The sequence below is a fragment of the Corynebacterium aurimucosum genome (assembly GCF_046895345.1).
Lineage (GTDB): Bacteria > Actinomycetota > Actinomycetes > Mycobacteriales > Mycobacteriaceae > Corynebacterium > Corynebacterium aurimucosum_G.
The window spans coordinates 1,596,656-1,711,998 of record NZ_CP160096.1 but is presented as its reverse complement, the minus strand read 5'-3'; the positions used below and the strand labels follow the sequence as shown (position 1 = coordinate 1,711,998).

The following is a 115,343-nucleotide window of genomic DNA, read 5'->3' as shown; positions in this document are numbered from 1 at the left end:
CACCAGTAACAGCAGGATGAGCTTGAAGTAGAGCAGGGATACGAACACGCCATCCATGATGGGCATGGTTCGCGCACCCCAACTAATGACGCCGGTGAGCAGCAGCAGAATGACAAGTGCGGCGAGTGAGAACTTGAGGCCGTCGTCACGCGCTTCGACGTGCTGCTGCATCTGATACTCGTCGAGTTCCGTCGTGGGCAGGTCTGCCGAGTTGATGGTTGTGCGCAGGCGCGCCGTCATCAGTGCGCACAGCAGCGTTCCGAGAGCGGCCACCATCAGTGAGGTGAACAGGTCCCAGAACTGCAGGGGGAGGGACAGGATGATGAGGAGGGTGGACAGGTCGGCCAGGGTGCTGTAGCGCTTGCGGGTCTTTACTGAATTGGGAATAGAGGCGGACATGTGTGTCTTATCCTTTTCGGTAGATTTCGGAGGACATAGGGGTGAATTCGGTCCGGGAGAACACGGCTTCCACGGGTAGGTCGAAGACCTCGCAGACGTTGAAAGCAAGATCCAGGCTGGGGGAGTGGTCGCCGCGCTCGAGGGCGCCGACGGTTTGGGGGTTGACCTCAATCATTTCGGCAAGCTGCGCGCGCGTCATGTCCCGTTCAACGCGGAGAACGCGCACCCGGTTAAATAGTGGGCGTTTCGGCTTCTTCTTTGGGGACATGCACCACAGTGTTGTATAAACCCAATGAGTTGTCAAGGGTTCGTGTTAAAGTTGCGGCATGAATTCCGTATCCCCGTCACTCACTAAAGCCCGCTACATTTCGCGTTTGAGTTGGGACGTCATTCTTGCTGCCCTGGCGGCCGGGGCGGCGTATTTCTGGTGGGATTGGCTCTATTGGGTCGCCGGCGCGCTCATCGTGTGGGCGCTCTACGAACTCTGGCTCATCCCCGCGCAAGTCAGGAACTTAGGCTGGCAGGAAACCGCCGACGAACTCTTGGTTACGCGCGGCAAAATCTGGCACACCTTCACTGTCGTGCCCTATGGCCGCATCCAATTCGTCGACGTCACCGCCGGCCCTATCGAGCGCGCGATGGGGCTGAAGAAGGTGCAGTTGCACACGGCGTCGCCCAGCAGCGACGCCACCATTCCCGGCCTACCCGCAGCTGAGGCCGATGCCCTTCGCGAGCGCCTCGCCGTCAAGGCCCGCGAGAGGATGAGTGGGCTGTGAAGGATCGCGCGCTTGTCGACGTCGACGGCTACACCCGCGTCCACCGCCTCACCCCGCTGCTGCGCTTCTGGTCGCTGATCCTGGCGATGTTGGCTATTTTTGCGGTGAACATCAACGCCTCCATGATTTCTGATGTTCTGTCTTACCTGCAGGGCGGGCACTTGGGCGAGGTTGGCCGCGGAAGTCTGCTGGGGATCGGTGGCTTCGTGCTGGTGTGTGCGGTGATTTGGCTGGTCTCCGGAATCTGGTGGCGCAAGTTGGGCTACAAGCTCACCGAGGATGAAATCGCTCTGCGCCATGGGGTCATCTCTACGTCTTTCCGTTCGGCGCGTTATGAGCGAATCCAAGCGGTGGACGTCGTGGAATCCATCATCGCGCGCCTGTTGGGGCTGGCCGCGGTGCGCGTGGAGACCGCGGGTGGCACCTCTTCCGTCATTAAAATTGAGTACCTGTCCAAGGCGAAAGCGGAAGAACTGCGTGCGGAATTGCTGCGGCGCACGAATAAAGAACCGGCCAGTGAACCGGCGCCAGAAGCGGAGGAAGCCGCCCTGATCCCGGAAATCCCCATCCTGCGCACGATTGCCGCCGAGGCGCTGCGCCTTCCCACGCTGATTACCGCGCTCGTTGTTGGTGGCTTGCTCTTCATTCCTGGCATGTGGACCGCGCTTTTGCCCATCATCGTGGGCTACCTGGGCCGCGTGTGGAGCTTGGTGGACTCCTCGTGGACGTTCACCGCGCTTCACGACGCCCCCACCAACGCCCTCAACGTCTCCTACGGCCTCGCCGATCGACGCCGCCAAACTATCCGCATCAGTCGCATTCACGGCGTGCGGGTGAGCCAGCCTTTCCTGTGGCGGCGCTTCGGCTGGTACGAGGTGCAGGTCTCTGTCGCTGGCTATGGTGCGAAGGGCAGCGGCAAGCAGTCTGGGTCCACGCGTATCCTGCCGGTGGGTACCCGCGAGCAGGCGCTGGAGCTGTTGGCGCTCGTCTCAGATCTGGACCGCACACAGATTGAAGAGTATGCACGCCCTGAAGGACACACCCAGCCCACCTACACATCCCCGCGCCGGGCTACCTGGGTAAGCCCGCTTGACCGCGCGCAGCAGTCGGTGACGCTGGTGGAATCACCTCAGCCTGTCACCATCGTGCACCGTGGTCGCATCAATCGCCGCGTCATGGTGATCGGTACCCCGCATATCCAGGAGCTCACGCTGAAGGTGGGGCCCTTTAGCCACCTTGCAGGCGTGCGCACTGTGCGCTTTGACCTCGTGGCGGGGCCAGTAAAGATGGCCGGCCAGGACCTCACGCCGGCCGACGCTGACGCGCTTCTTTCCCGCTTGCGCACCCGCCGCCTGCCGTCCCTAGAAAACCCAGAGCTTAAGGCCGACGGCGAAGCTTAAGTAGCACCGGCCCGCGGGTGCCACTGGGGCCCGCGCAGGCCGAGGCTGCGGAACAAGAGCCGCAGCCGCCCGCGGGGCAAGACCCCAGCGGCTCCATGTCCAGAACCCCGGAAGCCATGAGGTGGTCCAGGATGAGATCCACCGTGCCTGGCTCGAGACCGGTTTCGGCAGCGATAGCCGCGCGCGAGCGCACACCGGATTCGATGGCTCCCTGCACGGCCTGGATGGGGGATGCAGGCACTAGATAAACACCTTCAACACCTGGAAGGCCGCCACGGCCAGTACCCAGGCGGTAGCAAGCTGGACGCCGAAGCCGAAGAGCGTCCAGCGCCAGCCAATCTCGCGGCGCTGCGCGGCAATCGTGGCCACGCAGGGGGTATAGGCCAACAGGAAGAGCATGTAGGCCCACACTGCGGCGAGGGCATGACCGCCGGAAGCCTGCTCGAAATCTGCACGCACATGGTCACTAAGCGCGCTGTGGGATTGCTCCTCAGCGGAGGCATCGGTGACGTCCTCGACGGCGTAGGTCTGCGCCCACGTTGAAATCAGCGCCTCTTTGGCCACGAAACCAGTGACCAGCGGGCCAGCCAAGGACCAAGAATCGAAGCCGGCTGGGGCAAAGGCCGGGGCAATGGTGCGCGAGACCGCGCCATAGGCCGAATCCTTCGGGGCTGGTGGTTCACCCCACGACGAATCCTGCGCCGCAGCCCCAACCGGGATGGCCATGAGCAGCCACACCACGACCACGGTGCTCACGATGATGCCGCCAGCGGTCTGCAAAAAGCCCTTCAAGCGCGTCCACATGACGCTGAACGCAAGGCGCACCGTGGGCAGCTGGTACGTCGGAAGATCAATAACCAGTGCTTCTTCCGGAACCGCGCGCCACAAAGTCTTGCGCAGGGCCAGCCCCACCAGCACGAGCAGCGCGATGGAGATGACGTACATAATAAAGACCACGCTGCCGGCATGCTCCGGGAAGAATGTGGCCGAGAGCATGACGAAGACCACCAAGCGCGCCGAGCACGAGGTAAACGGGATGAGCAGCGCCGTCATGATGCGATGTCGCGGGCTACCCAGCACGCGGGTGGCGGAAATCGCCGGCACGTTGCAGCCAAAGCCCACGACGATGGGGATGAAAGCCTTGCCCGGCAGACCGATGGCCCGCATAAGGCGATCCGTGACCACCGCCGCACGCGCCATATAGCCGGAATCCTCCAACACCGCCAAGCACAAGAACATTAGCGCCATGAGCGGGGCGAAGGTGAGGACCATGCCGACGCCGCCAATGAGGCCGTCGACAAGCAGGCCCGTGATGAGGGGATGACCGAGACCGATGGCCTCCAGCCCCGCCCGCGCCCAGTCGCTCAACGGGCCGGAAACCAGCGCCTCCAAGCCATCCTGGAGGGGAGCGGCCACGGTGGTGGTGATCTGGAAGACCAGCCACATCACGGCCAGGAACAGCAGCGGCCCGGCTACCGGGTGGAGTGCTACTGCATCGAGGCGGTGTGAGAGAGGTGTGGCATGCTCCACCTCGCTGACCGAGGCCTTCGCTGCCGCATCCAGCTCGGCGAAGCGGCCCTCCAGGCCGGTGTCCTCGCGCAGCTGCACGGGCTCAGTTGCCAAAGACTCCATCACAACCTCGCGCAGCTTCTCGACGCCCTCCCTCCTGCGCCCATCAACCACCACCACCGGGATGGAGGTAGCTTCAGCGAGCGCGGCGGGATCGACCGACTGGCCCTGGTTGAGCGCCACGTCGGTCTTGGTCAGTGCGATGATGAGGCGGTAAGGCTGTTCCGCTAATTGGAGGGCGACGTTAAGGCCGCGCGCCACGGCGCTGGCATCGACGACCACGACGACGGCGTCGGGGCGCTCATCTGCGGGGCAATCGATGAGCATGGCGCGGGTGAGCGCCTCATCGGGGCTGAGCGGATCGAGCGAATAGGTGCCGGGGAAGTCGATGAGATCGGCGGTAGATTCACCCAGCTTCCAGGCGCCGCGGCTGACCTCAACGGTGGTACCCGGCCAGTTGCCGGTCTGCGCTTTCGCGCCGGTTAAGGCATTAAAGAGCGTGGACTTGCCAGAATTGGGGGAGCCGACGAGCGCGATGATGGGAGCGCCTAGAGGGGCTACTGCGCCGCCCGGATTGCCGTGGCAGCTAGGAGAGGAGGCCATGGTTTAGACCTCGATGGCTTGTAGTGTCGCTTTATCGATGGCGTAGCGGCAGCTGCCCACCGAGACAACGCGCGCGCCACCGGCCACGCGCGGGCCCATGGTCAGCGTGGCGCCGGGGCGGATTCCTAGTTCGCCGAGGCGTACCGCCAGTGCGGCATCGCAGGTGCAGGAGATGCACTCTTTCCCAAGGTGATGCTGCACCCCACGGGGATAGCGTCGGCGGTTTGTCGTGGGCACTGAGATAACTTCACGGTGAGCCCTCTTTCTTAAATAAGCACTACCGAATAAGCATTACCTTTATAGGCTACCCTTAGTAAACATAGGTCTGTCTAGGTTTTGTAGCTATCTCTTAGGTGATCCTCACCACGCGGCGCAGGTGCGCCACGTATTAGGCGTTTGGGGTGGTCCAGCTGCTGACCTGCCGCAGCCTCTGACGGTTCTTCAACCGCGATTGACCCAGCTTGCGGGACATGCGGTCCAGAATCTGGATGGCCTCCGTGATGTGCGGGCCCTTGTTGAGCATCACGCACTCCGCGCGCAGCGCATAGCCGGCGTCCGTGATTTCCGCGCGGGAGGGAAGCCCGGTCTTGGCCAGGGTTTCTAGAACCTGCGTGGCCATGATGACCGGGATGTGGGCCGACTCCGCGACCTTCATGATGCGCCCTGGAACCTGGACCATCTGCTCAAAACCCAATTCCACGGCCAAGTCACCACGCGCAATCATGATGCCGAACTTGGCATGCCGCATGCCCTCCAGCAGCACGCTTCCCAGCTGCTCATAGGCCGGTACCGTCTCAATCTTGAGCACGATGCCCAGGTCGCGCACGTGCAGCGCCATTTCTTCCGAGTCCTGCTCGGCGGCGATCTTTTCCAGCGTGTCATAGAGGAAAGCCACATCAGCCGGCGTGCGGATGAAGGAGACCGCCGCGATATCGCAGTGCGTGGCCACAAAACGAAGCGCTTCGATGTCTTCCTCGGTGAGGCTGGGCAGCGGGACGTCAGTATCCGGCAGGTTGATTCCCTTATATGCCGCCAGGTTGGTGCCGGTAGGCCCGGCATGCTCCACGGTGACCACCGCCTCGCGCGCCGCACCATTCACCCGCACTTCGCGGACACGACCGGAGATCGCGCCGTCATCGAAAATCACCCGGTGGCCCACCTGAAGCGCACCGATTACCTCCGGCAGCGTACACCCAATAGTGGTCACCTCACCCTCCGCGATGCGCGCCGGCTCCTGCGAAGTGCTGAGCACCAACTCCTCGCCGCGGTGCAGGCGAATCTTCTGCTCGAGAGCCGGCACCCCATGCACCCGGGTGATCTCCCCGCCGTGGTTCAAGACCGTTCCCTCGGCGAGGTAGCAGTTGCGCTCGCCACGCAGCACGGCCACGCCTGCCTCCGCGCTCTCCACAGTGAACACCCGGGAGCGCCCACGTGCTTCGGTAAAACACACTTCGCTGCCAGGCTCCAAGCCAGCCAACCACTCGCCGTCCACCTCGAGTGCTACAGCCGGGCGCGCCGCGCTTGGCGACGCCTCCCTCGCCACCCCCTGGGCGCGGGTGGTGGAGGGGGCGTCGTGAAGCACGAGTGTTGCAGGACTCAGCAGCTCGCCTGCTGCGGTGCGCTCGCCGCGGACACGGATGACCTGCGGGCCCGGCTCGATCGTGCCGGTGCGGACCTTGGGGCCAGCAATATCGCAGGAAATGAGAATCTCGCGCCCCACCTCTTTGGCGGCGCGGTGAACGTGCTCGACCATCTTCTGCCAAGCCGCCTGGTCATCGTGGGCACAGTTGATGCGGGCTAACTCCATGCCCGCGCGGGCGAAACCGAGAACCAGCTCATAGTCCTCCGCGGCCTCGGTGGGAAGCGTCACCATGATGCGCGCGTGCGTGTCCTCCTGGGTGGGGCCGAGGAGGGCTTCCGTGTTGGCGTCGAGGATATCGTCCGCGTCCGCATAGGCCGTGGCGATGGGCCGCACGGGATAGGTCGCCGCCTGGCCTTCGAAGGCATCGAGCACGTTGCGCGCGGCGTGGAGGCGCTCCAGCACCGCGGGCTCCGGGTGGCTCAGGCTGGTTGCGCCCAGTGCGGTAAGGCCTTCTTGGAGTTCGACGGCGTCCTGGGAACGCAATTCCATATAACGCACGAGGTTGACCGCACCGGGGCGGTGGATGGGATCCACGCGCGCTATCTGCGCGGCGTGTGCGGCAGACGAAGCTTCGACGCGGGTAATGAGGGAATCAAGCAGTGGGCGCAGGCTAGGCAAGGTGTCTCCTTCGATGTAAAAGTCCACCCATATTGTGCCGCGACTTGTTACACCGCGCCATGGAAGCCGAGCTGGCGCCAAGCCTCGTACACGGCAGTTGAGGCCGCGTTGGAAAGATTCATCGAACGTCGTGCCGGCATCATGGGGATGCGCACGCGCTCCGTTACCCGAGGATGGAAGGCGTGCTCTTCCGGCAGGCCGGTCGGCTCGGTGCCGAAGAGGAGGACATCCCCCTCCTGGTATTCCACGTCGGTGAACCACTTATCCGTGTGGGTGGTGAAGGCGAAGACCCGCGCATCGGGGAGGGCCTCCATGCAGGCATCGAAATCTTTGTGAATCTTGAGGTCTGCTAAGTCGTGGTAGTCCAAGCCTGCGCGCTTGAGGTGCTTGTCCTCGAAGTTGAAGCCGAGCGGTTCGATGAGGTGCAGGCTCGCGCCCGTGACGGCGGCGGTGCGGATAGCGTTGCCGGTGTTGGTAGGGATCACGGGGTTGTCGAAGACAATGTGCAAGCGGCTCATAGACATCAGTCTAGGATGGTGGGCATGAGCGCTACCAAACTAGATGGCAACCTGTACCGCGACGAGATTTTCGAGGACCTGGCCCAGCGCGTGGCCACCCTCAAGGAAAAGGGGATTACCCCGGGCCTGGCCACAGTCCTCGTGGGTGATGATCCGGGTTCGCATTCCTACGTGAAGATGAAGCACCGCGATTGCGAGAAGCTCGGAATCAACTCGATTCGCAAAGACCTGCCTGCCGACGTCTCCCAAGAGGAGCTGGAGCGCGTCATCGAGGAACTCAACAACGATGACGCCTGCACCGGCTATATCGTGCAGCTGCCCTTGCCGAAGCACCTGGATGAAAACCGCGTGCTGGAGCTCATCGATCCAGCCAAGGATGCCGATGGTTTGCACCCGATCAATCTGGGCAAGCTGGTGCTCAACGAGGAAGCCCCGCTGCCGTGCACGCCGAATGGCTGCATCCACCTGCTGCGCCGCTTTGGGGTAGAGCTCGATGGCGCGAAGGTCGTGGTCATTGGCCGCGGCGTGACCGTGGGCCGCCCGATTGGCCTGATGCTGACCCGCCGTAGTGAGAATTCCACGGTGACGCTGTGCCACACCGGTACCAAGGACCTCGCCGCGGAGACCCGTGAAGCCGATGTCATTATCGCCGCCGCAGGCAAGGCACACATGCTCACCGCCGATATGGTCAAGGAAGGCGCCGCGGTTCTCGACGTCGGTGTGTCCCGCGTCGACGGGAAACTCGCCGGCGATGTGGCCGAGGACGTCTGGGAGAAGGCCGGCTTCGTGTCCCCGAACCCGGGCGGCGTGGGCCCGCTGACGCGTGCTTTCCTGGTGAGCAACATCGTCGAGCGTGCCGAGAAGCTCGCCGCTGACTAACGTTTGCTGAATAACGTTTACTGCAAGCACACGTCGAACTCGAGCATGTGAGTAGCAAGAATGACGGACCAACCTGCACAATCACAGGCGAACCCGCAGCGCCGAGCGCGCCGAGTTCCTCGGCGCCCAGCCCAAGCGCAGGCTGAAGACCAAGCCCCCAGCCGCGTGCGCAACCGTGGGGTCAACCACGCCCACGGGAAAACTGCGCCGCCGGTGTCTTTGGCGAACCCCCACGATGCGAACCTCAAGCCCTCGGCGCTGCCGCCGGCGGTGCAGTGGGTGGCCATTGGGCTGTTCGTAGTTGCGGTTGTAGTGTCGGGGTTTTACGCCGTGTTCGAGCACTGGCGCCGCGCCACGATGCTGCTAGGCGGGGCGCTGGTGTGGCTGACGGTGGTTCGCTTGACCTGCGACTCCTCCCGAGTCGGCGTGTTAGCTGTGCGCTCGCAGCGCTTCGATGCGTGGTTTACAGGCATCTTGGGCGCGGCGATGGTTTTCTTGGCTCTATCCATCGACGCGCTTGGCTCTTAGACGTAAATACTCATCTAGATGTAGTATTCGTCGCCGACGTACGCGGGACCCACATCGAGGCCATTCGGCGCGGAGAGTAGCAGGAAGTTGCGCAGGATGCGATTCATCTGCCGAGTCTCCGTTAAGAAGGCGTCGTGACCCACGGGCGAGACAATCTTGGCCATCGCTAGCAAGTGGTTGACGTTGCGGGAGATGTGCTCCTGCTGGTGATAGGGGTAGAGGATATCGGTGTCCACGCCCACCACCATCGTCGGCACTTGTGATGCCGCCAGCGCCTTGATGAGCCCGCCGCGCCCGCGGCCGACGTCATGCCGGTTCAGCGCCTCCGTGAGTACCACGTAGGACCCCGCATCAAAACGTTCCGTAAGCTTGGCCCCCTGGTAGTCCAGGTAGGAATTCACCGCGAAACGCTGGTTGAGCTCTCGGTGCGGGCCCAAAGGGTTTTCGCCCTGCTGCGCGGTAGCGCCGAAGCGCTCGTCGATTTCCTGCTCGCCGCGATACGTCAAATGCGCAATGCGGCGCGCCGCCGCCAGACCATCCCGCGGAGTCTTGTCCGTGAGGTAGTAATTTCCGCCATGCCAAAACGGGTCGCGTTCAATGGCGGAAATCTGCGCCGATTGGATGCCAATCTGCCAGCCGGACGCCCGGGCGGAGACCGCAATCACGCACACCGCGGACACGCTTTCGGGGTGCAGAAGACTCCATTCCAGCGTGCGGGCACCACCCATCGAGCCGCCGAGTACCGCATGCACACGCGAAATACCCAGCTTCTTCAAGCAGTCATGCTCGGCCTCCACCAAGTCCCGAATCGACAGGGCCGGGAAGCGCCCGCCCCACGGCTTTCCATCCGGGTGTAGCGACTTCGGCCCCGTCGAGCCGTTGCAGCCGCCCAGCGCATTAGTCGCGATAACGCACCAGCGCGTGGTGTCCAGAGCCTTGCCAGGCCCCACCAGGTCGGACCACCAATCCACCACGTTGGAATCACCAGTCAGCGCGTGCTCAACCACCAAGACGTTGTTGACGCCGTCGGGGTCGCCGGCGAAAGCACCCCAGCGTTGGTAGGCCACGTGGGCGTCGGCAAGCACGGCGCCTGCTTCCGTGGTGAAGTCACCAATGGGGACGACGGCGAGCTCGCCTTCGGGCGCGAGCTCCGGGATGGCGCTAACCAATGGCCGCGAACCCACGCTCGAGGTCGGCGATGATGTCGTTGACATCCTCGATGCCCACCGACAGGCGCACCGTGGCCTGCGTGATACCTGCTGCCTTGAGCGCGGCCTCGTCGGACTGGGAGTGCGTGGTGGTCGCCGGGTGCACCACCAACGAACGGGTATCGCCGATGTTGGCCAGGTTGGAGTGCAGCGTCAGCGCATCGATGAACGCCCACGCCTCCTCGCGGCCGCCGTCGATGTCGAAGGAGAGCACGGAGCCGGTGTAGGCGTATCCCAGCTTCTCCTTGGTGGTCTTGTACGGGGAGGAGTCTAGGCCGGCGTAATTGACGGTGGTGACCTTGGCGTGGGACTCAAGATACTCGGCCACGGCCTGGGCGTTGGCATTGTGCTTCTCGACGCGCAACTGCAACGTTTCAATACCATTCAACGTCAGCCACGCGTTGAAGGGGGATATGGCGGCACCGGTATCGCGCAGCAGGCCTGCGCGTGCCTTGACGGCGAAGGCTGGTGCGCCCAGGTCGGCGTACTTGAGGCCGTGATAAGCCTCGTCCGGGGTAACGAAGTAGGGGAAGACGGGCTTGCCGTCGCGCTCGACGGTCCAATCGAAGGAGCCGCCGTCGATGATGGCACCGCCGATGGCGGAGCCGTTGCCGCTGTAGAACTTGGTGGTGGAGACCACGACGATATCCGCTCCCAGCTCCAGCGGGCGGGCGAGCGCGCCGGTGGCGATGGTGTTGTCCACGATGAGCGGGACTTGGTTCTTGTGCGCCACCTCGGCGATGGCGGGGATGTCGAGGACATCGGCGACCGGGTTGCCGAAGGTCTCGCCGTAGAAAGCCTTGGTGTTTGGCTGGACGGCGTCCTGCCAGGAGGCCGGGTCATCGGGGTTCTCCACGAGGGTGACGTCGATGCCCAGGCGCTTCAAGGTAACGGTAAACAGCGTGGAGGTGCCGCCGTAGAGGCGCGGGGAGGTAACAATGTGGTCGCCGGCGGAGGCTAGGTTCAAAATGGCCGCGGTTTCGGCGGCTTGGCCGGAGGCGAAAGCTACGGCGGCCACACCGCCCTCGAGGGAAGCGAGGCGCTCTTCCAGCGCATCCTGCGTGGGGTTGGTTAGGCGGGTATAAATCGGGCCGGCATCCGAAAGGTTAAAGCGGTTGGCGGCGTGCTCGGCATCGTTGAAGACATACGAAGTGGTCTGGTAAATCGGCACGTTGCGTGCGTTGGTGGAGCCGTCCAGGTTCTGGCCGGCGTGGAGGGCGCGGGTCGCGAACGACCACTCGTTGACTGCGGAATTATCGTATTTGGTGCTCATGTCACACAGGCTAGACCAAGCGGTTCAGAGCTGTAAGTGACTTACCGAAAATTGCAGGCGAGGGGAAGAATAAAAATAGACCGAGCGGTTGGTTGCGGTTACTTTCGCTTCTTGATCAAGTACCACACACCCAAGATGGCACCGAAGATGAGGAGCGTTGCGGCGATGAAGACCATAGCTACCGTAACTGTCTGGTGGGGGTCGTTGAGGAAAATCATGGAGACGATGGCGGCGAGGAAAATGGCGGCAAAGAAGGTGATGAGCCAGTTGCGCTTGGTGTGTTCTGCGAAGTTCATACACGGTATTCTACGGAAAAGTCCGTTTTAAACAAGGCTCGCAGGGGTGATTCACGGGGTGGTGGCGGAGGGGCGGAAGGTAGGCGCTTTATTCCCTAAGGTGCGAAAAGTGGCGAAAATTCCAACTTTTGTCCGCCCCGTGGCGGGGTTAAAGTTTGTCACCATCTATTAAAAACGGATAAAGCCGTTCATAATGTGGGGGAGGTCTTCGGGCCTAATTGGAATCTTTGGCGCTGAGATTCTCAGCCTCAGCGCACCGTTTACAAGACAGGAAAACATATGTCCACTTCTCTCAACTCGCAGGACCGCCGGAGGCCGGTTCTGTCAGTGAGCAACGCGTGGGTGCAGGGTGTTGCCCTAGTCATGATCTTTGGCTTCTTAGTCATGGGATTCTTGGCTTACCGCACCTACACCGCGTCGATGCCGCTTCCTGAAAAAATCGTTTCGCAATCCACCGGTGAAACCGTCCTCACAAAAGAAGAAATCCTCAACGGTCAGGCCCTCTACCAGACGCGAGGCCTGCAGCAGTACGGCTCCGTGATGGGCCACGGTGCCTACCTGGGGCCGGATTACACCGCTGAATACCTGCGTCTGTCCCTGGAAAAGGCGCGTGAGCTTAACGACGCCAACGGGGTCCCCGACTTCATCGATGACGCCGATACCCCAGAGGAGGCTGTCAAGAAGGAGTTCCGCGAGAACCGGTATGACGAAGAAACCGGCGTCCTGGAATGGACCGATAACCAGATCGCGGCCTTCGAGTCGATCAAGGATTACTATGCCGAGTACTTCGGTCCTCTTTCTCATGAGAAAGGTTTGCCGTCCGAGTTCATCACCGATGAGAAGCAGATCAACAACCTGGTGGGCTTCTTCGGCTGGACCGCGTGGGCTTCGGCTGCCGAGCGACCCGGCCACGATTACTCCTACACCAACAACTGGCCGGCTGAGCCGCGCGTAGATAATGGTCCGACCGCGGACCTCGTGGTGTGGTCCGTGCTCTCCCTCATCGCGCTGATCGGTGGTACTGGCCTCATCTTCGCCATTTACGGCCGTTGGTCTAAGTCCATTGGTTGGCACGCGGAGGAGGCTCCTAACCTTGACTTCTCCCAGCCCGGCGAGGTGGGACTGACCAAGTCACAGAAGGTTGTGGCGTGGTTCGTCCTGGTGATTGCGCTGCTCTTCCTTATCCAGGCTCTGCTGGGCGCCGCGTCGCAGCACTACCGCACGGAGCTCACCGGCTTCTTCGGAATTCCTCTCCAGGAGATTCTGCCGTACAACGTCTCGCGTACGTGGCACCTTCAGCTGTCCCTTCTGTGGACTGCGGGTGGCCTGCTCGGCGCGGGTATCTTCCTGTCCTCCTTCGTGGGCAAGAAGGAGCCGAAGAAGCAGCACTGGCTGGTGTGGTTCCTGTTGGGCGCCATTGCCGTCGTGGTCTTTGGTTCGATGGCCTTCGAGTGGCTCTCGACGATGGGCTACATCAAGGAAGGCACCCTCTTCTCCCAGCAGTGGGAGTTTTTGGATCTGCCGCGCTTCTTCCAGGTTCTGCTGACCATCGGCATGTTCGTATGGATTGGAATCATCTTCCGCCAGCTACGCGGCCGCCTGAAGGACGAACACAAGTCCAACATGCCGTGGCTCTTCTTCTACGCTGGCCTGGCGATCCCCGCGTTCTACGCCGTGGGCAACCTCGCCGGTTCCGAAACCCACATCTCCGTGGCTGAGTTCTGGCGCTTCTGGGTGGTCCACCTCTGGGTCGAGGACTTCCTCGAGCTCTTCACCACCGTCATGGTGGCCTACGTCTTCGTACTCCTCGGCGTCATCCGTGAGAAGATTGCGCTGGGAATCATCTTCCTCGATATCATCTTGTACTCCACCGGTGGCGTGCTCGGCACGATGCACCACCTGTACTTCTCGGGCACTCCGGTCGAGCACATGGCCCTCGGCGCCTTCTTCTCCGCGGCTGAGGTTGTGCCGCTGACTCTGTTGACCGTTGAGGCTTGGACCTTCATGCAGCTCGGTTCGCGTCAGCGTGCTTCCGGCGATCGTCCGTTCCCGCACCGTTGGGCTGTTATGTTCCTCGTTGCCGTGGGCTTCTGGAACTTCCTCGGCGCTGGCATCTTTGGCTTCCTGGTCAACCTGCCGATTGTCTCCTACTACGAGATTGGTACCGCGCTGACCGCTAACCACGCGCATGGCGCCATGATGGGTGTTTATGGCTTCCTCGCCGTCGGTCTATCCGTCTTCGCGTTGCGTTACCTAACACCGAAGGATCGCTGGTCCGAAAAGGGCATGGCGTGGGCTTTCTGGCTGCAGAACCTCGGTTTGCTGTGGATGGTTGTCATTTCGCTGCTTCCGTTGGGCACCATGCAGCTGTACGAGTCTGTGGCTTCCGGCTACGTCGAAGCTCGCTCTCTGGGTTACATCACCGAGCCGGGCAACTTCATCATGGAATGGCTGCGCATGCCTGGCGACGTCATGTTCCTCGTCGGCATCATCCCGTTCCTCTGGGCGGCGGTGAAAGGCGTGCTCTACAACAAGGAAATCCCCACGGTGGAAGAGCACCCGAAGGATCCGCTCTTCAGCATCATCGAGCCGGACGCCGACGATCACGCGGGCGAAATCCCGGTCAACGCCACTTCGGGCGTGGGCCTCGTCTCCGGCGGCAAGGGCCGCGTAGATGACCGCACCTCTGCGCAGGTGGGCCGCCGCTACGGTTACATCGATGAGCGCGGAGCCTTCGTTGAGACCGAGACCCCGGAAAGCGGCCGCGGAGACTCCGCTGCCTCCGGTCCGCAGGATCCGAAGTTTGAAACCCGCACCAAGTGGGGCGGTACCTACCGCTCTGACCGCAGAAACGAAGAAGAGTAAAAGATGGTTGCACCGAGTCTCTTCACCCTGTTGTCGGTGTGCTATGGGCTGTTCCTTCTGGCAGCGGCATGGTGTTTCGATGCCATGGCACAGCAAACTGCCAATCGAACCATGGCCAATCAAGCAGGTACCTTCCGCTACCTCGAGGAACACGATGCATGGCAGTGTCCGGAGGACCAGTGGTTGTGGCCATCCAGCTTCGATCCGGAAAACCGAGTCATGCGATACCGCGCCAACCCGACGGTGTGTAACACCTGCCCCGTCAAGCAAACGTGCACGGTGTCGCATCACGGGCGAGAAGTAACTCGGCAGCTAGACCCGTGGCCCCACTCGGATTCCGGGCGATTTCACCGAGGCATTGCGTTGGCAGTAGCCGCCATGGGTTATTTGCTCCCGCTGGCGTCGTTGATTACTCACCACTCTCTCTCTGAAGTACTCATCATCCTCGCTGCCATCGCAGTCATCACGGGCCTAGGCGTCATCCCGTTGGCTCGCCACCTATGGTCCACCCCATCGAACGCACCCAAGATTGTGGTGCCGGAGATGGATAACCGTGAGGCTGAACTGGCTGCGCAGGTGGATCGTTATGGCTCCAAGTACGGGAAGAACCGCTTTGCTTCGGAGCGCAGACTATCGAATGTAAAGGAAGACATGTAGATGTCCGCATTTGTATTTTGGCCCATCGTCATCGGAATTGTCATCGCGCTAGTTGTCGTATTCCTGATGTACTCCCTTAAGGTCATCAAGCAATACGAGCGCGGAGTGTCCTTCCGGTTTGGCCACTTAAGGCCGCTCATGGAGCCGGGGCTGCATTTCCTGTGGCCGGGCATTGATAAGCTTGAGCGCGTCGACCAGCGCGTTGTGACGCTTACGATTCCTCCGCAGGAAATCATCACGAAGGACAACGTTTCCGTTCGCGTGAACGCCGTCGTGATGTTCGAGGTCACGGATTCTCGCAAGGCCGTCTTGGAAGTGGAAAACTATGCGGTTGCCACATCCCAGATTGCGCAAACGACGCTTCGTAGCCTGCTCGGCCGCGCTGATCTCGACGACCTCCTAGCACACCGCGAGGAGCTCAACACCGACTTGGCCACCATTATCAACGGCCAAACGGAACGGTGGGGTGTGGTTACTCGCATCGTCGAGATTAAGGATGTCGAAATCCCAGAAATGATGCAGCGCGCCCTTGCCCGCGAGGCAGAGGCTGAGCGTGAACGCCGCGCCAAGGTCATTTCTGCGCATGGTGAGCTGCAGTCCTCCCGGGAGCTGCGCGAAGCCGCCGAGGAGTTGGGCAAGGCTCCCGCTGCGCTCCAGCTGCGCTACCTCCAAACCGTGCTGGAGCTCGGCGCCGATCAAAACTCCACCGTCGTCTTCCCATTGCCCATCGACATCATGGGTGGGTTTATGGACAACCTCGGAACGTTCTCGAAGGGTTTCAAGGACTTCAACGAGAACATGTCTCGTCTGACCCAGAAATCTGACACCACCGAGTAGAACCAGCCCGGTACACGACAAAGGGAGGCCGCTTAGGCGGTCTCCCATTTTTATGCTCAGACTTCGATGGATTCCCCCGGGGCTAGGCGCTGATAGCCGGTCACACCTACGCGTTGGAGCATGCCGTCGGTGATCTGTTTGCCGGCGTCGGAAAGCACGGCGTCATGGATGGGCACCGTCATGCGCGCGCCGATGCTCATGGCGTAGTCCGCGGCGTCTGCCCCACGCACCCACGGGCCGGCGATGGGGAGCAGGAGGACATTTACCGTGCGTCCCTTAGGGACGCACCACTGGTCACCGGGATGCAGCACTCCATTGAAGAAATAGCCCAGGTTCTCCGGACGTGGGATATTGGGGTGGATCTCCTCGTGGAGCCCTCCCACCGCGAGGATTCTCAGGCCCAGGACTTCGAACTCCTCGCTTGCGTGGACTGCGGTGCCGGAACCGATGGCGTCTACGGTCTCCTGCGTTCCCCAGACCGGCAGGCCGCTCGCACACACGGCGTCGACGTCGAGGTGGTCGCCATGTGCGTGCGTGAGCAGCACCGCGTCGGCGCCCTCGAGGCAGCTCAAATCGGAGAAGGGACCTGGGTCTATAACAATGCGGCCCTTAGGTGCTTCAACGGCGACTGTGGACTGCCCATGCAGAGAAAGCTTCATGACTCCCACGCTAGCGCTTTGTTCACCAACTCGAGTGCGGCGGCGAGCTCGACATCGCTTAAGTGGCCAAACCCCAACACCACGCCTTCCTCGGCGGCCACGCCGCCCCAGTAATCGCTGAGCGGGGTGAGTTTTAGCCCTAGAGAAGCCGCGCGGTCGACCACTGCGTTATCGCACAACAACACCGCATGGAGCCCACCGTGGATGGGCAGGAGCGTGGCGGGGGAATCAGCAAGCGCCGTTTGTACTAAATCACGCCGGCGTTTGTAGGCACGGCGCATCCGGCCGGTATGCCGTCGGAGCGCGCCGCTGGCCAGGTAGTTCGCCAACGCTGCTTGGGGGATAGCGCCGACGGGCTGGCCGAAGATCTCCCGGACCCGATCCACCGCCGAGCGTAAGCTCGGCGGAACGACCAGATAGCCGCAGGCAATCGACGGGGAAATCACCGAGGAAAACGTGCCCAACAAGACGGTGTGCTCGGGAGCGAGCGCGGCCAGCGCGGGCAAGGGCTGGCCGACGTAGCGCAGCTCGGAATCGAAGTCATCCTCGATGATGAGCACGTCGTTGCTGCGTGCCCATTCGACGAGCTCCGCGCGCCGGGCCGCCGGCAGGGAACCGCCATAAGGGTGCTGGTGGGAGGGGGTGACGATGAGAACGTCGAGGTCAACGGTGGGGACGGTGACGCCGTGGGCGTCGGTGGGGACGTCGACAAGCGTGTGGCCCAAAGCTTGGGGAACCCGGCGCAGGCTGGGGTAGCCGGGGGATTCCACGCCTACACGCAACTGGCCGCCCAGCGCGCGCAGCAGCACCGACAGCCCGTCGCGGGCGCCGGCGGTGATGACAACGTAAGCCGGGTCGACCGTCAGCCCGCGCATGTGGCGCAGGTGCGCGGCCACCTCGCGGGGGAGATCACCGGAAGGATTCACCGCGGCCTTGCGCCACGCCGCCCTCCATTCGGGGGTGATGATTCCTTCGGTATCGGGCAGACCGGGGGTCAGTTCCACGCGTGGCGGGGCAGGGGAGGGCCGCGGTGCGGGGTGAGGCTGTGGGGTGCGCCCGTGAGGCAGGTGCGGGTTGATGATGGTGCCCGAGCCAACCGACGCGGTGAGGTAGCCCTCGGCGGTGAGCTGCTCGTAGGCGGTGACCACGCTGCCTCGGGAAATGTTCAGATCGCGCGCCAGTGAACGGGTTGACGGCACCTGTTCACCGGGCAACAGAATGCCCGCCGCGACTTGGGTGCGGAGGGCTTCGGCAATCTGCACCGGCAGCGCGCGCGTATCAGATGGGTCGAGACGGAAAGACACGACCCCATCATAAGTGGTCTAATTCAACACTCTAAAAATGGCTCTTGTCTTGGACCAATTTTCTGGGCCACTATGTGAGCCATGACTGAACAGAAGAATGAACAGGGACGCGCCACCACGCGCGTCAAGCGAGGATTGGCCGACATGCTCAAGGGCGGCGTCATCATGGATGTCGTGACCCCGGAGCAGGCTCGAATTGCTGAAGACGCGGGTGCGTCCGCCGTCATGGCGCTGGAGCGCGTGCCGGCCGATATCCGCGCCCAGGGCGGCGTGGCTCGCATGTCTGACCCGGACCTCATCGAGGGAATCGTCAATGCCGTGGACATCCCGGTGATGGCGAAGGCGCGCATCGGCCACTTCGTGGAGGCACAGATTCTCGGTGAGCTGGGCGTCGATTTCATCGATGAGTCCGAGGTGCTCAGCCCGGCCGACTACGTTAACCACATCAACAAGTGGGACTTTGACGTGCCGTTCGTCTGTGGCGCTACCAACCTGGGCGAGGCCCTGCGCCGCATCACCGAGGGTGCGGCGATGATTCGCTCCAAGGGCGAGGCCGGCACTGGCGACGTCTCCGAGGCTGTCAAGCACCTGCGCACCATCAAGGGTGAAATCGCGCGCCTCCAGAACCTCGACCGCGACGAGCTCTACGTCGCAGCCAAGGAACTGCAGGCGCCGTATGACCTGGTTGCTGAGGTTGCGGAGACCGGCAAGCTGCCGGTCGTGCTGTTTGTCGCTGGCGGTGTGGCCACGCCTGCCGACGCCGCCCTCGTCCGCCAGATGGGCGCCGAAGGCGTCTTCGTCGGCTCCGGCATCTTCAAGTCTGGTGAGCCTGCGAAGCGCGCGGAAGCCATCGTTAAGGCTGCCACCCTCTATGATCAGCCAGCCGAGCTGGCCAAGATTAGCCGCGGCCTGGGCGAGGCCATGGTGGGCATCAACGTCAACGACATCCCCTCCCCGCACCGCCTGGCCGAGCGCGGTTGGTAAACGCAGTGCGCGCAATGAACCGCGCGATGAACACAGAGCGTGCAAAGGGAATGATGACGGCGGCGGAGACGGCACGCCCGCTCGTCGGAGTGCTTGCGCTGCAAGGCGGAGTGGAAGAGCACATCGCTGTGCTGGTGAGCCTCGGCGCTAAAACACGCCGGGTGCGCTTGCCGCAGGATCTCGACGGGCTGGACGGAATCATTCTGCCGGGCGGAGAGTCGAGCACCATCGATAAGCTGGCGCGCTCCTTCGGCGTCGCGGAGCCGTTGCGCCGAGCCGTTGAGGGCGGGCTGCCGGTTCTTGCCACCTGCGCGGGGCTCATCTACAGCGCTCGCGAACTGGAGAACCCTGCACCGGGCCAGCAGACGCTAGGGCTTATCGACGTCACCGTGCACCGCAACGCCTTCGGGAACCAACGCTTCTCCGAGGAACGTACCGTGCCCGTCACGATGGAAGGCCAGAGGTCCGGCGAGCCTCTAGCCATCGAAGCGAGCTTTATCCGCGCGCCCATCGTTACCCGCGCGGGCGAGGGTGTCGAGGTCATCGCCACCGTGCCCCTGCCCGCCCATGACATTGTTTCCAGTGGTGAGGGAAGTGATGCTCGCGCACGAACTCGTCCTGTCGCGGGGCGCGAGGCTATTGTGGGCGTGCGACAGGGCACCGTCACTGCACTGAGCTTCCACCCAGAGGAGAACGGAGACTCCCGTCTCCATGCCGCGTGGTTGGCGTCGCTCTAGGCGGAGGCAGCTAATTTAGCCGTTTAACTATCGCTCGATAGTGGTCTGGGCTACATTGAAGGCTAAACGCTGAAAAGATCACGTCCAGAAAGGCCCGCTGTGAGCACACCCGCCCCAGAACAAGTCCGCGAAGACATCCGTTTCCTCGGCCGGGTGCTCGGCCGGGTCATCGCGCAGCAGGAAGGCGAAGACGTCTTCGAGCTCGTCGAATCGACCCGCCGCATGGCCTTCGACGTGGCGCACGGCGATGCAAAGCCAGAGGACCTCGTCGCTATTTTCCGTGACCTCGACATCACCAAGGTCAACCTCGTGGCCCGAGCGTTCAGCTATTTCGCGCTCATCGCCAACCTCGTAGAGGATCTGGATGACGAGTCTGTCGAAGCGCCCGTTTCCTTGCGCAAGACATTCGCCAAGCTTAAGGAAGAAGGCGTCGCACCTGCCGACGCCGCCTCCGTCATCCGCGGTGCGTACGTTGCCCCCGTTCTCACCGCGCACCCCACCGAAACTCGCCGCCGCACGGTTTTCGACACCCAGACCCGCATCAAGAATCTCCTCAAGGAAGCTCACCGCGGCGGCGACATGGCGGCAATCGAGAAGGAAATGTACCTGCGCATGACACTGCTGTGGCAGACTGCGCTGATTCGCATCGCCCGGCCTACCCTTGAAGACGAAATTGACGTCGGCCTGCGCTATTACAAGCTTTCGTTGCTCGACCAGGTCCCCGCCCTCAACCGCGCTATCCGCCACGCCATGCGTGAGACCTTTGGCCAGCAGCTGCCCGATTCCCCCGTCGTCCGCCCTGGCTCTTGGATTGGCGGCGACCATGACGGCAACCCCTTTGTCGATGAGCACACCCTGACCTATGCCACCCGCAAGGCCGCGGCGACGGTGCTCCAGTACTACGCCGACGAGCTCGGCGAGCTGGAGCGCGAGCTCTCCCTGTCAGACCGCTATTCCTCCAGCTCCAAGGAGCTGGGCGCGCTTGCCGACGCCGCCCACAACGACGAAAAATCCCGCGTCGACGAGCCCTACCGCCGGGCCATCTTCGGCATCCGGAAGAAGGTGCTGGCGAGGTTGGAGGGGGAGGCGTCGCCAAGCGCGTATGCGTCGCCGGAGGAGCTCAAACGTGACCTGGACGTGATCGACCGCTCGCTGCGCCAGTTCAACGATGACATCATCGCCGATGACCGCCTTGCCCGATTGCGCTCGGCGGTGACGACGTTTGGCTTCCACCTTTCGACGCTGGATATGCGCCAGAATTCGGAGTCCTTTGAGAACGTTCTCACCGAGATTTTCGCCGCGGCCACCATCACCCCGGACTACCGCGCGCTGGGGGAGGAGGAGAAGGTCGCGCTGCTCGTGCGCGAGCTGCAGACCAATCGGCCGCTGCTTTTCCCCGGTGCTGAGAAGGAATTCACCGAGGATACCGCGAAGGAGCTGGGCATCTTCCGTGCGGCGGCGCGCGCTGTGCGGGACTTTGGGCCGGAGTCGGTGTCGCACTGCATTATTTCTATGACGGGAACCGTCTCCGACATTCTGGAGCCGATGGTGCTACTCAAGGAGGTGGGACTGAGCGAGGTCGATGTGGTGCCGCTATTTGAGACCATCGAGGATCTGAAGGCGGGCGCCGGCATCCTGGAGAAGCTGTGGCAGGTGCCCGTTTATCGCGCGCATCTGCGCTCGCGCGGGGATATCCAAGAAGTCATGTTGGGGTACTCGGATTCCAACAAGGATGGCGGCTACCTGCAGGCAAACTGGGCGCTGTACGACGCCGAACTGGCCCTGGTTGAGTTGTGTTCGCGTCATGGCGTAGAGCTGCGCTTGGCACATGGCCGCGGTGGCGCGGTGGGCCGCGGCGGTGGTCCGACCTATGACGCGATTTTGGCGCAGCCGAAGGGTGCGGTGTCGGGTTCGGTGCGCATTACCGAGCAGGGTGAGGTGATTTCTGCGAAGTATGGAGCTCCGGAGACCGCGCGCCGCCACTTGGAGGCGTTTGTTTCCGGAGCGCTGGAGGCATCGTTGTTGGATACCGAGCCCATTACGGATCCGGAGCGCGCCTACGAGATCATGCGCGAGCTGGCGGCGTTGAGTGGCGTGGCCTACCGCCAGCTTGTCGACGACCCCGGGTTCATCACCTACTTCACCCAGTCCACCCCGCTGCACGAGATTGGTGATCTCAACTTGGGCTCGCGCCCGACCTCGCGCAAGCAGACCACCGCGATTACGGATTTGCGTGCGATTCCTTGGGTGCTGTCGTGGTCACAATCCCGCACCAACATCCCGGGCTGGTTCGGCGTGGGCAGTGCGGTGACGGCGTGGGTGCAGCAAGCCTCCGGAGGGGAGGTTTCGGGGAGCGAGGAGAAGCGCTGGGAGGAGCTGCGCGAGCTGTACCGCACGTGGCCCTTCTTCCGTTCTGTGTTCGCGAACATGGCGCAGGTCATGGCTAAGGCGGAGATGCAGCTGGCGCGCCTGTATGCCAACTTGGTCGACGACAAAGAAATCGCGGACCGTATCTACGGCCTGATTTCCGAGGAGTTTGAGCGCACCCGCGAGGTCTACCTTAAGGTCACCGGCAACGCGGAGTTGGTTAGTGAGAACCAACGCCAGGCGCGGTCGCTCAAGCGTCGCTACCCGTACCTGCTTCCGCTTAACGCCATCCAGTTAGAGTTGCTGCGTCGCTACCGTAAGGGCGACGACCAATTCCTGGTGTCCAAGACCATCCAGGTCACGATGAACGGGTTGGCCACCGCGCTGCGCAACGCCGGCTAATCCGCCCGCCCGCCACACCGCACATCCGGCCCAACCGCTCGGCCCGTCAACCCCCACGTCCGTTCAACCCGCACGGCCCACATTCCTGCGGGACAGGCTTGAGCGCATGACCAGTTCCGTGAGTTAAGCCGGCACGCCGAATGCCCCGCGAGGAAGTGATTTCCTGCGGGGTACGACCAAACAGTGCTGGAAGAGTGCCCTGGCGGAGCGGGGCACACTGGTGCGCAAGATGACCTTGAGGTTTGTTGAAGCGTTAGTTGAAGGCGCTGGTGAAGACCGGCGCGGCGTCGTATGGCGGGATCCATGCCACCCGCCCGCCGATGCGATCCATGTGGCCGCGTGAGGGCGGGGCATCGGGGTCATCGTCGTTGACGCCATTATGGTAGGGGCACAGTGGCACCAGGTTGAGGATGTTGGTGGGCCCGCCGCGGGCCCAGGCCTTGATGTGGTGGATCTGGCACTTCTCAAAGGGAACCTTGCAGCCTTCCCAGGCGCAGCAAGGATTCTCTGCTGCCAAGGCGAGGCGCTGCTTGGCGGTGGCGAAGCGCTGGAAGCGGAACACATCGAGCGGGCCATGCTCGCGGCTGACCGCCACGATGATCCCCTTGTCCAGCAAAGCGCGCTCCACCAGCTGCGATCCGGTCATCGTCGCGCCACTGGTGGTGCGGACGATGAACTCTTCGCCGTCCTTGTCGGTATTGCCCTTGAGCAGCTCGGCGTAGTCATCAAGCTGCAGGACCGCCATGGTGGCAACCTCAGTCTTGACGCCACCGCCGTCCAGATTCTCCAAGAAACTCTCGCCGGGGCGTTCCTGGTCGATGCCTTCGAAGACGCCGGTAAGCTGCAACGAGTCCGCGGTGACCGTGAGCGTGGCCAGACCGTTGCCATGCTGGGTGAGTTTGGCGCGCTCGGCATACGTGCGGGGCTTGCGCATCTGGCGCAGCTTTTTGCGCGCTACCTTTTCCACCAGCTCCGCGCTGGTCTGGCATAGCTCCACACGCAAATCCCACGCTTTGTGGTGGTCCCGAACTTTGGCAACGAAGTGCTCGATGAGCTGCAAGGTCACCAGCCCGTGCCCGCGCCGGCGCGCGGCTTCCACTGCCGTGCGCTGCTTCTTCGTCGAGGATGTGTACCCGAAGTAGGTGTGGTGGAGGGAGAGGAACACGGTGGCGTCGGCAGGCGTGGCGCCGAGGGCCACCAAGTCAGATTCAGACAGGCCCGCGCACTCGGCCACCAGGTCAATGGCGCGGCCGAGGGCGGCGAAGAACGTCTGTAATCTCATACCCCGCAGCCTAAAAGCACTCCACCCCACCCCCAAGCCCCGAACTAGCCATCCGATGAAATCTGTGGATAGCTAGTCGGCACTCGGCTTTAGGCGCCGGCGAGGCCGCGGCGCTTAAGCAGCGGCGTGACGTCCTTGTCGCGGCCGCGGAACTCGCGGTAGGCCTCCGTGAAGTCGCGAGACGCGCCCTTCGACAGGATGACATCGCGGAACTTCTGACCGGCCTCGCGCAGGTCGGTCTGCTCCTTGAACCACTCGAAACCATCGGCATCGAGGGCCTCGGCCCACAGGTAGGAGTAGTAGCCCGCGGAATAGCCACCGGCGAAGATGTGGTTGAAGTAGGTCGAGCGATAGCGCGGCGCGATGAGCTCGTTGTCCAGCCCGGCCGCGCGCAGGGCGTCGGCCTCAAACTCGGCGACAGCCTCCGGGGTAGCCTCCAGCTTGGCGGCCTCGGCAGCACTCAAGGAATGCCACGCGAGATCGATAATCGACGCCCCCAGATACTCCGAGGTGGCGAATCCCTGGCCGAACTCGGAGGCGTCGGAGATTGCGGCGAGAAGCTCGTCCGGAATCGGTTCGCCGGTCTCCACGTGGCGGGCGTATTCCTTGACCAAGTTCTTATCGAGCGCCCAGTTCTCGTTGATCTGCGAGGGGAACTCCACCCAGTCGCGCGGCACGTTGGTGCCGGCGAAGGTGGGGTAGCGGACGTCGGAAAGCAGGCCATGCAGGGCGTGGCCGAATTCGTGGAAGACGGTGCGGACCTCGTCCATGCTCAGCAGCGGTTGGGAGCCGTCGGCGGGCTTGGTGATGCCCATGACGTTGACGATGACCGGCTTGCGCTCCAGCAGACGGGACTGGCCCACGAACTCGCTCATCCATGCGCCGCCGCGCTTGGTGGGACGCCCGAAGTAGTCGGTAAGAAGAAGACCGATCCCCTTACTCTCGTGATTGCCGTCCCGCACCTCCCAGACGCGAACCCCCTCCGCGTAGCCCTCGAGGTCATCGCGCGGGGTGACGGTGATGCCGTAGAGGCGCTCGGCGGCGGCAAAGACGCCCTTCTCCAGGACCTGGTCGAGTGGGAAGTACTTGCGCAGCTCCTCCTCATCGAGGGAGAAGTCGCGGGCGCGGACCTTGGATTCCCAATAAGGCCAGTCCGCGGAGCTGAAACCCTGGCCGTTGAGCGTTGCTTCCTCCGTGAGGAGCTTCTGCTCGCCTTCGGCGTTGGCCGCGGCGGCGGGGGCGAGGTCGAAGAGCATGGTGCGGGCGGCGTCGGCAGTCGCGGCGGTTTCCTCGGCGATGACGTAGTCGGCATGCGTGGCAAAGCCCAGCAGCTCGGCTCGCTCGGCGCGCAGCTGCACGGCCTCGATGAGCCCCGGGATGTTGTTCTCGGAGCCCCTGCTTGCCGACGCCGCATACAGCCTCCCCCTCGCATCCTCCCGCGCCAGACGGCTCAGCTCCGACTGCACGGTCGGCAGCTCCAGCGGGATGACGAAGCCCTCGCGGCCTAATGCTTCGGCATCGGCCTTGGCGGAGGCGATGCGCTCGGCGGGCAGGCCCTCGAGTTCTTCCTCGGTGAAGGAGACCGCGCGCTCGCGGGTAGACGCCATGAGGTTGCGGCCAAATTCTTCAGAGAGCGCGGAGAGGCGCTGGTTGATCTCGGACAGGCGGGCCTTGCCGGCCGCGTCGAGGTCGGCACCCTTGCGGGCAAAGGTGCGCAGGAGGTGGTCGTGGAGGCGCTGGCCTTCCGCGTCGTCGGCAGGCGGGGTGGCTTCCTTGATGCGCGCGTAGAGCACCTCGTTCTGGTAGATCGCGTCATAGTGCGCGGACAGGCGCGGGTAGATGTCGGCGGCGATCTCCTCCATTTCATCGGTGACATCCGTGCCGGAAAGGTTGCCGAAGACGGCCATGACGCGGTCGAGGTCCTGGCCGGAGCGCTCGAGCGCCTCCACGGTGTTTTCCCACGTAGGCGTGGTGGGGTTGTCGGTGATGGAGGCGATTTCGGCGTCGTGAAGCGCGAGTGCTTCGTCGAAGGCGGGGCGGTAGTGCTCGACCTTGATCTCCGCAAACGGTGGGAGCTGGTAGGGCAGTGTGGAGGGTGTCAGAAGTGGGTTAGTCATAAGAAACTACCGTACCTAATAAGCTCCGCTCTATGTGATGGCTTTCACTAAATTATCCGACCGGGATTGGCGTGCGTTCCCTGCGCGGGGCGGTGGCACGGTTCACAAGGATGACATCGAGAATCAGGAACGCTGCCAAAGTGATTCCTAAGAGCGGCAGGAAGACGCCCACGGTGGCGGCGAAAAGCGCGCCCAACCCTGTGGTGGCCCAGGAGAAGTGGGCAGTCGGGAGGAAGCGTGGGCGACGTTTCCACCACATGTAGTACCCCAGTACTACGAGAGCGGCGGTGGCGAGACCCAGTGCGAGCAGTGCAATCTGCAGTGGAAGGCCGAACATGATGCCCATGTGCAGGTATATGCCCCAGCTGCTGAGCTTGCTAAACAGCGGCAGGCTGGAGAAAGGCTGGCGGTCGATGACGTCGCCGGTAGTGCCATCTACCGAAATTGCATCGGAGGTGGTGCGCCATTCCACCCAGCGTTCGCTGACCTGCCAGGCGGAGTTGGCGTCCTCCGGTGGGTACAGGCGCAGCGGTCCGGTCAGCCCCTCGGCGCGGCCGGTGGCAAGGACACGTTCGGCCTCGGCAGCCACGTTCGCGCTTGACGACGCCCCTCCAACCCCATGACCTTCATGTCCTTCATGGCCGGTGTGCTCATGCGTTTCAGCGGTGGTGCCGGGGAGGGCAGTCTCGATGGGGGTGGCCTTCCAGTTCATGCGCTCGACGAGGGAATCGACGTTGTCGCCGGCCAGACCGGACCAGGTGATGCCGGTGGCAGAGAGGCCAAGCAGACCGATGAAGATCCAGGCGCCAACAGTGGAATGCAGGCGGGTGGCCTTCCAGCGGGCAGAGCGCTTGGGCTGCTGCTGCGCTGCGTTCGAGGTTGCCTTGTTCTTCGGACGGCGGCGAATCCACCACATATAAAGTCCGCCGCAGGCCATGACCCACAACCAGGAAGCGGCCAGCTCCGAGTAGAGCTCACCGACCTTGCCCAAGCGGAAGCTTTCGTGCAGGGAGGAAATCCAGCGGCGCAGCGGCATCTCACCCAGGCCCGAGTAGGTGGGGTAGTCCCCGATAACTTCAGCGTTGGCGGGGTTAATAAAGACGGTGCGCTGGAGGCTTTCGTCAATGCTTTCATCGGAGACCAGCACGCGCGTCGAGTCTGTGGGTGTAGTCGCAGGCCACACCTGGGTCACAGGCATATCTGGGTGCTCGTGCTGTGCGGCCTGGATTTGTTCTTCCAAGCTCACGGGGTGCTCGACCGCCGGAACGGTTATGACGTCGCGGTACACCACCTTCTCCAGGGTGGGTGCCATGGCATAGAGGCAGCCAGTCAATGCCGCAACGAGGATGAAGGGGCCGACGAACATACCGCCATAAAAGTGAATGCGCTGAATGAAAGATCGCAGAGCCGTCCGACTCATAGGTAGTGCTCTTTTCAGGGTCTATGGGTAAGTGCCCATTCTGAACGTTCGCGGGGCGCTCAGGAGGGGCGATGGACAGGCGCTGATATCAACTGCACTAGTAGTCGGAGGCGATGGTTTCTCGGTTCCCGAAAATTGAAAAACTTTTTAACTAACTGGGTTCCTCGGTGTTCAAAGGATGAAAACGCGCGAAGTAAGGCGCGAGAAACAAGAAACAGTCAAGAAAAAGTTCTCGCAGCTCAACGGATAAAAATAGCGTAGCGGAGTGCTGTTTTAGGCCTGTTTGTGGTTAATGAAGCAAGAAGCGCAGAATTACTTCTTCAGACCATCAATGATCTCATTGAAGGCAGCAACCGGGCGCATGGTCTGATTGAGCTTCTCCTCGCTCGGGGTGTCCTTGGTCTGGATGGCGCGCTAGAGGTCGCCGGCCTCGACGTCGTGCTCGATCAACACACCGCGGCGACAGCGATCCAACGGCGGGGGATGCCGCGGGGATCAGGGCGGAAGCGGCCATCGAAATCGTGGGAGCCGGCTGCGGCAGCCTGGGCAAGCTGTTCAAGGAGGTCGGCGCGGTGGCCACTGGCGTTGGCACGCAACCAGGCGGCATCTGCCATGATGCGTTTGCGGTTCGTGCCAGCTACAGCGCGCCGGCCTTGCCGTGCGACGGCATCGCGCCAACGCTGCAAGACCGTCTCTGGTTCGATCTGCGAGCGGGTGACCACCACTGGCTTCGCGTCCTGGGGAACGCCGAGCCAGTGAGTGTGGGGGCGGTCAAGACCTGGGAACACCCAGGTGTCTTCGTGGGCGAGGCCGATGAGGATCCACGGGGTTCGGCCTTGCTCCCAGGCGTGGCGCTTGCGCATTCGCAGCTGCACCGTCACGTCGGCTGCACTTGCCAGCACCCGTAGGGCAGGAATGCCGAGTCTTTCAGCGGTGGGGCTGGCTTGGCAGCGCAATGGCCCTTCGTTGGTGTCAAAGACGAAGACAGGGTGCATGCCGTCATCCTCGACCCCGCGGAAAACAGCTTCGCCGAACCACCAGTCGTGCGCGGGAACGACAGTGTTGTCTGGGGTGCGGGTGCTGGCGCGGACCTGGCTCCCGCGCCCCAGCCTGCCATCAGCGGAAGCTGTGGCGTTGGTGAGCAGCACACCGGTGCGGGCGGCGTCGCGGTGCGGGAGGCCCAACTGGCCCAGCCCGGTGTCGGCGCAGTAGGCTTGGACGATTTGCTGTTCACCGCCTGGGAGCACAGTGGAGAGCTCCCAGACTTGGCCGTTGCGCTCGTCCACCATATAGGTGATCACCCCGGCATAACCTGATGCGGTGAGCAGCGGCTCCGAGGCCCACCCACGAAGTCTCAGATTCCCCACCGGACTGTAGGTGCGGCGCGCAGTGCCAACGGCATCAAGGCTCAGCGTTCCGGTGTCATGGCCGTGGCGGAGCCGGTGGGTGGCCAATGCGGCTTCTACCAGTACGGAAACCGCGGCCTGCGTAACGTGGCTGTCTCCGTAGCCGAGCCGGCCGGTGCCGAGGTGCCCGTGCAGCACCGTGAACTGTGCGGCCAGCAGAGGCAGCTTGTGCACGCGAGCAGCTGCCACCACGCGCAACACGGCTGCCCGGTCACCGGCGGTGAGCCCGCCGAGCCCGCGGTTAAGAAGTCCAGTTAGGCACGATTCGGCGAGCTCGAGGGTGGACAACTGGTCGCGGGTGAGCGTCAGTGGAGCATCGGCGGGCTCGGAAGGAGCAGAAGACCCGGAAGGTTCGGAAGACTCAACGACCGTCGGCGGGCAGTTGACCAGCACCTGCGCGAGATGGAGACAGCGCGGGCTGAGCAGACAGTCGCATTCGGCGCTATCGGGCGAAGTGAGGCTGACGGTGGCACTTCCGACAGTGATGGTGGTGCTGTCGGTACCGGTCTCAACGGTCCAGGAGTCGGGGTCAGCATTGTCGAGGCGTTTCTGCAGGCGAGCTGGAAGCGCTTCAATCGTGGCAGCGACGAAGGCCGGGTCCATGGGAGGAAGGTTGGCACGGGTCATGGGTTCACCTGCTCTGCCACCCACCGCGCCAGCGCTGTCGGGGAGACAGCGGAGACAGACATACCGGCGTTCGCAGCGCGCTGGGCGATCATCGTGTTATAGCGTGCGGTACCTGAATCATCCAGCGCGGCGCACCCGAGGAGCCGAACACCGGAGGTGTGCATCGATTCGATGCGGGCCAGCATCTGGGACACTGATCCGCCTTCCTCGAAATCGCTGATCACTACGAGCATGGTCCGGGACGGCACAGTGACGCGTTCTTGGGCGACGGAAAGTGCGCCGGCAATATTAGTGCCACCACCGATGTGGATTTCGAGGAGCAGAGACAGAGGGTCGTCGACGTGTTCAGTGAGGTCGATGACTTGGTGAGAGAAGGCGAGGAAGGTCACCGACAAAGCGTCCACTCCGGCGAGAATGGAGGAGGTCATCGCGGCGAAGACGGTGGACGGTTCCATGGAACCGGAGACGTCGACAAGCACGATCACGTGCCATTCCGCGCGACGTGCTATGGGTTGGCGGAAAATCGGGGTGGCCACGACGAGCTCCGGGGTGCCGTCGGGACCGTGCACAGCGTGGCGCAGGTTCCTGTGGATGGTGCGGGCGGCGTCCAAGCGCGGCGAAGGGCGAGTGGAAGGCCTCCACCCTTGCAGGCCGCGCAGCGCCGGGCGCATTCGTGAAGCCAGAGCCTGCGAGAGCTCCGCGACCATGCGGCGCAGCATCGGACGCAGTTTAATCAGCGCTGATTCGGGCATGCCGCCGGCGAGGGTGAGGACGTCATTGAGGAGTTCGACGGAGGCGCGGGGTTGGACGTCGAGAAGCAAATCCATGCCGAGCGGATTGCGCGAGGTGACTGCGGCCGCGGCAATGTCTTCGCGTACCTCCTCGCCGAACAACTCATCGAGGTCTGAAGCCCATTCGCGTGCTGTGGGGTAGCCGGGCTCCATGCCACCACGCCCGCCCAATGATGCAGCGGTTCCCCCTTCGCCGGCACCGCTGCCGTAGAGCTGGTCCAGGCTGCGGGCCAAGCGGCGGTGCTGTGGATCGGTCAGTTCGTGGTGGCGTCGACCCAGCACGAGTGCCCATCGCTGCTCCGGTGCCAAGGCCGCAGAAGCAAGCCCGAGCCGCTGGAGACGTTCCCACGCGGCGAGGTCTTCGGCAGCCCAGCGGCCAAGTTCTTCGGCTGGGATGTGGCTCGGGCGCACATGGTTGGCGCCAAGTGCTTCCATCAGGCGCTCGCGCTCGGCGGCAGACATCGGGTCGAAGCCAGCACGCAGCGCTGGAAGTCGCGCGATGAACAGGGCTTCTTCGAGGTCCTCGACACCGGAGCGGAGGTCGTCGAGGAGAACGTGGTCGTCCGCAAGCAAATCCGGGCTGGCGGTAATAAGGCCGGTGAGCCAGCGCCCTAGATCGTGGCGGGCATCAGTACTAGAGGCACTGCGGATCCGGCCCGCGATGCTGGGCACATCATCCAAGTGCTGGTCGAGACGCTGCAGCAAACCGGTAGCCGCGCCCTGCATGAGCGGCGAAGCAGCGGAGGCGAAGTTCTTAAGCGAGTGCGCCAGGCGCATCCCCACATCGGTGTGGCGAAGGGCGACGAGGCGACCCAAAGCGCTGGCATCGGCCGGGTCATCACTGCCGCTAAGCCCGTTGACCTGGGCGACTGCAGCATCGCTGAGAATCTCCAGGGCACCGCTTATCGACGCCCCACGTTCCACCTCCGCCATGCCCGCCACCGTGCCCTCGCCGATAGCGGCGAGCACCTCGATGGCCTCGACCAAGGCGTCAATCCCGGCGCGGGCAGGGAGTTCCTCTTCCACAGCAGCAAGCCACCAGTCGAATTCACTGGCCAACCCGGTTGCGGCGGCATCAGACAAGCCTGTCACCAAGGCAGCCATATCCGGGTCCGCGCCGGGACGCCGAGTGCGCAGCACGCCTTCCGCGGCTTGGGTGACGGTGACGCCGAAGGTGTTGGCATGGGCGAGGCTGGCACTTGTCGTCGCGTCGTAGTGCACCGTCCATTTTGTGCTCACCGCCTGGGCGCCGCCGATGCCGGTCACCTCGGTGGGGATGCCGTAGGAGATGCGGGCGATCCGGCAACGTTGCAAGAACACCTCGCGGCGGGCATCCAGCGTCTTTGACGCTGAGGAACCGTTGGCGCGCAGTGGTGCCAAGACCAGTTCACGCGGCGAGTCGTCAGGACCTGGTAGACGCAGGGTAGAAAGGTCTTCCTCGAATGCGAGAACCAGCCCGGACTGCGGCGTTCCGGGGGCGAGCGAGCCGCGGGCGCTGCCGATCAGAACTTCTTTGGCGGCGCGGGCCACCACACGGCCACGTCCGAGCACATCGCCTTGTGCGAAGACAGATGTGCAGGCTTCCAGCACCTCGCGGCGCCCCGGCACAGGCAGCCCGCGCAATGCCGCGAGATCGAGCGCCATCCGGTGGGCCTCGCGGATTTCAGCTGGACCGCATGGGTGGCCGGAGGCGCGGATGCCCGCCGCCAATTGGGTGAGTAAACCGGCGACAGCATCCTCAAAGGCAGACACGCTGTCGCCGTGGAGCAGCACGGCGCGTTGCCAGCGAGGATCGCGGATGCCGGATGGGTAGCCGGAACGGGAATCGAGCAGCGCGTGGGAGTAGGGGACCAGGCTCGCCGTTGTCGAGCGGGGTGCAGGCAGCGAATCGAGTAATGCCCGGTCGGACTCCGCTTCAGCGTTAACGAGAACATCGGTCAGCGCAGGACTATGCCAGGCGCCGGTCACGGCGGCCACGTGTGGGCCGTGTGCTGCGCGGGCGCGCCGGATGCCCTCGCGCATCGACGCCTCTCGCGCGGCTGTTTCCGTATTGACGGCTTGCTCGTGCCGAAAAGCCCATCCGAAGGCAAGGCCACTGCGACGCACGGCTTCGGGGTCTGCGCCAGCAGAGGGGACTTCGACAAGGCGGTCCCAGGCATCGTCGGGGTATTCGGCGCGCACGTGAGCGTCGATAAGCATGCCCACGTTGATGCCTGCTTCCTCTGAAGCGGCGGGCCGCGCGGCGGGGGAGAGGTCCGCGCAGATCACCGGCACTCCGCGCGAACGCGCCCACCGCAAGGCGACGAGCTCCGGGCTGAAATCGGACAAAGGCCAGAAACCGATTCGACCGTCATCATCAGCCACCGCGAAAGCGAGCGGCGCCTCCGTCTCCGGGTGGGCGATCCACTCACACCAATCCTGCGTCTCAGCGGGAAGCTCCAGCACAATCGCGTCCGGGTGAGCCGTATCCAGCGCTCGCGGCAGCACGCGCGCGAGTGACGGTGAATGGTGGCGCACACCGACAAGGAAGACAGGATCGCGCGCTAGCTTATCGACGATCCCCGCAACATCCACTCCCGTCATGCCAACTCGTCGCGCTGATCCCATAGCGTACGCCACGGTGTTGCGCCTTCTTGCGCCCGGCGGTGAACAACTGCGTCCCAGTACCCACGCAAACGGTCTGCATCAGACGCGTCGTCCTTGCGGACGACGCCGAGCAGGTGCCCAGCCACGTCGCGCAGACCGTCGCTGCGAGAGGGGAAATATGAGGCAGCCAGGGCGATCGACGTGCTCACGGAGACTGCTTCGGCAGTGGAGAGAACCGTGGTGGGCTTTTCCACCGGCCACCCTTCGCGGCTGACCCCGGCACGCAGGTCGCGGAAGGCGGTGACGAGGACCTCGACAACAACATCGTCGACAGGTGTGTCGATGTGCGCGGCGTCTAGCGCCCGGCGGGTCTGCGCGGTGACCAGCGCGATCTCCGCGTCAAGGTCAGCGATGGGGTGGACTGTTTCGAAGCTGAAACGGCGCTTCAACGCGGCACTCATTTCGGAGACACCGTGATCGCGTAGATTCGCCGTGCCGATCAGACCGAAGCCCTCGGCGGCCGCCACCGACGTATCGCCGAGTTCGGGTACCGCGATGCGACGCTCCGATAGGAGGGAGACCAGCGAGTCCTGGACCTCCGGAAGGCAGCGGGTGATCTCCTCGACGCGGGCGACCGCGCCGGTTTCCATCGCCCGCATCACCGGGCTAGGCACCAGCGCCTCCGGGGTCGGGCCCTTGCCCAGCAGCATCGCGTAGTTCCAGCCGTAGCGCAGCTGATCCTCCGTGGTACCTGCGGTGCCTTGCACCACTAGGGCGGAGGTTCCACAGATCGCCGCCGACAGTAGCTCGGAGAGCATGGATTTGGCGGTGCCTGGCTCGCCGACGAGCATCAGGCCGCGCGAGCCGGCCAGCGTAATCACGCAACGCTCCACCAGCGCTGGATCACCGACGTATTTTGGCGCGATGGTCAGCTTGGACCGCCCCGCCTTCAGATCCGTTCCACCCATGATGAAAGTGACCACGGCCTGCGGCGTGAGCTTCCACCCCGGCGGGCGGTTGCCGGTGTCCCAGCGCTCCAAGAATTCGAGTTCGTCGGCGAAGCGATCCTCTGCGAGCTCGACCTGGTGTGTCATCGGCGTCTCCTCCTCGTGGTCTCCAGTTCTGCGAATTGCGGCGCGTCGTCGCCCTGGGAGCGCTCCCAGCACTTAGCGAACCATTCCGTCGGCGGCAGGGGTGCGACAGCGATGCCCAGCTGCGGCTCGAACTCTCCCTTGAGCCCAGTTTGCTCGATGCCGAATGCGGGTAGCTTCCACACCTCGATCGGGAGCTGCCCGTCTGACTTGTGCACTTTTTCTACCCATCCGCCGGGCAAGAAATAGCTGCGGCCCGAGCGAGGGCGCTTGCCTTCGACGACTTTACCGGCGGTAACGAGTTCGGAACCGGCGCGGACGATATCGGCCTTCTTCCAGGCGTTCCAGCGGCGGATATTCTTGTCTGTCGGGTCGGGCCAGGCCAGCAGCTGCAGGTAGTAGCGGGCCGCATCTTCGCTGACTCCCAATGTGTTTGCCGCTGTCGCCACGAGTTCGGGAGCGGAGACGAGCGGGTCGCGAGGCTCTCCCTCGCCCGGCTGCTTCAGCCATTCCGCGTAGGCAGTGAGGACACCGTGTGCGCGGAGGTCCATCGCCGCAACGCGCGTCCTGCTGGTGCCGAAAAGGCGGTCCTTTACCCATTCGCGCGCCAGGTCAAGGTCGCGGCACGGCTCATCGACATCTGAGAGATCGACGAAGATCACATCCCCGTCATTTTGCTGTTCAACTGCGAACCGGCCTGCTTGCAGATCTTTGCGGTTCGTGTCGCCTTCGGCGCGTTTCGGCGCACCGATCGCGCTGCGAATTGCGTCATCGTCCTCACCGACGCCGGCGATAGCTACGTTGATTGCCTCGACGCCCCGCGGGGAGTTGTGCAGCCGCTCGGCATGGTCGGCCAGCGCAGGGCGCAGCGGATCGGTCATGTCCAGCTCAGTCGCGAGCCAGATCAGAGCGCCGACCTCTTGGGCCCAATCGTCGGCGTTGTCGGTGTCGAGGTGCTGGCCGGCCGCAATGCTCTGCAGCACGTTCTCCTTCAGCATCTTCGGGATGCGCTCGGCGATGCGCGCCGGCAGCTCGGGCAGGTAGTCCGGCCCGTGCTCTGACCAGTACCGGGCCATGGCTGGGATGTCTGGGCCGCTGGTCAGCAACTCCTCCGCATCGTCGGGCAGGCCGGCTGCCAGGATCGCCGCGAAGTGGTCGTCGAAGTTTATCAACCGGTCTCGAGCTGCCTTGAGCTCGCCGACCTTCAGCCCCATGGCTGCGCGCAAATCCTTCGGCACGAAATTAGTGTTGAAGGAGTAGAGATTCGGGAAACCAGCGGCGATCAGGTGGGCGTCGGCAAGCGGGGCGTTAGCTGCGGCAGCGAGAGCCTCGCCCGTGGACGCTGAGTACGGCAGCGGGCCGTCCTGCTCGATGCGTGCGAGCAGTGCGTCGAAGACCGGTTCAAGGTCCATGCGTGACGGCGCGATGCCAGTTCGGCTCAATAGCTTCAGGGGTGTGCCATCCGCAGTTATCGGTTCCTCGCCAGCCACACGCACAACCGGGATGATGCGGGAACCACTGCGATCAAGTCGCACCGCCCGCGGCGGCAGCTGCTTCTTGCTTCCTGGCGTATACGGCCCAGAATCGTACGATTCAAACACGAGGTTGTCAGCCGCGAGCGCTCCGGCGTCCCGCAGCACAATCCACAGCTCCTTCAGCGCCTGCACTTCGTCCGCGGTACGGCCGGGAGATGCCGCGGAAACGAGCAGACCATCGCCGTGACCGAGCAGTTTCATCCAGTCGTTTGAGCCGAGGCCGCGGTTGTGGGTGTACCCCTTCTCAGGGACATAGCGGTCGTGCATTCCCAAAATTGCCGCGCCTTGCCAGATGTCCATCGCGTCGAAACGCTCGAGGGGAGACCACGTGAAGGGACGGAGCACGTCACGGTGCTTGGCGAACGTCGGCGCCCCGGTTAGCTCCTCCGCCCGCGTGCTGGTGTCCTCCTGCGGCCAGGTTGTCGCCGCCTCGTGTGCAACGGACGCAATCGCGTAGCGCAGCACCGGGTCGTCAATATCGAGCAGGTCGCCGACAAATTCGCACATGCGCTTATCGACGCCGCCGTCGCCCCCACGCGCCTGCTCCACCAGGGGACGGACCTCATCGGCAGTGATCTTCCGCAGCTTCTCGCTTGTCTCGGGCTCGCGCACACGGAAGTGGTGCCACCACATATACGAGTAGAGACATGTGCCGCGCACAGCCACCGGGGTCATGTCATCCGGATCCACAACGACAGGAGCTATGCGTTCATTAGTGAGAATCCACCGTCCGCCGTTGGGGCGGCGAAGTATGCCGATGACCTTGCTCGCGAGCTCGCCGGTGACGGTGAATTCGGTTCCGTCCGCGTCGACCAGCAAGCGGAAGTCGGGATCGCCGGGACGGGTGAACACGGCATGCCGGTGGAACCCGTCAGCGGTGGAAAAGTGCGATTCCGCGGTCGTGTCCTCCACCGGCCGGTGCTGAGAACGCCGCGGGTCGAGCACCAAATCCGGGTGGCGGCGGCACTGCTCGGCGAACCAGTCGGGCAGACTCTCGCGGCCAGTGGCACCGGTGGCTGGATCGACTTCTACCACAGGGAAGACGCCGGCAAGCCGGGAGCGTTCGACGAGCCATACCCGGTCGCCGTCGACAAAGAAATGCTCGCTGCCGCTCGCCAACGTGGAATGGCCGGGGCGCATCACGGTGTCGGCGCCGAAGATACGCGCGCCGGGCACCGGGACCGAGGCGAAGAGCCCGCCGTACGAAAAAGTTCTCAATGCGCTGGACATGCCCTTGGGAGTGTCGTCCCACCACACCCGCGGATTCGCGTTGGTGTAGGTGGCGAGACCGAACTGGCCGTCGATTTCAACGGCGCTAAAGAGCTTCTCGCCGGTCCAATTGGGAATCTCGGTGGCGGTGCGGCCGCGCAGGTAGGTGGTGCGGGCATCTTCGTTCACGATCACACCCGGCCAGCAATCTAGGGTATCCCGCTGCAAACTGAGGTGAATCGGTTCCCCGAACTTCCAGTTGAACTGCTCCAATTCAGGCCAGCCGAGCTCATCGGGCAGGCCACGGCGCAAGGATTCAGCCAGGGGCTCAGCAGGGTCGCGGTGAATCGCACGCACCCGGTCGAGGAGCGCCTGAATCTCCCGGTCGCTGACGAGCTCGAACCCACGGACGAATGTGGTGGACTGCGTGAGATGGTCGACGGTCGGCACACCCGCTTCAAGCTTGTCGACGATCTCCGTGAGCAGCTCCACCACCAAATTCCTGACGTGCGGGTCGGCGGTGAGCACCTCCACGACCTCGGGATGGCCCATCGCATTCTTGATCCCCAGAGTGACAGCTCCTCGCAGCGATTCGTCCGCCATGAGGTGGGGCAGTGGTGTGCGCTCCGGAAGGCGTGCCCATCTGGTGAGGTCGATATCCGGTTGCACTGATGGGCGGGAGAACGTGATGGTCAGTCCGCTCGCGAGAACCTGCTCGACGGCTGCCGCCGGCAGGTAATGGAGCCGGTCTTTAGGCACGGCGACGGTGGTGAGACCTGCATGAGGAAGGATGTCCGCGAGAACCGGGGCCAACCGGGTCGACGGCGTATACGGCCACTTCGTCCACTGGGACTCGAAGAGGAGGAGACCGGGAACGAAGTCCGGGTGAGCGCCGTCTTTGACTGCGTCGAGCGCGCCCGTGGCTTCCAGCAGCTGCAGCCACGGGTCGGTGTCCACGTTCCGCGGGAACAGCTTGAGCAAGCGGTCGATGAGCGAGGGGTCGTCCTCGACGGCGCGGCAGATAGCCTTCTCGTAGTTCTTCCAGAAATGCGCGCCGGCCAGGTGGATTGACGGGGCGCGTAGCAGGTCGCGCACGACGCCGACTTCCTCCTCAGCGGTGTCTAAGCCAGCGGCTTTCGCCAGCTTCGCCAACTCCTTCTTCATTCCGGCGTGTGGGCTCAACCCGCCCCGCACACGCTCCACGCACAAGGTGCGGTATGTGTGGTACGCGTCCTCCGGTTCGAGTTGTTCCGCCAGCCGTTTCGCTTCGTTGCCCAGTTCCTTGGTGCTCAGTGCCCCGGCATAGGCGAATTCCAGGACGGCTTCGGCGTGGCGGGTTTTGTCAATAGGCAGCGAATGGCGGCGCTCCGCGTCACGAGCCTGCGTGAACATCTGCGCGGCGAGCTTACCGTTATCCGCGGCGATGAAGATCCGCCCGGCTTCCTCGAAGAAGGTGGGGAGGAAGTGCGGCGCGCTGTTGTCGAGTTTGTCGGCTAAAGCGGCTATCGAGTCCTTGAATTGCTTCGGCTTGCTGTCCGCGTATTTGCCTGCGCGCTCCAAATCGGCGACGAGGTTGAGCGCGTGATGCGCGTTCTCGGGGTCGTTGAGAATTGGCCATGCGGGAAAGCCGATCGCCCGCCGCCGTGTGTGGCCCACCTCTACACGGCCGGCCGGCTCGAGCCCGGTGACTCCGAGCGCCAATTCTTCGGCTTGTGTCAGCGGCTCGGGTGCGAGTTGAACGATCGTGCGGCCGGAAAGTGCTGCGTGGGTGAATGAAGCCGCCACGAGCGGCACCGAGCTGTCCGTCGCAGTCTTCGTGATGCCCCCAAGGTTAAGGCGTGTGCTGTCCTCGAATGTCATCGGCGACTCCTACGGTTCGTTTCCAACTCTTCGAATTGCGGCGCGTCCTCGCCCTGGGAGCGTTCCCAACAGGCAGTGAACCATTCCGATGGCGGCAGTGGAGCCACCGACACATTGAGAAGAGGTTCGGCCTTGCTGCGTGCGCCTAGTTTGAAAATGCCAAAGGGCTCCGTCTTCCACGTTTCGATCGGTAGGTGCGGAGGCTGTCCTTCCGTCCAACCGCCAGGCAAGAAGTACTTTCTTTTGGCGCGGGACCGTTTCGCCTCAACGACGACGCCCGCATCGACCAATTCTTCGCCGGCATTGGTGATGTCGGCTTTCTTCCATTCGTTCCAACGGCGCACATTCGCGTCCGTCGGGTCCGGCCAGGCAAGAAGCTGCAGGTAGTACACGGCGGCAATCTCGCTCACGTTCAAAGTGGAGGCCGCTTCTTCCACGAGCTCGGGCACGACGGCGAGCGGATCGTGTGGATCGCCGTCGCCTGGTTCGCGCAGCCACTTCGCGTAGGCAGACAGACTGCCCTGCAAGAATAGTTTCAGCGCCCAGAGATCACTTGTGGATCCGGTGCACATGACGGCAAGATCGATGGCCTGCTGCAGGTCAGGATCATCTGCGTCGTTGATGTCGCTCAGGTTGACGCTGACTGAGCCGGCACCGGGCCAGGAGCCCTCTACAAAAGTGAAGCGTCCTGATTGATAGATCGGATCGCTGGAGTTTTCGAATTTTCTGATCGGCCGGTTAAGGCTGCGGGCGGTGTCCCAATACGCCATGAGAGTACCGAGGTGAATGTCTTGGTGCTCATTGGGGGATTTGACCAGCTCCTCTGCGACATCGGCCAAGGTACTGCGAACCGGGTCCGACATGTCCACCTCGTTGGCCAGCCAGAGCAGCGACTCGACCCTTGAGTCCCAATAGTCGTCGTGGTTGCCGTCGAGGACGTTGAGAAGAATCCGTGTGGACAGCCCCTTTGGTTTCCGGGCAGCGAGGTCTTCTGGCAGTTGCAGCGGCGCTGCGGGGCCATGCTCGGACCAGTACTCCGCCATCGCCTGGGCATCTAAACCGTTGTCCAGGACAGATGCTGCATCGTCCGGGATGCCTGCGGCGAGCACACGCAAGAAATGCCCGTCGTATCTGCTCAACCTGCTTCTGGCTTCTTCTGCTTCAGCAACCTTGATTCCCATTGCTGTGCGCACATCCTTGGGGATGAAATTCGTTTCATATGTGTGGAAGTTCGGGAATCCGGCCAGGATCAAATGTGCTTCAACCACAGGAGCTCCGGTGGCCGCGGCGAAAGCCTCACCAGGTTCTGGCGACCATGGTTGCGGGCCGTTGTCGCGAAGGCGCTCGATGAGTGCGTCGAAAACTGGCTCAAGATCCGTGCGTGAAGACGTGATTTCCCGCCGGCTTTCAAGCTTGAGAGTATGGCCGTCAATGGTGATGGGGTTTCCTCCGTCGGCACGCGCGACCATGAATTTGTTCCCATAGAACTTTCCTCCGGGCAACGTCAGCGGCGGGAACTTCGTGTGGAGATCCCGGTAGCGTCCGTTGTTCAACAGGTGGTCGATGGTCAAGTGCTCAGCCGACAGGAGATTCGCATCCCTCAGCAGGACCCACAGCTCCTTGAGGGCGTGGGCTTCCTCGAGCGTGCGGCCAGGCATGGCAGCGAGCGCGAGCAATGCGTCGGTGCAGCCTAGCAGCTCTATCCAGTTATTCTTACTGACCCTCCAGGAATCCGGCTTCGGCGGCAATTCTCTGTCGGTCAAGCCGAGCCTTGCTGCCCCGTGCCAGACGCTGAGAGCGTCGATATCGTCCCACCGGTGAACCATGGCGGAAAGGAGGATGTTTTTGTGCTCTTGAATAGCAAGAGTTTTGGATACAGCCGCATCCGGCGATATCCGAACCTCCGGCCATGACCGTGTCAGGGCTGCGGCATGCTGCGCGATTGCGTGGTTCACCGCGTAATTATCGATGTCCAGTAGGTGTCCGACGGTATCGGCAGGATCATCGTTGACGTCGAAATCAGTACAGCGATCAAGCACTATGCGCAGATCATCGGCTGTGATCGTGCGCAGTTTGGCGCTGATCTCGAGGTCACGGTGCCTGGTGTGGTGCCACCACATCGCGTTGCTGAACCCGAGTCCGTAGGAAAGCGTGGGTATTCCATCCGATGGGTCGATCACCCACGTGCCCTGTCTCGATGTCGACAGAATGCGTGGCTGCCCATTGGGCAAGCGAATGACACCGAAGACCGAGCGAGCGAGCTCGCCTGTCACCGTGAATTCGGTGCCGTCCGCGTCGACAATGAGGGCGAACTCCGGGTCGCCCTCCCGGCGGAAGACCGCGTGCCGGTGGTAGCCGTCCGCAGTGGAAAACGGGGACTTCTCCGTCTCCTCGCAGACAGGCCGCAACTGGGAGGTGAGGGGATTGAACACGAGGTCGGGGTGGCGGCGGCACTGCTGCTCAAACCAGTCAGGCATTGATTCGCTGCCGGGTGCCCCGGTGTCGGGGTCAATCTCGATGATCTTCTCTTTGTCATTGAGCACCCAGAAACGGCCTCCTTCAACGAAGATCTGCCTGGTGTTGAAGCTCCATGCGGGGTGGTCGGGCCGTACGACCACACTCTCTCCGAGGAGACGACCACCAGGAACGGGGACAGAGGCCTTGAGACCTGCAGTGTGAGGGAAATGCGACACCTTGATATCTAACGGTTCACGCGCACCGGACCAGCTGATTTTGGTCCCGGTAGCGGAACGGTGCCGGGTCACAATAGCGATTTGGCCGTCGGCTTCGGTGACGTCCTTGATCGGTTCACCCGTCCAATTTTGAATCTCGGTGGTGGACTCGCCGACGACAAGAGCGAGTTGCTTGTCGTTGTGCACCACGACTGCGGGCCAGCAGTCCTCCGCCGCGACCCAGTTATCCGGGTCATGTTCATATTTTTCCCCATATGCAGTCTCGAATTCGGGCCAACCCAGTTCTTCCGGCAGGCCGCGGCGCAGAGTCTCCGCAAGCACCTCGGCGAGGTTTCCGTGGTATGTCCGAACGCGGTCGAGTAGACCTTGGATCTCGGTGTCGTCGACGAATTCAAAGTGGCGGACGAAGTCGGTCACCTCGGTCAAACGGTCTGTCGTCGGCGGTGCCGATTCCAGGGACTCGACCCGTTCCGTGAGCAGCTCGACCACCACGGGATGGAGGTGCGGGTCGGTGGCGATGACGGTGATCTCGTCGGAGTGCTCAAGGGCCCGCTTGATGCCCTGCAACAGGTATTTCCGCAGTTGTTTGCTGGTAGCAAGGTAGGGGAGTGGAGACCGTGTCTCACGGCTCGCCCAGGTTTTGAGGTCGATGTAGGCCAGGCGAAAACTGTTAGTGAAATCGATGGCAACGTCATGGCTCAGCAACTGCTCCCACGCTTCTGCGGGGATTTTGTCCAGCCAACCGTCCGGCACAGCGATAGTTGTGCAGCCGGCGTGGGGAAGAATCTCGTCGAGCAGCGGAGCGAGTTTCTCATTGCTATCCGTGTCCCACAAGATTCGAGTGCCTATTCCCACAATGCGCCGGACGAAATCAGGGTGCTCGCCCTGCTTGACGAGCTCGATAGCCCCGCTGCCGCGGAGAATATCGATCCAGTCGTCGACTTTGATTTCCTCCGGCGACATCGTCAACAAATGGGCTTGCAGCGTCTCGTCCTGTTTGGCCGCTTTGCGGATCGCGGTCTTGTAATCCTTCCAGAACTTCTGATTAGCGCGCAGGATGGAGGGTACCCGCAGCAGAACCGCGGCCAGTGCAGCTTCCTCATAGGCGGGTTTCAGTCCCGCCGCTTTGGCCAGCTTCGCCAGGTCTTTCTTCATCCCGGAATAGGGAGTGAGGCCACCGCGGACACGTTCCAGGCACAGTGTGCGGAACCGCTCGTATGCCTCTGCAGGTTCCAACCGCTCAGTCAGGTGCGTGGACTCCGCAGTGAGTTCCTTCACGGAGATCGCCCCCGCGAAGGCGAATTCCATCATGACGTCACGGTGGCGCTCTTCGTCGATAAGCAATGCGTGCCGACGCTCAACTTCGCGCGCCTTCGTGAACATCTGCGATGCGTACGACGTGTTTCCCGCTTCTAAGAATATGCGGCCGGCTTCTTCCAGGAATATCGGCAGAAAGTGTGGGGCGCTGGCATCGAGTTTGTCTGCGAGTGTGTTGATCTCTGTCTTCACCGCACTCGGCTTGGATCGGGCCCGCTTGGAAAGTCGTTTCAAGTCGGCGACGAGGTCGAGGGCATGTTGCGCGTTGTCAGGATCGTTGAGGATCGGCCACTCAGGGAAACCGACTGCGCGACGGCGCACATAACCGACATGAGTCTGCTCTTTCAGCTCCAGCCCGGTCACTCCGAGTGCGGCTTTCTCTGCTTCCAAGAGTGGCTCGGGCGTGAGCTTGATCACGGGACGGCCAGGCAAAAGTGCGTGCGTGTATGTGGCTGCGGCGAGGGGAAAGGAGCCCTCTTGTGCTTCTTGCGTGATGCCACCTTGCTCAAGGCGCGTGCGTGCTTCAAGCATTATCGACGACTCCTTTTGGTGGTTGTCAGTTCCTCGAATCGCGGGGCATCGTCTCCTTGTGAACGTTCCCAGCACGCGGTGAACCATTCTGCTGGTGGCAGGGGAGCCAGTGCGGTGCAGAACATCGGCTCATACGTGGCGTTGGTCGCAATCTTAACGAAACCGAACGGCTCCAACTTCCAGTTTTCGATCGGCAGGTGCGGGGGAGTGGCTTCAGCCCAACCACCTGGCAGGAAGAAGTTGCGTCCAGCGCGAGGTCGCTGTGCCTTAACGACGACGCCCGCATCGACCAATTCTGCGCCGGCATTGGTGATGTCGGCTTTCTTCCATCCGTTCCACCGGCGCACATTCGCGTCTGCGGGCTCAGGTAATGCAAGGAGCTGAAGGTAGTAGCGCGCAGCATCCATGCTCACCCTCAAGGTCAGGGCCACCGTCTCCACAAGACTGGGCGCAACCGCCAGTGGGTCACGGGGTTCTCCGGTGCCAGGGTGGCGTAGCCACTGCGCATAAGCGGACAAAGCGCCACTTAAATACGAACTAAAAGCCGCGAGTTTGTCCAGCTCGCCGTAGGCCAAGACGCCCCAGTGGAAGGCTTGCTGCAGATCGGGGTGGTTGATGTCAGCGATATCGCTGACATCAATGATGATCTTGTCGGCTGGGTGTCTGGTGCCCTGTTCCGTAGCGAAGCGCCCGGTGTGGAAGAGCGGTTCGTTCGGGTCGGTGAGGTCTCGGTTAGGGAGGTTGAGATGGCGGCAAGTCTCCGCATATGTGCCGATAGCACCCAGACTGATCTTCGTTGGTTTGGAGGGGGACTGTATCAGCTTCTCGGCATAATCGGCTAGGAATTGACGTCGTGGGTCGGACAAGTCGAGTTCGCTTGCCAGCCAGAGCACTGCGGCGACCTCGCCGGACCAGTCCTCGGCGTTGTGCTTGCCTGCGAGGACATTGTGCAAGCTGGCTTTGGGTAAGAACTCCGGTTTCTTTTCAAGGAGTTCATCCGTCGGCTTCTCCACCTTCTTCGCGGGGCCATACTCAGACCAATACGTACCCATGGCGTGCGCATCGAGGCCCTGGTCAACCACCGAGACAGCATCTGCAGGGACACCGGCGGCCAGCACGTGCAGGAAGTGTTCGCTGGCTTCCTTCAGTCGCTTCCTGGATTCGACCGCGTCCGCTATTTTGATCCCGATCTCTCTGCGCAGTTCGCTGGGTAAGAAGTCGTCTTTTTGGTAACCGAAGTTCACGAAGAAGTTCGGGAAACCAGCCATAATCATCTGCGCATCCGTCAGTGGTGCACCGCTGACTGTCGCGAAGTCTTCGGCTGGTTCGGGTGTCCACTTCCGGGGCCCGTTGGACTGGACCTGCTCAATGAGCGCATCAAACACCGGCTCAAGGTCCGTGCGTGAGGGCGTGATTCTTTTACTATCCAGCAGTTCCAGAGAGTTTCCTTTGAAGTCGATGGGACCACCACCATCAGCACGCATGAGCATGATGTCTGAGTTGTGGTTCACTTCAAATCGCAAGGTCAGGGGTGGAAACTTCAGGTGTTCGCTCAAAGTGTTCTGAGGACGTTTCAGCGTCTCGACGGTCAGATGCGATGCCTCAAGGAGTTTTGCCTCGCGCAGTACAACCCAGATCTCTTTGAGCGCCTGGATCTCCTCCACCGTGCGTCCTGGAACAGCCGCGAGAGCGAGGAGCGCATCGGCGCAGTCCACGAACTCCAACCAGCCGTACTCGTAACTGGTCCACTGTGTTATGTGGGTGTCTGGCAAAGTCCGGTCGTGCAACCCGAGTTTCGCTGCTGCATGCCAGTACATCAGGCCGATCTTGGCATCCAACGGATAACTTCGCACCGAGCGAAGCATGCGGTTGTTGTTTTCCACTGTGGGCGTACCAGCCAGCACGTCGGTTGGTGGCGGTGAGTTCCACCCAGGCCACGATGCCACCAGAGCATGTGCCTGTTGTGCGACGCCATGGCGCAAGCCGTAGTCCTCGACTCCAAGGATCTCGCCGACCGCATCAGCCATCCGGCCATCGGTGTCTTGAGGATCTTCGGAGTGGAGCTCGGAAATGCGTTGGATGACTGGTTGAAGCTCTTCAGCGGTGATCACGCGCAGCCTTGCGCTGAACTTTGTGTCGCGGTAGTCAGCGTGGTGCCACCACATCGTCGACTCGAATTCCGTGCCGTAATAGAGGGTAGGCGTGGAATCTGCAGGGTCGAGCAGGAGGGTGCTATTTCCCTGGGTAACCAATAAGCGAGGCTGTCCATCCGGTAGGCGGATCACACCGCAGAACCGATTGGCTAACTCGCCTCGGACCTCATATTCAGTACCGTCTGCGTCGACCACGAGATAGTAGTTCTTCTCGTTTGGCTTACGGAAAACCGCGTGCCGGTGGTAGCCGTCTGCAGTGGAGAAATGTGAATTCGCCGTTTCTACGTGAGCCGGGCGCAGTTGGGAGTCGAACGGACGGAAAATAAGGCCCGGGTGCCGGCGGCATTGCTCCTCGAACCAATTTGGCAGCGAGTTATCTCCTACCTCACCGGTTTCGGGATCGATCTCGCAGACATTCATGCCATTGACTATCCAGATGCGCTCGCCTTCGACAAAAAATTTCGCGCTTTTCTTGCTCCAGGTGGAACCACCCGGGCGGATAATCGTCTGATCGTCGATGAGACGGCCACCAGGGACGGGAACCGAAGCACTCAGGTCTTGGCTACTCCCGTAGCGGTACTCGTTAGCGGCCATCTTGCCATTTGAATCAGACCAGCTGATGTTGTAGCCGAAGGAGCTATCGCCTTTTGTCACGAGGGCGTAGCGGTGATCGGCTTCAGCAACCCCACGGATGGGCGCATCCGTCCAGTTATGGATCTCAGTGGTGGAGTCACCGCGCAGGAACACGACCTTTTGGTCGTTGTGTACCGCAACTTCCGGCCAGAAGTCTTGAGCGAAAACTGCTTGTGCTCGCCTTCGGCAGCAACATCGGAGCAGACATGCTCGTATAAGGGCCAACCTAGCTCTTCAAGGATGCCCCGGCGCAGCGTTTCGGCGAGTACTTCTGCCCGATTGCGGTGGTAGGCGCGGAGACGATCAAATACTGCCTGCACATCAGGGTCTGGAACGTGCGCCTTATCGACGATGGCCTCGGTGGCCTTGATCAAACGGAACACCGTGGCTGGTGCTGATTCGAGCTGCTTGAGTGGCTCTTCAAGCACCTCGATTACCAGCGGCTTGAGATGCGGATCGCACGCGACGGTCAGCATCTCGTGGTCTGAACTGAAGTGCCTAAAAGCACTATTCAAGGAACTCTTGATGCCATCAACCAGGAGATCCCGCATCTCTTCGCTGGCTGCCAGATGCGGTAGGGGAATGCGGTTGTCGCTGTTGGCCCAGCCAAACAAATTCACCACACCGTCTTCTTCGTCGTCAAAGAAGTTGATAGCAACATCGTGACTGAGGAGGTGCTCCCACAACTCGGCAGGGAACATTCCTACTTTTGTGCGCGAAATGGACAAAGACGTGCAGCCAGAACCAGGAAGGATGTCTGCGACAAAGGAGCCAATCTTTGCCCTCGAATCATTGGGCACCCGGCGGTACTTGGTGGCGAGGTTGATGATGTGCTGGATGAAGTCAGGGTGCTTGCCTTCTGTGACCAGTTTGGAGGCCCCGGTATCGTCGAGAATCTCCAGCCAATCGTCGACGGTGAGTTCGGCTGGCGTCATCGCCAGCAGGCGGTCCTGCAGCGCCTCGTCATTCGAGGCGGCTGTGCGAATCGCCTTGTCGTACTTCTTCCAGAAACTGTCGCCTGCACGCTGGATTGAAGTTACCCGCAGCAGGTCCGCGGCCATCCGGACTTCTTCTTCGGCTGGTTTCAGCCCAGCAGCCTTTGCCAAGGTGGCTAAGTCCTTCTTCATCCCGGCGTAGGGAGCCAGTCCGCCACGGACGCGCTCCAAGCACAAGGTGCGGAAGCGCTCGTAGGCTTCGGCTGGTTCCAGCAGATCGGAGAGCCTCTTTGCCTCAGCGGAGATTTCTTTGGCTGCAAGGGCACCGGAACAGGCGAATTCCAATATCACTGCGTGGTGCCGGTCTTCGTCGATAGGCAGTGCGTGGCGGCGCTCGACGTCGCGAGCTTTCGTAAACATTTGGGATGCGTAGGTGGTGCTCCCGGCTGTGAGGAAGATCCGGCCGACTTCTTCCAAGAATGTCGGCAGGAAGTGCGGGGCGCTGGCATCCAAACTTGCTTCCAGCGCCTTGATGTCGTTTCTGACCGCTCGGGGTTTCGAATGAGCCCGTTTGGCTGCGCGCTCAAGATCCGCAATGAGGTTCACCGCGTGTTGGGCGTTGTCTGGATCGTTGAGAATCGGCCACGCAGGGAAGCCAATGGCACGGCGGAGAGTGTGGCCTACAGGAGTACACCCGCCTGGTTCAAGGCCTGCCACCCCGAGAGCAACACTTTCTGCTTCCAGCAGCGGCTCGGGAACGAGTCTGACAATGGTGCGTTCTGGCAGCAGGCGGTGCGTGAAAGACGCAGCGACGAGCGGAGACGAGGCCGAATCGGGAGACTGGGTAATACCTCCTTGCACGAGGCGGGTGTGAGTATCACTCATTGTCGCTGTCCTCAATGGTGCGGCCAGCGTAGATTTGCGTGGCCATACGCACACCTTCGCTGTAGGCGACGGGGCCGACCTTGCACACGGGGACGATCTCACCGTCGATCTCCCACGACAGCTCGCCTGTGTACGTCTCCACTTCGGGGTACTCTTCCGCGCCGAGCCAGTATGCTGCCTCCACGACATGGCCGCCTTCGTAGATGCGGGTTGCCGCGTACCCGCCCTTGATGCTGTACCCGAGCGAGCGGGCGTGCCGTGTTGCGAAGCGAACCTGTTCGAAGTACGCGTCTTCCCAGGCACGAAGGGCAGTGGTTGCCTCGTCCGGCAGCGGATCGGGCATCGCGTACACCGCGCGCTGGAGCTGGTCGAAGCGCTGCTCCACGCCGAGGTCCGCGGCGAATTCGCGCAGCTCGTCCAGATCGTCCAGCAGTACTGGGTGCGGGATGAGAATCTCAGCTGCTTCGATGCTGCGGGTTTCGCCGTCCATGTCCACGATGCCGAGCTTTACTTGTCCGTCCTCTTCGGTCGCGTCTCGCAGGAAGCCCGTTTCGCCGTCACCGTCTGCTGGTTGGATGATGAGGTCGCGCAGCCAGGACTGCCACGCTTCATCCGGCCACACTGCCGCAATGACAGTAGCGGGCACCGGCAACGAGCGCAGCAGCCATGTTTCAACCTGGACGCCGCATTCTTCGTCGTGGGTTTTTAGCCACGTGAGCAGGTTGTCCAACTCGAGGTATTCCTCGGTCTTCTTCACCTTCGCGGGCACGGATTTTAGCTGTTTGCCTTTTGCATTGCGGGCAAGGATTGCACCGTCGTCAATAGTTAGGGCATAGCCGCCGGTCACGTCGATCCATGTGGATTCTGCAGGATTGCTCATGCCAGCGAATGTACTGGAATTCACATTTGTTAGTGGTGGGGAAGCAGCAAAAGGGTGTGCCCACCCGGCCGGCCCCCAGCGTGCCACCGAAAAATCCACAAACCAAAACCCCGGCGGCCGTTCGGAAACGGTGACCGGGGCCGGAATGACCGAGCGCTTACTTCTTCAGGCCGTCAATGATGTCGTTGAAGGCAGCAACCGGGCGCATGGTCTCGTTGAGCTTCTCCTCGTTCGGGGCGTAGTAGCCGCCGAGGTCGACGGGGGAGCCCTGGACGTCGAGAAGCGCCTGCTCAATCTCGCCAGCCTTGGCCTCGAGGGCCTCAGCAACCGGCTTGAAGGCCTCCGCCAGCTCGGCGTCGTCAGACTGTGCAGCCAGCTCCTTGGCCCAGTTGAGGGTCAGGAAGAAGTGGGAGCCGCGGTTGTCGTTCTCGCCCACCTTGCGGGACGGGGACTTGCCCTCATCCAGCAGGGTCTCGGTGGCCTTGTCCAGCGCAGCGGCCAGCACGCCAGCCTTAGCGTTGCCGTTGGTGTTGTGCTCGTGGCGGAAGGACTCAGCCAGAGCCAGGAACTCACCGAGGGAATCCCAGCGCAGGTGGTTCTCCTCCTGGACCTGCTGGACGTGCTTCGGAGCGGAGCCGCCGGCACCGGTCTCGAACAGGCCGCCGCCAGCCATGAGCGGAACCACAGACAGCATCTTCGCGGAGGTGCCCAGCTCGAGGATGGGGAAGAGGTCGGTGTTGTAGTCACGCAGGACGTTACCGGTGACGGAGATGGTGTCCTCGCCCTTGCGGATGCGCTCGACGGAGATCTTGGTCGCGGTGACCGGGTCCTCGATGGAGATGTCGAGGCCCTCGGTGTCGTGATCCTGCAGGTACTTCTTGACCAGCTCGATGAGGTTGGCGTCGTGGCCGCGCTCCGGGTCGAGCCAGAAGATGGCCTTCATGCCGGACAGGCGAGCACGGTTGACAGCCAGCTTGACCCAGTCCTGGATCGGGGCGTCCTTGGTCTGGCAGGCGCGCCAGATGTCGCCAGCTTCCACGTCGTGGGAGATGAGGGCCTCGCCCTTGGAGTTGCGGACCTCGACGGTGCCCGCAGCCGGGACCTTGAAGGTCTTGTTGTGGGAGCCGTACTCCTCAGCCTTCTGTGCCATGAGGCCGACGTTCGGGACGGTACCCATGGTGGTCGGGTCGTAAGCGCCGTTAGCCTTGCAGTCCTCGATCACGGCCTGGTAGACACCGGCGTAGGAGGAATCCGGGATGACGGCGAGGGTGTCCTGCTCCTCGTCGTTCTTGTTCCACATGTGGCCGGAGGTGCGGATCATGGCCGGCATGGAGGCGTCAATAATGACGTCAGACGGAACGTGCAGGTTGGTAATGCCCTTGTGGGAGTTGACCATGGCGAGGTCAGGACCGTCGGCAAGCGCGGCGTCGAAGGCAGCCTTGATCTCAGCACCGTTTTCGAGCTTGTCCAGCCCCTCGTAGATAGCGCCCAGGCCGTTCTCGCCGTTGAGGCCAGCGGCCTCGAGCTCCTCGCCGTACTTCTCAAAGACATCAGCGAAGAAAGCGCGCACGACGTGGCCGAAGATGATGGGGTCAGAAACCTTCATCATGGTGGCCTTGAGGTGAGCGGAGAAGAGAACGCCCTCTTCCTTAGCGCGGGCAACCTGCGCCTTGAGGAACTCATCGAGTGCCTTGGCGGACATGAAGGTGCCGTCGATGACCTCACCCTTGAGGACCGGCAGCTTCTCCAGCAGGGTCTGCTCGCCCTCGGCGGTCTTCAGGACGATGGAGAGGGTTTCCTCCTCCGGCATGATGACGGACTTCTCGTTGTGGCGGAAGTCGTTAGCGTCCATGGTGGCCACGTTGGTCTTGGAATCAGCGGACCACGCACCCATCTTGTGCGGGTTCTTCTTAGCGAAGTTCTTGACCGCAATCGGGGCGCGGCGGTCGGAGTTGCCCTCACGCAGAACCGGGTTGACAGCGGAGCCCTTGACGGCGTCGTACTTCTCCTGAGCCTCTTCGTACTCCGGAAGGTCGTAGCCGGCGGCCTGCAGCTCAGCAATAGCCTTCTTCAGCTGCACCAGGGAAGCGGAGATGTTCGGCAGCTTAATGATGTTAGCTTCCGGGGTCTTGGCCAGCTCGCCGAGCTCAGCCAGGGCATCGGAGACCTTCTTGTCACCAAGGCGCTCCGGGAACTGGGCCAGGATGCGGCCGGCCAGGGAAATGTCGCGGGTTTCCACCTCGATGCCTGCGGTGGACGCGAAGGCCTCCACGACGGGCTTGAAGGAGTAGGTCGCCAGCAACGGCGCCTCGTCGGTACGGGTCCAGATAATCTTTGCCATGGTTCTCCTAAAGAAGTTGAAAACTGTTCAACCTCACAGGATACCTGTCTTATTTTCTCGCGGTGCCGGTCCCCCTGTGACTCGCACCACCAGCGGGGGAAGTCTGTGTACTTGGCACAACCTTTCCGGCTGGACTTACGAGCTCGGGAGGGGAAGTACTAAGGTCTGCCCACGTGAAACCGATGAATACCCGTATCCAACGCCGCCCCGTCCCACGCCAGACGGAAATCTCCGCGACGCGCCGCATCATCGTCATGATCGCCATGGCGCTGGGTGCCTTCGCCATCGGTACCACGGAGTTCACCTCCATGGGCCTGCTGCCGCTCATCGCGGATGACTTCGGGATTACGGAAGACACGGCGTCGGTAGTCATCTCCGTCTACGCGCTCGGTGTCGTCGTCGGCGCGCCCATCATCGCGGCTCTCACCGCCAAGCTCCCACGCCGCCGCCTCATTATCTTGTTGATCGCTTTCTTGCTCGTGGGTAACCTGCTGACAGCCTTGTCCCCGAATTACGGCGTCCTGCTGGTGGCGCGCTTCATCGCGGGCCTGCCGCACGGCGCATACTTCTCCGTAGCTAATCTGGCAGCGGCATCGATGGCGCCGCCGGGCAAGCAAGGCTTTGCCATGTCGATGGTGGGCATGGGCCTTTCCGTTGCCACCGTGATCGGTGTACCGGCAGCCCAAGCCCTAGGCCAGGGACTGGGCTGGCATTCGGCCTACTACTTGGTCGTGGTCCTTGCGGCCTTAACGATGGTGCTGCTCTTTTTCCTCTTCCCGCACATGACGCGCATGCCGGAAACGGATATGTTCACCGAGCTCGGAGCGCTGAAAAACAGCCAGGTCCTGCTCACCGTCTTCCTCGGGACCGTCGGCTTCGGTGGCATGTTCGCCGTCTACACCTACATCACGTGGACCATGACAGACGTCGCCGGCATGGACCCGAGCCACACGTGGATTGTGCTCATGGCCTATGGCATCGGTATGACTGTCGGCAACGTCGCCGGCGGTGCGCTGGCGGACCGCAACCTGGAATTCGGAATCATTTTTGCGCTGATCTGCATGGTTGGTGTGTCGGTGACCTTCTACTTCGTGGCGCATAGCGCATGGGCGGGCACGATTATCTTTGGCGTCTTGGCCTTCTTCGGCTCCATCCTGGTGCCCTCTTTGCAGCTGCGCTTGGTCAACGTAGCGGGGGATGCGCAGACCCTCGCGGCGGCGTTGAACCAGTCCGCGCTCAACATCGCTAATGCAGCGGGCGCGGCTATCGGTGGCGCGGTCGTGGGCGCTGGGTATTCCTATAATTCCACCGCGCTGGCAGGTGCAGGCCTGGCGGTGGCCGGCTGCATCACCTGGGTCGTCACCATGTGGGACAAGCGCCGCCGGGGCCCTTCCGTGAAGATTATTGAACAGAGTTAGACTGACCGGCATGAGTTTCACCATCGCCTCCGTCAACGTCAACGGCATCCGCGCGGCCTGCAAACAGCGCAATGAGAACAACCCGGGCATGAACGCGTGGCTGGAGACCACACCCGCCGACGTCGTCCTCATACAGGAGGTGCGTGCCAACCCCGAGCAGACCCAAAAGGCCCTGGCCCCGGCCCTGGAGGCCGGATGGAACCTGGTGCAGGCCGAATCCGCCGCCAAGGGCCGCGCGGGCGTGGGCATCTTATCGAAGCATGCGCTTGGCGACGTCTCCGTGGGCTTCGGCTCCTTCGCCGAATCCGGCCGCTTCATTGCCGCCACCGTGGAAGGCGTGCGCGTGGCCTCTTTGTATCTGCCCTCCGGCGATGTGGATTCGCCGAAGCAGGATGAGAAGTACCTCTTCCTGGACGAGTTTTCTTCAGTCTTGGATGAGATGGCTGCGACCTACCCGGAGGCTGTTATCGGTGGTGACTGGAATATTTGCCACCGCGCCCAGGACTTGAAGAACAACAAGCCCAACGAGAAGAAGTCCGGCCACCTGCCGGAGGAGCGCGCTTTCATGGATCGCGTCTTTGGCTCCTTCCCGGATGCGCAGCCGCAGGAGAAGAAGGGGCTCGGGGATTGGCTCGGCGTGGTGGATTATGAGACCAAGACCGCCTGGGAGGCGGCCGCGGACCCGCAGTGGTTTGACGTCGCCAGGCGCCTGCACCCGGAGGCTGAGGGGCCCTATACCTGGTGGACCTACCGCGGCCAGGCTTTCAATAACGACGCTGGGTGGCGCATCGATTATCAAGCGGCCACGAAGTCTATGCTGGAGCGCGCGCAGCGCACGTGGGTGGAGAAGGCGCCGACGGTGGAGGAGCGCTGGTCCGATCACTCTCCTCTTCTGGTGGAGTACAAGTAGCCGAATCCAAGTAGTGGTACGATAATCCCGTCTTAACGTCCTTTTCTATTTCGCAGGAGATGCTCATGACCCGCGCAATCATCTACTTTGTCCTCGGCGCTATTCTGCTTGCCCTGGGTATCTGGTGGTGGACCATCGTCGGACCGTCCTTTGCCTTCCTTGGCCCGATCGTCCTCCAGGGCGTTGGCGGCGCGTTCATGGTGGCCGGTTTCGCCGTCATGATGGACGTCATTAGCCCGACCTCCCGCAAGATTTAATCGACGCACCGCCTCCCCGCCGGAGGCGGCAGAGTAGAGTAGTCAACCATGACTGACTCCACTTCTGCATCGACCTCCGCTTCTCGAGTCCTCTCTGGTATTCAACCCACGGCGGACTCCTACCACCTCGGTAACTACCTCGGTGCGCTCAAGCAGTGGATTGACCTGCAAGACTCGCACGAGGCCTTTTACTTCATCCCGGACCTGCACGCCATCACGGTGGAGCAGAACCCGGAGGAGCTGCGTCACCGTACTGTGGCGGGTGCTGCGCAGCTGATCGCGTTGGGCATCGACCCGGCGAAATCTACCCTCTTCGTCCAATCCCACGTCCCCGCGCACGCGGAGCTGACGTGGGTTTTGCAGTGCCTGACCGGCTTCGGTGAGGCCTCCCGCATGACCCAGTTCAAGGACAAGTCCCTCAAGCAAGGCCAGGACCGCACGTCCGTGGGCCTGTTTACCTACCCCGTTTTGATGGCCGCGGACATCCTCCTGTATTCCCCGCACTATGTGCCGGTGGGGGAGGACCAGCGCCAGCACCTCGAGCTCACTCGCAACCTGGCGGAGCGCTTCAACAACAAATACGGCGAGGTCTTCCGCGTGCCAGAGGCCTTCATTCCGGAGGGCTCAGCCAAGATTTATGACCTGCAGGAGCCGACGTCCAAGATGTCGAAGTCGGGCGCTAACCCGAAGGGCATCGTGAACCTGCTCGATGCTCCTAAGACCTCCGCTAAGCGCATTAAGTCCGCGGTGACCGATGACCTCGGCGTGGTGGCCTTCGACCGCGAGAAGCAGCCCGGCGTGTCCAACCTGCTGGCTATCCAGTCTGCGCTGACCGGTGAGAGCATCCCGAACCTCGTGGACAAGTACGCGGGCCAGGGCTATGGCCACCTGAAGGTGGACACAGCAGAAGCGCTGGAGGCCTTCACCACTCCGCTGAAGGCACGCTACGACGAGCTCATGGAAGACCGCGGCGAGCTCGAGCGCATCTTGGCTCAGGGCGCCGAGCGCGCCACGGAGATCGCCTCCCCGCTCGTGGACAAGGTCTACGAGGCGGTGGGCTTCCTCCCCGCGCGCCGCGGCTGAGTTGGTTAGCATGATGAAGACTGTGTAGAGGACTCTGTAACTTATTTCTGTAATTCATAAAAAGGGGAAAGCCTGTGGCGCCAACGACTCAACCCGATGAGAAGAAGACCGATGACTACGGCATCGAGCGTGCTAATGCCGATGAGCTGGGTGCGGTAGATAAGGTCCGCGAGAAGTCCGGTTTTATCGACCACATCATGAAGATGCTGGACCGCTACGGTAGCCAAGGCGGAAACCAGTTCGCGGCCGGCATTACGTATTTCTCGGTTCTGGCTATCTTCCCCATCTTCATGCTCACGGTGGCAGCCATCGCCACCGTGTTGGCCAATCGCCCCGATCTCATGCAGCAACTGGAGGAGCAGATCGCGAACTCCGTGTCTGGCGATCTGGGGGATTCGATTACGCAGATTCTGCATACCGCGATTGAACAGCGCGGCGCGATGTACGGCATCGGTGGCCTGACTACCCTGTGGTCCGGGCTGGGCTGGATGAACAACCTGCGCATTGGCATTTCGGCGATGTGGATGCAGGATCCGACTGACGCCCCGGGCAACTTTGTGACCAAGAAGCTCAGCGATCTGCTGGGGCTCATCGGCCTGCTCGTGGCCATGGTTATCGCCTTCGGCGTGACGGCGGCGGGTTCTTCCGGACTGACCCAAAAGATTTTCGAGTGGGTCGGTATTGAGTCTTTCCCTGGCATGGGCGCAGTGCTGGTTGTGGCCGGTATCGTCATCGGCCTTATCGCCAACTTCCTCGTCTTCTGGTGGATGGTGGCCTTCCTGCCGCGCACCAAGGTGCCCACCAAGTCGGGACTGATGGGCGCGGCCATTGGTGCGGTGCTCTTTGAGGTAATCAAGCAGCTGTCCACCGTCATCATGTCCTCCGCGGCGGGCAACCCGGCAGGCGCCGTGTTCGGCCCCGTCATTGTTCTCATGGTGGTCATGTACTTGGTCTGGCGCGTCGTGCTGTACGTCTCCGCATGGACGGCCACCACTGAAGAGTCCCTCGAGCTGCTGGTACCGCCCGTCCCAGACCAGGCTGTCATCCGCGTCCGCAACGAGATCCGCCAGGGCCCGAACCCGGGCGTGACCCTGGGCGCCGGTGCCGCCCTTGGTGCGGCCGCTGCGGGTGCGTGGGCCCTGCTGCGCCGAAAGTAGGCCGATGCTACCAGCGTCTTTTGCCCCGAACCTGTACGAGCACTTCAGACTCGATTCGCGCGCGACCTCACGAGAACTGGGCGTGCAGCTGGCGGCTGCCGACGCTCACCTCGAAGGCCTCGGCTACCTCCCCGAAGCCCCAGAGCGCGAGGAGCTTGCCGTTGCCTCCCGCATTCTGTGCGAGCCCGCTTCCCGCGCAAGCTATGACCAAAAGGTCGAGTCCGGCGCCCAGCTCACGTGGGCGCAGCTGGAGGATTACGCGACTACCGGCCGGTGGGGTGAGAGCGCGCACGCCCCAACGTCAACTCCGCCCCGCGATGATGCGCGGCGCGCCTCTCCCGGCAACCGCGTGCTCATGGCCATCATTGACTACTTCCTCGCGGCCCTCGTGGTGTCCTTCATCGTCGGCTTTGGCTTTACCAACCCGGATGATAATTCGGTGTGGATCGTCAGCATCTCCAGCATCTTCACGGTGGCCTATTACATTTGCTTCGAGGTCCTTGCTGGCGCAACACCCGCGAAGCTCATCGGCGGGTATACCGTGCGTGATGTCACGACGCACGAGAAGCTCACCTGGCAGCAGAGCATTAGGCGCAACTGGTGGCGCGTGGCCTCCCTCGTGCCGCTCATCGGGCCGCTGATCGCCTTTTTTGGTGCCCTCTACGTGGTGACCACGATTGGCTCGAAGAACAACCTACGCGGCCAGCACGACATCATGGCTAACGCCGAAGTAGTGAAAAAGTAGCAACTACTACCACGAGGAGCGCGACGAGCCCCGCCACCATCCAGCCAATCCAGCCCTGCGAGCCTTCGAAGGACGAAGACTCCGCAGCCGCCTCCGCGGTGGCGGGCGCAGCCGGGGTGGTGGGAGCCGGGCTCGGAACCGCAGACTCCGCAGGCTCTTCCTTTCCGGCTGCGAAGTCATCTAGGTGCCCGACGCCATCGCCGGCGCGGACGTCGGAGGCTTCGTCGAGAAGCATCTGCGCCTGCTCCCAGGCGCGGAACCCATGCTCGACGGTCGTATCGAGGAGCACCGCCTGCAGGCGACGCCCATCGCGGTCGATAGCGCCGACGAAGGTATGGTGTGCGTCCTCGGTATAGCCGGTCTTGCCGCCGATGCCATCCGGGTCGTTGAGGAACAGCCCATTGTCGTTCCACAGCTCATAGCCAGGCATGTCACCCCAGCCGGGAAACTCCACGTGCTCGGTGTCGACGATGCGCGCGAAGGTGTCGTTGGCAAAAGCCGCGCGGTAAATCAGCGAGATATCCGCCGCGGACGTCGACATACCTGCCGCGTCCAGGCCCGAGTAGCTCGCCGCCACCGTCGAGCGCGTGCCAATCTCCTGTGCCTTCGCATTGACCTTTGCCAATGCTTCATCGTCCCCGCCAACAGCCTGCGCGAGGGCATGCGCGGCGTCGTTGCCGGAAGCCATGAGCAAACCCTGCAGAAGCTGCTCCACGGTGTAGACCCCATCGGGGCCAAGGCCGACGGCGGAGCCTTCGACGGAGGCGTCGTCAATCGTGGCGGTGATGCGCTGGTCGAGGGGTAGCTCCTCGATGACCACGAGCGCTAGCAGCGCCTTGATGATGGAGGCCGGGCGGTAGCGCCCATTGGGATCCTTCATGGCGATGATTTCGCCGGTGTCCAGGTCACTGACCATCCACGCCGACGCCACCACGTCCTTATTGACCCGAAAACCGCGCGGAGCGGTCACGCCGCACGCAGCACCCTCAACAGCGGGCAGGGGAGTGGGCGCGACTTGGCCGGGGGAGAGTCGCTCGGAGGTGGTGGTTGGTTCCTCGGGAACGAGGGAGTGCGGGCAAGAGTCGGTATCCGGCGCGGTGGTGCGCGTGGGCGACGTTGACTCTTCCTCCTCTGCAAACGCCGGTGGCGTCGCGGCTAAGGCGAGGGCAGTCAGGATCGCGGGGACATGTTTCATAGCGTGCTTAATCCTAGACCCCGTCCTAGGATGAACCTCATGCATGACGCACCTCTGATTAGCCCCGAAAACAAAGACTCCGGCGCCGAGATTTTCGCCGGCCTGCCCAAGGTGACGCTCTTCGCGCCGCTGCCCACGGATGCTTCGACCCCGGACGAGCTCCGCGCGGCCACGCACGCTGTTGTGCAGGCGCTTGCCGACGACCACGTGGTTTACGCCGAGCTCCGCCTGCGCCCCAGCGCCTTCCCCTTCGACGCGGCCGACGCCCTCGCCGCCGCGCAGGAAGGACTGGACGTTCCTGGAATCGATGCCCGGCTCATCGCTGAGGGTGATGCCAGCGAGGCCGCGGTGGGCGTGGCGCTGACCGAGCTGTCCGCGGCTGAGAAGCTCCGCGCGGACTTCATCCCGTGGGAGCGCGATGTCGATTCTTATGAGGATGCCGTGGCCGCAGTGCAGGCGGGTGTGACGCGCCTTGTTCATGCCACTGATCTTGTCGATGACTTCAGCGCGGATCTCGACGGCGTTCGCCCAGGCAAGGCATCCGCGTGGGTGCGGGATCGCCGCATCGCGCTGACCTTCGCGCCGTTGGAGGAAATGCCGATAGAGGAGCTGGCTGATCACCCTCTGCCGCTGCTGCAGCAGCTCGGCTTTACCTGCACGGTGGCGGGGGAGAAGCTCAGCGACGTCTTCTTGGCTCTGAGCGAGACCTTTGGCTACGGGCTGGAGGAGTTCTTCGACCTCACCATCAAGGCGATTGAGAACTCTTTTGCCAGCGAAGAGGACCGCCAGCGCCTCATCGAGCAGGAGATTCTGCCCGCCTATGAGGAACTGGCGGATCCGGAATTCGCGGAGGACGCTTCCGAGACAGAAGAAGCGGAAGAAGAGACTGAGTCCTCCGACTAGAAACTAAAAGCGGGAGAAGCGCTTCGTCAGCATCTCCTCTAGGCCCTTCCAGGACTCCGCGTGCTCGGTGTAGGGCTTGGAGGGAACGTAGCCTGCGTGCTCGGTGGAGCCGAGCATGTAGCCCAGGTAGTCCTGGAATCGCGGGTTCTGCAGCATGTAGGAGTTGATGGAGTCATCCCCGGACCAGTCGGCGGCATCAGCGCAGACCTCGTAGCAGCGACCCATCTGATCCGTATCGACCGCCTCCGGGCCCTTTTCAATGTCACGCACGATGCCGTTGAAGTTGTACTGGTTATCCGGGTGGACCGTGACTTCCAGCTCACCAGCGTTCGCCGCGGCAACGACCTCTTCCCAGGTGGAGACCTTGGCCAAGTCGTGGTCGTCATTTTCCATGATCCAGCGCACGAGCACCTTGGAGCTGGGGAAGGTGAAGATCTCGCCCCACTTGCCCAGGAACACTGGCTTGCCGTCGAGGTAGGTGCGCAGGGTGTAGACAGTCCTTTGGTCGGCGGTGATCTTTACCGGGTCGATGCCTGCGGCTGCCCACGGGGAGCTGTCATAAGGATCTGCCGATTGTGCGGCGGCCTTGCGCTCTTCTTCGGCCTTTTTGCGTGCTTCCTCCGCCGCTTCGGTGGCGGAGGAAATGCGGGTGGCGGCGCTCGTGGTTGCATCCTGGGTGAAATCAGAAGAAGGAACGACCTTGACCACCTTGTCGAGGTCTTCGATCACTGCGCGCCAGTTGCTGTGGATAACGCGGCCCACGCCGGACCACTCGCTCATGCCCTGGTCGCCGGCGTAGTGATCGGCACCGCGGGCAGGGTTGCGCAGGATGGAGTGCGAAGCGAAAAAGATGACGGTGTGCTCGGCGCCGCTGACCTCTGCCAGCGAGTGCGCAATCTCCAAACAACGCGCGACCGTGGAGACGTTCTCGTGGCTCGGGCGGCCGGCGAGGTACTTCGGCATGCCGACGAGGTCGTACACGTGCTTCTTTTCAGGAACCACGCGGTCTGCCGCTTGGGAGTTGAACACTTCCCACTTGGGGTGATCGAGCAAGTCATGCTTCGTCCCCGACTCGAGGAAGCACAGCATCTCGGCTTCCGTTTTAAAGAGCAGGACAGACTCGTCATCACCGAGAAAGGCCTGCCACTCGGAGCCGTTCTGGCGCCACTTTGGCGCCCATAGGGTATAAAAATCGCCCTCGGAAAGGGAGAGTTGGATAGGGACAATAGCGCGGGTGTTCATGGGGAAACAGTCTACCCTGTGGGCCTCCAGAAGCCTTTGAAAGCCATCCCCATGTTGTTGGTGCGCAATGGATTGGTTTGCACGGGGCTTCCGGCCTCCACCATCTGCCCGTCGCCGGAGTACATCGCCACGTGCCCATCCCACACGATGAGGTCACCGGGTTGCAGCTCCTCCGTGCTGACCTGTCGGCCCACGGTCTGGCTTTCAGCGGTGCGCGGCAGTTCCACGCCGGCCTGGCGCCAGGCCCATTGGGTGAGTCCTGAGCAGTCGAAACTACCGTTGCCGGTTCCTCCCCACCCATAAGGAGTCCCCACCTGGGATAGCGCTGCTTGTGCTGCGGCCTGTCCCTGCGTGGTTGCCCCGTTCTCCGCCGCCGGAGCGACGAGCGCGTGGCGCGCCATGTTTTCTTCTTGGGGGCCACGCACCGAAGGCTGGACCGCGCGCTGGCCGATGGGAACGAGGGGAGCCGCCGCCTGCAGAAGTTCGCCGGCTAAGTGCTTCAAGCGCTGCAGTGCCTTGCCGACGTACTCCATAGCGAGAGCCTGCAAAGCTGAGCGTGCCGCGGCCTGTGCCGCCGGGTTCGGAATGAGCAACCCCAGAGCTATAGGTAAACCGCGCTGGAGTAGCTCGAAGCCCAGTCCGATGAGTTCCCTGACGGCCGCTGAAATCAGCCCGCGCGCGGAAGCCAGAGCGGAGCGGGCCGTGGAGAGATCCTCAGTGGCTTGGCGGGCGGTGTCCAACAGCGCTCGCGGATCACCGTGCGCTATCTCCGCGAGGGGTCCCGCGGCAGTGAGATCGGGCACAGTGGGCAGGGAGACGTCGGGAAGCTGCGCCGGCTGCATCCGCGCAATCTGAGCTATCGCTGATTCCAACATCACAGACCTCCACACGCGCTCGCGAGGGCACTATCGGTCTCCTCGGCTTCCCGCGCCATGCGGAAGCTGGACTCTGCCACCGCCCCGGCATCGGCTCTGACCTGGGCAAGGCGTGCTGTGAGATTCTCCATGGCGGCGTTGAACGCACTGCTAAAGCCGTCCACGACCGGCTCTATCGGTAGCTCGGGAGAAGGAGCGGGGGAGTCCTGAGAGACAGCGGCAAGTTCGTGGGCTAAGCGGCGAGTGTGTTCAGTATCAATGGTGAAAGTATCGAAGCTAGTCATGCCTTATTAGACTTCACCGCCCGCTGATCGGTTCCCGACCAATTCTTATACAGTGAAGGACATGGATATCCACGTAGTAGACCACCCCCTCGCCACATCCCGGCTGACCCTCATGCGCGATGCCCGCAGCGACAATGCCGCCTTCCGCGCTGCCTTGCGAGATCTGGGCACCATGCTTGTTTATGAGGCGGCGCGCGACCTGCCCGTTGAACACTTTGAGTGCGTCACACCCGTCGCCATGGCCGACGGTACTCGCCTGCAGGATCCTCCGATCATCGTGCCCATTATCCGCGCTGGCCTGGGCATGATTGATCCGGCACTGTCCATGATCCCGGATGCCCAGGTGGGCTTCATTGGCATGGCGCGCGATGAAGAAACCCACGAGCCGGTGCCTTACCTGGAAGCCCTGCCGGAGGATCTCAGCGGTCGGAGTGTCTTCGTGGTTGATCCAATGCTGGCCACGGGTGGTTCCCTCCTGCACTCCCTGAAGCTCCTGGCAGATCGCGGCGCTACCGACATCACGGCAATCTGCATGGTCTCCGCGCAGCCGGGCGTTGATGCACTGGCCAACTCGGGGCTGCCAGTCCGCTTGGTCACCGCAGCGATTGATCCCTCCCTCAACGAGGACGCCTACATCGTCCCGGGCCTTGGCGATGCCGGCGATCGCCTTTACGGCCCCCGCAATATCGACCTGTAGCGAAACCATCGGGCGGGGCAGACCGCTCAGTATATCTGGCGCGTGACCTGCCCGACTAACTGAACCGCATGGTCTAGTTGTAGACTCTTCCCAATAGGAAACCACGGAGGAGGAAGCAGTGATCTCGGACTACGTCAGTGAGTGGTTCAGCAACCACCGCGCGGAGGTCATCGCGTGGCGCCGCCATATCCACCGCCACCCGGAGACCTCCAATAACGAGGTGGAAACTACCCGCTTCCTGTCCCGCACCCTGCGCGAGTACGGCTTGGAGCCGCAGCTTTTCCCCGAAACCGGCCTCATGGTGGACATTGGTCCCGATACGGAACTCGGGCGTCTAGCCTTCCGCGCCGACATCGACGCGCTTCCCGTCACTGAGGTCACCGGCCTCGAATACACCTCCGAGGTGCCCGGCGTCATGCATGCGTGTGGGCACGACATGCACACCACCATCGCCCTTGCTACGGCCTGCGCCTTGGCGGACCTCAACCGCGAGCATCCGTTAGAGTTCGGTGTTCGTGTCATCTTCCAGCCCGCTGAAGAGGTGTGGGTGGGCGGTGCCACCGACGTCATTGAATGGGGTGCGCTCGACGGGGTGAACTCTATCTTTGCCGTCCACGTGGAACCGAAGCTGCGCGTCGGGCGCATCGGCGTCCGCGCCGGGGCGATCACCTCGGCCACCGATGTCGTGGAAATCAACGTCTCCGGACCGGGCGGACACACGTCACGCCCGCATTTGTCGGCGGACGTCGTCTATGCGCTGGGCAAGCTGCTGACGGACCTGCCGGGCTTGCTCTCGCGCCGCGTGGATCCACGCACCGGCACCGTTTTGGTGTTCGGCCAGGTGAATTCGGGTTATGCCCCGAACGCGATACCCGAGACCGGTTCTGTATCCGGCACGATGCGCACGGCGGACATTGGCATTTGGCGCGACATGCAGCAGCTCTTCTCCGAGCTCGTCGAGCAGGTTCTCGCTCCCTTGGGGGTCGAGCACGAGTTGGTCTATCACCGTGGGGTTCCGCCCGTGCTTAACGACGACGTCTCTACCGCCCTCCTCGCCAGCGCTGCCCAGGCCATCGACCCGCAAGCCGTGGTTCAGGCCCCGCAGTCCTCGGGCGGCGAAGACTTCTCGTGGTACCTAGAGAAGGTCCCCGGCTCCATGGCTCGTTTGGGCTGCTGGTCTGGTGAAGGAGAGCAGCACGATCTCCACATGGGGGATTTGGCGCCTGATGAGCGGGCTATCGGCGTGGGTGTCAAACTCTTTGGTTCCGTAGCAGAACAGTTCGCCAACGTGGAGGATTAAGCGCCTAAGCACTACACTGTGACAAGGATTTCCCAGAGTTCTTATAGGCAGAATTTTAAAAAAGGAGCGACAGTGTCACAGGAAGCCCCCCGCATCGTAATTATCGGCGGTGGCCCCGCAGGCTACGAGGCTGCGACCGCCGGCGCCAAGTACGGCGCGCACATTACGTTGGTTGAGGAACAGGGCCCGGGTGGCTCCTCCGTTCTCTTGGACTGCGTGCCCTCGAAGTCTTTCATCGCTGGCGCCAACATTCGCACCGACTTCCGCCGCGCGGATGATATGGGCCTGAACCACCAGCTCGGCTCGCTGCAGCTGAGCCTGGAGGCCCTCAACGGCCGCGTGCAGGCGCTGGCTGCTAACCAGTCCCGTGACGTCCGTGCGGGCCTAGAGAAGATCGGCGTCAAGGTCATCGATGGGCGCGCTGCCTTCTCCGAGGATCAGCACGGTGTGAAGGGGGCAGCGCACAAGATCGACGTCACCCACAAAGATGGCACCACTGAGATCCTCGACGCGGACCTCGTCCTCGTTGCTACCGGTGCCACCCCGCGCATCCTGCCGGGCGCGCAGCCGGACGGCGAGCGCATCCTCACCTGGCAGCAGGTCTATGACCTCAAGGAGGAGCCGGAGCACCTCATCGTGGTGGGGTCCGGTGTGACCGGTGCGGAGTTCGTTTCTGCTTTCGCGGAGATGGGAGTGCGCGTGACCATGGTGGCGTCCCGCGACCGCATTCTGCCGCACGATGACGCCGACGCTGCCGACGTCCTCGAGACCGTCTTGGCTGAGCGCGGCGTGGAGCTGGAGAAGAACTGCCGCGTGGAGACCGTCTCCCGCACAGAAGACGGCAACGTCGTGGTCAAGACTCAGGATGGCCGCGAGATCCACGGTTCCCACGTCATCATGTCCATTGGTTCCATCCCGAACACCAAAAACCTCGGCTTGGAGCACGTTGGTGTGGCCACCACGCCGTCCGGCCACATTGAGGTTGACCGTGTCTCCCGCACCAACGTCGCCGGCATCTATGCCGCCGGTGATTGCTCCGATCTGTTCCCGCTGGCTTCCGTTGCGGCAATGCAGGGCCGCATCGCCATGTACCACTCCCTGGGTGAGGGTGTGTCCCCGCTGCGCTTGAAGACCGTGGCAACCGCCGTGTTTACCCGCCCAGAGATCGCTGCCGTGGGCTTCACCCAGGCAGAGATTGAGGCCGGTGAGGTCGCTGCCCGCACCGTCATGATGCCGCTGAACACCAACCCACGTGCCAAGATGCGCTCCCTGCAGCATGGCTTCGTCAAGCTCTTCTGCCGCGCTACCTCCGGCCGTGTCATCGGCGGCGTTATCGTCGCGCCGACCGCCTCCGAGCTTATCCTGCCCATCGCCGTGGCGGTGACCAACCAGCTCACGGTGAACCAGCTGGCGGATTCCTTCGCGGTCTACCCGTCGCTGTCCGGCACGATCACGGAGGCGGCCCGCCGCCTTGTTGCCCACGACGACCTTGAATAACGACCGCGAGTAAATCAGACCCGGGTCTGATTTAGCTTCGGCTCGGATTTATAAGCCCAGTGTGCTCACGGCATGCTGGGCTTCTTCCATGGTGAACTTCTCGCCGTACTCGCTGGTGAGCTGATCGAGCAGCGCCGGGCCGGACATCGGCATCATCTCCTGGTAGTTTTCCGCTGCCTCGACGGCTTCGGCCATCCAATCAGCATTCACCGTGTCCACGGCGTACTGTGCCTGTTCCGGTGTGAACCTCTCTCCGTACTCGGAGGTCAGCTGGTCATAGAGCTTGGTCTTGGAAAAAGCGGCGAAGTCCACGTAGTGTTCGGCGGACTCGAGAGCCTCGGCGTTCCAGTCCACATCGAGCTGATCCATGGCGTATTGCGCCGCCTCGGGAGAGAATTGCGAGCCGTATTCGCTCGTGAGCTGGTCATAGAGCTTAGCCTCGGAGAAGGCGGAAAAGTCCACATAGCGCTTCGCCGCGCGCAGAGCATTCTTGTGCTCTGTGGGTACGGCGTTGTCATCGCTGCTGGTATGGTCTGCGGCGGACTCCACGTCAGCTGCGGCGTTGTTGATATCGACGGCCGTGATGCTTGTGCTCGGCTCCGATGCGGCGGTGTTGGTCGGGTCATCGCCGTCAGAACCCGCATTGAGTACGGCGCTGCCGAGCACCAATACCGCGATTGCACCCGCGCCCCACTTGAGGCAGCCGCCTTTCTTCTTTTTCTTCGGTGCTGCCTGCTCTGGGGTTGGCTCCGGGGAGAACTGGGGAGCTGCATAAGGGTTGGACATGAGAGAGAACCTCCTGCGTAGGTGAGTGAAGAGAACTCGGCGTGGTGCCGAACAAGGTTCATCATGGCAGGCGCTGCGGACATGGCCGTGGCGGGTTCGAATGCGTAAGCGAAAGGTATGAAAACTACGAGGTGGCGTATGCCGTCACCGGCGTGGCATTGAGGTCGAGGCTGACGGGCCGGCCTGCCTGCGGGAAGGCGCGCTGCGGGCACGCCGGGCGCGGGCAGGCGGCGCAGCCGGGGCCGATGGGGGTCGCCTCGGAAGGGGAGAGGTTGAGCGCGTCCGCGTAGACCACGCGATCCGCTTGTGCGATATCGCAGCCTAAACCCACGACGAATTCCTTGCGCGGCGTGCCCCAAGCCTGAGCTTGTCCTTGGACGAAGCGCGCGATCCATAAGTAGGTGTGGTCATCGGGCATCGAGGCCACCTGGCGCGTGATGCGGTTGGGCGTTTCAAACGCGCGGTGCACCACCCACAATGGGCAGGAGCCGCCGCTGCGGGCGAAGTGGAAAGCGGTGGAGGACTGGCGCTTGGAGATATTGCCCGCGCGGTCGGTGCGGATGAAGGAGAAGGGAACACCTTGGTGGCCGGGTCGCTGTAACGTCGCCAAGCGCTGCGCGGTGGTTTCGAAACCAGTGCCAAAGGCCGTCGCGATGACGTCGATGTCATAGCGCGTTTCCTCCGCGGTGGCGAGGAACTGGGTATAAGGCATGGTCACGGCGGCGGCAAAATACTGCGCGAGGCCCAGCGTGCCAATAGTCTGTGCTTCCTCGCCCGGTAATTCGGCGACGAGTTCCGCGCAGTGCTCCGGGTAGGCCAGCAGGCAGTACTGAAGGGCCATCTCAGAAACCAGCTGGGATTCCGTAAGGCCCGCGCGCAGGTGCAGCTCCCGGTTGTGGAAGGTGCGTCGGCGCGGAGACGAAGAGGAAAATCGCGTCGTAACACCGAACTCATCCTGCAGGACGGAAGCCAAGCGACCGCGGCGCAGAACTCGGTCCCCGAGCGAATCGGAAAGCTCCTCGGCGGCGATGTCGAGACTGTGGACGTAGTTGTGCGCGTCGTAAAAGAAGTCGCGGACCGCTTCGAAGGGGCCGGGTTCGGCGGGGGTGTGCGCGGCGGCGTCGACAAGCCGGGGCAGAAGTTCGGGGAAGCGCCCGCTGAGGTCGGTGAGGGTGGCTTCGGAGGCCTCGGGGAAGAGCTGGCGCAGCTCGGCGAGCGCACGCAGGTCACGGTCCCCAGCGAAGTAGGTGGCATCAACACCGAAGCGCTGGGTCAGCTGCATGAGGACGGTGACGGTGAGCGGGCGCTGGTCATTTTCCAACTGATTGAGATAGCTGGTGGATAGCCCCAGCTGCTTCGCCATGGCGGCTTGCGTGAGGTGGCGTTCCTTGCGTAATGCGTGGATTCTCGCCCCCGCGTAGTGCTTGGTCACCGTCTGTTTCCTCCTAAAAAGCCTTCCTGCCTGGGGATTCCACAAGTTTTGCAAGTAACGCAAATCCCTGCAACAGATAGTCACAGTTTACACATGTGGCAGGGCGCACGGGCTGGGGTTAGTGTGATTCCTATCGCAATCGTTGTTCTTGTCTAGGAGGAGAACCCCTTTGATTAACCACGAAGTACGTACCCACAAGTCCGCCGAGAACTTCCCCATCGAAGAGCACCTCGCCTACAAGATCGCCAAGGTAGCCGCCGATCCCGTCGAGGTTCCGGCCGAGACCACCGAGATGATCATCAACCGCATCATCGATAACGCTTCCGTGGCCGTCGCTTCCGCAACGCGCCGCCCGGTTACCTCCGCCCGCGTTATTGCGCAGGCCCACCCGGTGCAGGAAGGAGGCGCCACCATCTTCGGCGTGGACGGCGCATACTCCGCCGAGTGGGCAGCCCTAGCCAACGGCACTGCCGTGCGCGAGCTGGACTACCACGACACCTTCCTCGCCGCCGATTACTCCCACCCGGGCGATAACATCCCGCCGATTCTGGCCGTGGCACAGCACAAGGGGCTGACCGGCAAGGACCTCATCCGCGGCCTGGCTACCGGCTATGAAATCCAGGTCAACCTGGTTAAGGGCATCTGCCTCCACGAGTGGAAGATCGACCACGTGGCGCACCTCGGCCCCTCCGTCGCCGCGGGCCTCGGCACCATGCTGAAACTCGACGTCGAGACCATCTACCAGGCCATCGGCCAGGCGCTACACACCACCACCGCTACCCGCCAGTCCCGCAAGGGTCTCATTTCCTCTTGGAAGGCTTATGCACCGGCCTTTGCCGGCAAGATGGGCATCGAGGCAGTGGATCGCTCCATGCGTGGCGAGGGCGCCCCAGCCCCGATTTGGGAAGGTGAGGACGGCTTTATCGCCTGGATGCTCCACTCCCCGGAGCGCACCTACACCGTCCCCCTTCCGGGGGACGGGGAGCCCAAGCGCGCCATCCTGGACACCTACACCAAGGAGCACTCCGCGGAGTACCAGGCGCAGGCCCCGATCGATATGGCCTTTGCACTTAAGAAGACGCTCGCGGAGAAGGGACTGAAGACCGAGGACATCGAGTCCATCGTCCTGCACACCTCGCACCACACCCACTACGTCATCGGTACCGGCGCCAACGACCCACAGAAGATGGACCCGAACGCCTCCCGCGAGACCCTGGATCACTCCATCATGTACATCTTCGCCGTGGCCCTCCAAGACGGCGAGTGGGACTACGAGACCTCCTACTCCGATGAGCGCAAGCACCGCCAGGACACCATCGACCTGTGGCACAAGATCTCCACCGTCGAGGACCCCGAGTGGACCCGCCGCTACCACTCCAACGACCTGGATGAGAAGGCCTTCGGCGGCAAGGCTGTCATTACCTTCAAGGACGGCACTGTGATTGAGGACGAGCGCGCGGTGGCCGACGCCCACCCGCTCGGCGCCCGCCCCTTCGGCCGCGAGGAATACATCAACAAGTTCAAGAAGCTGGCTGCCGGCAAGGTCTCGGAGGAGGAGCAGGAGCGCTTCCTCGCTGCCGCCCAGAACCTGGAGAACCTCACCGACCTCAACGAGCTCAACGTTCGCCTCACCGACGAGGCCATCGCTACCGCACCCGAGACCCCGAAGGGACTGTTCTAAATGGCTGGCCTATTTGGCTCCACTATCAGCAATGCCGACAAGCGCAAGAGCTTCCGCGAGGCGCTGAACGCACCGGAAATCACCACGATGCCGGGCGCTTTCAATCCTTTGACCGCGCGGCTCATCCAGGACATCGGCGGCTTCGGCGGCGTCTACGTCTCCGGCGCGGTGCTGGCCAATGACTTGGGCCTGCCGGATATTGGCCTGACCACGCTCACGGAGGTAGCGCAGCGCGCCGGGCACATCGCCCGCGCCACGGACCTGCCGGTGCTTGTCGACGCCGACACCGGCTTCGGCGAACCGATGTCCGCCGCCCGCACGGTTGCCGCGCTGGAGGACGCCGGCCTGGCCGGCTGCCACCTGGAAGACCAGGTCAACCCGAAACGCTGTGGTCACCTCGATGGCAAGGAAGTGGTGCCGACGGATCTCATGGTTCGCCGCATTACCGCCGCCGTCAACGAGCGCCGCGATGAGAACTTCATCATCTGTGCCCGCACCGATGCCGCCGGCATCCACGGCATCGATGAAGCCATCGAGCGCGCCAAGGCCTACGCCGACGCCGGCGCGGACCTCATCTTCACCGAGGCCCTCTACTCGCCGGAGGACTTCGAAAAGTTCCGCGCCGCCGTGGACACCCCGCTGCTGGCCAACATGACGGAGTTCGGCAAGACCGAGCTGCTTTCCGCCAAGCGCATCGAAGGCTTGGGCTATAACGCCGTCATCTGGCCGGTATCCACCCTGCGCGTGGCCATGGGTGCTACCGAAGAATTCCTCCGCGACATGCAGGAAACCGGCCTGCAATCCGAGGAATGGCTCGACCGCATGCAGCACCGCTCCCGCCTGTATGAGCTGGTGCGCTACGACGAGTACAACGCCTTCGACCAGAGCGTGTTCACCTACTCCAAGGACAGCTACAAGCCCACCTTTGACTAAACCCCACGGCCTAGAACTCAATCTAGACCCCTATAAAAGGAGAAAAACACCATGTCTGAAACCCCAGAGATCCGCAAGGGCCTGTACGGCGTTGTCGTCGACGAGACCGCCGTGTCCAAGGTTGTCCCGGAGACCAACTCCCTGACCTACCGTGGCTACCCGGTGCAGGAGCTGGCCCGCTACTGCTCCTTCGAGGAGGTTGCTTACCTGCTGTGGAACGGCGAGCTGCCGACCCAGGATGAGCTGGTCCGCTTCTCCGCTCGTGAGAAGGCGCTGCGCCACCTGGACCGCCACCTCATCGACCTGATCACCTCCATGCCGAAGTCCTGCCACCCGATGGACGTTCTGCGCACCGCGGTCTCCTTCATCGGCTCCCAGGACCCGGAGGAGTACACCAAGGATTCCGAGCACATCCGTCGCACCGCGCTGGAGCTCATGGCGAAGCTGCCGACCATCGTTGCACTCGACATCCGCCGTCGCCGCGGTGAGGGGTACATCGAGCCTTCCCGCAAGAAGGGCTTTGCGGAGAACTTCCTGTGGATGGTCTTTGGCGAAGAGGAAGGCTCGCCGGCCCTGTCGCGCTCCGATATCGAGGCCTTTGATAAGTCCCTCATCCTCTACGCCGAGCACTCCTTCAATGCCTCCACCTTCGCTGCCCGCGTGGTGACCTCCACGATGTCCGATACCTACTCCGCGGTTACCGCAGCTATCGGCGCCCTGAAGGGCCCGCTGCACGGTGGCGCTAACGAGGCCGTGATGAAGAACTTCCTGGAGGTCGGTGACTCGGCCAAGGCGGAGGAGTGGACCCTGAACAAGCTCAAGAACAAGGAGCTCGTCATGGGCTTCGGCCACCGCGTCTACAAGAACGGTGACTCCCGTGTGCCGACCATGGAGGCCGCCTTCCGCGAGCTGGCCAAGGACCACGGCCAGGAGCAGTGGGTGGAGATGTACGAAAACATGGCGAAGACCATGTACGAGAACACCTCCATTAAGATTCAGCCGAACCTGGACTTCCCGGCTGGCCCTGCGTACCACATCCTGGGCTTCGACATCGAGTTCTTCACCCCGATCTTCGTGATGGCCCGCATCACCGGCTGGACCGCACACATCGTGGAGCAGAACGAGAACAACTCCCTCATCCGCCCGCTGTCTGCCTACAACGGCAAGGAGCAGCGCTCCGTTCCGCCGAAGCAGATTTAATTAGCGGTTGCGCTTGACGCTGGGCGCTGCACGTAGCGAAGGCATGTCATGCCAACGCCACTTGCAGCGCCCAGTGTTATTGCGCCTGCGGCAACAAGAAGAGCCTTCCAATCGATGGCGAATGTGAGGCCATCTCCCATTGCGTAAACCATTCCGGCGAGTGGGAGGATTCCAGCGAGACAGCCAGAAATGATCGCAACACATGTCAGTGTGGCCGTCGTGAGTACAACGATTCTTAGGTGCCAGGAAGAATCGAGGCCTAGTACTTTGAAGGTGGTCTCGATTGCTTCGGTAGCGCGAGCAAGTTGCCGCGAGAAAACAAAGGTTACGGCTAACGCGCTGAGCAGCGCGGCCGCCAAGCTGATGTAGAATGCCCGCGGTGTCGAAGAGGTTTGAACCAGTGGCAGTAGTACGAGCTCGTGGGGGATATGGGCTCGTGCAGCGCTATCAAGAAAGCGCTTTTCTTCGTCTTCTTTGAGCCCCGTAAAGACCCACTGTGTCCCACGTGCCGGTGCGTTGAGTTTCTGCGCCGTGGATTCGAGGATAAACCCTCCAGCTAGTTTCTCCCAGTGAGGTCCGAAATCCGTGCTCAGCGCTGGAAGTGATGTAGGGGCCGAGTTTCCGCTTGTGCCGATTGAAACGTGCTCATGGTTGATGAATCGGTTATCGCGGACCAAAGCTCCGGTCTTAAGAACATCTTTTTCATGGTCCGTGAGCTCTCGGCCTAAGAGCTGCTCTACGTCATGAACGGATTCGACGGTCAGTACGCCAAAGGTTCCCGACATCTCTGTGGGCATGTCTAGCGTGGCCTGGACATAAGAGACTCGAACTGGGGCGGGAACGCCCAACGCGTGGGCCACGTGCTGAACGGAATCAGCGTTTGTGGCTAGGCCGTCATCTGTTTTTTCTAAAACATGTGCCTGGTTTGGGGCGATCGTTGACGTCAAACTGTCATTCTCACTGGCTGTGAAGCTGGCTGACATCGAACTGCTAAACACGGCGGTTCCCATGCACAGGACCAACAATGTCAGACCCGTGCCAATAAGCTGCCGGTGCTTCTCTGCAAATCTCAGGGCCACGCCTGCTGGAGTGTAGGGCCGGCTGGTTCGCGGACAGCGTGCGAGAAGAAGAGAAAAGACGATGCACAATGCCACGGTTGGCAATGGCGCCCAGGTTTCGAACACGTCTGGCCCCAGCAGTGCTGAAGCGACCGTAAAGAGTGCGGCCACAAGGACAATAGCAATAGCACTCCAACGCAAGAATGATGCCGATAGGGCTGGCAGCGGGATGTCTTTCCAGAACGGATGCGGCTGGGTCGACGGCGCGGTGGCAACACCGCCAATCAGGAGTGCTGCTAGCGAGCTAGCGAGAAGAAGCACTAACCATTTCCACGGAATGAGGACTCCAGGATCAGGCAACCCTGCAAGTCCCGAAATGAAAGGGCGCACGCATTGCGCCAGGCCTGCACCTACAACGAGGCCTAAGACGGAGTACATCAGGGCTGAACGAAGCAGGGTGGATGTGCTGGACTTCCACAACAGGAAGGGGGAGATCCCTAGCTCGAAGAACCGCCGGTTCAACGGGTGAAGAACTAGGTACGTGACTCGCCACAAAAAGTGGATCAAAGCACACGGTATGACAACGGCAAACAGGCCGAAGAAGAAGGAATAGCTATCGGCGAATCCTGAAGGCGGCGTTGCGAGCAGGCTTTCGCGGGTGAGGAGTGAGGTCGAAAAGGCGTCGTCAAGCGCGGCGTGATCGACGAGGTTTGTAGTTTCGAGCTGACTGCTAATGAAGTCGGTGAGCTCGGCAGGAGTCGTTCCTTCGGAACCGAACACAATCGGCCGGACCGAAGCGGAGGTCATGGAATAAGCGTCGGCGTCGATGGTGTTCCATGTTCCCGATGCGCCGTACACCGCTTTCTCCTGGCTGTGGAAGGAATTCGATACAACGCCAACGATGCGGAGCGGTAGCGTGCCGTTGAATGCAGTTGTGTTCTCTCCGAGGCTAAGGTTAACGTCCTCAGTGACGATTACTTCCCCGGGGGCGCTTGGCCAATGGCCCTGAACCAATGCCAACCCAAAATCGGGAGCTTGCTCTTCCCAGTGAGACTCCTTGTAGACAAGGGAAGCTGATGGATTGCTATCGACATAGAGATCGTAAGTCTCGAGTTGGGTAGTAAAGCCCCTCTCTGGGGAATCAAGTTGCGGCAGCGTCTGTTCAACCACGCCCGCCCGCGTGTACACAGGCACGTCCACCCGCACGGCGTTGTTTCCCAATTCTGACTGCGCCTTCTGCTGCGGGGACAACATCATGAAGAGATCAGCCGAGACAGCAAATGCGAATAATCCTAAGCACACTGCGATTGCCGCTGCGCCGAAACGATACCGTTTCGAAGAATGCACGACTTTCGTGATTAGTTCATTGAGCATTCGGGGCTGCTTTCCCAAGCTGGCCGTCGATCAGCGTGTAGGCCGTGCTGCAATAGTCGAGCATGATGGGATCGTGACTGGTCGCTATCACGGTTGTGCCAGTTGATGCCAGCTTCTTGAAGAGTCGAAAAATGCCGTGCGAGTTTTCAGAATCGAGCGCAGCAGACGGCTCATCAGCCAAGAGAATTCGCCGTTTCCCAGACAGTGCTCGGGCGATTCCTACTCTTTGGCATTGGCCGCGCGACATCTCTGCGGGAAATCGTTGAGCGAGTTCTGCAAGTCCTACCTGGGTTAAGGCCTCGCAAGCCTTGTCGTGTGCCGTCGTCTCATCGAATCCCGCTGCAGCAAGCACAAGCATGACATTTTCGAGCGCTGTGAGTTCATTCATCAACAGGTCGTCTTGATAGACGAAGCCGATTGTGTTGCGGCGCAAGGCGAGTAGTTCCTTGGGAGCAGCGGTGGATACACAGGTATCGAAGACCGAGATTGAGCCTTCATCGATAGGTAGAAGACCTGCAACCGCGCGCAGGAGAGTTGTTTTACCGGAGCCGCTCTTTCCTGAAATGCCGAGAAACTCGCCTTCACCAGCTTCTAGGCTTGCGCCTTTGAGAACATGCGTGCGCTGGGCGCCTTCGCCTAAATACTTGTGGACGTTAGAAATGGTGACTGAGTTCATAAGCTCTTTTCTGTCTTCACCGTGCGGTCTTTGGAAGTGAAGGATGAAGTTGGTTCTTATGAACCTGATTGAAGGATAGAAACGGAGGGTAGAACATGTCAATAGGTTTATATTTTTTTAAAAGCGAAGTAACTCTTCTCCTATTTGGCCGCTGCATGTTTAAAGGGGGGAGGGGAGCTGTTCATGAAGGGGTGAGTCTTCTAGGGGTGTGCCTAGGAGTCTGGCGAGAACCTATTCGAAATCTGTTGACCGATATGTCGATTTCCGCCCGCGTTGTCGCCTCGGACACTATCCTTGTCTTCGTATTGTTCCTATCTGAAAGGACCACTCCTAGTGTCTGATACCGCCCACAAGTCCTTCTCCAAGATCTTGGTGGCCAACCGCGGTGAGATTGCCGTGCGTGCCTTCCGCGCCGCCTTTGAGGTCGGTTCCAAGACCGTTGCAATTTACCCCAAGGAAGACCGCAACTCTTTCCACCGTGCCTTCGCGGACGAGGCCGTGCGTATTGGTACTGAGGGTCAGCCGGTTAAGGCTTATCTCGATATCGACGAGGTTATTCGCGCCGCCAAGAAGTCCGGTGCGGATGCCATTTACCCGGGTTATGGCTTCCTTTCGGAGCGTGCTGATTTGGCCCGCGCGTGCCGCGACAACGGCATCAAGTTCATCGGCCCCACCGCCGAGACCCTCGACCTGACCGGCGATAAGGCCGCCGCTGTGGCCGCAGCGGAGGAAGCAGGGCTGCCTACGTTGAAGGACTCGAAGCCCTCGACGGACGTCGACAAGCTGGTGGAATACGCCAAGGACTTTGAGTTCCCCGTCTTCGTGAAGGCCGTGGCCGGCGGCGGTGGCCGCGGCATGCGTTTCATCGAGAACGAAGCAGAACTGAAGACCAAGTGCGCGGAGGCATCGCGCGAGGCAGAGGCCGCCTTCGGTGACGGCCACGTCTATCTGGAGACCGCGGTGATTCGCCCGCAGCACATCGAGGTGCAAATTCTGGCGGACTCGCAGGGCAACGTCATGCACCTGTACGAGCGCGACTGCTCCGTGCAGCGTCGCCACCAGAAGGTCGTGGAGATTGCCCCGGCGCCGACGCTGGACCCGGAGCTGCGTGACCGCATCTGTGCGGACGCCGTGAAGTTCTGCGAGCACATCAACTACGAGGGCGCCGGTACCGTCGAGTTCCTCGTCGATGAGAAGGGCAACCACGTCTTCATCGAGATGAACCCGCGCGTGCAGGTGGAGCACACCGTGACCGAGGAGGTCACGGGCGTGGACATCGTGAAGTCCCAAATGCAGATTGCCGCGGGCCTCTCCCTGGAGGAGCTGGGCCTCAAGCAGGAGGATATCCACATCACCGGCGCGGCCCTGCAGTGCCGTATCACCACTGAGGATCCCTCCAACGGCTTCCGCCCGGATACCGGCACGCTGACCCAGTACCGCTCGCCGGGCGGCGCGGGCGTGCGTCTCGACGGTGCAACGGCCGTCGGTGCGGAGATCTCCCCGAACTTTGACTCCCTGCTGGTGAAGATGACCTGCCGCGGTGTCAATTTTGAACAAGCCGTGGCACGTGCGCAGCGCGCGCTCAATGAGTTCACCGTGGCCGGCGTGGCCACCAACATCGGCTTCCTGCGCGCTCTTTTGCGCGAGCCGGACTTCGTCAACACCCGCGTGGACACCAGCTTCATTCCGGAGCACCCGGACCTGCTGAAGGCCCCGCCGGCCGTCGATGAGTCTGGTCGCATCATCGACTACATCGCTGACGTGACCGTCAACAAGCCGAATGGCGAGCGCCCAACCACCTTGCGCCCCTTCGACAAGCTGCCGGATCTGGACTTTAACTCCGAGCTGCCGCGCGGTTCCCGCGATGAGCTGCTGGAGCTCGGCCCGAAGAAGTGGGCAGAAAAGATCCGTAAGCAGGATGCTCTGGCGGTCACCGACACCACCTTCCGCGATGCCCACCAGTCCCTGTTGGCCACCCGCGTGCGCGGTACGGCGCTGGTCACTGCCGCTGAGGCCGTTGCCCGCATGACCCCGGAGCTGTACTCCGTGGAGGCGTGGGGTGGTGCTACTTACGACGTGGCCATGCGCTTCCTCAAGGAAGATCCGTGGGTCCGCTTGGATCTGCTGCGTGAGGCCATGCCGAACCAAAACATCCAGATGCTGCTGCGTGGCCGCAACACCGTGGGCTACTCGCCGTACTCCAACGACGTGTGCACCGGCTTCGTGCAGGAGGCCGCCAAGTCCGGCGTGGATGTCTTCCGTATCTTCGATGCGCTGAACGACGTCACCCAGATGCGCCCGGCTATCGACGCCGTCCTGGAGACCAACACCACCGTGGCCGAGGTTGCCATGGCCTACTCCGGCGACATGTGCTCCCCGGATGAGAAGCTCTACACGCTGGATTACTACCTTAAGCTGGCCGAAGAAATTGTCAACACCGGCGCCCACGTCTTGGCCATCAAGGACATGGCAGGCCTGCTGCGTCCGGAGTCCGCATCCAAGCTGGTCATGGCTCTGCGCAAGGAATTCGACTTGCCGGTTCACGTGCACACGCACGACACCGCAGGCGGCCAGCTGGCTACCTACTACGCGGCAGCGCTTTCTGGCGCCGACATCGTGGATGGTGCCTCCGCTCCGCTGGCGGGTACTACCTCTCAGCCTTCGCTGTCCGCCATCATCGCGGCGTTCTCCAACTCCTCGCGTGATACTGGTATCTCCCTCAAGGCAGTCTCTGACCTGGAGCCCTACTGGGAGGCAGTGCGCCAGCTCTACCAGCCGTTCGAGAAGGGCATTCCTGGTCCGACCGGCCGCGTCTACCGCCACGAGATTCCCGGTGGTCAGCTGTCCAACCTGCGCGCGCAGGCTACTGCGCTGGGCTTGGAGGACCGCTTCGAAATCATCGAGGACACCTACGCGGCAGTGAATGAGATGCTCGGCCGTCCGACCAAGGTGACCCCGTCCTCCAAGGTGGTCGGTGACCTTGCTCTGCACCTCGTGGGCGCTGGCGTGGACCCGGCTGACTTCGAGGCCAACCCCACCAAGTACGACATCCCGGATTCCGTCATTGCCTTCCTGCGCGGTGAGCTTGGTACGCCTCCGGGTGGCTGGCCGCCGCTGCGCGACAAGGTCCTGGAAGGCCGCGCGCCTGGCGACGTCGCCGTCAAGCCCGTCCCCGAAGAGGAGAAGAAGCACCTGAGTTCGGATGATTCCACCGAGCGCCGTGCCTCCCTCAACCGCTTGCTCTTCCCGAAGCAGTTCGAGGAGTTCAACGAGTTCCGCCGCACCTACGGCAATACCGAGGCGCTGACGGACACGGTCTTCCTTTACGGCCTGGAAGAAGGAAACGATTACATCGTTCACTACTTCCCGGAGGGCTCCAACGATCGCGCGGACCTTAAGCCCATCACGTTGCGTCTTGACGCGATGGGTGAGCCGGACGAGAAGGGCATCCGCAACGTTGTGCTCAACGTCAACGGCCAGATCCGCCCGCTCAAGGTGCGCGACAACAACGTCGAGTCCACCGTTGCCACCGTGGAGAAGGCCGACCCATCCAACGAGGGCCACGTGGCCGCACCGTTTGCCGGCGTGGTGAACCCGACCGCCAAGCCGGGTGACGAGGTCAAGGCCGGCGACCAGATCGCTGTCATCGAGGCCATGAAGATGGAAGCCTCCATCTCCGCCACCAAGGATGGCACCATCGAGCGCGTCGCCATTGGCGCCGCCACCAAGGTGGAGGGCGGCGACCTCATCGCCGTTATCAACTAAAAGGAACGCCGAACCCCCTCCCGTCTGGAGTAAAACACCAGATAGGAGGGGTTCCTTCTTGCGAAATTAGAAGCGCTTGAGCATCACGTGGGCATCCGGGCGGCCCGGGACGTCGATATCGACGAAGCCCTCGGATTCATACAGCTTGCGGGCGCCCGTGTTCTCCGGCTCAATCCACAGCGAAATGGCCGGGGCTTGCTGCGCCTCGGCGAGGTCGCAGGCGTTGCGCAGGAGGCGTCGTCCAGCGCCGAGGCCTCTGTAGCGGGACTCCACAGCAATGAAGAGCTCGGGGATTTCCTCTGGATCAAGGTCGGTGGCCCACTGGGACTCATCAAAAGGATCCGCTTCGGGGTTGCGGGTATAGGCAGCACCCTTCGCTTCGGTGGTGTAGTAGCGCAGCCACGCACCACCGACGGGAACGCGGTGGCTGGAGACTGCGATGACGCCGCCGTCGACATGGGGTGACCATTCGTCGACGTACAGCCCCACGTCAGGCGTGTGGAAATCCCCGATATGGGCGTCCTCGTCACCGAGGACATCGGCGAGGAAAAGGAGACGGGAGAGGTAGGTACGGTCGTGCTCCTTGGCCAACCGTACGCCGAACTCAGAATCGTTAACGCTCATGCCTTTCGAGGCTACTTGATCTCGAGAATCGGCTCGCCCTTGTTGATCTGCGTGCCAGTGGACACCTTGAGGTCGGTCACGGTGCCGGACTTGTGGGCCTTGACGGGGTTCTCCATCTTCATGGCCTCGAGGACGACGACGACCTCGCCCTCTTCCACTTCCTGGCCCTCCTCGACGGCGACCTTGATGACGCTGCCCTGCATCGGCGCGGTCACGGTGTCGCCGGACACGTTTGCCGCGGCTCCCTTTCCACGACGCTTCTTCGACTTCTTGCGCTTGTTGCCACCTCCCAAGAGGAGATTGCCCGGCAGGGCCACCTCGATGCGGCGGCCGCCAACCTCGACGACGAACTTCTGGGATGCTTCCTGTTCCTCGTCCTCAGGTGCTTCGGCGGTGTCGGTGTACTCGGGCAGCTCGTTGACCCATTCCTCCTCGATCCACTTGGTGTAGACCGTGAAGTTGCTGTCTTCGGCGGTGAAGGCAGGATCGGTGAGGATTGCCTGGTGGAAGGGGATAACCGTGGGCAGGCCTTCGATGCGGTACTCGGACAGCGCGCGGCGTGCGCGCGCGATGGCGGTCTCGCGGTCCGGGCCCCAGACGATGAGCTTGGCCAGCATGGAATCGAACTGTCCGCCGATGACGGAACCTTCGCGCACACCAGAATCCATACGCACGCCCGGGCCAGAAGGTTCGGAGTAGGAGACGATGGCTCCAGGAGCCGGCATGAAACCCGCGGCGGCGTCTTCGCCGTTGATGCGGAATTCGATGGCGTGGCCGCGCGGGGCCGGATCCTCGGAGATGGAGAGCTCACGGCCCTCCGCGATGCGGAACTGCTCGCGCACCAGGTCGAAGCCAGTGGTCTCTTCGGTAACGGGGTGCTCCACCTGGAGGCGCGTGTTGACCTCGAGGAAGGAGATGAGGCCATCGGCGCCGACCAGGTATTCCACGGTGCCGGCGCCGTAGTAGCCGGCCTCGCGGCAGATGCGCTTGGCCGATTCGTGGATGGAAGCGCGCTGCTCATCGGTGAGGAAGGGGGCAGGGGCTTCCTCGACGAGCTTCTGGAAGCGGCGCTGCAGGGAGCAGTCGCGGGTGCCCATGACGACGACATTGCCGTGCTGGTCGGCGAGTACCTGAGCCTCGACGTGGCGGGCCCTATCCAGGTAGCGCTCGACAAAGCATTCACCGCGGCCGAAGGCGGTGACGGCCTCGCGCGTGGCGGACTCGTAGAGGTCCTTGATTTCCTCGCGGGTGTGGGCCACCTTCATGCCGCGGCCACCGCCACCGAAAGCGGCCTTGATGGCAACGGGTAGGCCGTGCTCATCGGCGAAGGCTTCGACCTCCTCTGCGCTGGCGACCGGATCCTTGGTACCCGGTGCCATGGGAGCGTCAGCACGCTCGGCAATGTGACGGGCGGTGACCTTGTCACCCAAGTCGGCGATGGACTGCGGGGAGGGGCCGATCCAGGTCAAGCCGGCGTCAATGACGGCCTGGGCAAAGTCGGCGTTCTCTGAGAGGAAGCCGTAGCCGGGGTGGATGGCGTCGGCGCCGGATTTGGAGGCGGCGTCGAGAATCTTGCTGAAGTCGAGGTATGACTCCGCGGAAGTTTGGCCGCCGAGTGCAAAGGCTTCGTCGGCAAGCGTGACGAATGGGGCGTCAGTATCTGGCTCAGCGTAGACCGCTACGGATGCGATGCCGGCGTCGCGAGCCGCGCGAATGACGCGGACCGCAATCTCACCGCGGTTGGCCACGAGGACCTTGGTGATGTTCTTGGTTTCAACTGCCACGGCAGGAACCCTCCTCCATTTTTTCTGATAGGACTGCGTACTATTCTTGCACACCAAAACATGAGGATACCTTCACATCTTGGTTTCGTGTCAAAAAATAAACCCGCACCAGCGTGGATGCGGGGTTAATTCGGTGTGTTCTTAGCGCTCAACGGGCATGCGAACCATGTTGCCCCACTCTGCCCACGAGCCATCGTAAACGCGCGCTGCCTTGAATCCGAGCAGGTACTTGAGCACGAACCAGGTGTGCGCGGCCTGAGCGCCGACGTGAGAGTAAAGCACTGTTTCCGTATCTGGCTCCAGCTCACCGTAGCTTACCTTCAGCTCGCTGAGTGCGCGGAAGCAGCCGTTGGGGTAGACCGCTCGATCCCACTCGAGGTTGATGGCGCCTGGGATGTGACCGTGGGTCAAGGTGGTGCCGTAGGCAGACTCACCAGTTCCGTTCTTGAGGGCGGCTTCGCCGCAGAACTCGTCTGGACTGCGGGTGTCGACCACCGTGGCGGTGGAGCCGCGCAGCTCGTCGACGAAGATGCGGGATGATTCTTCGCGGGAAACCTCAGGGTAGGAGGAAGCGGTTGGGTCAGGGACCATAAACGAGGTATCGCGCTCTTCAGACATCCAGGCATCCCGTCCCCCGTCGAGAAGCCTGACGTCTTCGTGACCGTATAGCTCGAAGATCCACAGGGCGAATGCGGCCCACCAGTTGGACTTGTCGCCGTAGAGGACGACGGTATCCTCGCGCTCAATGCCCTTGGAGCGAAGGAGCTTGGTGAAGTCTTCCGCGTTGATAATGTCCCTCGTTGTGCTGTCGAGCAGCTCCGTCTGGACATTGATGCGGATAGCGGTGGGGATGTGGCCGATATCGTAAAGGAGCGAGTCTTCGTCGACCTCGATGACGTGGAGGCCGTTAATGCCCAGTCGCGCGGATAGCCACGGTGCGGACGCGAGGCGCTCAGGGTGCGCGTACTCCTGGAAAGGGGGATTCGGGTCGAATTCGGCCACGGTCCACCTGCCTTTCTCGTTAAGGGGAAACGTTCGCTTCAACTCTAGCGTGCTTGGCCGAAAAGTGGTCACGGGGGAGAGCCTTTTGTGGTGTTGGATACATTTTTATGCCGTAGAGTGGCGGCTCGCATGGACTGGTTATAACAAGTGTGCAGGTCAGGGGATAAAAACTGCATTAAGCTCGCCTTTTATCGCGTTGTGGCGTCGCTTCTTCAGGTGAGCGAACGGGCCCAACCTGCGTTATTTTAAGAAGAGACACTCATTAACCCCCTAGTGAAAGGGAAGCACTGTGCACAAGGCAATCGTCGTCTTCGAGGTTGAGGGCGGATCCGACAAGCAGATCAATGGACACCGTAAGGACACCATGCCGATCGTCGACTGTATCAAGGATGCAGGTTGGCACGCAGAGGTTGTGTTCTACCGCCCTGAGTGGTCCGAGAAGCTCTTCGAGTACGTATCTGAAAACTTCGATGCCTACATTTCCCGCGTGAACCCGGGCAACATCCCGGGCGGTGAGAAGGGCTACTTCGACTTGCTCACCAAGCTTTCCGACGCCGGCCTAGTCGGCATGTCCACTCCGTACGAGATGATGGCCTACGGCGCCAAGGATGCCTTGGTTAAGCTCAATGACACGGACTTGGTTCCGGCTGACACCGCCGCCTATTACGACGTCGAGTCCTTCCACAAGACCTTCCCGGCCTCCCTGTCCTACGGCGAGCGCGTGCTCAAGCAGAACCGCGGCTCCACCGGCTCCGGCATCTGGCGCGTGCGCCTTGCCGACGAGAAGCTGGCGGAGTCCGTGGAGCCGGGCACCGCACTGCCGCTCGACACCAAGATCAAGTGCACCGAGGCTGTAGACAATCACACCGAGGAGCGCGAGCTCGGCGAGTTCATGGACTTCTGTGACCAGTACATCGTGGGTGACAACGGCATGCTCGTGGACATGCGCTTCATGCCGCGCATCGTCGAAGGTGAGATTCGTATTCTCCTCGTGGGCCCAGACCCAGTCTTCGTTGTGCACAAGAAGCCGGCTGAGGGCGGCGACGCCTTCTCCGCCACCCTGTTCTCTGGCGCCAAGTACACCTACCAGAAGCCGGAGGAGTGGCAGGAGCTCGTCGACATGTTCGCTGAGGTCCGCCCGGTCATTGCTGAGAAGCTCGGTGGCGACAACATCCCGCTGATCTGGACCGCAGACTTCATGCTGGCGGACGGTGAAAACGGTGAGGACACCTATGTCCTTGGTGAGATCAACTGCTCCTGCGTGGGCTTCACCTCTGAGCTGGACATGGGCATCCAGGAAAAGGTCGCGGCTGAGGCCATCAAGCGCGTGGAGGCCAAGCACGCATAAGCGTTTAATTTCGCGCTAGCCTTGCCAAGTTTCCCCTGCCGTGGCAGGGGAAATTTTCATTTTCTTGGGGCTTATTCCCAAGCCGGGCTGCCAGTGAGCGAGATCTCAGGTACCTTCGAAGGGGTAAAAAATTGCGCCAGTGTAGTGCTGTAGCGTGCTGCGAAATTCGATGATTCTCCGAAAGGTCTAAGGAATAATGACGAACCCCAACCAGTTTGGTGAGAACGCCGACAACAGCGATAGCAACGTGGGCGATAACAGCTTTAATGGTTCCAACGGTGCGAACGCTGGGAACGATAACTTCGGTAGCTTTGGCAGCTACGGCAGCCCCCAGTTCAACAATGATAGCTCGGCGTCTGGCTGGAATGCTCAGGATTCAAACTCCGATTTTGGCTGGGGCGGCCAAGCAGGCTACGGCGATTACTCTGAGAGCTCTGCTGAGACTTCTTCCTTCGGTAGCGCCTCTTCCCAGGATTCGCAGCCGGACACTGACAGCGAAGCTAAGGACAGCACTTTTGGCTCCGGCTTTGCCGCGTCCGAGTCTGCCTCTGGTTCTGCCAACACGGAGTCAGCAGACCACAAGTCTGAAAACCATGAGACCCGCGCTAACCATGACTCTTTTGGCGCCTCCTACGCTTCCTACAACACCGATAGCAGTGCTGGTGCCGAGCACTCCGCTGAGTCGACGAACTCGAACCAGAGCTACAGCAGCAACGGCTATGGCAATGACGGCTTTGGCGGCGGTGCGCAGACGGAATCCAACCAGGGCCATGGATTTGGGCAACAGTCTAGCGATGGCTTCGGCTCCCAGGCTTCTCACTCCAACTCCACGTCCGGTTTTGGCAGCTACTCCCAGCAGAATCAGGGCTTCGGCGCTCAGGAACAGCAAGGTTTCGGCTCCCAGGGACAGCAGAGCTTCGGCGCACAGGAGCAGCAGGGATTCGGCCAGCAGAACTCGCCCTTTGCTGCCTCTCCGCAGAACAATCAGTACCCGCAGCAGGCCGCACAGAACGGTGGTTCTTCTAAGAGCACGGGCTTCTTCAAGGCGCTGTTTGATTTCTCCTTCAGCAGCTTTGTCACCCTGAAGTTCTCCTCCTTCATCTACATGCTGCTCGTCATTTTGTCAGCAGTCTTCTGGGTAGGAACGATCCTCTTCTCCTTCGCGTTTTTCGCTGACAGCTTTGTTGTCGGAATCCTGGCGTTCCTCGGTGCCGTGATCGGCGGTGGAATCGCGTTCCTTTTCTATGTCATCCAGTTCCGCTTGATCCTGGAGTTCTTCGTGGCGAACATCCGTACCGCGCAGAACACCGGTGACCTTGTTGCCAAGGCAGACGGCGACAAGGCTTAATCGCATACCAATCCCTGCGCTGCTTTAAGTTAGACAGACTAATCCCGCGGCCTCAATATTCGAGGTCCGCGGGATTTTTGTATTTAAACCGCCGTGCCCGTCGGGGAGGTCCGCTAGCCGCCATGGGTGGTTCCAGTCATATGGTTCGGATCAGAAGGTTCATGTGCCCCCAAACAAACCATCTTTGGGCACCTAGATGGTTCACCTGCCCCCAGCTAAACCTTTTGAGTAGAACCAGGTGACCAGAACCATGTAGTGGACTGGGGGAGGCGGGAAAGCACGCAACGGCGCTACTGGCTGTTTAGTCCAGCAGGGTGGCGACGGATTCGGGGTCGGCGTCGGAAAGCATCTGGCGGATGCGGTCATATTCCGCGTCCTCACCGATGGCCTTCGCAGCATGGCCCAGTGCGGCAATCGCGCGCAGCACGCCCTGGTTGGGCTCGTGGGAGAAGGGGACTGGGCCCCAGCCCTTCCACCCATTGCCGCGCAGGCGGTCGAGGCTGCGGTGGTAGCCGGTACGCGCATAGGCGTAGGCGGTGATGAAAGCGGTGGGCTCAGAGCCCTTGTGCTTGTCTAGTTCCTGCTCCGCTAGCAGTGCCCACAGCAGCGGGGAATCCGGGTGGGCGACAATTCCTGCGGTGAGATCGGAAGTGCTGTCAGCACCCGGATCGGCCGGCAGCTTGATGGGCGGGGGAGCGAGCATATCTTTCATTTCCATGCCGCCCCACTCTAGCCATGTGGCAGCGAGGCCACCAGAGGGGGCGGGTTTGGATACGACTACTCGAGATGAAGGCTGGATCCCGACTAGGGGATACGAAGACTTTGGGTGTTTGGTTTTGCCGTTGGAATTCGGCATAAGGGCTATTCGAGAATGGGGAGGGAATTGAACTCGGCTGCTTTAGGTAGTGCGCGTAAGACTGAACCCGCCACTATCAAGCAAGAGATAGCCGAGCACAGGGCGCATAATGCCATGCTTGCCTGAAAACCAATTGCAGAAAGAAGAACGCCTGCGCTGGCGGAGGCGATAATTGGTAGTAATCCCATCATCAGGCGTGCTCCCGCCGAGCACTTACCTATCTTTTCAGGGGGTGCAGATAGTGCAAGTAGTCCACCAGAGTACGAGTTACATGCGATCGAGGGGATGACGATGAAAAATGCTGCGACTGCGATCAGCGGCCAATAATGAGAAAAGGAAAGAAGGAAGATATACCACATTAATTCCCAGAGCATGGTTGCTCGGATTATGTTTCTTCCGGGGAATCGCTTGATGAGGTGGTCTTGAAAGAATCCTCCAACAATCATGCCTAGGGTAAACATGGTGGAAGTTAAGCCGATTATCCAGCCATCAACTTTAAGATAGGCCAGCCATAGATCTATGGACGCGATGAGGAAAAAATTGGCAAAATTCGAGCATAAATCGATGCTGAAAATTGCCCGGAGCACCGGATATTTCCAAATCCAAGCCAAAGAATATTTGGTATCGGACCAGAACTCTGTAAATGAATACTTCTGGTCACTGATTGTTTCACCTAGGTTTGCATTGATGCTCCTTGAAGCATATACGGGACCAAGCCCAGACAGGGCTTGCGTTATAAAAGGAATAACCGGGGCGAGTCCGTAAAGGAGGCCTCCCAAGGGTAATCCAACCATCCAGATAATGTTGTCTCGAGTTTGGTTACGGCCTTGTGCTTGGACAAGTAAATTCTCTGGGATGATGAATCTCAGAATGGCATTGGTTAGCCCTCCGAAGGTGCCTGTAATCATCCCAGCAAAAAAGCTGAAGAAGAATAAGGAGATGAAGGTGAATTTACCCAGGCAGAGGAGGAAGGAAAAGGAAGACCAGATAGCAATCTGACTCAGGCCGTAAAGGAGAAGCAGATTCTTCTTATCGAAGCGATCAATGATCATTCCGGCTGGGATGGTCATGATCAAGGAGCCAGCTGAGCTTGCTGCTCCGATGAGACCTGCTTGGCTTAGACTTCCAGTGAGGCGGAAGCTCGCAAGTGAAACAGGGATGGCAATGAGGGATGAACCCAAAGCGCTTGTTGTGTCGGCGAAGAACCACCGTAAGTAATCGGGATGACTCTTGCGTACAATAGTCCAAAAATTTCCACCAGTAGTATTGTGATCTTGCATCGGTTCTCTCTATGTTCTGACAACCGCGACTGGAAACTCATGCGCGCAGCATGAACCCAGCGTCGGATTTTCGAGGTAGACAATTCTCTCGGCGGTGAAATATTGACCCGTCGAAAGCAGCGGTGTGTCAAATAGAAATTACTGATGCAGCAATGAGGACATGGTGTGCTCCAAGTTCCTTACTTAAGCTCTGTGCGAGTTCCTGAAGCGATTTAAAACCTGTAGATTGCAGGATCTAATTCCGCTCTTTCGCATGCAGTGAAATGTGAATCACATAATATCGGTGATTAAAAATCCAGTCAATAGGTTTGATTAAACCCAGAAGCCGGAAACGTTGAGCCCAAAGGAATACAGCGCGCGGCGCAGCACTGGTAGCGAAAGGCCGATGACGGAAGAAGGATCGCCCTCAATGCGGTCGATGAACCAGCCGCCGAGGGCTTCCAAGGTAAAGGCGCCGGCGCATTCCAGCGGCTCGCCGGTGCGGGCGTAGGCCTCGATATCGGCGTCCGAGGCCTGGGCAAAGTGCACCGTGGTGCGTGAGGCTTCAACGAAGCGCTCCTCGCCGTAGAGCACGCAATGTCCGGTGATGAGCTCCGCGGCGCGGCCGGCTTGTGCGTGCCAGCGCTCTACGGTGGCCTCGGGGGTGTGGGGTTTGCCTTGGAGGGAGCCGTCGAGAAGCAGCATGGAATCCCCACCCACCACGACGTCCTCGGGATAGTCGGGAGCAATGGCCTCCGCCTTCGCGGCAGCCAAGGCGCAGACGATCTCGGCGGGCTCAGCACCGGCCAGGCGCTCCTCGATGGCCCGCTCATCCACGTGGGCCGGCGCGATGACGGGTTCCACGCCCGCGCCCCGCAAGATAGACAGGCGGGACGGAGACTGGGAAGCCAGAACCAAGCGCATGTGCTTAGTAGTAGCGGACGTTGCGGAAGGCGGACGGGTTGAACACGTCACCCGGCTGGCCCCACAGGTCGCGCTCAGAGCGAGTATCGGCGGCCTTCGCACGCGCCTCGGAGTCAAGCTGGCTGAGCACCGTGGTCAGGGCCGCCACTTCAGCATCGGTGGGGTTGCCGTTGAGAACGGTAAACAGGGAAGCGGTCATAGGAAACCTCTACAAAACGATATTGCCGTGTTTCTTCGGCAGGGTCGGAATAATCTTGCGATCCAGCAGGCGCAGGCCCTCAATGAGGGAACCGCGGGTGGCTGCCGGGGTAATGACAGAATCGACGAGACCACGCTCAGCGGCCTGGTACGGGGTGAGGTAGGCGGCGGCCTCCTCCTCGCTCAGCTCCAGCTCGGCGGCCAGTTCGGGGGCATCGGCCACGGCGATCTCGGCCGTCGGCCAGGCATAGGACAGGTCCGCGCCGAGCTCCTTGGAGCCGAAGGCGATATAACCGGTGCCGTGCGCGCGGCGAACGATGACGCTGATTTTTCCCACGCTCGCCGCGGAGTAGGCGTGCACGAGCTTGGCCAGCGCTGCCTTCTCCACGTCCAGCGCCGGAGTGTCGACGAACTCGATGATAGGGGTGTTGAAGGCATCGCAGAGGCGGATGAAACGCGCGGCCTTAGCGGCAGCTTCCGCATCGAAGGAGTCGCGGTTGGCGATGATGCCCACCGTGCGTCCCTCCACGCGGCCGAAGCCGGTGAAGACACCGCGCACCTGGGCACCGAGCTCGAAAACATCCTCACAGGTGGCGGTGACCACGTCAGCGAGATCGACCGAGCCGTCATCGCCCACGAGGGTATCGAGGGCGTGGTCGGCCTCGCTGATGTTCTCCTCCACGGAGCCCGCAACGATGGTGGCCTCGGTGCGGGGCGCGGCGGCACGGTTATTGGAGGGCAGGTAGGAGAGCACGCGCTTGGCGACGCTCACCTCGTGCTCCCCGTCCGCCTGCACGTCACCGTCTGGAGCGATGACGACATCCGACAGCGCGGCCACCAGCGAAGCCTCCTTGGAGTCCGCGTAGACCGCCGTGACCTGCGGGATGAGGCCGGAAGCGGTGGTGGCGCGGGCAAGGATGCGAGCCTGCATGGCGGAGGAGACGATGCCCTCCTGGGCGCGGGGCTTATCGCCAGCCACCAGTGCGACGATGGGCACGCCGGTCTTAATAGCCAGGTCATAGAGCTTGGTGACCTTTTCGCCATAGACCTCGCCCATGGTGCCGTCGAACAGCGAGGCGTCCTGCGCATAGGCGCAGACCTTGCGGCCATCGACGGTTCCGAAGCCGGTGACGACACCATCGGTGTAAGGGCGGATGTGCTCGCGGCCGAACTCGGTGGAGCGGTGGCGAGCGAGCGCGTCGGTCTCCACGAAGGATCCGGCGTCAAAGAGCGCCTCGATGGCGCTGCGGGCCGCAGGAACCTCTCCCTGCGGCGCCCGGGACTCGGTGAGCTTGGCGCTCAGGTCCTCGATCTTGCCAGCGGTCGTCTTCAAGTCAGTCATGGGACACTAGTGTAATACAGTGCGTCTTCTGTACTAATCTGTGCCGAACCGAGTGCGGCCTAGAGCGGGATGTTGCCGTGCTTACGCGCCGGGCGAGCCACGTTCTTGTCCGTGAAGAAGCGCAGATTTTTGGCGATTGCACTGCGGGTTTCGGAGGGGAGAATGACGGCGTCGATAAGCCCGCGCTCCGCTGCCTTATAGGGATTCAGCATGTGGTCTTCATACTCGCGCTCGAAGGACTTGGTCAGCTCAGCTACGTCGAGGCCCTTCTCGTGGGCTGCCTTGATTTCCTTGCGGTAGATAAAACCGACGGCGCCGGCAGCACCCATGACCGCGATCTGGGCGGTGGGCCAGGCCAAGTTGACGTCCGCTCCCAGTCCCTTGGAGCCCATCACGCAGTAAGCGCCTCCGTAGGCCTTGCGCAGGGTGACGGTGATCTTCGGAACGGTGGCTTCGGCGTAGGCGTAGAGCAGCTTGGCGCCGCGGCGCAGGATGCCGTCATGTTCTTGGTCGGCGCCGGGGAGGAAGCCAGGGACGTCGACCAGCATGATGATTGGGATGTTAAAGGCATCGCAGGTGCGCACGAAGCGCGCGGCCTTCTCGGAAGAATTGATATCGAGGCAGCCGGCGAAGACCTGGGGCTGGTTGGCCACAAACCCTACGGTGCGCCCTTCGATGCGGCCGAAGGCGGTGACTACGTTATCGGCGCGGTCGGCTTGGATCTCCAGGTAATCTCCGTCATCGGTGAGAGCCTCGATGATCTCCTTGACGTCATAGGGCTGGTTCGGGGAATCCGGGATGATGCTATCCAGCACGAGGTCATCGACGGTTTCTTCGCCGAGATCTTCGTAGGGCTCAACCGGGGTCAGCTGCCGGTTATTGGAGGGCAGGTAGGTCAGTAGGTCGTGGACCCAATCGAGCGCTTCCTCGTCGCTAGAAGCGGTGTAGTGCGAGGTACCGGACTTGTGCATGTGGACGCCAGCGCCGCCGAGTTCTTCCTGGCTGACTTCTTCACCGGTGACGGTCTTGATGACGTCTGGTCCGGTCACGAACATCTTGGACTTCTCATCCACCATCACCACGAAGTCGGTCAGTGCGGGGGAGTAGGCGTTGCCGCCGGCGCAAGCACCCATGATGACGGAGATCTGCGGGACGACGCCGGAGGCCTTGACGTTCTGGTAGAAGGTCTTAGCAATCCAGTCCAGGGACACGGCGCCATCTTGGATGCGGGCGCCGGCGCCCTCGTACAAGCCAATGAGCGGGCGGCCGGTGGTGATGGACAGCTCCATGATCTTGATCATCTTCTCGCCGTAGACCTCGCCGAGCGCACCGCCGAAGACGGTTCCGTCTTGGGAGAAGATGCAGACCTCGCGGCCGTCGATGGTGCCCCAGCCGGTGACGATGCCATCGGTCAGCGGGCGCTTCTTGCCCATCCCGAAGTCCGTGGTGCGGTGCACGGCGAGCATGTCGGTTTCTACGAAGGAACCTTCATCGAGGAGGTAGTCCAAGCGTTCCCGAGCCGTGAGGCGGCCCTGGGCGTGGACCTTTTCGTGGGCTTTTTCGCCCATGGGCTGCGCCGCTGCTTCGCGACGCCTCTTCAGTTCAGCGATCTTGCCTGCGGTGGTGTCGGCGCTCAGGGAATCAAGCTCCGACAAATGTGAGGAAATAGTCATGTTTCGACAGTGTAGAGAAGTTTTGTATAGGAATGTATAGCGACATGCGAGTGATTTCCCTCACAATCTTTGTTTATGCAGGTAGGTGGGCGGGAAAAGTGAGGGTTTCCTCGCATACGGCGTGTTGGGTGCATGCTAACCGTCCTTGCCACCTTGCTCAGTTCCAAGGGCGCTGTGCAGGCGCGCAACGTGTAGGGCAATGTAGGCGAGCTCATTGTCATTAATGGCATGACCTTGACCTTCCAATTTGGAACGGACGAGACGAGCAATGCGCACTGCTGCAGCATCATCGTGTTCGATAGCCGCAAGCATGGAGTGCAATGGTGCGTCAGCTTCCCGGCTCGGGGAATGTAAACGTGCGAAGAGATACCGCAGGTGCGTAACGAATCGTGTGACCGTGGGGGAGCTGGGGCGAAGGTGGCACTGAAGCTCGGAAGAGACCAAGTCGAGAAGAGCAGAGATTTCCTTCGTGGTGTTTTCTGCCTTGGTCATATCCCCATCCACAAACTGTGCGTTGATGAAATGCATCGCTACGGCGGCGGCTTCATCGCGGGCTAGACGGACGCTAGTGGCTTTCTCTACTTGGTCGAGGAGCTTTAATCCCAGCTCAAATTCCTCTGGGTACAAAGTGGATACTTCCCACATCAGTGGGTAGCTGAATTCGATTCCGCTTTCTTCGCGTTCGATTGCGAAAGAAATATGATCTGCTAGACCTAAAACTAAAAGCTGTGTTTCGCTGACTTGAGAGTGCGTGTTCACGAAATTTACAACAAGATTGACTATGTCTAGCGGGAGCTCAGAGAGCAGTGCGGTGAGGTTTGCGATGGGGTGAGCGGAGCTTGGGCGGAAAACTTGCTCCACAGCATCATCCTGGATTTCATCGCCAAGCTTTCGACCGAAACCAATCCCCTTGCCCAAGCAGATAGCTTGAGTGCCTTGTGCGTCGGTACAGAGCACAGCGTTGTTGTTAAGTGCGCGGATGACATCCATAGATTTAGGGTACAGGGCACGGTAACGCCGACTTGAAAGGTCCAGTCGTACGTGACCGTGCCCTGTCTTAGGGGGTGAGATTGTTAGAGCTCAGCTCCATTGGAAGCTATGACGTTTCGGTACCACTCGAAAGAATCTTTCTTTGAGCGGGCCAGAGTGCCATTGCCCTCATTATCGCGTTCGACGTGGATCATTCCGTAGCGCTTCTTCATTTCACCGGTGGTGAAGGAAACTAGGTCGATGATTCCCCACGGGGTGTAGCCCAGGAGATCGACGCCGTCTTCGAGGACGGCCTCCTTTACTGCCGCGATGTGATTGCGCAGATAGTCGATTCGGGCCTCGTCGTGAATGGAGCCATCGTCTTCCACGTTATCGACCGCACCGAAGCCGTTTTCTACGATGAAAAGCGGCTTTTGATAGCGGTTATAGAGGGAATTGAGGGAGTAGCGCAGACCTTGTGGGTCGATTGGCCAACCCCAATCAGAGGACTTGATATACGGATTGTCTACAGAGTTGGGCAATCCGCCGTTGACCGAGGAACCAGCGTCGGCCACTGCATCGTGCTTGACGGTGTTGGACATGTAGTAGGAGAACCCGAGGTAGTCGACGGTACCGTTGCGGAGGATTTCCTCGTCGCCGTCTTGGAAGCCTGGATCAATTCCCTCTCGCTCAAATTTCTTCAGAGCATAAGCCGGGTAAGAGCCGCGGATTTGTACATCGGGGAAGAAGTAGCGATCGCGGCTAGCAATTTCGGCGGCCATGATGTCTGAGGGATTGCAGCTGTACGGGTAAATCGGGACCATGGCAACCATGGCGCCGATCTGTAGGTCGGGATTGATCTCGTGTCCTACCGCTACGGCACGTGCGGAGGCGAGCAGGCAGTTGTGCGCGGTCTGGTACAGCACCTGCTGAGGGTTTTCACCTTCGGCGATGGTCACGCCCGAGTTGGTCCAAAGGAAAAGTGGGTTATCCACATTCATTTGGTTGTTGATCTCGTTGAAGGTCATCCAGTACTTGACCTTCTTGTGGTAGCGCTCGAAGCATACTCGTGCGAAGCGCTCAAAGAATTCCACGAGCTTGCGGTTACGGAAACCGCCGTATTCACGAGCGAGGTGAAGGGGAATCTCGAAGTGGCTTAATGTGATGACGGGTTCGATACCGTACTTAAGAAGCTCGTCGAAGACCTCGTCATAGAACTTGAGTCCTTCTTCATTGGGCTCAAGCTCATCGCCTTGCGGGAAAATCCTGGACCAAGCAATAGACGTGCGGAAGCATTTGAGTCCCATTTCTGCGAAGAGCTTGATGTCTTCGCGGAAGCGACCGTAGAAATCGATTGCTTCGTGGTTGGGGTAGAACTCGTTGGCTTCGATGGCTTCGGTGACGCGGCGGGGAACTCCGTGGGCACCAGCGGTGAGGACGTCGACGACGGAGGGGCCTTTACCGCCCTTGTTCCAGCCGCCTTCGAATTGGTGTGCAGCAACAGCGCCGCCCCAGAGGAAATCCGGATTGAGTGACGTGGTCATTTACTTGGCTCCTTCTGCTTGAGTCTGGTTCGAGGACTTGGCTTCAACGGCCATGAGCTCGTTTCCATGAGTGGTACGGGTTGATGGATGGATGATGACATCAGCGAATTTCTTCGTATTCGTGATGATTACTGGCGTAGTGAGTGAATAGCCGGCTTGGGTAATCGATTGAGCGTCAAATTCAACCAATAAGTCTCCTTCTTCGACGCGCTGTCCCTTTGTAACGTGACTGGTGAATGGCTTTCCCTTGAGCGCGACCGTGTCTAGGCCGATGTGGACCAGAACTTCAACGCCGTCATCTGAAATGATCCCTACAGCGTGTTTGGATGGAAGGACAGTCGCAACTGTGCCATCGAAGGGCGCATAAACCTTGTTGTCGGTTGGTTCTATGGCCACGCCATCGCCCATGGTGCCCTGTGCAAAGACCGGATCGTCCACCTCGTTAAGGGCGAGAACTGTGCCAGTCACAGGGCTTGAGATGTGGAAGACGGTCTCTTTTTGGGAGAGTTGGTTGTGGTATTCAGCGGATGCGGCATCGGAGTCGGGAGAATTGTCGGTTACTTCGGCAGGGGCCTCGGCGAGCACATCCGTGAAGCCAACAATGTAGACGCCGATGACAGCTCCGAAGAATGCTACAGCGCAGCCAATAATCTCACCCATGAGCGAGTTCGTTCCAGGTTCGTAGGCATTCATGATGGTGAGCACGCCAGGTAGTCCTGCATAGACGTATTGCAGGGAACCGAAGAGGGACACCACAATGGCGCCTGCCGCACCCGCGACACAGCCCACAATGAAGGGCTTCTTTAGGCGGAGTGTAACGCCATAAATAGCGGGTTCAGTGATGCCGAAGACGCCGGTCAGGGAAGCGGATGCGGCGACCTTCTTCATTTCGGGGCTGCGAGACTTGAGGAAGACTCCGAAGGCCGCTCCGACTTGGGCAATCACCGCAGCGGTTTGGAAGGCTTGGAAGGGGTCTGAGCCATACTGCTCAAAGTTTGCCAGGACCATTGGGGTCACGCCCCAGTGCACACCAAAAATGACGATTACCTGCCAGAAACCACCTACCATGGCAGCGGCGACAGGGGGAGCAACATCGACCAACCAGTTGAAACCGTCTGCAATGAGAATTGCGCCCTGGTTGGATAGAGGGCCAATAATCAGAACAGTGAGTGGCACGGCGATGATGAGGCAGAACAGTGGGGTAAACAGCTGCGTGATGACCTCAGGTAGGTGCTTCCGGAAAAACCTTTCGAGGTAAGACAATCCCCAAACGACGAAAAGGGGTGGAAGCACAGTTGAGGTGTATGTGGTCTCGCTCAATCCAAAACCGAAGAGCGAAATGTGTTCGCCCTCGGCCACACGTGAGGCAATGTCGGCCATTTCTGGGGCGACGAGAGCACCAACGGCGGCGACAGAGATGAATGTGTTGGTCTTGAAGAATTGCGAGGCGGTGATCGCGATGAGGATGGGGAGGAAAGTAAAAGGCGCCCAGCTCATGAGCGAGAAAATCTCGTATGTACCTGTCTCACCAAACTCCGGCCAGGCGGCAGTGATCAGGATGAGCGCACCTTGGATAAGGCCCGCTGCGGCGAGTACGTAAATGAAGGGGGCAAAGACCGCCGACATCATAGCGATGATGCGGTTCATGAGGGTGGGTTTATTGTCCTCGTCATCAATTTGCTGTTCATTAGGATCGATTCCTAGCTGATCAATGGCAGCTTCGTAGACCTCTCCCACGCGGTTGCCGATGACGATTTGGAACTGCCCTCCCTTCTCGACGGTTGTGATGACACCGGGCAGATTCTTAATCTTGGTGTGGGCGTCTTCGGGAGTGCTCTTCAGGACAAGGCGCAGGCGAGTGGCGCACCGAGCAATTCCTGTGATGTTAGATGGCCCGCCGACCAGAGTGATGATGTCGTGGGCAAGCTTTGGATAATCACGTACCGGGGCGGTCATGATGTCCTCACTTTCGTTCTTAGGCTTTCGAAAAGTCCCAAAACGAAAAAGACTCGCGAGAGCAATGAAGCTGAAGTCCCTTTCGTTAAAGGGGATTCCGCTTCAGGTTCTTGCCTCTTGCGAGTAACAGGCCTGATAGCCGATATGTGAAACTATAGCCCCTCTTGTGACAGGGCACAAGAGGGGCTAGTTGTGACGTGGATTAAGCAGCTTTATCTGGAGTTTCGGCTAGCCAGCCGAGGTTGTAAAGGAAAAGTTCAACCTCTGTGAGATCCTCTTCGCTGGGAAAGGAGTTGGTCAGCGCCGCGTAGGACTCTTCGATGTCGGTGCGGGTGGCTGGGACGAGGCCGTGCTTGTGCAGATCTTCGGCGATCTGCGATTCCAGCGGGGCTGAGTGCACCGTGTCAAGGTTGATTCCGGTGGCGCTCTTGAATTCGTTAGTGATGGCGGAAAGGAATCCGGTCAGGGTATTCATTTGGCTCACCTCTCTATTTCTTGTCGTAATGATGCGGCCGTCCGCATCATGGGGTTAAACCAACTATATAGGTAAAGTTCTCCAAAAGCTAGCTTTCGTTCACGATGAGTTAACTTTTAGTTAACCTAGCGCGGAATGTGATGCGCGGAGCGCGGCGCTTTTTAGGTCTCGATGGGCAGCCAAGCGTAGCCATACGGCCCAAGTTCCACAGGGCCTAGATCGACGGTCTGATCCGTGAAGTTGTGTAAGCACAACAACTCACCACGCTGGAACCCCAGGATGCCTGCATGGCCGGTTTCTACGGCCTCGAAAGGCGCGGTGCCGAGTTCCGGATGCGCCTTACGCTGCTGAATTAGACCGCGGAGGCGGTGGAGGAGCGAGGAGTCGTCGGCAAGCTGCTCCTCGACTGAAATCCCCACTCCGCCGACGATGGGCCGTCGCGTCTGGGCGGAAGTGCTGAATCCTGCGCCCTCGCCGGGCTCCCATTGCATGGGCGTGCGCACGGCATCGCGGTCGGGTAGCTCGGGGGCATCGTTCATGCCAATCTCATCGCCGTAATACAGGAAGGGCGCGCCCGGAAGCGTCATGAGTAGTGAATAAAAAAGCTCAATTTTGCGGTAGTCATTGCCCAATAGCGGCGCGAGACGCCGCGCAATGCCCACGTGCGCGCGCATCTGATCATCCGGCAGGTAGTGCTCGTACATGATCGCGCGCTGGTCCTCGTCGACCATCTCCAGGGTCAGCTCGTCGTGGTTGCGCAGGAAAGTGCCCCACTGGCAGCCCTGAGGAAGTTCTGGAAGTTCGGCCATGATGTCGTAGATCGGCGTGGCGTCCCCCAGCGCAAGGGCTTGGTAGAGCCGCGGCATCACCGGGAAGTTGAACACCATGTGGAAGCGATTGCCCGTGCCGTAAAACTCCATGGTTTCTTCGGGCGGCTGGTTGGCTTCCGCGATCATAATGGCCTCGGGGTAATTCTCGTCGATGAAGGCGCGGACGTTCTCCACAAACTCGACCGTCTCTGGCAGAGACTCGCCGCCCAGCCCATCGCGCTCATAGAGGTAAGCAATGGCGTCGAGACGGAAGCCGTCCACGCCCTTATCCAGCCAGAAGGAAAGAATCTTGAAGACTTCCTCGTGGACCTTCGGGTTGTCGTAGTTCAGATCCGGCTGGTGTGAGTAGAAGCGGTGGAAATAGTACTGCTTGCGCTCCGGGTCCCATGCCCAATTTGAGGTCTCCGTATCGGTGAAGATGATGCGGATCTCGGGGTAGCGCAAGGGATCATCGCCCCACACGTAATAGTCGCCGTAAGGGCCTTCCGGATCGGTGCGGGAGGCCTGGAACCACGGATGATCAGTTGAGGTGTGGTTGAAAGCCAAGTCCGTCATAAGCCGCATGCCGCGGGCGTGGAGCTCCGCGACGAGCTCGTCGAAATCTTCCATCGTCCCGTAGTTGGGGTGGATGGAGTAGTAGTCGGCGATGTCATAGCCGTCATCGCGCAGCGGGGAGGCATAGAAGGGGGAGAGCCACAGACAGTCCACTCCGAGCCACTTGAGGTAATCCAGCTTCTCAATAACTCCACGCAGCGTGCCAACGCCTTCGCCGTGGGTGTCCTTGTACGAGCCCACGAGGGCCTGGTAGAAAATGGCGTTATCGTGCCAGGTCATCGGAGATCCTTCCGTTTAGCCCGCCACAGCAGATACTCCGCCAGGCACAGCGCGCCCGCAAGGAGCCCCGGCCAGATGGCGGGGGAGGGGTGAAAAAGATTGAGGACTGCTTGCACCAGCGCCAGGAAGGCAAAGAAGCCAACGAATCCCAGCGCGGTGTCCCATAGCAGTTCACGGCGCATTAAGCCTTGACACCTCCGGCGGTGAGGCCGGCGACGATGCGGTGCTGGAAGATGAGCACCATGATGATGAGCGGAACCGTTACCAGCGCGCCCGCGGCCATGGTGGCGGCATAGGGGTACTCGAAGGCCGAGGGGCCCGAGAAACGTGCGATAGCCACGGTCACCGGCTCAGTAGCAGTGGTGGATAGCTGCTTGGCCAGCATGAATTCGTTCCACGTTGTGATGAAGGCGATGATGGCGGTGGTAAACAGCGCGGGCGCGGCTAGGGGCAGGAGCACGAGGCGGAAAGCCTGACCGCGGGAAGCGCCGTCCACGCGGGCAGCTTCCTCCAGCTCCCAGGGCAGCTGACGGAAGAAGCTCAGTAGCGTGTAGACAGTCAGCGGAAGCGCGAAGGAGATGTTCGGAATGATCATCGCGCGGTAGGTGCCGATCCATTCGAGGTTGCCAAAGAGCTGGAAGAGCGGGGTTACCAAAGCGATGGCCGGGAACATCGAGGCGGCCAGGATGATGCCGGTGACAATACCTTTGCCTGGGAAGTCATAGCGCGCCAGTGCATAGGCGGTGAACACACCGATGAGGACCGCCACAGCGGTCGTGACCAGAGAGATGATCAAGGAATTGCCCAAGGCATTGAGAAAGTCATTGCCCTTGTCTGTTGCCAGTGCATCCCGGAAGTTGTCCAAGGTCACGTGCGTGGGCCACGGGGTGGTATCGAAGGTATGGGACTTATGCCGCAAGGCGGTGACAACCATCCAGTAGAAGGGCGCGAGCCCCCAGAACATAATGAAGAGGATGCCAAGGTAGTGGCCAAGCTTTTTCATGACTTCTTCTCCTTCTTCTGGCGAGCAGTACCGGAGATATCAGCGCCGAGGAAGCGGACGAGGATGAACGCGACGGTGAAGATAAGCAGGAAGATGAGTGTGGACAGTGCGGAGGCCGAGTTGAAGTGGCCCTGGCGCATGTCTTCCACCACCAGCTGGGAAATGGTGGCCGTCGGCGCATTGGAGGAGGCCGAGATCATGATGACCGGCAGGTCGTACATGCGCAGCGCGTCCAGCGTGCGGAAGAGGATGGCCACCATGAGTGCTGGCCGCACCAGTGGCAGGGTGATGGTGAAAAAGGTTTGGATACGCGAGGCGCCGTCCACGCGTGCTGCGTCATAGACATCGCGCGGAGTCATCTGCAGGCCTGCCAGGATGAGCAGTGCCATGAACGGGGCGGTCTTCCACACATCAGCGATAATCACCGCGAGGCGGGCATAGAACGGGTCCGTGGTCCATGCGATGCGCGAGCCGATGAGCGCGTTAACGATGCCATCCGGCGCGAACATGAACTGCCACAGCTTCGCCGTCACAGCGGTGGGAATGGCCCAGGGAACCAGCACCGCCGCGCGCACGAGGCCGCGGCCGCGGTATTCACCGTTCATCACCAGCGCCATGAACATGCCCAAAATCGTTTCCAGGGTTACCGTGACCACGGTGAAGAAGAGCGTGATCTTGAGCGCCGGCCAGAAATCAGTGGCGATGACGCCGTCCGGGCATGCGGTGGCCTGACCGGTGGCAGACATGCAGCGATTGGTAATCCAGTACAGGTAGTTCTCGAGGCCCGCGAATGCGCCTTCCTCGAATACACCCGTGGTCGGGTTAAGCCGCTTGTTGCCTTGGAAGGACAACATCACAGCGCGCACGATGGGATAGCCGATGACCACGGCCAGCGCTATCAGCGCCGGTGCGATGAGCGCAGCGACGCGCAGATACTGTCTGCGGGGCTGCGCGGTAGGCGGTGCTCCAGCCATGCGGTGCCTGCCTTTCTGATTTATAGGGGAGGGGTTATCGGGGGTTGGGGAAAATCATAGCGGGTGGCTTAGACATCCTCTGCGCACGAGCGCCCAGATCAAAGCCAGATCAAAGAAGGAGGCGCGGGCAAGTCACGTGGACTTACTCGCGCCCCCATTTCACGCTGGGAAGATTAACCCTGGGAGGCTGCCTCGATGGCTGCCTTCATGTCCTTCGTAGCGTCGTCGACGGACTTGTCAGCGGTGAGCGCTGCGTAGGCGTTATCCTGCACAGCCTTGGAGATGGCGGTGTAGAACGGGGAGACCGGACGCGGTGCGGCGTTCTCCAGGGATTCCTTCAGAGCCGGAAGGTACGGGAACTCCTCGACGAGGGATTCATCGTCGTAGATGGAGGCCAGTACCGGCGGGAAGGAAGCCTCAGCGAAGGACTTCTGGTTCTCCTCGTTGATGATGAACTTCATGAAGTCCAGGGCCGTAGCCTTGTGCTCGGAGTTGATGTTGATGCCGTTGTTGTAGCCACCGAGGGTGGAGACACCGACTCCGTCCTTGCCCACCAGCGGCTGGACTTCAAACTTCACGCCAGCCTCTTCGGCATTGGTGTACATGTACGGCCAGTTGATGGCAAAAGCGGTCTTGCCCTCAGTGAAAGCGAGGTTGGTCTCCTCCTCCGTAGTGGCGGTGGAGTCCTTGGAGATGGTGCCGTCTTCGTAGGCGTCGACAAGCGCCTGCAGGCCTTCCTTGGCCTCGTCGGAGTCAACAGCGACGTTGCCCTCATCATCCAAGATGGAGCCGCCCCAACCCTCGATGAAGCCGGCGGTGTTAACGGTGAGGCCCTCGTACTGCTTGAGCTGAGTGGTCAGGCAAGAAGCATCATCCTTAATAGCCTCGCAGGCAGAAGCGATGTCCTCGAACTTCTCCGGAGCCTTGTCTGCCAACTCGGTGTTGCGGAAGAGCAGCTGGCCGTTAGTGTTCTGCGGCAGCGCGTAGAGGGTGTCGTTGTAGGTGGCGGATTCTACGGTGGGCTCCAGCAGCCCGGAGGTGTCCACCTCCAGGTCACCGGTCAGCGGTGCCAGCCACTGGTTGGCGGCGAAGTCCGCGGTCCAGACCACGTCCAGCGCCATGACATCGTAGTCGGAGTTGCCCGCCTGCAGGGACTGCACGAGGGTCTCGCGCTGAGCGTCGGCCTCGCCGGCGAGCTCCTTGAGCTCGACCTTCTCATCTGGGTGCTCGGCGTTCCATGCCTCGATGATGGGCGTGATCTTGTCGGTATCGTTCTTGCCCATGGCGAAGGTGATGGGGCCGCGGCCGTCACCATCAGTCGAGGAGGCATCGGAGCCAGTGCTTGACGACGATCCCTCGTCGCTCGAGGAGCAACCCGCCAAGGTCAGTGCGAGTGCAGCGGTGGTGACGACAACGCCGCGGCGGACAGAACGCAGCGAGCTGGGGAGGAAGGGCTTCTTCATTGAATATTCACCTTTCGGAAAACTTCTGATGACTACAAAATAGGGGATCATCCCCACACTGCACGTGGTTTTGGCTTTTAATTCACTTCAAACGGGGGTGAAATCACCCCTGTCCGTGGTGTTTCTTAAGCCTCGATACGCTGGCCGGTCTCCGGATCGAAGCGGTGCGCCTCGCGGGGGTTAAAGGTCAGCACGACGTTCTCACCACGCTGCGGAACGTCGTCGCTTGCGCGGGCCACGAAGCGCTGCTCGCCCACCATGACGTAGACGAAGGACTCAGAGCCCAGCTCTTCCACGAACTCCACAGTGCCCTGGAAACCTATCGGGCCCTTGTTAATAAACATCTTCTCCGGACGCACACCGACGCGTCCGCCGTTGTAGTCGAAGATGTTCATCGCGGGGGAGCCAATGAAGCCGGCGACGAATTCGTTAGCGGGGGCGTCGTAAAGCTCGCGTGGTGGCGCGACCTGCTGTAGTACTCCGTCCTTGAGCACGGCCACGCGGTCCCCCATGGTCATAGCCTCCACTTGGTCGTGCGTGACATAGACCGTGGTGGTACCCAGGCGCTGCTGGAGGCTGGCAAGCTCCGCGCGGGTTTGTACACGCAGTTTGGCGTCGAGGTTGGACAGGGGCTCATCCATGAGGAAGGCCTTCGGCTCGCGCACGATGGCGCGGCCCATGGCCACGCGCTGGCGCTGACCACCGGAGAGGTCTTTGGGCTTGCGCTGCAGGTACTCTGTCAGCCCAAGGGTCTTCGCGGCTTCTTCTACTTTCGCTTTGATCTCAGCCTTGGGCATCTTGGCCAGCTTGAGGGCGAATCCCATGTTCTGGGCCACGGTGAGGTGCGGGTAGAGCGCGTAGTTCTGGAAGACCATGGCGATATCGCGATCGCCTGGCTCAAGGCCCGTGACGTCTTTGCCGTCAATAAGGATGCGGCCGCTGGAGACCGGCTCCAGCCCCGCGAGGGCGCGCAGGGTGGTGGACTTACCGCAGCCGGACGGGCCAACGAGGACTAGAAACTCGCCGTCCGCAATCTCGAGATTGAGGTCTTTGACCGTGGGGTTCTCGGCACGGGGATAGGTGATGCCGACGTTCTCAAAAGTGACCTTTGCCATGGATTCACACTAGCACCTGGCGGTGCGTGCATTAGGCTGGAATTTGTTATGAAGAAGTTCGCTCCTCTCCTCGTGCTGCTCTTGGTCGGTTGCTCCAGTACGGAATCCGCGGAGTCCTTTGCGCCACTGACAACCGTTTCTACTGGGACTGCTGATGCGTCTTCAGCGCCTTCGGAGACTACGACGGAGTCATTGACCTCCACTACCGAATCCTCTTCAGAAGAGCCTTCCCCGACGATGCCCTCGAAGGAGTCAGCGACATCGCCGACGACTTCGGCTGCAGAGACGCAGCGCGATACCGTGTTCCGCGCTATTTTTGCCGATACCGTCGACGCATCTGAAGTCCGCTCGCAGTTGGTGGATAATGGCCACGTGAATCGCTCCACCATGCGTGCCAGCATGAAGCGGATGGGCCTGGATGTCTCGGATTCAGAATTGCAAGAGTACGGCGAGTGGGTTTGTGAATGGGTTACCCCAGCAACTCGCTATGTGCTGGTGACTGAAGGAAAGCCGGATAACCTTGGGGCACAAGATCGCGCTGATTACGACAAGTTGATTGGGGATACCGTTTCTTTCTTGGCGGATACGCGGCAGATCACCATCACACCTGAACAGGTCACCCATGCGTTGCCGCAGGCGGTACTGACTACCTGCCTGGATGAAGCCACCGCCCGCACAATTCTGGCCAATCCGGATTACTTTTAGTTACTTCTAGAAGGCTACGGCCCGGCGGGTAACCTGGGGTGCATGACTGCACTTGATATGGACCGAATCCGCGAGGCGCTAGACGGCGACTTCGCTGTCGTCGAATACACCGAGTCCACTGGCTCCACCAACACTGATCTCATGCAGGCCGACAAGGTGGCTGATGGCACCGTATTGCTGGCCAATGAGCAGGTTGCCGGTAAAGGCCGCTTGGGCCGCCAGTGGGTGAGCCCGGCGGGATCGCAGCTCATCTTCTCCGTTCTGATCCTCCCCGATTCGCTGGAGCACTTGGGCACCCTGCCCCTGGCGGCCGGCTTGGCCGTGACCGATTCGGTGGAGGGGGCGGTGCTCAAGTGGCCGAATGACGTGCACATCGATGGCAAGAAGCTGTGCGGCATCCTCGCGGAAGCCGGTCCGGTGGGGGAGGCCTTCAAATCGGCCCCGAAGACTGAAGTCTCGAAGGCAGAGGTCAACAAAGCGGAAATCAACAAAGCCGAGGTCAACAAAGCCGAGATCAACAAGGCTGAAGTTAATAAGGCCGAGATCAACAAAGCGGAAATCAACAAGGCTGAGGTCGCGCCTAAGACCCAAGCCGCTAACCCGCCTTCAGCACGCGTCGTCGTGGGCATGGGTATCAACGTCACCCTGACCCGGGAGGAACTGCCCATCGAGGCCGCGACGTCGCTTGCGCTCGAAGGACTTGATACCGACCGCACTGAGCTGGCCATCACCGTTCTGAAAAACCTGTGCCGCCGCATTACCCAGTGGGAGAAGCAGGATCCGCAGCTCATGGCTGATTACCGCAAGGTCTGCTCTTCGATTGGCCAGGAGGTTCGGCTCGAAGCTCCGACCGGCGACGTCATCGGCACCGTCGAGGGCGTGGCAGATGACGGACGCATTAACGTCGGCGGCGAGTACTACTCCGCGGGCGATGTCATCCACCTGCGCCCGGCTGATAACTAAGTCGGCGTGCGACTTTTCTACGGCTCCTCCTAGCGGGCATGACTAGGGCACTCATCCAGGACACTCAGCTACGGTGCTTTCCACACGGCATCTATCAAATGGCATTAGTCAAAAGGCGTCTTTGCCCCTGAAACGCCATCTACAGACCCGCAAAAGGTGTCTTTGGCCCCAAAGGCACCTTTTGACTAATGCCTTCTGTGAGATGCCATTTGCGGTCCGTTGCCAAAATAACCCAGAGCCAGCCGTGGGCAGGGGAGGAATGGGGTGAACGTGGACGGGAGGTACCATGAGCCTCATGAACCTCATGCAGATGGGCCGCGGCGAAGTTGTTCGCGCGGACATGACCGCTCCCTTTCGGACGCTGCTCTTTCCTTTTCTAGAGCTCGTCGTGATTACCGGGGTGTGCTGGATTGCCATCGGCTGGTGTGACTATAACGGCATTGACTTGGCGCTTCGCAATGGTTTAGTAGCTCTATGGTCCCTACTTGCTGCCTGGCGCTTCGCCCTTCCCTTGGTGAAAGCCCGCCGTAAGCGCTTCATCGTGACCAACCTGCGCGTCATCGCTCGCGAAGGCAAACGCGTTGATTCGATCCCGCTCACCGATATCCGCGGTGCGCGCCGCCGTCGCGGCGGGATTTCGCTGGCACTCCACGGATATGAAAAGCCGATGTATTTTCCATCCATCCCCAAAGCCAAACGCGTCGAGGACATCCTCAACGAGCAACCGGTCTGGGGTTAGTCCTTAATCTCCGTCGTGTGCAGCTGCTGGTCCAAGTCATCAGGGGCCAGGTTGGCGGAGCGGAACTCGTGGGTCAGCGGTAAGCGCAGATCGAGGTCCGTGCCGGGGCACAGTTCAATCGTGGCCTCATCCACCGTGTAGTCCAGCACGTGACCGCCGGAGGTGCGCGCAGCGTCGATGAAGTGCACGTGGCACCCGGGTACCGAAATTCCCTTCTCAAAGACTGGCGTGCGGAAACCTCCGATGGTGCCTTCAACGTCGCTAAAGCGCAGCTCCTTATCGCCGCCCACTGCCTGCGCCATCGGCGGATAAGGTTTGCTCTGCTTGACCACCGTGCGGGTAACCACGTTGCTGAAGCGTCCGGTGATGCGCACCGCGTACATGTAGTTGGCGGAGGGCTCGACCTCATCGATGAAGGCTGAAAGCTCCTCGCGCTTCAATCCTTTGGGCGCGGCCACCTTAATACGGGGGACAAAATTCGTGGCCACCGCGAAGGGGGTTCCCTGGTTCAAGTCCGCCACCGTCGCGGTGCCATCGCCGCGCAGCTGGTAGCACACGCCGTCGAGGATAATCATCTCCCCGTCCAGCGCATCGAACGTGCCGATGCCGAAATTGCCTTTGCCCAAGAGCTCGCCGATGGTCATTTCGCCGTCGTAAATACCATCCAACAGGGCGGTCATGAGGGAGTTCTGAAAGATGGTATGCCGGACGATCATGGCCCCAAGGCTAGTATTGAAAGAGTGAGTGAACAACACAAACCCCTCGTTACTGTTTATGGAGACGGCCAGCTTGCACGCATGATGCAGCCGGCCGCCGCTGAGCTCGACATCCACCTGCGCGTGCTGGCTTCCGCGCCGGACAAGTCGGCCGCACAGGTGATTCCGGATGTGGTGCTCGGTGACTACCACGATCTCGACGTGCTCACCGCCGCCGCGGAAGGAGCGGATGCAATTACCTTTGAGCATGAGCACGTCCCGACGGAGCACGTCGAGCGTCTTATCGCCGACGGCCTCAACGTCCAGCCCCAGCCTTCCGCTCTCCTCTACGCGCAGGACAAGCACTTCATGCGCCAGAAGCTGGCGGAGCTGGGCGCCCCAGTGCCACGCTTTGCATCCATCGAATCGGTGGAGGATGCCCGGGAGTTTGCCGCGCTTGTCGACGGTCACGTGTGCCTCAAAGCCCGCCGCGGCGGCTACGACGGCCATGGCGTGTGGTTCCCGTCAGCGGAGGAGCTGGAGCCGCTGGTAGAAGAGCTTCTCGCAGCAGGCACCCCGCTTATGGCTGAGGAAAAAGTGGCTCTTACTCGCGAGCTGTCCGTGCTCGTCGCCCGCCGTCCCTCCGGCGAGGTCAAAGCCTGGCCGGTCACCGAGTCCGTGCAGCGAGATGGCATCTGTGCCGAGGCTTTTGCCCCAGCGCCGAACGTTTCGCCGGAGTTAGCGGAACGCGCCATGCAGGTGGGCATCAAGGTAGCCACTGAGCTTGGTGTGACAGGCGTGCTGGCGGTGGAGCTCTTCGCCTTTGCCACGAAGCAAGACGCAGGCTGCATCATCGCGTCTGCTTCAGGAGCCCCGGGAGCGGTCGTGGAAGAGGACATCGCCGTCAACGAGCTGGCTATGCGCCCGCACAACACCGGCCACTGGACCCAGGATGGTTGCGTGACCTCTCAGTTTGAACAGCACCTGCGCGCCGTGTTGGACCTGCCGCTGGGCTCCACCGCGGCGCTTGCTCCGGTTACCGTTATGGCTAACGTGCTGGGAGCCGAGGAGGATCCGCAGATGCCCATGCCGCAGCGCGTCCGTGAAGTTATGGAGCGCTACCCGCAGGCGAAGATCCACCTCTACGGCAAGGACCACCAGCCGGGGCGCAAGATCGGCCACGTCAACGTCGTTGGTGAGGACGTGGAGGAAACCCGCCGCATTGCCCACGATGCCGCCCACTTCCTCGTCCACGCGCTTTGGGCTTAAACCCACCGCGCACTCTTCAGACCACAGCGAGCTTAAACGCTAGTAAAGAAGGAGATTTTTCATGGAACCACTCGTCGGACTGATCATGGGATCCGATTCCGATTGGCCCACCGTCAAGCCCGCAGCCGAGGTGCTCGCCGAGTTCGGCGTGCCCTTTGAGGTGGGCGTCGTCAGTGCGCACCGCACCCCAGAAAAGATGCTGGCTTATGCCAAGTCTGCTCATGAGCGCGGGCTCAAAGCCATCATCGCCTGTGCTGGTGGTGCGGCCCACCTGCCGGGCATGGTCGCCGCGGCCACGCCGCTGCCGGTCATCGGCATTCCGCGCGCGTTGAAGGATCTCGATGGTCTCGATTCACTGCTGTCCATCGTGCAGATGCCGGGTGGAGTTCCGGTAGCCACCGTGTCCATCGGTGGTGCGAAGAATGCGGGCCTGCTTGCTGTGCGCATCCTCTCCGCGGGCGACTCAGCACTGGTTGAGAAGATGGCGGCCTACCAAGTGAACATGGCCGCCGAAGTAGAAAAGAAGGATGAGAACCTGCGTTCCCAGCTCCTCGGTGAGTAACTAGGCGGGCAACTCACTTGTCAGATCCGGGTAGGAGGCCTGCGCGCCGGGGCCCGTGACGGTAAAGGCCCCGACCCGCGCGGCGAAGCGTGCGGCATCCACCAGCGAATCACCCTCCAGCAAGCGGGCACACAGCGCGCCGGCAAAGGCATCGCCTGCGCCCGTCGTATCGACCGCGGTGACCTGCGGGGAGGGAACTTCCACAAGGTCAGCCCCCTCGGCCACAAGCGCCCCGCGTGCGCCTAGCGTGAGGACCACTGAGGCAAAGCCGGCTTCGCGCAACCGTTGTGCCAGCTCCTCTGGGGTGCCCTCGCCACTAAGGCCCAGCTGCTCCAAGATGAGCCCGGCCTCGTGTTCATTGGCCAGTAGCGGATCGGCGCGCAGGAGTGCGTCTTTATCCACTTCGATCACCGGTGCGAGATTCACCACTACTCGCCCCGTGGCCAGCTCGATTGCCTTGGCAAAACCTTCCGCAGGTATCTCGCCTTGGAGCAGGATGAGCTCTGATTCCGTGAGAGGGGAGGAGTGCGTGGTGACGAATGAATCGCTGACAAGCGCATTAGCGCCCGGCACCACGATGATGGTGTTTTCGCCCTGCTCATCCACGGTGATGACGGCCAGCCCTGTCACCTCTTCGCTGGCCTCGACGTGCGTGAGGTCCACGCCGCTGGCTTGCAAGTAGCGCATCGCGGGCGCGGCATAAGCATCGCTGCCGACCGCACCGACGAAGCTCACCTGCGCACCCAGCCGGGCAGCCGCGACCGCCTGGTTCGCTCCTTTGCCGCCTGCGGTGATGGTGCCGCCGCTACCTAAGAGGGTTTCGCCCGGCTGGGGATGCCGCGCGGCGTGGACAACGAGGTCAGCATTGATGGAACCGACTACGCACATGCTCATGCTGACCAGTATGCACGCTAAGCTAGCGGGCATGCAGTTTCCGCTTCTGGTGTTGGGCGCGCGCGTCGAGGGCGGTGAGCCCGGATCACTGCTGTGCAGCCGGTTGGACCGCGCGGTGGTGATGGCTCGCCTGTTGCCGGAGGAGCCGATCATCGTGTCCGGCTACGGGGAAGCAGAGCCGATGGCACGCTACCTCATCGAACGCGGTATTCACCCAGAGCGGATTCTCCTCGAACCATTCGCTACTAGCACCAACGAGAATCTTGAGCGCGCCCATGCGCTGTGCCCGGAATACACCTATTTCCGCGTTGTGACCAATGACTTCCACGTGCTGCGCACCTGCATGTGGGCCTGGCACCTAGGGATTCGCGTTCACATGCACGGCGTGCGGACCCCGCGGAAAGACCGATGGTGGAACTATCTGCGCGAGGTGGTGGCGACTCCGCATTCGCTGCTGCGCATCGTGTGGCGGCGGGTGGTGGCTAGGCGCCGAAGAACATGAGCACGATGGCAATCATCCAAATGACAAACCAGTGGCGCTTTTGCGGAGTGGTTGGGTTGGCCTTCTGCTGCAGCGACTTGAGAAAGTACCACGCGCCAGGCAAGGCGAAGCCGATGCCCATGGCTACATCGCCATCAGTAATTCCGGTGAAGCCTACGAGGACCGAGAACAGACTGAGCAGCCCCTTGAAAAGGGAGAAGCTGTGGATCGTGCCGCCCGTTGAGGACTGCTCAACGGAATAGTCCGGCAGGGGCGCCGGTGTGTAGGCGCGCTCAGGCTCAGCGAAAGGTTCAGCAAAAGGCTCCGCGGCCGGATCCGCGAAACGCTCTGCAGAAGGATTCGCAGAAGGCGCCGCGTAGGATTCGCGCGCGGGCTCCTCGAAGGGATTAGCCCCGTGGCCGTTGATTGGCTTGGCCGGCTCCTCGAAGGGGTTGGAGTCAAAGGGATTGCTCATGCGATTCACACTAGGCCACTAGTACACCGAACCCCGAATTAGAGCTTGGCCAGCGTCTTCCGGATGCCTTCTTTCAGCGTTGCCCGCGATTGCTTCATCGGATGCGCAATCGCGCGCAGGCCCATATATGCAATTTGGTCCGCCGCTCGGTTCAGCGGATCACCAGCATGCCCCATCACGCGGCGAATGGTCACCGCGCAGACTCCCTCCACGTCATTCCACGCTTGCTGGAAGCGCGAGCGCGAACCTGAAGACAGCCCACGCCACACGCCGCGGGAGCGCATCGCCTTCGAGCCCTTCTGTCGAATCTGCTCTACCGCCTCCAATGCGGCAACGGAGTCTGACTCGATGATCGCCGTGGTTGCGCCGACTTTGAGAAGGTACTTCAACGCCAGAGTGAGGGATTCGAGCTCAAGCTCATCGGTGCTGGCCGTCGTCTTGCGCGTGCGCAACCGGTAGTCACCGTTGCTGGCCACGAAGCACATTGAGCCCTTAAACACCGTGTCCGAGGAGGCATCCGTAGCGATGCGTACGGTGGCGCCTTCGGGCCACGAGGAGGCCGTCGAGAAGTTCGGCCACCAGTGCGCCTTCGGCGTTTCTACCTTTACTGCCTGCTTCTTGCGTGGGGCCTCGCCTTCTTTCTTCGCGCGGCGGGCGGTGATTCCAGCCTGCTTGCGGCGCACGGAGCTAGCGCTTTTCGACGCCCTATTCTCCTCCGCAAAACTCCCCGTCACGGTATAGCCGCGCTTTTCCAGCGCCGCCCGTAGCGCCGCTTGCCGGCGTCCAGTCACGATCCATTTGCGCCCCCGGATATTCTTCGTGGCCTTCTCGAATTCGCGGACGGCCACCTCAACGATGTCGCCCTTCTTAATCTGGCCCTTGCGCACGAAGCGCGTTTTCTTGGTGTTAACGGCGATGACCCAGCCGTCGATTGTGCCATTCTCGGCGGAATCCCAGCGCTCATCCCACAGTGCAATAGCCACGTGCACGGGTGCTGAGATCATGTCCTTGGTGATCTTGCGCGTGCCGTAGGTGCGCGACTGCGTGCCCGTCAGGGCAGAGAGCTCAAGTGGTTCCATCCCCTTTAGTAAACCATTTAACCGCTTGCCTGTAACGCTGGGGCATCTGATGCAACATACTCAGTGAGCCCACAAACAATATGGAGTTATTTAGTGTCTGTCCTTACCTTGCCTGGTTCGCGCAAGCGGGAGTTTTCCCGCCTGTTTCGCGAGCACTACCCGGCAGTGCTGGCCTACCTGCGCCGCCGCGTCCCACCGAGTCACGCCGAAGAGTTGGCGGCCGACGTTTTCGAGCGAGCCTGGGCCGGCTTCGACTCCTTGCGCGGCACGCCGTTGCCGTGGCTTTATGGCATCGCCCGCAACGTGATGCGCGAGTTCTACCGTACCCGCCGGGAGACGGAGAACCTCGACGATCATGAGCTGGAATCCTACGCCGGCTATGACGCTGTCGATGCCAACCTCGATATCACTCGCGCGCTGATGCAGCTGCCGCACGCCGAGCGCGAGATCCTCACCCTCCACGCTTGGGAGGGGCTCGACCATCCCGATATCGCCGAGGTTCTCGGCATTTCCCGCAATAACGTGCGCGTTCGCCTGCACCGCGCACGCACCCATCTTTCCGAACTTACAGGAGAAACCGATGCCTAACTCTCTCGATATGCTCCGCGCCGCCAATCCGGTTCCTGACACAGCGCTTGACGACGCCTCCCTCATCCGATCCGAAGACACCCTCGCGAAGATTACGAAGGGCCGCCCCACGTGGACCATAGCTGCAGCGTCCGTTGCGGTGCTCGCTCTCATCGGCGGAGCCTTCCCGCTGCTTAATAACTCGGAACCCGTGGCTTCGGCGGCAGAAGTTCTGACCCAGGCGGGCGAAGCCGCCGCTACTCAGCCTGATGCGGTGGATAAAGGCGTGACCGCGAAGGACTACATGAAGCGCGTCGACACCCTCGGCGATGCCACCGCGATCACCGAATATGCGGTGGATGCTGGCGGTGCCGTGGAGGTTTCCTCGCAGGGCGAGGTGCCAGGCTTTGATCCGCAGCCTTCCATCAGCCCGGAGGACCTGGTTATCGCTTCCGACCGTGCCGGTTTGGAGAAGTTGGCGGACTCCTTCCCCAATCGCGCACTGGGCGCGCTGGAGCTGCTGCTCCAGCCGGGCTTGAGTAGCGCGCAGCAAAAGATTGCCTATGACATGTTGGCGGAAGCGGATGGCAATGAGGTCGGCACCGTTGAAGGGGAGGGCGAAGACCAGCTGGTTACCGTGATTCGCGATGCCGACCAGGTCAGCTTCTCCGTCCTGCCCGCCACTGGTCAGCTGGTACGCGTAGTAGGCCTGGTGGGACCAGACGTAGAAACCACCATCGATGCCACCGCGATCTTGGACTGCGTATCCGTCACGGGCCTGGAGGGTCCCGACCGCATCTCGCTGGCCTGCGCGGACAATAACTACCTAGTTAATGAACTGGACTGGCAGCGCTGGGGAGCCGATTCCGCGGAGGCGGACGGCGTGGCCATCGAGAATGACTGCGACCCCAACTGCGCGGAAGGAAAGTTTAACGAGGAGAAGGTAAAGGTGGTCGTCGACAAGCGCGTGGCCTGCGGCTACCATGCCGAGGTCTACTCTCGCGTGCGCGTGCAGTACCCAGATGGGCGTGAGGAAGAGCAGCAGATTGGCTGCGCGCCCTAGGTAAGTTGGCGCAGGGCGAACTGGCCGTACATGTCACCCAAAGCCTCGGCGGTGTAATCACCGTCGGGGCTGAACCATTGGGCCACGCCGATGCCCATATCGATGAGCGCCCAGCAGGCGATTTTGAGGTTTTCGGCGTGGAAATCGCCCTCGTTGACCACGGCCATCCAGCGCGCGACATAGTCACGGCGCAGTTGCAGGACGACGGACTTGTGAGGCTCTTCGAGGTTGGTGAGCTCGTTGTTGACCACGCGGACGCGGCGAGCGTGGGTGGCGTGGTAGATGACGTGGGCTTTCATGGTGGCGACGAGCTTGTCGCGGGGATCGCTCAGCCCGGCGAGGCAGGCGGCGTTGGCGCGCAGCAGGTCCTCCATGGCGGTGATGGTGACCTCGGCGAGGAGTTCTTGCTTGGAGGAGAAGTGGTTATACAGGCTGGAGGCGCGCATGCCGACGGCTTTGGCGATGTCCTCCATGCCGGTGGCATGGTAGCCGCGCTGGTCAAAGAGGTCGAGTGCGGCGGCGGCGATCTGGTCGCGGCGTCTTTGGTTGGCCATGGCGGGCGTCCTCCTCAATGAGCTAATGGCGGTTAGTATACCTGCGGGGGCAGGGTGAAGGTTGGCTGGGGGAGATACTGGCCCTGGAGTCTGGTTATCGTTCCGAATCCCGGCTGTGCCGCGCGTTGTGATGAGACACTTGACAGCCTGGGGAGAGTCAGGTCACAATTAACGCTAATCGCCATTCGTATTGCCTGTTAGTTGGAGAATTGACCATGTCCCACAACCTCTTCGAGTCCACCACTGATTTCCTGGGTGTCTTTGACAGCCTTTCTGAGGCCGATGCTGCGGGGTGGAAGCGCGCGGCGCAGTTCCGCGACTACTCCGACCCGGTGATTAACCGGCACTGGCAGGCCGCGGAGTATCCGCTGGACTTGGTTCAGCGTCTGGGGGAGCTGGACGTGATGACCGATGGGCTTTCGGTGGAAGGCCATGAACAGATGTCCACGCTTGGCGCTGGCTTGACGCTCATGGAAGTCACGCGTGCCGATGCTTCGATGGGCACGGTGATTGCGGTGCAGGCGGGGCTGGCCATGCGCTCAATTTCGATGCTTGGTTCTCCGGAACAGCAGGCTTCGTACTTGCCGCAGATGGCTTCTTGCTCTTTGTTGGGTGCCTTCGGCCTTACCGAGCCCGCTCATGGTTCGGACTCCATCGCTTTGGAAACCACCGCGGTGCGCGACGGCGATGAGTGGGTTCTCAACGGCGAAAAGAAGTGGATCGGCAACGGCGCTTCCGGCGGCATCACGATCATCTATGCGCGCATGGAGGATGGCAACGTGGGTGGCTTCATCGTGCCGCAGGAGACGGAGGGCTACTCGGCGACTGTCATTGAGGGAAAGCTTTCCCTGCGCGCCATCCACCAGGCGCACATCACCTTGACTGATTGCCGCATTCCCGCCGCCAACCAGCTTCCGGGCTGTCGGAGCTTCAAGGATGTGTCGCGTGTTCTGACTGCGACTCGCATTGGTGTGTCTTGGATGGCGTTGGGCTCGGCGGTGGCCTGCTATGAGATTGCCCGCTCTTATGTGCTGGAGCGAGTGCAATTTGGTCGGGAGTTGGCGAAGGCGCAGATTATTCAGCAGCGTTTGGCCAACATGGTCCTCGACCTTAGCCAGATGATGCTCACTTGCCGTGAGGTCTCCCAGCGCGAGGATGCTGGCACGTTGGCACCGGAGCAGGCTTCGGCGGCGAAGCTCCATAACACGCGTGCTGCTCGCCGCATCGCCGCCGACGCCCGTGACATGCTCGGTGGTGTCGGCATTTTGCTGGAAAATGACATTGCTCGCCATTTCGCGGACATCGAGGCCATGCACACCTACGAGGGCACGGATACCGTGCAGTCCCTCATCATGGGTAAGAAGATTACGGGCTTCTCGGCCTACAAGTAGCGATTCGAAGTGGCCCTATTTCACTGTGCGGGTGCCCATCTTTTCCCATCATCGTGGTCATTCTAGGTTCGAGTCCTAGTGGGGAGGCCTCTGTTGGAACCGCCGTGAGCGGTCGAAGATGGTTCTGCTCAGAAGGCATTAGTGAGAAGGTTTGTTTGGGGGGCAAACGAACCTTCTTTGTGCTGTTAGAAGGTTTACTTGGGTGCAAACGATCCTTTTGACTAGAGACTTCTGAGTGAAGCCGTGTGAGTGGAACCTTGTGGATTACTTTGTTGAAGGATCAGCCAATGAGACGGATGAGTCGAAGTTATCCACAGGCGGGGAATCGACCGTAGCTTTGAGGGCTGGAAGCCATGATGATGGAGGCATGATTGACGATTCACACCTCATTTACCTCCGGCCCCTTTCAAACAACCACCCCGTGTGGAAACAGCTTGCTTCAGGTGAACTTATTCGCCTCACCTCGCGTTACGCTATAAACAGCGAGTACTATTCAACTCTTCCTTACTACCAACGCCATCTCTTTGACATCGTTGCCTTCGGCCGTAGCGCTCATCGTTCAGTTCTCGTGGAAAGATCTGCGGCCAAACTGTTGGGCTTGTGGACGCTGTCGTCTCGGGACGCACAGGTTGTTCTAGCACGGCAATCCAAAACAGTCCCGCCACGACGGCAATGGGATAGCAAGGTGATGTACCGAAAAATGTGGTTGCCAGCCTCAGACATTATGGAGCGCTTCGGGCTTCGGTGCACGTCGGTTGCGCGCACCTGCATCGACGTCGCGCGGCTTGCGACGTTTGAGGAAGGGCTGATGGCTGTTGACTCCGCTTTGCGCAAACGACTCGTTAGCGTTGACGAATTACGGTCAATGATCACGGCAATGGGCCGTGTAAAAGGTGCTGCTCAGGCTAGGAGAGCGGTTGCGCATGCCACCGCCCTCGCTGAATCTCCCTATGAGTCCTATGCGCGCGGCATGTTGATTGTGGAAGGTCTGGGAAAGAAACTCGTGGTTCAGCCAGAGCTTCAGGGTGGGTATCGGCCGGACTTGCTTATCAACGGCAAAGTCATCATGGAAATAGACGGTGCTGTGAAGTACGACGGAGCGACCTACGGAAAGGCTACCGAAGCGGTGATACGGGCTGAGCGGCAAAGAGAAAAATACCTTCAGAATCTCGGATACATCGTGCTGCGTTACTCACCACGGGATCTTCTCCAGAACCGAGAACAGGTTCTTAACGAGGTGCGCGGTGCGTTAAACACCGTGCAACCTCGTTCAGCCTAACGAGCTTTCTTGTCAGCACGAGGGCGCTGCCAGATGGTTTCATTCAGAAGGCATTAGTGAGAAGGTTTGTTTGGGGGCAAACGAACCGTTTGTAAACGCCTAGATGGTTTACTTGGGGGCAAGTAAACCATGTGACTAATGCCTTTTGAGTGGAACCATGTGCAAGGCTAAAAGTTGTAAAGAGAATACCGAGCTCAAACTTGCAAATGACCAGCGTAAACTTGCCTGTCAATTGCCGGTCCAGGTCGCAACGAACAAGGAGAAACCCCGCTCCGGAAAAGGGAGCGGGGTTGGGAAGCGGAAGCGGCCGAGGCTAGTTGTTGAGGGGCTTGCGGGTCGCGGCCATGTGCTTGGCGCGCTCCACGTTTGCTGGGAGGAGGACTAGCGGCACGTCGAACTCCACTTCGCGCTCGCAGAACTCGGTGAAGCTCAGCGAAGCCGGAGCGGAGCTGGAGGAAGCCGGAGCGGAGCTGGAGGAAGCCGGGGTGGAGCTGGAGGAAGCCGGGGTGGAGCTGGAGGAAGCCGGGGTGGAGCTGGAGTCAGGAGCAGCGGCGGATGAGGAGGACGCGGGAGCGGTGTACATCTCGGCGAGCTTGGCCGCGATGACGTGGTCATTGTCGGTGGTGCCCTCAATAGGCCAGTCGCGGTCCAAGGCGGGGGAGCCGGAGTACATCTCAATCTGCTCATCGGCAGGCGGGGTGTAGGAGGCAGCCAGGTCCGCGGCCTCGAGCAGGGCGCGGGCCAAGACGTGGTCGAAGGACATGAGCACCACGTCGTCCGCAGAGAGGAAGCCAGCCTTCTGGGCTTCAAAAGCGGAGGAGAAGTTGCGCGCTGAGGCGATGAAGTCGAAGGCTTTCTGGTAGTAGTCCTCAATACCGGCGGCCGCCAGGCGCTCCAGCGAGGAGATAGTGCCCGTCCAACCGGGGTAGAGGCCCACGGTGCGTTCCGGGAAGCCCAGGCGCGTATCGGCGTGAGCCACGATGCGGTCGCAGGCCAAAGCGGTTTCGAAGCCACCACCCAAGGCAACGCCACGCACAGCCGCCACTACCGGTACCGGAGCAAACTTGAGCGCACGCAAGGTCTTCGAGCCATCCGCAATCAATGATTCGACGCGCGAAGCTGAACCCGATTCACCTGCGGCCGCGATGGAGGCAAGATCCGCACCCGCGCTGAAGACCGGTTTGTCGTTTGCAATCACCAGCGCCACAAGATTCTCCGAGATCGCAGCTCCCAGACCGGCGCGGATGACCTCGAGGGCCGGAGTCGGCAGCGAATTCATCGGCGTATGCAGGTCGATGATGCCGATACGGCCAGCAGACGTGGATACCGCGTGGACAGCGCCCGCATCCAGAGAAACGATGGTCTCCGTATCCAAGGAAGCCAAGGTCACGACGCCCTCGCGAGGCGCGAGCTCCTGGCGTGAACCTGTTGAGGAGAGCACCGAGTCCTTGCCGTAGAAACCGCCCGCCGAAGCCGCGGCGGAGACCAAGGCCGGAACGTTGGAGCCGTAGGCGGAGGCGACCCAGTCGATGCCGATGGCGTCGGCAAGCGCGAAAATGCCCTTCTTCCAGCCGAAGCCCAAGGTCAGGCCCTCGTCGATGAGGCCCACGTGCTCAGCAATCTCAGGTGCAACCTCGCAGCAGTAGGCCAGCGTGTCGAGGAAGACGGCGCGGGCGAAGCGGCCGCCGGGGGAGTCGGTCTCCATGACCTCACGCGGATCCTTGAGGCCCACGACAGGATCGGAGGGCTGAGAGCGGGGTACGTACTCGTAAGAGGAGTTGATGACCTCGTTTCGGCCCCGGTAGAAGCCACCCTCACCGGTGCG

General features: G+C 61.4%; 93 protein-coding genes (2 of these 93 running past the window's edge). 36 read left to right on the top strand and 57 right to left on the bottom strand.

Annotated features, from left to right (window positions below; translation table 11 throughout):
- Positions 1–399, bottom strand: the 5' portion of a protein-coding gene (locus tag ABZS45_RS08100) for a hypothetical protein (RefSeq protein ID WP_412099387.1). The gene continues 72 nt to the left of window position 1, outside the view; only the first 399 of its 471 coding nucleotides appear in the window; the start codon lies at positions 397–399; its stop codon lies off the left edge, out of view.
- 7 nt (positions 400–406) lie between these two features.
- Positions 407–667, bottom strand: a complete 261-nt coding sequence (locus ABZS45_RS08095) for a helix-turn-helix transcriptional regulator (protein WP_412099386.1) — start codon at positions 665–667, stop codon at positions 407–409.
- Positions 668–725: 58 nt separating this feature from the next.
- Here ABZS45_RS08095 and ABZS45_RS08090 point away from each other — a divergent pair, with 58 nt between their 5' ends.
- A complete protein-coding gene (locus tag ABZS45_RS08090; protein ID WP_412099385.1) occupies positions 726–1,175 on the top strand; it encodes a PH domain-containing protein in 450 nt (149 codons plus the stop codon).
- Positions 1,172–2,575: a PH domain-containing protein gene (locus ABZS45_RS08085; RefSeq protein WP_412099384.1), complete on the top strand. Its 1,404-nt coding sequence runs from the start codon at positions 1,172–1,174 to the stop codon at positions 2,573–2,575. The genes ABZS45_RS08090 and ABZS45_RS08085 overlap by 4 nt, the downstream gene beginning before the upstream one ends.
- Here ABZS45_RS08085 and ABZS45_RS08080 read toward each other — a convergent pair.
- From ABZS45_RS08080 to ABZS45_RS08060, 5 genes are all read right to left on the bottom strand, one after another.
- On the bottom strand, positions 2,553–2,816 hold the full coding sequence (locus ABZS45_RS08080) for a hypothetical protein (RefSeq protein WP_412099383.1): 264 nt from the start codon (positions 2,814–2,816) through the stop codon (positions 2,553–2,555). The two genes, ABZS45_RS08085 and ABZS45_RS08080, sit on opposite strands and share 23 nt — an antisense overlap.
- A complete protein-coding gene (feoB, locus tag ABZS45_RS08075; protein ID WP_412099382.1) occupies positions 2,816–4,747 on the bottom strand; it encodes a ferrous iron transport protein B in 1,932 nt (643 codons plus the stop codon). The genes ABZS45_RS08080 and feoB overlap by 1 nt, the downstream gene beginning before the upstream one ends.
- A 3-nt stretch (positions 4,748–4,750) precedes the next feature.
- The gene (locus ABZS45_RS08070; protein ID WP_412099381.1) at positions 4,751–4,984 is read right to left on the bottom strand and encodes a FeoA family protein; all 234 of its coding nucleotides are present in this window, start codon (positions 4,982–4,984) and stop codon (positions 4,751–4,753) included.
- Between the two features lie 151 nt (positions 4,985–5,135).
- Complete coding sequence (locus ABZS45_RS08065; RefSeq protein WP_412099380.1) at positions 5,136–7,007, bottom strand: pyruvate kinase; 1,872 nt, start codon at positions 7,005–7,007, stop codon at positions 5,136–5,138.
- 47 nt (positions 7,008–7,054) lie between these two features.
- Positions 7,055–7,525: a tRNA (cytidine(34)-2'-O)-methyltransferase gene (locus tag ABZS45_RS08060; protein ID WP_412099379.1), complete on the bottom strand. Its 471-nt coding sequence runs from the start codon at positions 7,523–7,525 to the stop codon at positions 7,055–7,057.
- Positions 7,526–7,549: 24 nt separating this feature from the next.
- On the opposite strand from ABZS45_RS08060, the gene ABZS45_RS08055 reads away from it, so the two are divergent.
- Together ABZS45_RS08055 and ABZS45_RS08050 are read left to right on the top strand one after the other, a co-directional pair.
- Entirely contained in the window at positions 7,550–8,404 is an 855-nt protein-coding gene (locus ABZS45_RS08055; RefSeq protein ID WP_412099378.1) for a bifunctional methylenetetrahydrofolate dehydrogenase/methenyltetrahydrofolate cyclohydrolase, read from the top strand.
- A gap of 213 nt (positions 8,405–8,617) precedes the next feature.
- Positions 8,618–8,932: a DUF3017 domain-containing protein gene (locus ABZS45_RS08050; RefSeq protein WP_412101159.1), complete on the top strand. Its 315-nt coding sequence runs from the start codon at positions 8,618–8,620 to the stop codon at positions 8,930–8,932.
- 14 nt (positions 8,933–8,946) lie between these two features.
- Here ABZS45_RS08050 and metX read toward each other — a convergent pair whose 3' ends face one another.
- The 3 genes from metX to ABZS45_RS08035 form a co-directional block, all read right to left on the bottom strand.
- Positions 8,947–10,146 carry a homoserine O-acetyltransferase MetX gene (gene metX, locus ABZS45_RS08045; protein WP_412099377.1) on the bottom strand — a complete coding sequence of 400 codons (1,200 nt, stop codon included), beginning with the start codon at positions 10,144–10,146 and terminating at the stop codon, positions 8,947–8,949.
- A complete protein-coding gene (locus tag ABZS45_RS08040; RefSeq protein ID WP_412099376.1) occupies positions 10,094–11,413 on the bottom strand; it encodes an O-acetylhomoserine/O-acetylserine sulfhydrylase in 1,320 nt (439 codons plus the stop codon). Before ABZS45_RS08040 ends, metX begins: the two co-directional genes overlap by 53 nt.
- Before the next feature lie 98 nt (positions 11,414–11,511).
- On the bottom strand, positions 11,512–11,709 hold the full coding sequence (locus ABZS45_RS08035) for a hypothetical protein (RefSeq protein ID WP_412099375.1): 198 nt from the start codon (positions 11,707–11,709) through the stop codon (positions 11,512–11,514).
- A gap of 279 nt (positions 11,710–11,988) precedes the next feature.
- Between ABZS45_RS08035 and ABZS45_RS08030 the strand changes: the two genes are divergently transcribed.
- Genes ABZS45_RS08030 through ABZS45_RS08020 form a run of 3 tightly spaced genes read left to right on the top strand, consistent with a single transcriptional unit; the run spans position 11,989 to position 16,068 of the window.
- A complete protein-coding gene (locus ABZS45_RS08030; RefSeq protein WP_412099374.1) occupies positions 11,989–14,574 on the top strand; it encodes a nitric-oxide reductase large subunit in 2,586 nt (861 codons plus the stop codon).
- A gap of 3 nt (positions 14,575–14,577) precedes the next feature.
- Positions 14,578–15,231 carry a hypothetical protein gene (locus ABZS45_RS08025; protein WP_412099373.1) on the top strand — a complete coding sequence of 218 codons (654 nt, stop codon included), beginning with the start codon at positions 14,578–14,580 and terminating at the stop codon, positions 15,229–15,231.
- A complete protein-coding gene (locus ABZS45_RS08020; protein WP_412099372.1) occupies positions 15,232–16,068 on the top strand; it encodes an SPFH domain-containing protein in 837 nt (278 codons plus the stop codon). It abuts the gene before it with no gap.
- A 56-nt stretch (positions 16,069–16,124) separates the two neighbouring features.
- On the opposite strand, the gene ABZS45_RS08015 is transcribed toward ABZS45_RS08020, so the two are convergent.
- On the bottom strand, positions 16,125–16,727 hold the full coding sequence (locus ABZS45_RS08015; RefSeq protein WP_412099371.1) for an MBL fold metallo-hydrolase: 603 nt from the start codon (positions 16,725–16,727) through the stop codon (positions 16,125–16,127).
- The gene (locus ABZS45_RS08010; RefSeq protein ID WP_412099370.1) at positions 16,724–18,031 is read right to left on the bottom strand and encodes a PLP-dependent aminotransferase family protein; all 1,308 of its coding nucleotides are present in this window, start codon (positions 18,029–18,031) and stop codon (positions 16,724–16,726) included. The genes ABZS45_RS08015 and ABZS45_RS08010 overlap by 4 nt, the downstream gene beginning before the upstream one ends.
- An 81-nt stretch (positions 18,032–18,112) precedes the next feature.
- Between ABZS45_RS08010 and pdxS the strand changes: the two genes are divergently transcribed.
- The 3 genes from pdxS (at position 18,113) to ppc (ending at position 22,521) form a co-directional block, all read left to right on the top strand.
- Entirely contained in the window at positions 18,113–19,015 is a 903-nt protein-coding gene (pdxS, locus tag ABZS45_RS08005) for a pyridoxal 5'-phosphate synthase lyase subunit PdxS (protein ID WP_412099369.1), read from the top strand.
- A gap of 53 nt (positions 19,016–19,068) precedes the next feature.
- The gene (pdxT, locus tag ABZS45_RS08000) at positions 19,069–19,752 is read left to right on the top strand and encodes a pyridoxal 5'-phosphate synthase glutaminase subunit PdxT (protein ID WP_412101158.1); all 684 of its coding nucleotides are present in this window, start codon (positions 19,069–19,071) and stop codon (positions 19,750–19,752) included.
- A 99-nt stretch (positions 19,753–19,851) separates the two neighbouring features.
- The gene (gene ppc, locus ABZS45_RS07995) at positions 19,852–22,521 is read left to right on the top strand and encodes a phosphoenolpyruvate carboxylase (RefSeq protein WP_412099368.1); all 2,670 of its coding nucleotides are present in this window, start codon (positions 19,852–19,854) and stop codon (positions 22,519–22,521) included.
- A gap of 253 nt (positions 22,522–22,774) precedes the next feature.
- On the opposite strand, the gene ABZS45_RS07990 is transcribed toward ppc, so the two are convergent.
- From ABZS45_RS07990 to ABZS45_RS07935, 12 genes are all read right to left on the bottom strand, one after another.
- A complete protein-coding gene (locus ABZS45_RS07990) occupies positions 22,775–23,803 on the bottom strand; it encodes an HNH endonuclease signature motif containing protein (protein ID WP_052750547.1) in 1,029 nt (342 codons plus the stop codon).
- An 89-nt stretch (positions 23,804–23,892) separates the two neighbouring features.
- Entirely contained in the window at positions 23,893–25,920 is a 2,028-nt protein-coding gene (locus ABZS45_RS07985) for a M3 family metallopeptidase (protein WP_412099367.1), read from the bottom strand.
- A 52-nt stretch (positions 25,921–25,972) separates the two neighbouring features.
- A complete protein-coding gene (locus tag ABZS45_RS07980; RefSeq protein ID WP_412099366.1) occupies positions 25,973–27,340 on the bottom strand; it encodes a PepSY-associated TM helix domain-containing protein in 1,368 nt (455 codons plus the stop codon).
- 446 nt (positions 27,341–27,786) lie between these two features.
- Positions 27,787–29,373, bottom strand: a complete 1,587-nt coding sequence (locus ABZS45_RS07975) for a hypothetical protein (RefSeq protein WP_412099365.1) — start codon at positions 29,371–29,373, stop codon at positions 27,787–27,789.
- A complete protein-coding gene (locus tag ABZS45_RS07970; RefSeq protein WP_412099364.1) occupies positions 29,370–32,747 on the bottom strand; it encodes a DUF5682 family protein in 3,378 nt (1,125 codons plus the stop codon). The genes ABZS45_RS07975 and ABZS45_RS07970 overlap by 4 nt, the downstream gene beginning before the upstream one ends.
- On the bottom strand, positions 32,744–33,844 hold the full coding sequence (locus tag ABZS45_RS07965; RefSeq protein WP_412099363.1) for an ATP-binding protein: 1,101 nt from the start codon (positions 33,842–33,844) through the stop codon (positions 32,744–32,746). Before ABZS45_RS07965 ends, ABZS45_RS07970 begins: the two co-directional genes overlap by 4 nt.
- A complete protein-coding gene (locus tag ABZS45_RS07960; protein ID WP_412099362.1) occupies positions 33,841–38,445 on the bottom strand; it encodes a hypothetical protein in 4,605 nt (1,534 codons plus the stop codon). Before ABZS45_RS07960 ends, ABZS45_RS07965 begins: the two co-directional genes overlap by 4 nt.
- A complete protein-coding gene (locus ABZS45_RS07955) occupies positions 38,442–42,986 on the bottom strand; it encodes a hypothetical protein (protein WP_412099361.1) in 4,545 nt (1,514 codons plus the stop codon). The genes ABZS45_RS07960 and ABZS45_RS07955 overlap by 4 nt, the downstream gene beginning before the upstream one ends.
- Entirely contained in the window at positions 42,986–45,886 is a 2,901-nt protein-coding gene (locus tag ABZS45_RS07950; RefSeq protein ID WP_412099360.1) for a hypothetical protein, read from the bottom strand. Before ABZS45_RS07950 ends, ABZS45_RS07955 begins: the two co-directional genes overlap by 1 nt.
- Complete coding sequence (locus ABZS45_RS07945; protein WP_412099359.1) at positions 45,790–47,592, bottom strand: hypothetical protein; 1,803 nt, start codon at positions 47,590–47,592, stop codon at positions 45,790–45,792. Before ABZS45_RS07945 ends, ABZS45_RS07950 begins: the two co-directional genes overlap by 97 nt.
- Positions 47,585–48,472: a DUF4132 domain-containing protein gene (locus ABZS45_RS07940; protein WP_412099358.1), complete on the bottom strand. Its 888-nt coding sequence runs from the start codon at positions 48,470–48,472 to the stop codon at positions 47,585–47,587. The genes ABZS45_RS07945 and ABZS45_RS07940 overlap by 8 nt, the downstream gene beginning before the upstream one ends.
- Positions 48,473–48,629: 157 nt before the next feature.
- The gene (locus ABZS45_RS07935; RefSeq protein WP_412099357.1) at positions 48,630–50,813 is read right to left on the bottom strand and encodes an NADP-dependent isocitrate dehydrogenase; all 2,184 of its coding nucleotides are present in this window, start codon (positions 50,811–50,813) and stop codon (positions 48,630–48,632) included.
- A 182-nt stretch (positions 50,814–50,995) separates the two neighbouring features.
- Between ABZS45_RS07935 and ABZS45_RS07930 the strand changes: the two genes are divergently transcribed.
- From ABZS45_RS07930 to ABZS45_RS07905, 6 genes are all read left to right on the top strand, one after another.
- Complete coding sequence (locus tag ABZS45_RS07930) at positions 50,996–52,231, top strand: MFS transporter (RefSeq protein ID WP_412101157.1); 1,236 nt, start codon at positions 50,996–50,998, stop codon at positions 52,229–52,231.
- 10 nt (positions 52,232–52,241) lie between these two features.
- Positions 52,242–53,141 (top strand): exodeoxyribonuclease III, encoded by a 900-nt coding sequence (locus tag ABZS45_RS07925; RefSeq protein ID WP_412099356.1) that lies wholly within the window; start codon positions 52,242–52,244, stop codon positions 53,139–53,141.
- Between the two features lie 65 nt (positions 53,142–53,206).
- Complete coding sequence (locus ABZS45_RS07920) at positions 53,207–53,398, top strand: hypothetical protein (RefSeq protein ID WP_049157254.1); 192 nt, start codon at positions 53,207–53,209, stop codon at positions 53,396–53,398.
- A 48-nt stretch (positions 53,399–53,446) separates the two neighbouring features.
- Positions 53,447–54,481 carry a tryptophan--tRNA ligase gene (gene trpS, locus ABZS45_RS07915; RefSeq protein ID WP_070511442.1) on the top strand — a complete coding sequence of 345 codons (1,035 nt, stop codon included), beginning with the start codon at positions 53,447–53,449 and terminating at the stop codon, positions 54,479–54,481.
- 74 nt (positions 54,482–54,555) lie between these two features.
- The gene (locus ABZS45_RS07910) at positions 54,556–55,638 is read left to right on the top strand and encodes a YhjD/YihY/BrkB family envelope integrity protein (RefSeq protein ID WP_070754608.1); all 1,083 of its coding nucleotides are present in this window, start codon (positions 54,556–54,558) and stop codon (positions 55,636–55,638) included.
- A gap of 4 nt (positions 55,639–55,642) precedes the next feature.
- Positions 55,643–56,383, top strand: a complete 741-nt coding sequence (locus tag ABZS45_RS07905) for an RDD family protein (protein WP_070680455.1) — start codon at positions 55,643–55,645, stop codon at positions 56,381–56,383.
- Here the strand turns inward: ABZS45_RS07905 and ABZS45_RS07900 are convergent.
- Positions 56,358–57,578: a D-alanyl-D-alanine carboxypeptidase family protein gene (locus ABZS45_RS07900; RefSeq protein ID WP_412099355.1), complete on the bottom strand. Its 1,221-nt coding sequence runs from the start codon at positions 57,576–57,578 to the stop codon at positions 56,358–56,360. The two genes, ABZS45_RS07905 and ABZS45_RS07900, sit on opposite strands and share 26 nt — an antisense overlap.
- A 39-nt stretch (positions 57,579–57,617) precedes the next feature.
- Here ABZS45_RS07900 and ABZS45_RS07895 point away from each other — a divergent pair, with 39 nt between their 5' ends.
- Entirely contained in the window at positions 57,618–58,481 is an 864-nt protein-coding gene (locus tag ABZS45_RS07895) for an adenosine deaminase (RefSeq protein WP_412099354.1), read from the top strand.
- Positions 58,482–58,484: 3 nt separating this feature from the next.
- Here the strand turns inward: ABZS45_RS07895 and ABZS45_RS07890 are convergent, their stop codons facing one another.
- From ABZS45_RS07890 to ABZS45_RS07880, 3 genes are read right to left on the bottom strand one after another with little or no spacing between them, the layout of a single operon-like run.
- A complete protein-coding gene (locus ABZS45_RS07890; RefSeq protein WP_049157259.1) occupies positions 58,485–59,723 on the bottom strand; it encodes a hypothetical protein in 1,239 nt (412 codons plus the stop codon).
- An 11-nt stretch (positions 59,724–59,734) separates the two neighbouring features.
- Positions 59,735–60,598 (bottom strand): C40 family peptidase, encoded by an 864-nt coding sequence (locus tag ABZS45_RS07885; protein ID WP_412099353.1) that lies wholly within the window; start codon positions 60,596–60,598, stop codon positions 59,735–59,737.
- The gene (locus ABZS45_RS07880) at positions 60,598–60,882 is read right to left on the bottom strand and encodes a hypothetical protein (RefSeq protein WP_412099352.1); all 285 of its coding nucleotides are present in this window, start codon (positions 60,880–60,882) and stop codon (positions 60,598–60,600) included. Before ABZS45_RS07880 ends, ABZS45_RS07885 begins: the two co-directional genes overlap by 1 nt.
- Before the next feature lie 61 nt (positions 60,883–60,943).
- On the opposite strand from ABZS45_RS07880, the gene upp reads away from it, so the two are divergent.
- The 3 genes from upp (at position 60,944) to ABZS45_RS07865 (ending at position 64,376) form a co-directional block, all read left to right on the top strand.
- Entirely contained in the window at positions 60,944–61,579 is a 636-nt protein-coding gene (upp, locus tag ABZS45_RS07875) for a uracil phosphoribosyltransferase (RefSeq protein WP_347948386.1), read from the top strand.
- A 118-nt stretch (positions 61,580–61,697) separates the two neighbouring features.
- Positions 61,698–62,879, top strand: coding sequence for a M20 family metallopeptidase (locus tag ABZS45_RS07870; RefSeq protein WP_049157262.1), 1,182 nt, complete (start codon positions 61,698–61,700; stop codon positions 62,877–62,879).
- Between the two features lie 72 nt (positions 62,880–62,951).
- Positions 62,952–64,376: an NAD(P)H-quinone dehydrogenase gene (locus tag ABZS45_RS07865; protein WP_049157263.1), complete on the top strand. Its 1,425-nt coding sequence runs from the start codon at positions 62,952–62,954 to the stop codon at positions 64,374–64,376.
- A 48-nt stretch (positions 64,377–64,424) separates the two neighbouring features.
- Here ABZS45_RS07865 and ABZS45_RS07860 read toward each other — a convergent pair whose 3' ends face one another.
- Together ABZS45_RS07860 and ABZS45_RS07855 are read right to left on the bottom strand one after the other, a co-directional pair.
- Positions 64,425–65,162 carry an Ltp family lipoprotein gene (locus ABZS45_RS07860; protein ID WP_412099351.1) on the bottom strand — a complete coding sequence of 246 codons (738 nt, stop codon included), beginning with the start codon at positions 65,160–65,162 and terminating at the stop codon, positions 64,425–64,427.
- A gap of 124 nt (positions 65,163–65,286) precedes the next feature.
- Entirely contained in the window at positions 65,287–66,594 is a 1,308-nt protein-coding gene (locus ABZS45_RS07855) for a short-chain fatty acyl-CoA regulator family protein (RefSeq protein ID WP_412099350.1), read from the bottom strand.
- Positions 66,595–66,763: 169 nt separating this feature from the next.
- Here ABZS45_RS07855 and prpD point away from each other — a divergent pair, with 169 nt between their 5' ends.
- From prpD to ABZS45_RS07840, 3 genes are read left to right on the top strand one after another with little or no spacing between them, the layout of a single operon-like run.
- Positions 66,764–68,275: a 2-methylcitrate dehydratase PrpD gene (prpD, locus tag ABZS45_RS07850; protein WP_102234257.1), complete on the top strand. Its 1,512-nt coding sequence runs from the start codon at positions 66,764–66,766 to the stop codon at positions 68,273–68,275.
- Positions 68,276–69,208 (top strand): methylisocitrate lyase, encoded by a 933-nt coding sequence (prpB, locus tag ABZS45_RS07845; RefSeq protein ID WP_412099349.1) that lies wholly within the window; start codon positions 68,276–68,278, stop codon positions 69,206–69,208. It begins immediately after the preceding gene.
- Between the two features lie 51 nt (positions 69,209–69,259).
- Entirely contained in the window at positions 69,260–70,408 is a 1,149-nt protein-coding gene (locus tag ABZS45_RS07840) for a bifunctional 2-methylcitrate synthase/citrate synthase (protein ID WP_046648356.1), read from the top strand.
- Here the strand turns inward: ABZS45_RS07840 and ABZS45_RS07835 are convergent.
- Together ABZS45_RS07835 and ABZS45_RS07830 are read right to left on the bottom strand one after the other, a co-directional pair.
- Positions 70,405–72,840 carry a hypothetical protein gene (locus ABZS45_RS07835; RefSeq protein ID WP_412099348.1) on the bottom strand — a complete coding sequence of 812 codons (2,436 nt, stop codon included), beginning with the start codon at positions 72,838–72,840 and terminating at the stop codon, positions 70,405–70,407. The two genes, ABZS45_RS07840 and ABZS45_RS07835, sit on opposite strands and share 4 nt — an antisense overlap.
- Positions 72,830–73,516, bottom strand: a complete 687-nt coding sequence (locus ABZS45_RS07830; RefSeq protein WP_010189375.1) for an ABC transporter ATP-binding protein — start codon at positions 73,514–73,516, stop codon at positions 72,830–72,832. Before ABZS45_RS07830 ends, ABZS45_RS07835 begins: the two co-directional genes overlap by 11 nt.
- A 333-nt stretch (positions 73,517–73,849) precedes the next feature.
- On the opposite strand from ABZS45_RS07830, the gene ABZS45_RS07825 reads away from it, so the two are divergent.
- Positions 73,850–77,281, top strand: a complete 3,432-nt coding sequence (locus ABZS45_RS07825; protein WP_412099347.1) for a pyruvate carboxylase — start codon at positions 73,850–73,852, stop codon at positions 77,279–77,281.
- A gap of 66 nt (positions 77,282–77,347) precedes the next feature.
- Here the strand turns inward: ABZS45_RS07825 and ABZS45_RS07820 are convergent, their stop codons facing one another.
- From ABZS45_RS07820 to ABZS45_RS07810, 3 genes are all read right to left on the bottom strand, one after another.
- Positions 77,348–77,905 (bottom strand): GNAT family N-acetyltransferase, encoded by a 558-nt coding sequence (locus tag ABZS45_RS07820; RefSeq protein ID WP_412099346.1) that lies wholly within the window; start codon positions 77,903–77,905, stop codon positions 77,348–77,350.
- A gap of 11 nt (positions 77,906–77,916) precedes the next feature.
- A complete protein-coding gene (locus tag ABZS45_RS07815) occupies positions 77,917–79,689 on the bottom strand; it encodes a biotin carboxylase N-terminal domain-containing protein (RefSeq protein ID WP_412099345.1) in 1,773 nt (590 codons plus the stop codon).
- A 141-nt stretch (positions 79,690–79,830) separates the two neighbouring features.
- On the bottom strand, positions 79,831–80,691 hold the full coding sequence (locus ABZS45_RS07810) for a sulfurtransferase (RefSeq protein WP_412099344.1): 861 nt from the start codon (positions 80,689–80,691) through the stop codon (positions 79,831–79,833).
- Positions 80,692–80,980: 289 nt separating this feature from the next.
- Between ABZS45_RS07810 and ABZS45_RS07805 the strand changes: the two genes are divergently transcribed.
- On the top strand, positions 80,981–82,039 hold the full coding sequence (locus tag ABZS45_RS07805; protein WP_010189357.1) for a Cj0069 family protein: 1,059 nt from the start codon (positions 80,981–80,983) through the stop codon (positions 82,037–82,039).
- A gap of 196 nt (positions 82,040–82,235) precedes the next feature.
- The gene (locus ABZS45_RS07800; protein WP_412099343.1) at positions 82,236–83,387 is read left to right on the top strand and encodes a DUF4282 domain-containing protein; all 1,152 of its coding nucleotides are present in this window, start codon (positions 82,236–82,238) and stop codon (positions 83,385–83,387) included.
- A 301-nt stretch (positions 83,388–83,688) separates the two neighbouring features.
- Here ABZS45_RS07800 and ABZS45_RS07795 read toward each other — a convergent pair whose 3' ends face one another.
- The 16 genes from ABZS45_RS07795 to ABZS45_RS07720 form a co-directional block, all read right to left on the bottom strand.
- Complete coding sequence (locus ABZS45_RS07795; RefSeq protein WP_412099342.1) at positions 83,689–84,105, bottom strand: DUF3151 domain-containing protein; 417 nt, start codon at positions 84,103–84,105, stop codon at positions 83,689–83,691.
- A 143-nt stretch (positions 84,106–84,248) separates the two neighbouring features.
- Positions 84,249–85,523: an MFS transporter gene (locus ABZS45_RS07790; RefSeq protein ID WP_412099341.1), complete on the bottom strand. Its 1,275-nt coding sequence runs from the start codon at positions 85,521–85,523 to the stop codon at positions 84,249–84,251.
- A 312-nt stretch (positions 85,524–85,835) separates the two neighbouring features.
- Positions 85,836–86,426, bottom strand: a complete 591-nt coding sequence (locus ABZS45_RS07785; protein ID WP_412099340.1) for a Maf family protein — start codon at positions 86,424–86,426, stop codon at positions 85,836–85,838.
- 4 nt (positions 86,427–86,430) lie between these two features.
- The gene (locus tag ABZS45_RS07780) at positions 86,431–86,625 is read right to left on the bottom strand and encodes an acyl-CoA carboxylase subunit epsilon (protein WP_070528100.1); all 195 of its coding nucleotides are present in this window, start codon (positions 86,623–86,625) and stop codon (positions 86,431–86,433) included.
- 9 nt (positions 86,626–86,634) lie between these two features.
- Positions 86,635–87,966 (bottom strand): carboxyl transferase domain-containing protein, encoded by a 1,332-nt coding sequence (locus ABZS45_RS07775; protein WP_412099339.1) that lies wholly within the window; start codon positions 87,964–87,966, stop codon positions 86,635–86,637.
- Between the two features lie 59 nt (positions 87,967–88,025).
- Positions 88,026–89,639, bottom strand: a complete 1,614-nt coding sequence (locus ABZS45_RS07770; protein ID WP_412099337.1) for an acyl-CoA carboxylase subunit beta — start codon at positions 89,637–89,639, stop codon at positions 88,026–88,028.
- A 135-nt stretch (positions 89,640–89,774) separates the two neighbouring features.
- Positions 89,775–90,629: a PRD domain-containing protein gene (locus ABZS45_RS07765; RefSeq protein ID WP_412099336.1), complete on the bottom strand. Its 855-nt coding sequence runs from the start codon at positions 90,627–90,629 to the stop codon at positions 89,775–89,777.
- A gap of 83 nt (positions 90,630–90,712) precedes the next feature.
- The gene (locus ABZS45_RS07760) at positions 90,713–92,152 is read right to left on the bottom strand and encodes a 6-phospho-beta-glucosidase (RefSeq protein ID WP_412099335.1); all 1,440 of its coding nucleotides are present in this window, start codon (positions 92,150–92,152) and stop codon (positions 90,713–90,715) included.
- Positions 92,153–94,108 (bottom strand): beta-glucoside-specific PTS transporter subunit IIABC, encoded by a 1,956-nt coding sequence (locus tag ABZS45_RS07755; RefSeq protein ID WP_412099334.1) that lies wholly within the window; start codon positions 94,106–94,108, stop codon positions 92,153–92,155.
- 202 nt (positions 94,109–94,310) lie between these two features.
- Positions 94,311–94,583, bottom strand: a complete 273-nt coding sequence (locus ABZS45_RS07750; RefSeq protein WP_412099333.1) for a hypothetical protein — start codon at positions 94,581–94,583, stop codon at positions 94,311–94,313.
- Between the two features lie 161 nt (positions 94,584–94,744).
- Positions 94,745–96,247 (bottom strand): maltose alpha-D-glucosyltransferase, encoded by a 1,503-nt coding sequence (gene treS / locus ABZS45_RS07745; RefSeq protein WP_412099332.1) that lies wholly within the window; start codon positions 96,245–96,247, stop codon positions 94,745–94,747.
- The gene (locus ABZS45_RS07740; protein WP_070528110.1) at positions 96,244–96,429 is read right to left on the bottom strand and encodes a hypothetical protein; all 186 of its coding nucleotides are present in this window, start codon (positions 96,427–96,429) and stop codon (positions 96,244–96,246) included. The genes treS and ABZS45_RS07740 overlap by 4 nt, the downstream gene beginning before the upstream one ends.
- A complete protein-coding gene (locus ABZS45_RS07735) occupies positions 96,429–97,250 on the bottom strand; it encodes a carbohydrate ABC transporter permease (protein WP_010189344.1) in 822 nt (273 codons plus the stop codon). Before ABZS45_RS07735 ends, ABZS45_RS07740 begins: the two co-directional genes overlap by 1 nt.
- Positions 97,247–98,224, bottom strand: a complete 978-nt coding sequence (locus tag ABZS45_RS07730) for a carbohydrate ABC transporter permease (RefSeq protein WP_412099331.1) — start codon at positions 98,222–98,224, stop codon at positions 97,247–97,249. Before ABZS45_RS07730 ends, ABZS45_RS07735 begins: the two co-directional genes overlap by 4 nt.
- Positions 98,225–98,397: 173 nt before the next feature.
- A complete protein-coding gene (locus ABZS45_RS07725) occupies positions 98,398–99,687 on the bottom strand; it encodes an ABC transporter substrate-binding protein (protein WP_175974451.1) in 1,290 nt (429 codons plus the stop codon).
- 125 nt (positions 99,688–99,812) lie between these two features.
- On the bottom strand, positions 99,813–100,802 hold the full coding sequence (locus tag ABZS45_RS07720; RefSeq protein WP_412099330.1) for an ABC transporter ATP-binding protein: 990 nt from the start codon (positions 100,800–100,802) through the stop codon (positions 99,813–99,815).
- A 48-nt stretch (positions 100,803–100,850) separates the two neighbouring features.
- On the opposite strand from ABZS45_RS07720, the gene ABZS45_RS07715 reads away from it, so the two are divergent.
- From ABZS45_RS07715 to ABZS45_RS07705, 3 genes are all read left to right on the top strand, one after another.
- Positions 100,851–101,507 carry a hypothetical protein gene (locus ABZS45_RS07715; protein WP_412099329.1) on the top strand — a complete coding sequence of 219 codons (657 nt, stop codon included), beginning with the start codon at positions 100,851–100,853 and terminating at the stop codon, positions 101,505–101,507.
- Positions 101,508–101,549: 42 nt separating this feature from the next.
- Positions 101,550–102,470 carry a biotin--[acetyl-CoA-carboxylase] ligase gene (locus tag ABZS45_RS07710; RefSeq protein WP_412099328.1) on the top strand — a complete coding sequence of 307 codons (921 nt, stop codon included), beginning with the start codon at positions 101,550–101,552 and terminating at the stop codon, positions 102,468–102,470.
- 295 nt (positions 102,471–102,765) lie between these two features.
- Entirely contained in the window at positions 102,766–103,209 is a 444-nt protein-coding gene (locus tag ABZS45_RS07705) for a hypothetical protein (protein ID WP_412099326.1), read from the top strand.
- On the opposite strand, the gene budA is transcribed toward ABZS45_RS07705, so the two are convergent.
- Positions 103,206–103,925, bottom strand: a complete 720-nt coding sequence (gene budA / locus ABZS45_RS07700) for an acetolactate decarboxylase (protein WP_412099325.1) — start codon at positions 103,923–103,925, stop codon at positions 103,206–103,208. The genes ABZS45_RS07705 and budA overlap by 4 nt on opposite strands.
- On the opposite strand from budA, the gene ABZS45_RS07695 reads away from it, so the two are divergent.
- Positions 103,911–105,173 (top strand): 5-(carboxyamino)imidazole ribonucleotide synthase, encoded by a 1,263-nt coding sequence (locus ABZS45_RS07695; protein WP_412099324.1) that lies wholly within the window; start codon positions 103,911–103,913, stop codon positions 105,171–105,173. The genes budA and ABZS45_RS07695 overlap by 15 nt on opposite strands.
- A gap of 61 nt (positions 105,174–105,234) precedes the next feature.
- A complete protein-coding gene (gene purE / locus ABZS45_RS07690) occupies positions 105,235–105,735 on the top strand; it encodes a 5-(carboxyamino)imidazole ribonucleotide mutase (RefSeq protein WP_412099323.1) in 501 nt (166 codons plus the stop codon).
- Here purE and ABZS45_RS07685 read toward each other — a convergent pair whose 3' ends face one another.
- Positions 105,736–106,629, bottom strand: coding sequence for a ribokinase (locus tag ABZS45_RS07685; protein WP_412099322.1), 894 nt, complete (start codon positions 106,627–106,629; stop codon positions 105,736–105,738). It lies immediately after the preceding gene.
- A 31-nt stretch (positions 106,630–106,660) separates the two neighbouring features.
- Between ABZS45_RS07685 and ABZS45_RS07680 the strand changes: the two genes are divergently transcribed.
- Complete coding sequence (locus tag ABZS45_RS07680; protein WP_412099321.1) at positions 106,661–107,131, top strand: YdcF family protein; 471 nt, start codon at positions 106,661–106,663, stop codon at positions 107,129–107,131.
- Here ABZS45_RS07680 and ABZS45_RS07675 read toward each other — a convergent pair.
- Both ABZS45_RS07675 and ABZS45_RS07670 read right to left on the bottom strand, forming a co-directional pair.
- The gene (locus ABZS45_RS07675) at positions 107,112–107,585 is read right to left on the bottom strand and encodes a hypothetical protein (protein WP_412099320.1); all 474 of its coding nucleotides are present in this window, start codon (positions 107,583–107,585) and stop codon (positions 107,112–107,114) included. The two genes, ABZS45_RS07680 and ABZS45_RS07675, sit on opposite strands and share 20 nt — an antisense overlap.
- A gap of 38 nt (positions 107,586–107,623) precedes the next feature.
- Complete coding sequence (locus ABZS45_RS07670; RefSeq protein WP_412099319.1) at positions 107,624–108,664, bottom strand: RNase H family protein; 1,041 nt, start codon at positions 108,662–108,664, stop codon at positions 107,624–107,626.
- Positions 108,665–108,757: 93 nt separating this feature from the next.
- On the opposite strand from ABZS45_RS07670, the gene ABZS45_RS07665 reads away from it, so the two are divergent.
- Both ABZS45_RS07665 and ABZS45_RS07660 read left to right on the top strand, forming a co-directional pair.
- Positions 108,758–109,252 (top strand): RNA polymerase sigma factor, encoded by a 495-nt coding sequence (locus tag ABZS45_RS07665; protein ID WP_010189329.1) that lies wholly within the window; start codon positions 108,758–108,760, stop codon positions 109,250–109,252.
- Positions 109,245–110,294: a hypothetical protein gene (locus ABZS45_RS07660; protein WP_412099318.1), complete on the top strand. Its 1,050-nt coding sequence runs from the start codon at positions 109,245–109,247 to the stop codon at positions 110,292–110,294. Before ABZS45_RS07665 ends, ABZS45_RS07660 begins: the two co-directional genes overlap by 8 nt.
- On the opposite strand, the gene ABZS45_RS07655 is transcribed toward ABZS45_RS07660, so the two are convergent.
- Positions 110,291–110,848, bottom strand: a complete 558-nt coding sequence (locus ABZS45_RS07655) for a TetR/AcrR family transcriptional regulator (protein WP_010189326.1) — start codon at positions 110,846–110,848, stop codon at positions 110,291–110,293. The two genes, ABZS45_RS07660 and ABZS45_RS07655, sit on opposite strands and share 4 nt — an antisense overlap.
- 215 nt (positions 110,849–111,063) lie before the next feature.
- On the opposite strand from ABZS45_RS07655, the gene ABZS45_RS07650 reads away from it, so the two are divergent.
- Together ABZS45_RS07650 and ABZS45_RS07645 are read left to right on the top strand one after the other, a co-directional pair.
- Positions 111,064–112,239: an acyl-CoA dehydrogenase family protein gene (locus ABZS45_RS07650; RefSeq protein ID WP_412099317.1), complete on the top strand. Its 1,176-nt coding sequence runs from the start codon at positions 111,064–111,066 to the stop codon at positions 112,237–112,239.
- Between the two features lie 367 nt (positions 112,240–112,606).
- Complete coding sequence (locus ABZS45_RS07645; RefSeq protein WP_412099316.1) at positions 112,607–113,518, top strand: DUF559 domain-containing protein; 912 nt, start codon at positions 112,607–112,609, stop codon at positions 113,516–113,518.
- Positions 113,519–113,831: 313 nt separating this feature from the next.
- Here the strand turns inward: ABZS45_RS07645 and ABZS45_RS07640 are convergent, their stop codons facing one another.
- Positions 113,832–115,343, bottom strand: partial view of a 3-hydroxyacyl-CoA dehydrogenase/enoyl-CoA hydratase family protein gene (locus ABZS45_RS07640; RefSeq protein WP_412099315.1) — the 3' portion only. The gene runs 804 nt beyond the window's last position; only the last 1,512 of its 2,316 coding nucleotides appear in the window; its start codon lies off the right edge, out of view; it ends in the stop codon at positions 113,832–113,834.

Bases quoted from the DNA above. Each gene is read 5' to 3' on its own strand.
- ABZS45_RS08095 (WP_412099386.1), bottom strand. From the start codon at position 667: ATGTCCCCAAAGAAGAAGCCGAAACGCCCACTATTTAACCGGGTGCGC.
- ABZS45_RS08090 (WP_412099385.1), top strand. From the start codon at position 726: ATGAATTCCGTATCCCCGTCACTCACTAAAGCCCGCTACATTTCGCGT.
- feoB (WP_412099382.1), bottom strand. From the start codon at position 4,747: ATGGCCTCCTCTCCTAGCTGCCACGGCAATCCGGGCGGCGCAGTAGCC.
- ABZS45_RS08060 (WP_412099379.1), bottom strand. From the start codon at position 7,525: ATGAGCCGCTTGCACATTGTCTTCGACAACCCCGTGATCCCTACCAAC.
- ABZS45_RS08055 (WP_412099378.1), top strand. From the start codon at position 7,550: ATGAGCGCTACCAAACTAGATGGCAACCTGTACCGCGACGAGATTTTC.
- metX (WP_412099377.1), bottom strand. From the start codon at position 10,146: ATGTCAACGACATCATCGCCGACCTCGAGCGTGGGTTCGCGGCCATTG.
- ABZS45_RS08040 (WP_412099376.1), bottom strand. From the start codon at position 11,413: ATGAGCACCAAATACGATAATTCCGCAGTCAACGAGTGGTCGTTCGCG.
- ABZS45_RS08035 (WP_412099375.1), bottom strand. From the start codon at position 11,709: ATGAACTTCGCAGAACACACCAAGCGCAACTGGCTCATCACCTTCTTT.
- ABZS45_RS08030 (WP_412099374.1), top strand. From the start codon at position 11,989: ATGTCCACTTCTCTCAACTCGCAGGACCGCCGGAGGCCGGTTCTGTCA.
- ABZS45_RS08025 (WP_412099373.1), top strand. From the start codon at position 14,578: ATGGTTGCACCGAGTCTCTTCACCCTGTTGTCGGTGTGCTATGGGCTG.
- ABZS45_RS08020 (WP_412099372.1), top strand. From the start codon at position 15,232: ATGTCCGCATTTGTATTTTGGCCCATCGTCATCGGAATTGTCATCGCG.
- ABZS45_RS08015 (WP_412099371.1), bottom strand. From the start codon at position 16,727: ATGAAGCTTTCTCTGCATGGGCAGTCCACAGTCGCCGTTGAAGCACCT.
- pdxS (WP_412099369.1), top strand. From the start codon at position 18,113: ATGACTGAACAGAAGAATGAACAGGGACGCGCCACCACGCGCGTCAAG.
- pdxT (WP_412101158.1), top strand. From the start codon at position 19,069: ATGACGGCGGCGGAGACGGCACGCCCGCTCGTCGGAGTGCTTGCGCTG.
- ABZS45_RS07990 (WP_052750547.1), bottom strand. From the start codon at position 23,803: ATGAGATTACAGACGTTCTTCGCCGCCCTCGGCCGCGCCATTGACCTG.
- ABZS45_RS07985 (WP_412099367.1), bottom strand. From the start codon at position 25,920: ATGACTAACCCACTTCTGACACCCTCCACACTGCCCTACCAGCTCCCA.
- ABZS45_RS07980 (WP_412099366.1), bottom strand. From the start codon at position 27,340: ATGAGTCGGACGGCTCTGCGATCTTTCATTCAGCGCATTCACTTTTAT.
- ABZS45_RS07975 (WP_412099365.1), bottom strand. From the start codon at position 29,373: ATGACCCGTGCCAACCTTCCTCCCATGGACCCGGCCTTCGTCGCTGCC.
- ABZS45_RS07970 (WP_412099364.1), bottom strand. From the start codon at position 32,747: ATGACGGGAGTGGATGTTGCGGGGATCGTCGATAAGCTAGCGCGCGAT.
- ABZS45_RS07965 (WP_412099363.1), bottom strand. From the start codon at position 33,844: ATGACACACCAGGTCGAGCTCGCAGAGGATCGCTTCGCCGACGAACTC.
- ABZS45_RS07960 (WP_412099362.1), bottom strand. From the start codon at position 38,445: ATGACATTCGAGGACAGCACACGCCTTAACCTTGGGGGCATCACGAAG.
- ABZS45_RS07955 (WP_412099361.1), bottom strand. From the start codon at position 42,986: ATGCTTGAAGCACGCACGCGCCTTGAGCAAGGTGGCATCACGCAAGAA.
- ABZS45_RS07945 (WP_412099359.1), bottom strand. From the start codon at position 47,592: ATGAGTGATACTCACACCCGCCTCGTGCAAGGAGGTATTACCCAGTCT.
- ABZS45_RS07940 (WP_412099358.1), bottom strand. From the start codon at position 48,472: ATGAGCAATCCTGCAGAATCCACATGGATCGACGTGACCGGCGGCTAT.
- ABZS45_RS07935 (WP_412099357.1), bottom strand. From the start codon at position 50,813: ATGGCAAAGATTATCTGGACCCGTACCGACGAGGCGCCGTTGCTGGCG.
- ABZS45_RS07930 (WP_412101157.1), top strand. From the start codon at position 50,996: ATGAATACCCGTATCCAACGCCGCCCCGTCCCACGCCAGACGGAAATC.
- ABZS45_RS07925 (WP_412099356.1), top strand. From the start codon at position 52,242: ATGAGTTTCACCATCGCCTCCGTCAACGTCAACGGCATCCGCGCGGCC.
- ABZS45_RS07920 (WP_049157254.1), top strand. From the start codon at position 53,207: ATGACCCGCGCAATCATCTACTTTGTCCTCGGCGCTATTCTGCTTGCC.
- trpS (WP_070511442.1), top strand. From the start codon at position 53,447: ATGACTGACTCCACTTCTGCATCGACCTCCGCTTCTCGAGTCCTCTCT.
- ABZS45_RS07905 (WP_070680455.1), top strand. From the start codon at position 55,643: ATGCTACCAGCGTCTTTTGCCCCGAACCTGTACGAGCACTTCAGACTC.
- ABZS45_RS07900 (WP_412099355.1), bottom strand. From the start codon at position 57,578: ATGAAACATGTCCCCGCGATCCTGACTGCCCTCGCCTTAGCCGCGACG.
- ABZS45_RS07895 (WP_412099354.1), top strand. From the start codon at position 57,618: ATGCATGACGCACCTCTGATTAGCCCCGAAAACAAAGACTCCGGCGCC.
- ABZS45_RS07890 (WP_049157259.1), bottom strand. From the start codon at position 59,723: ATGAACACCCGCGCTATTGTCCCTATCCAACTCTCCCTTTCCGAGGGC.
- ABZS45_RS07885 (WP_412099353.1), bottom strand. From the start codon at position 60,598: ATGTTGGAATCAGCGATAGCTCAGATTGCGCGGATGCAGCCGGCGCAG.
- ABZS45_RS07880 (WP_412099352.1), bottom strand. From the start codon at position 60,882: ATGACTAGCTTCGATACTTTCACCATTGATACTGAACACACTCGCCGC.
- upp (WP_347948386.1), top strand. From the start codon at position 60,944: ATGGATATCCACGTAGTAGACCACCCCCTCGCCACATCCCGGCTGACC.
- ABZS45_RS07860 (WP_412099351.1), bottom strand. From the start codon at position 65,162: ATGTCCAACCCTTATGCAGCTCCCCAGTTCTCCCCGGAGCCAACCCCA.
- prpB (WP_412099349.1), top strand. From the start codon at position 68,276: ATGGCTGGCCTATTTGGCTCCACTATCAGCAATGCCGACAAGCGCAAG.
- ABZS45_RS07840 (WP_046648356.1), top strand. From the start codon at position 69,260: ATGTCTGAAACCCCAGAGATCCGCAAGGGCCTGTACGGCGTTGTCGTC.
- ABZS45_RS07835 (WP_412099348.1), bottom strand. From the start codon at position 72,840: ATGCTCAATGAACTAATCACGAAAGTCGTGCATTCTTCGAAACGGTAT.
- ABZS45_RS07830 (WP_010189375.1), bottom strand. From the start codon at position 73,516: ATGAACTCAGTCACCATTTCTAACGTCCACAAGTATTTAGGCGAAGGC.
- ABZS45_RS07820 (WP_412099346.1), bottom strand. From the start codon at position 77,905: ATGAGCGTTAACGATTCTGAGTTCGGCGTACGGTTGGCCAAGGAGCAC.
- ABZS45_RS07800 (WP_412099343.1), top strand. From the start codon at position 82,236: ATGACGAACCCCAACCAGTTTGGTGAGAACGCCGACAACAGCGATAGC.
- ABZS45_RS07795 (WP_412099342.1), bottom strand. From the start codon at position 84,105: ATGGAAATGAAAGATATGCTCGCTCCCCCGCCCATCAAGCTGCCGGCC.
- ABZS45_RS07790 (WP_412099341.1), bottom strand. From the start codon at position 85,523: ATGCAAGATCACAATACTACTGGTGGAAATTTTTGGACTATTGTACGC.
- ABZS45_RS07785 (WP_412099340.1), bottom strand. From the start codon at position 86,426: ATGCGCTTGGTTCTGGCTTCCCAGTCTCCGTCCCGCCTGTCTATCTTG.
- ABZS45_RS07780 (WP_070528100.1), bottom strand. From the start codon at position 86,625: ATGACCGCTTCCCTGTTTACCGTTCTCAACGGCAACCCCACCGATGCT.
- ABZS45_RS07775 (WP_412099339.1), bottom strand. From the start codon at position 87,966: ATGACTGACTTGAAGACGACCGCTGGCAAGATCGAGGACCTGAGCGCC.
- ABZS45_RS07770 (WP_412099337.1), bottom strand. From the start codon at position 89,639: ATGACTATTTCCTCACATTTGTCGGAGCTTGATTCCCTGAGCGCCGAC.
- ABZS45_RS07765 (WP_412099336.1), bottom strand. From the start codon at position 90,629: ATGGATGTCATCCGCGCACTTAACAACAACGCTGTGCTCTGTACCGAC.
- ABZS45_RS07760 (WP_412099335.1), bottom strand. From the start codon at position 92,152: ATGACCACGTCACTCAATCCGGATTTCCTCTGGGGCGGCGCTGTTGCT.
- ABZS45_RS07755 (WP_412099334.1), bottom strand. From the start codon at position 94,108: ATGACCGCCCCGGTACGTGATTATCCAAAGCTTGCCCACGACATCATC.
- ABZS45_RS07750 (WP_412099333.1), bottom strand. From the start codon at position 94,583: ATGAATACCCTGACCGGATTCCTTTCCGCCATCACTAACGAATTCAAG.
- treS (WP_412099332.1), bottom strand. From the start codon at position 96,247: ATGACCTGGCACGATAACGCCATTTTCTACCAGGCCCTCGTGGGCTCG.
- ABZS45_RS07740 (WP_070528110.1), bottom strand. From the start codon at position 96,429: ATGCGCCGTGAACTGCTATGGGACACCGCGCTGGGATTCGTTGGCTTC.
- ABZS45_RS07735 (WP_010189344.1), bottom strand. From the start codon at position 97,250: ATGAAAAAGCTTGGCCACTACCTTGGCATCCTCTTCATTATGTTCTGG.
- ABZS45_RS07730 (WP_412099331.1), bottom strand. From the start codon at position 98,224: ATGGCTGGAGCACCGCCTACCGCGCAGCCCCGCAGACAGTATCTGCGC.
- ABZS45_RS07725 (WP_175974451.1), bottom strand. From the start codon at position 99,687: ATGAAGAAGCCCTTCCTCCCCAGCTCGCTGCGTTCTGTCCGCCGCGGC.
- ABZS45_RS07720 (WP_412099330.1), bottom strand. From the start codon at position 100,802: ATGGCAAAGGTCACTTTTGAGAACGTCGGCATCACCTATCCCCGTGCC.
- ABZS45_RS07715 (WP_412099329.1), top strand. From the start codon at position 100,851: ATGAAGAAGTTCGCTCCTCTCCTCGTGCTGCTCTTGGTCGGTTGCTCC.
- ABZS45_RS07710 (WP_412099328.1), top strand. From the start codon at position 101,550: ATGACTGCACTTGATATGGACCGAATCCGCGAGGCGCTAGACGGCGAC.
- ABZS45_RS07705 (WP_412099326.1), top strand. From the start codon at position 102,766: ATGAACCTCATGCAGATGGGCCGCGGCGAAGTTGTTCGCGCGGACATG.
- ABZS45_RS07695 (WP_412099324.1), top strand. From the start codon at position 103,911: ATGCCGGACGATCATGGCCCCAAGGCTAGTATTGAAAGAGTGAGTGAA.
- budA (WP_412099325.1), bottom strand. From the start codon at position 103,925: ATGATCGTCCGGCATACCATCTTTCAGAACTCCCTCATGACCGCCCTG.
- purE (WP_412099323.1), top strand. From the start codon at position 105,235: ATGGAACCACTCGTCGGACTGATCATGGGATCCGATTCCGATTGGCCC.
- ABZS45_RS07685 (WP_412099322.1), bottom strand. From the start codon at position 106,629: ATGAGCATGTGCGTAGTCGGTTCCATCAATGCTGACCTCGTTGTCCAC.
- ABZS45_RS07680 (WP_412099321.1), top strand. From the start codon at position 106,661: ATGCAGTTTCCGCTTCTGGTGTTGGGCGCGCGCGTCGAGGGCGGTGAG.
- ABZS45_RS07675 (WP_412099320.1), bottom strand. From the start codon at position 107,585: ATGAGCAATCCCTTTGACTCCAACCCCTTCGAGGAGCCGGCCAAGCCA.
- ABZS45_RS07670 (WP_412099319.1), bottom strand. From the start codon at position 108,664: ATGGAACCACTTGAGCTCTCTGCCCTGACGGGCACGCAGTCGCGCACC.
- ABZS45_RS07660 (WP_412099318.1), top strand. From the start codon at position 109,245: ATGCCTAACTCTCTCGATATGCTCCGCGCCGCCAATCCGGTTCCTGAC.
- ABZS45_RS07655 (WP_010189326.1), bottom strand. From the start codon at position 110,848: ATGGCCAACCAAAGACGCCGCGACCAGATCGCCGCCGCCGCACTCGAC.
- ABZS45_RS07650 (WP_412099317.1), top strand. From the start codon at position 111,064: ATGTCCCACAACCTCTTCGAGTCCACCACTGATTTCCTGGGTGTCTTT.
- ABZS45_RS07645 (WP_412099316.1), top strand. From the start codon at position 112,607: ATGATTGACGATTCACACCTCATTTACCTCCGGCCCCTTTCAAACAAC.